Origin of the sequence: Candidimonas nitroreducens (assembly GCF_002209565.1) — a bacterium.
Taxonomy (GTDB): Bacteria; Pseudomonadota; Gammaproteobacteria; order Burkholderiales; family Burkholderiaceae_B; genus Candidimonas; species Candidimonas nitroreducens.
In genome coordinates, this window is record NZ_NJIH01000007.1 from 171,733 (window position 1) to 287,075 (window position 115,343).

Consider the following 115,343-nt stretch of genomic DNA (forward strand, 5'->3'; position numbering starts at 1 on the left):
CCGCATTTGAACGCCGCCACGCGTTCCTTCGGCCATTCCCGCAGCGCTATTTAGCGCATTTCGGCAAGCGCAAGCAAGCAAAAAAAGCTAGAAAGGCGAGCCGGGATCGAAGCCCGGGGCGCGCCGTTCGCGCAGCGAGGCGATGCCCTCGCGCACATCGGGCCCGGCAAAGCCCATGAATTCCAGCGCCAGCGAGGTGTCGAAACTGGGACCCGCCATGCGCAGCCAGTTGTTCAGCGCATATTTGGTCCAGCGTATGGCGCTCTGCGAGCCTTGCGCCAGACGCCCGGCCACTTCAAAGGCCTTGGGCAGCAAGTCGGCCTCGTCCACCGTCAGCGACACCAGGCCGATACGCTCGGCCTCTTCGCCCGAGACAGCCTCGCACAGCAGCAGGTAATACTTGGCCCTGGCCATGCCGCACAACAAAGGCCAGATGATCGCGGCATGGTCGCCCGCGGCCACCCCGAGCCGGGTATGGCCGTCGATGATGCGCGCATTGCGGGCGGCGATCGATACATCGGCCAACAGTCCGGCCACCAGCCCGGCGCCGACCGCGGGGCCGTGCATGGCCGAGACCACCGGCTTGGAGCAGTTGATCACGCCGTAGACCAGGTCGCGCGCCTCGCGCCAAACGCGCGTGCGCACATTGAAGTCATCGGCCATGTCCTGCACCAGGCCGAGGTCGCCGCCGGCGGAAAAACCCTTGCCCTCGCCGCGGATGATCGCCACGCGGGTCTCGGGGTCGCGGTCGATGTCGGCCCAGATGGTCGACAGTTCGCGATGCATATTGTGATCGGCGGTGGACAGCTTCTTGTTGGCGCTTTGGGAAGCGCCCATGACAATCTCGAGCACGCCGTGCTCGTGGCGCGCCAGCGTCAGCGACTTGTAGTGTTGGTAGGGTGCGGGATTGCTCATGCAAACTCCTTGTGCCAGATTTTCTCGCGATCGCGCCAGTGGCTCTCGCAGAAGGACTTTATGGGTCTTGCCTCTGGGCGTCTTGGGGAATGAAGAAACAAAACGAATCGGGCGCGGGCGCTGAAGCCTTGCCCGCCGCGCCTTTAAAGGCGCGGCGGGTGTAACACATGAGCCCCAAACGCCCTAGCTCCGGCTCCGGCTCCGAACGCCAGCTTAGCCCGGCCCTTCCAGCGCGCGGATCTCGGCGCGGCGCCACCACAGCAGCAGCAGCCCGGGCAAGGCGATCAGCACGGTCGCCATGAAAAACGTCGGCCAGCCCAGGTGCTCGACCAGCGGCGGCGTAAGCGGGCCCGCCAAATAGGTGCGGCCCACTGCCGACAAGGCCGACAGCAGCGCGAACTGGGTCGCAGAGAATTCGTGCTTGCACAGCGCCATCAGCAGCGCCACGAAGGCCGCCGTGCCCAGGCCGCCGCAAAGGTTTTCCACCGCCACCACCAGCGCCATGGAATACAGATGCGGCGGCGTGACCGCCAGCACCCAGTAGCCGAAATTCGACACCGCCTGCAATATGCCGAACAGCATCAGCGACCGGTACAGGCCCATGCGCGCCATGAGGGAGCCGCCCAGCAAGGCGCCCACGATGGTGGCGGCCAGCCCGAACACCTTGTTGACGGTACCCACCTCGGACACGCTGAAGCCGGCGCCGCGCAGCAGGAAAGTGGTGGACAGCGCCCCGGCGAAGGCATCGCCCAGCTTGTACAGCACGATCAGCAGCAGCACGGTCATGGCGCCGCGGCGCGAAAAGAATTCCGCCAGCGGCTCGATCACCGCCAAGCCCAGGTTGCGCGGGGGCCGGCCCGGCGATTCGGGTTCGGGGGAGATCAGCGTGACGAACGCGCACAAGGCCATCAGCAGGCCCATCGCGAAGTAAGTGTGGCCCCAGCCCAGCCATTTATCCGCCAGGATCAGCGCCAGGCCGCCGGAGACAATCATGGCGATGCGATAGCCCAGCACCTTGACGGCGGCGCCGGCCGCCATTTCGGGCTTGCGCAGCACGTCGGTGCTGTAGGCGTCGAAGGCGATGTCCTGGGTGGCGGACAGGAATGCCACCCCCACCGCTAAAGCCGCCAGCGCGCCCAGATGGCCCGCCGGCGAGAACAGCCCCATGGCGGCGATGGCCAGCGCCAGCAGTATCTGCATCAGGAAGATCCAGCCGCGGCGCCGCCCCAGAAAAGGCGGCGCGTAGCGGTCGACGAAAGGCGCCCACAGGAATTTGAGCGTGTAGGCCGAGCCGATCAGCGTCAGGAAACCGATGTCCTGCAGCGACACCTTGGACACCGTCGCCCAGGCCTGCAGTGTGCCGCTGGTCAGCGCCAGGGGCAGTCCGCTCGCAAACCCCAGCACCAGCAGCGGCACGACGCGGGGGCTGGTATAGACGTTGGACGCGCTGACGATGTTCTCCCGGATAGGTATGTAGGTATCAGCCTGCGGCGCGCGGCGATTCGAACCGGTACACCGCAAGCGTGCTGCGCCAGCTGGCCAGGAATTTCACCTCGCGGTTCACGTTGAAGGTGGCCAGGTCGGTGATGCGCAGCCCGAGCGAGCGGGCCAGGCCTTCGAAGTCGCGCAGGGTGCACAAATGGATGTTGGGGGTGTCGTACCACTGGTAGGGCATTTCGCCCGTGACCGGCATGCGGCCGGACAGGATCGACCAGCCGTGCGGCCAGTATCCGAAATTGGGGAAGGACACTACGCCCGAGCGCGCCACACGCGCCATCTCGCGCAGTATGTGCTCGGTGTGGCGCATGGACTGCAGGGTCTGGGACAGCACCACCGTATCGAACTGCTGGTCGCCGAACAGCGCCAGCCCGTTCTCGAGGTTCTGCTGGATGACCGACACGCCGCGGCGCACCGAGGCGATGACGTGCTCGTCGTCGAGCTCGACGCCCGCGCCCACCACCGATTTGTGGTCGCGCAGGTAGGCCAGCAGCCCGCCGTCGCCGCAGCCCAGATCCAGCACCCGGCTTTGCGGCTTTATCCAGCTGGCGATGCGCACCAGATCCGGGCGCAGCGCACCCGTGCGTGTCGTGGATTTCTTGCTGCCGGGCCGGCCCGGAGGAGCCGCTGCCGTAGAACGATTGTCGGGGCGGGATGAGGCATCCTGCTTGTCGCTACGCAGCGTCATGCCAGCACTCCGTGGGTACGGCGGCGTTCGGAAAGCCCGAGCTTATACGCGATGCGATCGTAATAGCCCTGCACCACCGCGTGATAGCGCGGATCTTCCAGCAGGAAGGCGTCGTGGCCGTGCGGCGCGTCGATCTCGGCATAGGTCACCGGCCGGTTGTTCTTGAGCAGCGCCTGCACGATCTCGTGCGAGCGCTCGGGCGGGAAGCGCCAGTCGGTGCTGAAGGAGACCAGCAGGAAATCGGCCTGGACTTGCGCCAGGGCGCGGGCCAGGTCGCCGCCCGCCTGGCGCGCCGGGTCGAAATAGTCCAGCGCGCGCGTGATCAGCAGATAGGTGTTGGCGTCGAAATAGTCCGAAAACTTCTCGCCCTGGTAGCGCAAATAGGACTCGACCTCGAACTCGACGTCGTAGCCGTAATGGAAGTCGCCATCTTCGGCCGGCGCGCGCTGGGTGCGGCCGAACTTTGCCGCCATGACGTCGTCGGACAGGTAGGTGATGTGGCCCAGCATGCGCGCCAGGGCCAGCCCGCGCCGCGGCACCGTATTGTGGGCCAGGTAATCGCCGCCATGAAAATCCGGATCGGAAATAATCGAGCGGCGCGCCACTTCATTGAAGCCGATGTTCTGCGCCGACAGGCGCGGCGTGCTGGCGATCACGATGCAGTGTCCGACGCGGGCGGGATAGGTGATGGCCCAACTCAATGCTTGCATGCCGCCCAGCGACCCGCCCATCACGGCGGCGAATCTCTCGATGCCGAAATGATCGGCCAGCCGCACCTGGGCGTGCACCCAGTCTTCTATGGTGAGCACCGGAAAGGACGAGCCCCAGGGCTGGCCCGTATCGGGACGGATGCTGGCCGGCCCGGTGGAGCCGAAGCAGGAACCGATATTGTTGACCCCGATCACGAAAAACCTGTCGGTATCCAGCGCCTTGCCCGGGCCGACCATGTTGTCCCACCAGCCGACATCTTTGGGGTTTTCGCGCGACATGCCGGCCACGTGGTGGGAAGCATTGAGCGCGTGGCACACCAGCACGGCGTTGTTGCGTGCCTCGTTCAGTTCCCCATAAGTTTCCACCGCCAGCTCGTACGAAGGCAGCACCTGGCCGCTGACCAGCGTGAGCGGGTCGTCGAAGGAAATATAAGTGGGGGAAACGTACCCGACGGAACCGGGCGGGACGCCGCCCTGTGCGGCGGCTACGGGAACTTGCGCGACGTCGGTCGCGACTGCAGCAGTAATGACGGCCATACGGACCTCTTTAGCTGGATTTATGAGGCGCCCGCAAGCGGATCAGGCAAATCGGCGCCGAATCGAATGCTCATTTTATCACCATCCACCCAGGCCGCCACACGCTTTTGTCCCTCTGCGTTTTACCCGGCCGATAAAACTTGATACATTAATTTAAAAGTTGTAGTGATAACAAGAGCCTATTTATAACAATAGTGATAATAAGAGCTTCTGCACGGGAGTACGTTAGTATGAATCCTCTAACCGACAGAGAACTCGACTGCCTGAGCTGGGCCGCGATCGGCAAGACCAGCTGGGAAATAGGCGCGATTCTGGGAATTGCCGAACGTACCGCCAATTTCCACATCCACAATGCCTGCCGCAAATTGCAGGTGCACGGGCGCCAGGCGGCCATCACCGCGGCCCTGCAGGCCGGCTGGCTCACCGTCGAGCCAGCGCCCGAAAAAACTCATCCGCCTCATGCTGCGGATACGAGGACGCAGCAGCGGTTACAAGGCCCTCTACCAGGCCATCGGGCAGCAGCCAAAGCCTAGCCTCCATGCGGGCCGCCCCTTTGGGCGACCGGCCGCTGATGGCAAAACGCTGGCCGAACTCGGGCAGTTGCGCGGGGGGCGCGACGTCCAGATTGCGGTACAGGGAAGACAGCACGGCCCGGCCGAAGGCGGCCTGCGCCGCGGCATCATCGCGCAGTGCGTCCGGCCAGGGCGCATAGCCCACGGCAAACACGGTATCGTCCACCCGCGCAGTGGTCAGAAAAAACTCGACCTTGCCGTCTTCATAGGGCAGCACGCGCCGATGGGTTTCGGGCTTGTCGGGAAACGCCGCGACGACGGCGCCGGCGGCGACCGGAGCCTCGCGCCAGTTATAGCGCGGCGAACAGGCCGCCAGAACGGCCAGAGCGGCCAGCATTGCGGCCACCGCCGCGTAGCGCCTCAACACGTAACTTCTCCCCCGAGCGGCATTCATACCAGGCGTCAGTGTACCGCCGAGCCACGCGAGCGGAAGCAGGCTGGAAGCGGGTCGCCGCTAGCGCCGCAAAAAACCGTAAACGCCCGTAAAATCGCAGGCTGACATCAAAGAGACCTACGCGATGACCTCTGCTTCCACCCGCCTCGCCGCGCTGCGCCAGACCCCGCAATTGCTCGAAGGCATGCTGCGCGGCATAGAAAAAGAAGGCCTGCGCGTCGACGGCGAAGGAAACCTGGCGCGCACCCCGCACCCAGCCGTGCTGGGCTCGGCGCTGACCAATCCGCGCATCACCACCGATTATTCCGAATCCCTGCTGGAACTGATTACCGGCACGCACCACACGGTCGAGGGCCTGCTGGGCGAGCTGCTCGATACGCACCGCTATGTGGCCCGCAACCTGGACGCCGAGCTGATCTGGAACCAGTCCATGCCGGCGCACCTGCCCGACGCGGCGGACATACCCATCGCCTGGTACGGCACCTCGAACACCGGCATGCTCAAGCACGTGTACCGGCGCGGCCTGGCCGAACGCTACGGCAAGCCCATGCAGTGCATAGCGGGGGTGCATTACAACTTCTCGCTGCCCGACCAGGCCTGGGATCTGCTGGAAGCCACCGGCGGCACCCCCGGGCGCGGCTCGGCCATGCGCGGCGGCACTATCGAGCAACTGCGCTCGCGCGGCTACATGGCGGCGATCCGCAATTTCACACGCTATTCGTGGCTGCCCATGTACCTGTTCGGCGCCTCGCCGGCAGTGTCCACGCGTTTTCTGCACGGCGCCAGCCATCCCCTGGAGCAGATGGACGCCGACACGCTGTATCTGCCCCACGCCACCAGTCTGCGCATGAGCGACCTGGGCTACCAGAACAAGGCCCAGTCGGAACTGCAGCTGTGCTACAACGACATCGAGACCTTCGTGGCCCGCATGTACAAGGCGGTCACCCTGCCCTGGCCGGCCTACCAGGCCATCGGCACGCATCGCGACGGCCAGTGGATCCAGCTCAATACCAATGTGCTGCAGATCGAGAACGAATACTATTCCAGCATCCGCCCCAAGCGCGCCACCGGGCGCTGCGAACGCCCCGTCACCGCCCTGGCCGAACGCGGCGTGCAATACATAGAGGTGCGCTGCATGGACATCGATCCGTACAGCCCCGTCGGCATCTCGGACGAGGCCAGCCGCTTCCTGGACGCCTTCCTGCTGTTCTGCACGTTCGAGCCCAGCCCGCACTTCTCGGGCACCGGCAGTTGCAGCAACAGCCGCGACAATTTCTCGCGCGTGGTCAAAGAGGGACGCAAGCCCGGCCTGCAGCTGGCGCGCCCCGACGGCCATCCCGACACGGGCAAGGCGGTAGCCCTGCGGGATTGGGGCGCCGAGCTGCTGGATCGCATCGCACCCTACGCCGAGACGCTGGATGCGGTGTACGGCGGCGAACGATACCGCCAGGCCCTGAGGGCCCAGCACCCCAAGCTCGCCGACAGCGAGCAGACCCCCTCGGCGCGCCTGCTGCGCGAACTGCGCGAGAGCCGCGCCACGCTGCATGAATACACGCTGCAGCTAAGCCGCACGCATTGCGAGGCGCTGCGCGACGGCGAGCTGGATCCGGCCAGCCAGCGCGAGCTCGCCGAGCTGGCGGCAAGCTCGCTGCGGGAACAGGCCGCCATCGAAAACAGCGACAGCGAAAGCTTCGACGACTACGTGGCCCGCTACCAGGCCGCGCTCAGGCCGCCACGGCAATCTTGACGCGGGCTGGGCCAGGAGCGTGCACAACTCCCTTCCGCGACACCGGCAATATCGGTAATTTGCCAATTTGCCGCCAGCAACTGAAGGGCACATGAATCGGGAGGCCGTATGAATTTCTCTTCGAGCTGGGTGGTGTACGCGCTGGGTTCCGCGTTATTCGCCGCCCTGACCGCCGTATTCGGCAAACTGGGGGTCATGGGGCTGAACTCGAACCTGGCCACCTTCATCCGCACCCTGGTCATTCTGGCCGTCATCGCGGGCATACTGTCGCTGCGCCACGAATGGCAAAAACCTTCCGGCATCGCGGCATCGAGCTGGCTGTTCCTGATCCTGTCCGGCATCGCCACGGGCTTGTCCTGGCTGTGCTATTACCGGGCGCTGCAACTGGGGCCGGTGTCGAAGGTGGCACCCGTGGACAAGCTCAGCGTGGCCATTGCCATCGTCCTGGGGCTGCTGTTCCTGGGAGAACAACTGAGCTGGCCGCTAGCGCTGGGCGGGCTGCTGATAGTGGCCGGCTCGATCGTCATCATCGCGTTCTGAACGACACGGCCTGCGCGCAGGCCCGCCACGGCGTCCCAGAACAAGCACCCAGCGCCGCCCGCCATATTGCAACCAGATGTATGTAGTGTGGCAGACTGAAAATCCCCAGCACCCCCGGCCAGGCACAGATTCGACGCATTTTGTATCGTCGTGAAACCCAGTTGCCGGCGCAACCCCGCCTGCGCAGGCGGATCGTCCTTTTCGTGGCTGCACGCGGCCCGGCCCAAAAACCGCCCGGCAGGCGGCTCGCCGCCCCTGCTTGCACTTACATGCACTTATGGATAATAAGTCTGTAGGGTTTTCATGCAAATTCTATCAAAACTGGCATAACATATTGTTTCATCTACAATAGCTTGAAAAGTATCGAAAATACAATAAAAGGAAAGTAACATTCCCCAGATACTTCCCAAGCCGAGATCCATTTACCGCCAATAACTCTAATCCTGGAGGGGGGACAGGCAGATTGTCGACAGATCTTCAACTCGATCCCGACCTGGGCACGCAGCCCATCAGCGAGGCATCCCCCGCAGGGGAAGACCCGCGCGAAAACGACACGTACGCTGCCGCCCAGTCCCAGATCGACCGCCTCACGGACATTCATGCCCAAGGTGGCGTCGACTGGGGAATTGTTGCAGCGTCGTCGCAGCAAATCCTGGGACGGGAAGGCAAAGATCTCACGGCTGCCGTATGGCTAACGCTGGCCGGCCTGCATCTGCAGGGTACGACCGGGCTCGCGGCCGGCGTCCACATACTGAACGACCTGATACACACCTACTGGGACACCATGTTCCCGCCCCCGGCGCGCCTGCGCGGCCGCCGCAACCAGATCCAGTGGCTGCTCGATCAGCTGAATGAGCGCCTGCAAGGCGAATTCGACGCCGTGCCGCCCGAGACGCACGGCGCGCTGCTGACCGACTGGGACGCGCTGGATGAATTCTGGCAGTCCAAAGACACCGATCCGCCCGCCATCTTCGGCTTGCGCCGGCTGCTCGCGTCCTTGCCGGTGCTTGCCACAGCAGAACCCACGCCCGCCCCGCCGGCGACTGCCGCAGAGGCCGCGCCTCAGGCCGGCGCCGCAAGCGCCACGCCAGCCGCTGCACCGCCTGCACAAACCGCCACGGCACCGGCGCCACTGGCGGCCACCGTCGCGCCGGCCTCGGGCGCCGATCCCACAGACGCGATAGACGCCGCGCTCACCGGCATGCAGCCGCTCATCGACTGGTGCCTGGAACAAAACCCGGCCCTGCCTCTGCTGTTCCGCCTGAACCGCATCTGCGCCTGGGCCTCGATCAGCGCCGCCCCTCCTGCCACCGGCATCGCCACGCTGCTGCCGGCGCCGCCCGACCAGCTGGTCACGGGCCTGGCCCAGGTCATGCAAGGCACGGAACCGCAGGCCATCGTGCATTTCGTCGAAGCCCGCCTGATCGGCCAACGCTACTGGCTGGATCTGAACCGCATCTGCCATGCCGCACTGACACGCATGGGCGCGCAAGACGCGGCGGCGGTCGTGGCCTTCGAGACCGCGAGCTTCCTTGCCCGCCTGCCGCAGCTGGCGACGCTCACATTCAACGACGGCCGCCCCTTCGCCGACGCCGAGACCCGCGCCTGGCTGGATTCCCTGGCCGCGTCCGCGGGGCCGGGCAGCCAGGGCGGCGCCGACCCCATCGACACGCTGGCGGGCACGGCCAATGCCGCGGCGGCGGCGGGCCAGCTCGACGCCGCACTGGCTTCCCTGCAGGCCGCGACCGGGCAAACCGCCAGCGCACGCGATGCCTTCCGCCTCAAGCTGGCCCAATGCAGCCTGCTTTACAGCTACGACACCAGCGGCGCGGTACGCACCCTGCTCGCGCCTCTGATCCAAGAACTCGACGTCTACCGCCTGTCTCTGTGGGAACCGGGCCTGGCCCGGCAGGCCCTGGAACTGGCGGCGGCCGTCGAACAGCGCTACGGCACCGATCCCGGCGAGACATCCGCGCCGATGCTGGCGCGCCTGGCCGGTCTGGACTGCCACGCCGCATGGCGGTTGTCGCAGACCTCCCCGACTTCCTAAACCAAGGAGAACACAACATGGCTAACGATGGATCTGTTGCCCCGAAGGAACGCGTGAACATCGTCTACCGGCCGTCCACAGGAGACGCCAAGGAAGACGTAGAACTTCCCCTCAAACAACTGGTACTGGGCGATTTCACGCTCAAGGAATCCAGCGTGCCGGTCGACGAGCGCAAGCCCATACAGGTCGACAAGGACAACTTCAACGACGTGCTCAAGGGGCAGGGCCTGGATCTGACCATGGCGGTTCCCAACCGCCTGGCCGAAGGCGAAACCGACGAGTCCATGGCGGTCAAGCTGGAATTCAAGAACATCCGCGACTTCGAACCCGACGCCATCGTCGAGCAGGTGCCCGAACTCAAGCAATTGATCGAACTGCGCGACGCGCTGAAAGCCCTGAAGGGGCCGCTGGGCAACCTGCCCGCGTTTCGCAAGAAGTTGCAGGAACTGATACGCGACGAAGGGGCGCGCGAGCGGCTGCTGGCCGAACTCGGCACCCAGGAAGCACCGGACAACACGCCGAAGGAGTAACACCTCATGAGCCAGGAATCCCCCTCAACCCAGGCCTCGGAAGGCGCCCCGGCCGAACAGGCCGGCGCATCGCTGATCGACCAGCTGATCGAAACCACGCACGTCAAGCGCGGCGACGAAGCCTATTCCATGACCCGCCAGGGCCTGGAAGCCTTCGTCGCTGAATTGCTGGAACCCAGCCGCGCCGAAGAAAAGGTCAGCCAGAGCCTGATCGACGACATGATCGCCGGGCTCGACCGCAAGCTGTGCCGGCAGGTCGACGCCATCATGCACCAGCCCGACTTCCAGAAATTGGAATCGGCGTGGCGCTCCCTGAAGTTCCTCGTCGACCGCACCGACTTCCGCGAGAACAACAAGATCGAGATCCTCAACGTCTCCAAGGCCGACTTGCTGGCCGACTTCGAAGACGCGCCGGACATCACGCGCTCGGGCCTGTACAAGGCGGTATATACCGCCGAATACGGCCAGTTCGGCGGCCAGCCTTTCGGCACCATGATAGGCAACTACGACTTCGGCCCCGGCGGCCAGGACATCAAGCTGCTGCAGTCCATCGCCAGCGTGGCGGCCATGTCGCACACGCCCTTCATCGCCTCGGCCGGGCCGCAGTTCTTCGGGCTGGAATCCTATTCCGGGCTGCCCAACCTGAAAGACCTGGCGGCGGTATTCGAAGGCCCGCAGTTCATTAAATGGAATGCCTTCCGGCAAAACGAAGACTCGCGCTTCGTGGGCCTGACCCTGCCGCACTTCCTGCTGCGCGTGCCGTACGGCGAAGACACGGTGCCCACCAAGAAATTCCGCTACAACGAAGACGTCTCCGAAGGCAACCAGAACTTCCTGTGGGGCAATGCCTCGCTGGCCTTCGCCAGCCGCCTGGCGGACAGCTTCGCGCAGTACCGCTGGTGCGCCAATATCATCGGCCCGCAGGGCGGCGGCACGGTCGGCGACCTGCCCGTCTACAACTATCAGGCCATGGGCGAGACCCAGGTCAAGATCCCGACCGAGGTGCTGATCTCCGAGCGGCGCGAATACGAGCTGGCCGAACAGGGCTTCATCGCCCTGACCATGCGCAAGAACACCGACAACGCGGCGTTCTTCTCGGCCAATTCGTGCCAGAAGCCCAAGTTCTACGGCAACAGCAAAGAAGGCAAGGAAGCCGAGCTCAACTACAAGCTGGGCACGCAGCTTCCCTACATCTTCGTCGTCAGCCGGCTGGCGCATTACATCAAGGTCATCCAGCGCGAGAACATCGGCACCTGGAAGGAACGCACCGACCTCGAAACCGAGCTCAACAACTGGATCCGCCAATACGTGGCCGACATGGACAATCCGTCCTCCGGCGTGCGCAGCCGCCGGCCGCTGCGCCAGGCCGAGATCACGGTGTCCGACGTCGAAGGCGATCCCGGCTGGTACCGGGTCGGCATGAAGGTGCGCCCCCACTTCAAGTACATGGGTGCGTCGTTCACGCTGTCCCTGGTCGGCAAACTCGACAAAGGCTGATTTCCCACCCCTTCAGGCAGGTCATCGCCTGAGCATATTCCGCAACTCGACTGCAAGGAGCAATAAAAATGGCAATGCCGTGCTATCTCACCCTCACCGGTGCCAACCAAGGAAAAATCGAAGGCTCGTGCCAGGTGTCGGGGCATCAAGGAAAGATTCTGGTTCAGGCCATCGAGCATCGCATCGAACTGCCCAAGAGCCCGCAAACCGGCCTGCCCACCGGCAAGCGCCAGCACTTGGGCATCACGCTTACCAAAGAGGTCGACAAATCATCGCCGAAAATCTACCAGGCGCTGTGCTCGGGCGAGCAAATGACGGACGTGCTGCTCGAGTTCTACCGCATCAGCCCGAAAGGCACTGAAGAAAAGTACTACACCATAGAGCTCAAGAACGCAGTCTTCGTCTCCAACCGGCTCTGGGTGCCCAACTGCCTGCTGCCCGAGAACAAGCAGTTGGGCCACATGGAAGACGTGGGCCTGACCTACGAGAAAATCGTATGGACTTGGGTGCCTGACGGCATCGAAGCCGAAGACTCGTGGCTTGCGCCCAAGTAATGCGGCCAGAGCCGCCGTCCGGCGTCTAGTGCCCGTTTGCCCGCCCCATAAGCCAACCGAACAGGACACTAGCCGGCCGCGGCTCGCCCGCCCATCGGCACCCGACTCGTGCAAGAGCAACGCCTCCTGGAACGCATCGCCAGCTTCAGCGCCGGCGGGGGGCGCTCGCACATGACGCGGGCGGAAATCCTGATCGACTCCATCATCGAGCACCTGCGGCGCATCCTCAACACGCGCCAGGGCAGCGTACCCATCGATCTCGATTTCGGCGTACCCGATTTCACCAACCTGGCCGGATCGTTCAGTTCCGGCACCACCCGCGAGATCGTCGACGACATCACCCGCATGGTTCAACGCTACGAACCCCGCCTGAAGAATCCCCTGGTGGAAGTCACCGAAACCCACGAAGGCGTATTGACGCTGGCCTTCTCGCTCAGCGGCCTGGTCGAGATCGACAACATGGACATTCCCATACGGCTGGCCACGCACGTGCTGCCCAACGGCCAAGTTTCCCTGCGGAGGCCATGACACCGTGCTGAACCGCTACTACGAACAGGAACTCGGCCATCTGCGCGGCCTGGCCACCGAATTCGCGGCGCTCAACCCGACGCTTGCCCCGCTGCTGGGCGCCAATACCGCCAGCGACCCCGACGTCGAACGGCTGCTGGAGGGCGTGGCCTTCCTGACCGGCCTGATGCGCCACCGCCTCGACGACGACTTCCCCGAATTCATCCAGGCGCTGGCGCAACTGCTGTTTCCCCACGCCCTGCGCCCGCTGCCGTGCATGACCATCATGCAATACGAGCCGCGCACCGCGATGGAAGGCCCGGTACACATTCCCGCGGGCGTGGAATTCGCTTCCGTGCCCGTAGACGGACGCACCACGCTGTTCCGCGCGTCCTTTCCGGTGACGGTCGAACCGCTGGAGCTGCTGTCGGCCAGCTGGGAAGGCGGCAGCGGCACGGCGCGTACGCTGCGCCTGCAATTCCGCTTCCAGGGCGTAGCCCCCGAAGACTGGCAAGGCGATCGGCTGCGGCTGTTCCTGGGCGACGGCCAGGCCGACGCCGCGCGCCTGTTCCTGCTGCTGCTGCGCCATGTGCGCGAAATACGCGTCGGTTCCGCCGGCGGCCCCATCACCGTGCTGCCGCCCTCGGCGGTCGAGCCGGCCGGGCTGCGCCCCGACCTCGAACTGTTGCCCTGGCCGCAGGGCTCGCACCCCGCCTGGCGTGTGTTCTACGAATACTTCGCCATGCCGGAAAAAATGCTGTTCCTGGACATTGCCGGGCTGTCGCGCTGGGCCAACCGCGGAAATCTCAACACGTTCTCGGTGCAGTTCATCTTCAACAGCGTGCCCGACTGGGCTCCGGCGCTGGGCGGTTCGAGCTTCGTGCTCAATGCCACGCCGGCGGTCAATCTTTTCACTCAAGACGCGCACCCGATCCGCGTCGACCATCGCCAGCCCGAATACCGCATCCACCCCAGCGACCGCAGCGACGGCTTCACCGGCATTTTCTCGGTGGACAAGGTGCGCGCGCGCCTGCCCGACGGCAGCGATCGCGACTGCCTGCCGTTTTCCGCCTTCACCCAGGGCGACGACCTCTCGTACAACCTGCGCATCCACCCGTCGGCGCTGACCAACAGCTACGACCACTACCTGAGCCTGCCGTACGCCAGCAAGACCACGCCGCCCGAAATGACCTTGTCCGTGCGCGTCACCTGCACGCACCGCAACCTTCCGGAAAGCCTGCGCCTGGGCGACATCAGCGAGCCTACCGACAATTCGCCGCCGCGCATGGCTTTCCGCAATATCCAGAGCGTCACGGCGCACTGCCCGCCGGTGGTCGACAACGCCTTGCTGTGGCGCGTGCTGTCGCACCTCAACGCCAACCACCTGGCGCTGGCCAAAGAAGGCCGGCTGCGCGACCTGATGGCGCTGTACGTGCCTTCGCGGCAGTCGGACGCCTACCGCCACGCCGCGGCTCAGCGCAGCATCGACGCCATCAAAGACGTCCAGGTTCAGACCACGCGGCGCATCGTGCGCGGCATGCCGGTCGAAGGCAACGAGGTGCGCATCGAGTGCCTGGGCGACCATTTCCCGGGGCCGGGCAGCCTGTTCCTGTTCGGTACGGTCATCGACGAATTCCTCGCCGGAACCACGGCGATCAACACCTTCAGCGCCCTGACGCTGGTAGACACCATCAACGGAGAAACCCTGACATGGCCCGCGAAGATCGGCCGGGCTCGCCTGTTGTAGGCGGTGCAAGCACCGACACGCTGCTCAAGGACAGCGCACGCTACGCCTTTTTCCAGGCGCTGCGCCTGATCCGCCTGCATACGCCCCACGGCGAACTGCGGCACAAGGTGCGCGTGCGGCCCGCGCTGACCCTGTCATTCCCCGAAAACGACATCGAGTCCATCTCGGCCGACACAAGCGGGCACTTCCGCATCACGGCCAATTTCTTCGGCCTGTACGGCGTCACCTCGCCGCTACCCACGTTCTACACCGAAGACCTGATCGAAGAACAGCTGCAGGGCGAGTCGGCGATGCGCGACTTTCTCGACATCCTGCACGCCAGCCTATATCCGCTGCTGTTTCGCGCCTGGGAAAAAAACCGCCTGTGGCTGGCCATCGGCGAGCGCCACGACACCGGCCGGCTGGATCAGCTGCTGGCCCTGGTGGGGCTGTCGGGCTGCCTGCAGACACACGGGGACGACGCGCGCACCCTGCTGGCCCATGCGGGCAACTTCAATCAATTTCCGCGCTCGGCGCTGGGCCTGCAGGGCCTGGTTTCGGGCCTGCTGGACGGCGCTCCGGTCGATGTCGAGCCCTGCACCGCCGAGCTCGTTTCCATCCCCCGGGAAGCCCGCTGCCTGCTCGGCGAGCAGGCCTGCCGCCTGGGCGAAGACGCGCTGCTGGGCCAGCAAGTGGCCGAGCGGGCCGGCAGCCTGACGCTGCACATCCGGCCCCTGTCGCTGGAGCAGTTCCGCGCCCTGCTGCCCAGCTCGCCGCTGCACGAACGCCTGGCGCGCTGCATCGCCCTGTACCTGCGCACGCCGCTGCGCTGCCGCCTGGGCCTGCACATATCGCCCGAGCTGCGCGGCGGCACCCGCCTGGGCCTGGGCGTAACCGGCAGGCACCTGGGCTGGGACACCTGGCTGCCCGACGACGCCGCGCACCAGTGGCCTCGCTACGACGAGATCTTTCTGCCCATAGACACGCATACGTCAAGATTCCACGAAGGAGCACCGCAATGATGCTGGTAGAACTGAAGCCGCTCTTCGGCCGCCTGAACCCGGCCTGCACCGCCGCGCTGGAAGGCGCGGCGGGCCTGACGCTGGCACGCAGCCACTATGAAATCAGCATCGAACACATGCTGCATCGCATGCTCGAAGACACCGGCTGCGACGTGCACAAGATCCTGGCGCGCTTCGAGATCGATCCGCTGCGCCTGGCCGCCCAGCTCGACGACACATTGGGCAACCTGAAAAACGGCAACCCGGGCCGGCCGGTGTTCTCCGGGCTGCTGACCGAATGGGTGCAGGAATCCTGGCTGCTGGCCTCGATCACCCTGGGCGAGGCGCGCATCCGCACCGGCGCCATGATGCTGGCCCTGGTCGCGCGGCTGAGCTACTACGGCGCCGGCACGCGCTACGCCGAAACCCTGCGCGCCATTTCGCGCGAAACGCTGGCGGCCGAATTCGACCAGATCGTCGACGGATCTTCCGAAGCCGCGACTCGCCTGGCGTCTGGCGCCGCCACGGCCCCTGGCGGCGCGCCGGCCGGCAAGCCCGGCGCGGGCGAGGCGGCCATCTCGCGCTTCTGCGAAGACTTCACCGCCAAGGCGCAAGCGGGGAAAATCGACCCGGTGTTCGGGCGCGATGCCGAAATCCGCCAGATGATCGACATCCTGGCGCGGCGCCGCAAGAACAACCCCATCTGCGTCGGCGAGCCGGGCGTCGGCAAGACGGCGGTGGTCGAGGGGCTGGCGCTGCGCATCGTCAACGGCGACGTGCCCGACTTCCTGCGCGACACCCGTCTGCTGGGCCTGGATCTGGGCCTGCTGGAAGCGGGCGCCAGCGTCAAGGGTGAATTCGAGAACCGGCTGCGCGGCGTCATCGACGAGATCAAGGGCTCGGTCAAGCCCATCATTCTGTTCATCGACGAAGCCCACATGCTGATCGGCGCGGGCGGCCAGTCGGGCGGCTCGGACGCCGCCAACCTGCTCAAGCCGGCCCTGGCGCGCGGCGAGCTGCGCACGGTGGCGGCGACCACCTGGGCGGAATACAAGAAATACTTCGAGAAAGACCCGGCGCTGGCGCGCCGCTTCCAGCTGGTCAAACTCGATGAGCCCGACGTGGCGACCACGGTGCAGATCCTGCGCGGCCTGAAGGACATCTACGAAACCGCCCACGGCGTCACCGTGCGCGACGACGCCATCGTTGCTGCGGCCGAGCTGTCGGATCGCTACATCACCGGCCGTCTGCTGCCCGACAAGGCGGTCGACCTGCTCGACACCGCCGCCGCCCGGGTGCGCATCGGCCTGGGCATCAAGCCCGCCGAACTCGAGCGGCTGGAGCGCCATCTGGCGGGCCTGGATCGCGAGCGCAGCGCACTCGAGCGCGACACGCGCTACGGCGGCGACCACAGCGAACGCCTGGCGGAACTGGCCAGCGACTATGCTTCCACCGATGCGCAGCGCCAGGAACTGGAAGCACACTGGGCGACCGAGAAGGCAGCGGCCGAACACGTGCTGGCGCTGCGCCGCCGCCTCGGCGAACTCGAGGCCGTCCAGGCAGGCCAGGTGGATGCGGGCGAGGGCCCGGCCGAACCCGGCAGCTCCGGGGCAGATCCGGCCGCAGCGCCCGCCTCTGCTGCCGCCGCTGCCGAAACCCCGGATGCACCGCCCGCAGCGCCCCCTCCTGACACCGCGACATCCGCCAGCGGCGGCTCCGATGCCACAGCCGCTGCCGCCGAGCCTGCCCAAGGCGCCACGGATGCCGACCCGGCCGCGCAGATCGCCCAGGTGCGCGAAGAACTCGACGCCGCCAGGCGCGAGCTGGCCGCGCTGCAGGGCGACAACCCCACGGTGTTCATAGAAACCGACCCCGATGCCGTGGCCAAGGTGGTTTCCGACTGGACCGGCGTGCCGCTGGGCAAGATGCAGCGCGACGCCGTGGGCGGCATTCTGTCGCTGGCCACGCACATCAAGGAACGCATCCGCGGCCAGGATCACGCCGTCGAGCAGATCGCCGCCACACTCAAGGCGGCGCAGTCGGGCTTGCGCGACCCGCAGCAGCCCATGGGCGTATTCCTGCTGGTGGGCCCGTCCGGCGTGGGTAAGACGGAAACCGCACTGGCCGTGGCCGACCAGCTGTTCGGCGGCGACCAGGCGCTGGTGGCCATCAACATGAGCGAATTCCAGGAAAAACACACCGTCAGCCGCCTGGTGGGCTCGCCTCCGGGCTATGTGGGCTATGGCGAGGGCGGCGTGCTGACCGAGGCGGTGCGCAAGCGCCCATACAGCGTGGTGCTGCTCGACGAGGTCGAGAAGGCCCACCTCGACGTGGTCAACATCTTCTACCAGGTATTCGACAAGGGCACGCTGGCCGACGGCGAAGGCCGTGTCATCGATTTCAGCAATACCGTCGTGTTCCTGACCAGCAACCTGGCCACCGACGAGATCACCCGGCTGGCGCGCGACGGGCGCCCCGAGCCCGACGCGCTGGTGCAAGCCATACACCCGGTGCTGGCCAAGCACTTCAAGCCGGCGCTGCTGGCGCGCATGAACGTGGTGCCTTATTACACGCTGCCGCCGTCCGAGCTGGCCGGCATCGTACGCCTGAAACTGGATCGCCTCACCCAGCGCCTGGCCGCGGCCAACCGCATTGCCCTGGAATTCGACCCGGCCGTGGCCGACACCATTGCGGCGCGCTGCACCGAGGTGGACAGCGGTGCGCGCAACATCGACTTCATTCTGCGCAAGAGCCTGACGCCGCGCCTGTCCGACGCGGTGCTGGGCGCCATGGCCGACGGCCGCAACGTAACCGCCCTGCAGGTCGCCCCGGGCGACGCCGACGACTGGCGCATCAGCTTGACAGAGGGGTAATCGAGCCATGGCAGAACACAATACCCGCTTCGACTGCGACGCCCTGCAGAAACTGCTTACACGCAAGCACACCACGACGGTCACGCACTGGCGCGGGCGCGAGGCCGTCTCGCAGCCGTACCGCTTCGAAATCACGCTGGCGGTTCCGCATGACGAGCTGGATCCCCAGCACCCCGAGCTGCCGATCGAATTACTGCTGGATCAGGCCGCCACGCTGCGCACCAGGAAGCCCGACGGCCAGGACATGTGCTGGCATGGCGTGATTACCGAAGCCGCCCAGGCGGGCAGCGGCGAAGTGCACGACTACTACACATTCGTGCTGGAGCCGCGCCTGGCACGGTTGCGCTACTGGCAATGGTCCGACGTCTACGTGGGCAAAACCCTGAGCGAGATCATCAAGCAGATCATCAACGAGGCCGGCCTGGCCAAGGAATATTCCCCCAACAACGCCTACGACTACTGGATCAAGGCCATCGTCCCGCCCAAAACCAAAAAGGAATTCGTCTGCCAATTTGAAGAGAGCTGCCTCGACTTCCTGATGCGCCTGCTGGAGCACTACGGCGTGTATTTCTGGTTCGAACAAGACCAGGATCAGGAGGCCATCGTCTTTGCCGACAACGTCGACCAGCAACCGCAAAACATCATCGAGGCGGTGTACTACCCCAAGGGGGAAATCGATCCCGATGCCCGTGAAATCGCGCTGGTGCGCATGGATCGCCAGATCCGTGCGCACCCGAAGAGCGTCACCCTGCATGCCTCGCCAGTCTACGGCAACACCACGCGGAAACTCGTCCATACTGAAGACTCGCCCATGCCGGCCGACGCTGTGGGGCCCTGGCACAGCTACGAAGACCATTTCGAAATAGTGGATGCCACGAATGCGGCTCCCCAGGATACGGTCACGGCCAAGAAGCTGGCGACCTGGCGCGCGCAGGAACAGCTATGCGACAGCCTGCACATGAACGGCGAGGCCCGCACGCCCGGCCTGGCGCCGGGGCATTTCCTCGCAAGCCACCTCTACCGGCGCGGGGCCAGGGCTTCCGACTATTATGTAGTGCAGATCGAGCACGAAGGCTACAACCCGCGGCGGCACGCGTCCAGAAGCGACGAGCCTCCGTACCGCGGCCGCTTCGTTGCCGTGCCCCGCTGGCAGGATCCCGCCGAGAAGAAGACCCCCCTGCAGTACCGGCCGCCACGGGTCACGCCGGTGCCACGCATTGCGCGCATGGTCAACGGTTTCGTGGACATCGGCGATGAAAAAAAGCCCATGCGCTACGCCCAGATGGATGAGCTGGGGCGCTACAAGGTGCGATTCTGCTTCCCGCGCAAGCTCTACACGGGCACCAACAACTCGGCGTGGCTGCGCATGGCCACACCGTATGCGGGCGGGGCTTCCAGCACCGACCTGAAGCTGAAGCCCGCCGGCCAGCATTTCCCGTTGCGCGAAGGCACCGAGGTGCTGATCTCGTTCATCAACGGCGATCCCGACCGCCCCGTGATCGTGGCCGCCCTGCCCAATAGCGAGGCCCCCAGCGTCGTCACGTCGAAAAACGCCTCCGAGCATCTGTTGCAGACGCCGTCCGGCAATGTCCTGGCGCTGCGCGACAACCTCCTCCGCCCCCCCGCCGCGAACCCGGAAAGCAAGTCGACCCTCCCTTTCAATAAGGATGTTCCGCAACTCGACGCCAGCAACCCTTCGATCCGCCTGTACTCGCCCACCGCCAATTCGTACCTCACCTTGGGCGCGACGAAAAAGGAGGAGAACAACGGTTTCGAACTCAAGACCGATGGACGCGGCGAGATCGTTGCCCAAGGCAGCATGCTGGTCGAAGTGCCCGGGCACCTGCGCTTAGCCGCCGGCGGAGGATCCCTTCTGAACAATTTTCTGAGTTCCAGGGTTCAGGGCATGCCGCCGGGAATGTCCCTGGCCACCAGCGGCGGCATGGTCATGGAACACTTCCTGGGCGCGAAGTTCGAATTCGTAGAGGCAATCAAGTTCTCGCATTTCTTCGGCGCGAAGGTCGACCTGTCGGAGGCGCTTTCCTTCACCTCCAATATCGCCGCCGGCTTCAAGTTCGAGGCGACCAAAATCAAGGTGCTGGGAAACAGCAAAGAAGTTGCCTACAAGGATCACACCATGCTGTTCGGCAAGGCAACATATGAGGGAACGTCCTGGGATCTCTCCTGCGTCAACCGGAGCGAGTTGCTGACGACATCGAAAACGAAAGCTCTCGGCAGCATCAGCGTGGACTCAGATAGCAAAGTCTCGCTGCAAGGCGGCACCAGCAATATGGAACTGACCCTGGGCCGGGCAACGCTGTCCGGTGACCAAACTTCGGTCAAAGCAACAACCGACACAAAAGTCACGGGCAATGTCAGTGCCACGCTTTCATCCGGACGCTCGAAAGTCGAAGCTTCGGCAATCGACGGCGTGTGGATTGACAGCCCGGTGGAGATCGACATCACTTCCCGAGTAGACATTAGCATCGACGCCCCGCAGGTCTATATAAAGGGCAAACGCGTAAATATCGCCTGACCATCACCATGCACATACTCAAACCCGACGACGTGCTGCTGACCAAGGGCTACCAGTCCCGCGGGGGCCAGGCCTCGCTGACGCTTACCGTCGGCTATGTCTGCGAAGCGGACGGAACGTTCGTCGCCGAGCAAGACGCGCTGGCCTGGCTGCTGCCGCAATTCCCCGACGAGCCCTTCGACACGGGGCTGAAACGCCTCCGCGGCACCTACGCGGTGGCGGGCAGCGCCTGCGCGCCCGGCGGAGCGGCGGTCGCGGGTCTGACGGTCAGCGTACGGGTCGGGCCGCTGCAAAAGCAAGTGCTGGTACAGGGCGAGCGCCGCTGGAGCCGCAACGCGCTGGGATGGCAGCCTACGCCGGCGCAGCCTTTCGCCACCATGCCCATAGACTTGGAGCACGCCTACGGGGCGCGAGGCTGGGCATCCAACCCCTACGGGCGCGGGCATCTGGGCGACGGCACCAAGCCCGAAGGCTTGCCGCTGCCCAATGTCGAAGACCCGCACGCGCCCATGCTGTCGCCCACCGACGTGCCGCCGGTGGCGACGCTGGGGCCGCTGCCGCAGTACAGCCCCGAACGCACCCGCTGGCTGGGCGCTTTCGACGGCGCCTGGCAAGGCCGGCGCGCACCCTGGCTGCCCGACGACACCGACCCGCGCTGGTTCGACTGCGTACCGCAGGATCAATGCACGGAAAGCTACTGGCGCGGCGACGAGCCCTGGTTCGTCGCCAATATGCACCCGGATCGCCCCGAGCAGTCGGGCCACCTGCCGGGGTTGCGCCCGCGCCTGCTGGTGCGCACCTGGTCCGAGCCCGAGAACCGCCGCGAACTGCCGCTGGATCTGGACACGGTCTGGCTGTTTCCCAACCAGTCGCGCGTCGCGGTGCTGTACCGGGCGGAAATGGCGGTGCGCTTCGAAGATGCCAGCGACGTCCTCGGCGCGGCGATATTCACCGAACACCTCGCCGATCCGCCGCGCGATGCCGCCTATTACGCCGAGGCCTGGCGCCGCGGCCTGGAACGGCCCGCCAGGCCGGCCGAGCCGGCCGCCGCACCGGACGAAGCCGCCGCCACGGCCCGGGCGGCCGCCCAGGCCCAGGCCATCGATGCGCAGCGCGCCAAGATTCTTGCAAGCTTCAACGCTGCACAGAAAGCCATCCTGGATGAAGCCGCGCCGACACTGCAGGCCGTGGGCCAGGAAAGCCGGCTGCGCGCCGCCTTCCCTCCGCTTGCGGCGCTGCCGGCGGCGGCACCGGCCGCCAGCGCCGCCGCTCCCGCCAGCGCGGCCGCCATCCGCCAGAAAATCGATGCGGCCTTCAAGGCCATGGAAGCCTCGATGCAGAAAGAGCTGGCGCCCGCCGGCATCGATTTGAACGCGATGCGCGCCAGGGTCAAGCCGCAAGCCGAGCCAGAGATCGACCCGCTGGCCATATTGCAGGCCCTGCCCATCGACCCCGCCAAGAAGGCCGTGCACGTCGAGCGGCTCAAGGCGCTCATGGCCGACATGGACAAGGTGAAACAGGAAGTCGAAGCCTTGCAGTCCAAGGCAAAGGCAATAGATGCCGCCGCCGGCCAGGCGCCCGGCACAAGCGTCCGGCCCGCGCTGACGCGCGAGGAGCTGGTGGCGCGCCATCAGGCGAAGCTGTCCGCCGCCGGCGTCGAACTCGCCGGCCTGGCCCTTTGCGGGCTAGACTTGAGCGGCATCGACCTGTCGGGGGCCTATATACACGATTGCGACCTGCGCAAGACCGTGCTGGCCCGGGCCGTGCTGAACGATGCGCAAATCGAGAACTGCGAGCTGGACACGGCCAATCTGGAACAGAGCCGCCTGGCGCGGGCGCAACTGACGGGCTGCCGCATGGCCGGCGCACGGCTGGCGGGCGCCCAGGCGGCGCAGGCGCGCCTGGAAAAATGCGATCTGAGCGGCGCCACGCTGGCCGGCGGCCAGTGGCCTGGTACCAGCGCGCAGGACTGCGGCTTCGAGGGCGCTGATCTCACCGGGCTGCAGGCTCCCCAGGCGGCCTTCGATGCCTGCCGCATGGCGCGTGCCGACGCCACAGGGGCCGTGCTGGACTGGGCCTATTTCGACCGCTGCACCCTGGAGGCCGCACGCTTCGACCAGGCCTCGCTGGGCAGCGCCAGCCTGTCCGCCTGCCGCGCGGCGGGCGCCAGCTTCACCAAGGGCCGTCTGCAGAACCTGCGCACCATGGACGATACCGTGCTGCAGGGCGCGCACTTCGACGGCGCCGACATGAGCCGCGCCAGCCTGCAGAACACCGGGCTGCAGCAGTGCTCGCTGCGCGAAACCCGCCTGGATCATGCCCTGGTGCTGGAATGCGACCTGAGCAGCAGCGACGCCTGGCACATGGTGGCGCGGCGCGCCAGCTTCACCGGCAGCCGCATCGCCGGCGCCACCTGGCGCGGCGCCAACCTGATGCAGGCCGGCTTCGACCGCGCCACACTGGAAAACCTGGATCTCAGCGGCAGCAACCTGCACGCCGCCTCGACGCGCACGGCCACGGCGCAAGGCATCATACTGGACAAGGCGCTGCTGACCCGCTGCCGCCTGATCGAGGAGCACGGGGCATGAAAGCACATCCGTCCGGCCGCCTGAAGTACGCGCTCCCCCCTTCGATGAAACTGCCGCGCGGCGACAAGAAGGCGCGCCCATGACCGTACTCACCGTCGATATGCTGCGCCAGGCGCACGAACAAGGCCAAGCCCTGCAGGGCACGCTGGCCGGCGGCGACTATCGCGGCGCCGACCTTGCCGGGTACCGTTTCGAACGGCTCGACGCGCGCGGCGCACGCTTCGACGGCGCCAATCTGTCGCAAACCTCCTGGCACGGCTGCAGGCTGGATGCCGCCCACTACGAGGCGTGCGTGCTGGATCAGGCGAACTTCGAGGCCTGCCTGGGCAGTGCCGTCTCGTTCGCAGCGGCACGGCTGGCCTATGCCACGTTCCAGGACTGCCAATGGCGCGACGCCGTCTTCGACAAGGCCGACCTGACCCGCCTTGCTGCCAGCAACAGCGGCTTTGCCGGCTGCCGGCTCAACAGCGCCGTCCTCAAAGAAGCTCAACTCGATCAGTGCGACCTGAGCGGCCTGGATCTGCACGGCGTGGCTTGGGAAAAAGTACTGCTGACCGGCTGCATACTGAACCAGGCGAATCTTGCCGGGGCGGCCCTGACGCTGTGTACGTTCAGCCATACGCAGGCGCGCGGCATCGACTTCAGCGGCGCGCGCGCACCCAGCACACTGTTCCGCCATAGCGTACTGGAAAGCGCCCGCTTCCAGAATGCCGACCTGCAAGGCGCCGCCTTCGACGCGGCCCGGCTGGATCACGCCGACTTCTCGCAGGCCAAGCTGAACATGTCGAGCTTCGTCGAAGCCCAGTCCGTGGCGCTGAATTTCTCGCGTGCGCAACTGGTGGACGCGGATCTCAGTCACCTCAGCGCGGCGCACGCCGACTTTTCCGGCGCCGATCTGACCGGCGCCCGCCTGCACGCCGTCGAGCTGCCGGATGCCCTGTGGCGCGACGCCATTCTGACCAATACCCGCAACACCGATCCCGTCTTGCACGAGGCCGAGTTGTGGCGACCTCCTATTTGAATATCATGACGAACTCCGCGATGTCCACTGTCCTGTCCACGAACACCACCGACCGCGCCGCCGCTTACGACGACTCCGCGCGCCGCATCCCCGCGGCCGGCACGCAGCCGGCCGGCCCGGCACTGCGCCACGTACGGCTGACCGTGCGCGACGGTACGCGCTACGGCGTCGGCAGCGGCGCCGAGCGGGCCTGGCTGACGACGGCGGCGGGCTGCCTGCTGCAGCCGGCCGTGGGCGACCTGGTGCTGGCCTCTATAGAAGAAGGCCGAGGCTACATCCTGACGGTGCTGGAGCGCGCCAAACCGGACGATGCCGCCGAAATCTCGCTGCCCGGCGATCTGCATCTGCACCTGCCCGCCGGCCATCTGGAAGTCACTGCGGCGCAAGGCGCAAGGCTGGATGCCGGCCCGCGGCTGGAGACCCGCGCCGCGCAATGGCAGGGCGATTTCGACGGCGCCCGCCTGCAGTGCCGCGCGCTGCTGCTGTCCGGGCACGCGCTGCAGGCCCACTGGCACAGCCGCACCGAAGCCTGCAGCGGCACCTGGTTCGTGGCGGCGCAACGCGGCGAAACCCATCTGGGCAGCGGCCTGCGCCGCGTCGCCGGTCACGACGAAATCACCGCCCAGTCGCTGCGGCAACTGGTCGAACGCGATTGGCGCCTGCAGGCTGCCAGCGCCGACCTGCAAGCCCAGCGCCGCGTCGCGCTGCGCAGCGACTCCGTCCAATTGGGCTGAGCCGGCCATGAAACAAGGAGACCGCACATGATGATGTTGAACACCGCTATGGGCGTGGCGACAGCCTCGGTTCCCGACGTCTGCCAGACGCCGGCCGGCCCCAGCCTTGTGCCAATACCCTATCCCAATATCGGCCAGACCACCCTGGCCACGGGCATGGTGACGAATGTACTGCTGGGTGCCATGCCGGCCCTGAACCTGGGCTCCAAGATTCCCCTGTCCAACGGCGACCAGGCCGGCGTCGGCATGGGCGTGACCAGCGGACAGATCATGGGCGAGATCGCCTTCACCTCGGGCAGCATGATGGTCATGGTGGGCGGCAAACCGGCGGTGCGCATGGGCGACCCGACCACGCAAAATGCCCGCAATACCATGGGCATGGCCATGTCCCCGGGACAGCAGATCATCGTCGACGCAAACGGATGAAAAATCGATGAAGGAACCGTGCCATGAGGCCTAAGCTATTTCCGCTGCGCATTGTCACCGCCCTGCTGCTGGCAGGCCCGCTGCTGGCCGGCTGCAGCTCCAGCTGGCTGGGAGGCTCATCCAAGGACGACGCGCTGAAAGACCTGAAGTGGTCTTACGCCGCCGACGGCGTGCAGATCGCCGTGCGCGCCGACCCGCAGCTGAATCGCTCGGACGGCCAGCCCCACACGCTGGCCCTGACCGTGATACAGCTTGCCGACCCCAGCGCCTTCACGCCCTATACCAAAGATCCGGCCAAGCTGGCCCAGCTGCTGCTGGCCAACAGCGCTCCTACCGGCGTGCTGTCGCTGCAGCGTTTTTTCATTGCTCCCAACGCGCAGCAGACATTGGTCCTGCCGCGCGCCGAAAACGCCAAATACGTGGGGCTGGCCACCGGCTACTACCATCTGGATCCGCCGCGCGACACACGGCTTTACCGCATAGGCGTGGACGTGGACTCGTCGGGCTTCCTGGTCAAGAACCACAGCGCCGCGCCCGCGCCCATGAAGATCGACCTGATCCTGGGCGCCGACAGCATCCTGGATGCGCCCGACACCCGCCCGCCCGAGGTGCCCCCCACCCAGCCCAAGGCCGGCGTGGTATCGAGCCCGCCGGCCCCATCGGACAAGGCTTCGTCCAAAGACGGCAAGTCCGACAAACAAGACAGCTCCTCGAAACCCTGAACCCGCAGAACGAGCCCCACAGCCCACAGAACATGAGACCATCAGAACCGGACACCTTCATGAACCAGGCCTACGCATGAGCAAGCAACACAATCAACCCCTGTTCTGGCACCAGGGACTGTTCCTGCAGCCCCACCACTTCCAGTATCACGACGCCTGGATCGCGCAGACCCAGGCACGCCTGCTGCACCTGACCTCACCCTGGGCCTGGGGCCTGGGGGCACTGAAAATCGACGAGGGCGCGCTGGCCGCGCGCCAGCTGGTCGTCGAAGAAGTCGCCATGCGCTGGCGCGACGGCACGCTGACCGAATTTCCCGGCAACGCCCTGATCGAATCCCTGCACTTCGAGCTGGCCGACTTCGCCAGCGGTGCGCGCACGGTGTACTTGGGTCTGCGGCGCATGGAAGCGGAACAGGCCAACGTACAGACCTACGAAAGTCTGGACAATGCCCAGCAGGCCGAAGTACGGCTGGTGGTGCCGGCCGACCCCGAGATCGTGCCCGACCGCTACACCGCGGGCCCGGAAGGCCGCATCACCCTGATGACCTACGTGCTGCGCCTGTTCTGGGACAACGAGCTGGAAAATCTCGGCTCGTACGAACTGATCCCGCTGGCGCGCCTGGAACAGGACGGCGACGTCATCCGGCTCAGCCCTCATTTCATGCCGCCCTGCCTGAACATCGCCGCCTCGTCGGCGCTGCAGCAGATGCTGCACGAACTGCGCGACGACCTCATCGGCCGCGCGCGCCAGCTGGAAATCTTCAAGCAGCCCATGCACAACCGGGCCGGCGACGAAGGCCAGCTCGGCCCCATGCTGGCGCTGTCCATGCTGAACCGCTACGGGCCGGCCATCGACTGCATGCTGGACACCCCGCAGATTCATCCGCGCGCGCTCTACGACCTGTTGCGCCAGTTCGCCGGCGAGCTCAGCACCTTCTCGGAATACTGCAATCTGCTGGGCGAGACGCGCGACGGCCAGCAGCTCATCCTGCCCTATCGCCACAGAGACGCCGGCCCGGTTTTCAAGGGCCTGATCGACGTAGTGCGGCGCCTGCTCAACGAAGTTACCGTCGGCCCTGAAATGCTGGTGCACTTCGAGCAGGACGCCGCCTCGCCCGATATGTTCCGCGCCGACATGGCCGCCGACTTCTTCGGCTCGCGCCACCGCTACTATCTGATGGCGCGCTCGGCCGCCGACCCGGTGGAGCTTGCCGACAAACTGGGCGTGGACGCCAAGCTGGGCGTGCCCGACCAGATGGAGATGCTGATCACCCGCTCGCTGCCCGGCATCGAATTGCTGCCCCTCAAGACCCTGCCGCTGGGCCTGCCACGGCGCAGCGGCGCGGTATATTTCCGGCTGGAAAGCCTGTCGGAAGCCTGGGACGCGGTGGTGCGCGCGGGCAGCCTGGCGCTGTTCTTGCCCGACGCGCCCAACGAGCTGCGCCTGGAACTGATCGTTATCAAAGGATGAAACTAGCATGCGCCTGACGGATTTCTGGGTACCCGCCATGGAGGAAATTCGAGCCATCCTGGCCGAACCCGGCCAGAACGCCCCGGCGGCGGCCGATCGCATGCGGGAAGTGCTGGATCGGGCTCATAAACAAGCCCTCGACCAGGGCGTGGACGCCGAGGCGGCGCAGTCGTCACTGTTCGCCGTCGTGGCCTGGGCCGATGAGCTGGCCATGACGCGCGACTGGGCCGGCGCCTCGGCCTGGCGCCAGGCGCCGTTGCAGCGGCACTACTTTTCGACCACGCGCGCCGGCAACGAATTCTTTTCCCGGCTGGAGGCCCTGCCCGAGGAAGACATGGACGTGCGCGAAGTCTATGCCCTGGCAATGCTGGCCGGATTCCACGGCCGCTACACCTACCGCCCCGAGGAAGAACTAAGCGAATACCGGCACGAACTGCTGCAGCGGGTCGCGCAGGAACGCTCGATGGCGCCGCTGATGCCCGAAGAACCGCTGTTTCCGGACACCGGCCTGACGGCCCGCCTCGAAGCGCGCGTGGAAAGCAGGAACAGCCCGTCGTGGGCCGCTTTCATGATTGTCGTCATTCCCTTGCTATGCCTGTTGGCACTGTACGTGGTTCTGGACGCCAGCGTGTCGCATATGGTGACCCGCGCGCTGGCATCTCTATCCTAGTGCTGTAGAACCGCCTCCGATTTCGACTTTGGCCATAACGCAACAATGCTCAAAAAACTACTGGTGTTCCTGCTCTGGCTGATCGGCCTCATCGCACTGGCGATGGGTTGCTGGATAGCAGGCGTCTACCTGGCCTGGCCCGCCTGGCGCTGGCTGCTGCTGTTCGTCGGTATTCTGGTCGCCGCCTGGCTGATCGTGCTGCTGCGCCGCCGCTGGATCGCCTGGCGGCTGCGCCGCCGGCTGGCACAGCCTACCGCGGGTACGGCCCGCATCAGCATGGCACAGGTCGACCGCGACTGGCGCGCCGGCGTGCGCGTGCTGCAGCGTTCGCGCCTGTCGCGCTTCGGTTCGCCGCTATACGTGCTGCCCTGGTTCATCGCGCTGGGCCATGACGACGCCGCCAAGAGCGGCCTGCTGCGCCGCGCAGCGGGCGGCGACCCGGTGCATGGGCGCGGCGATGCGCCGGTGCTGCGCTGGTGGCTGCTGCGCAATGGGGTGATCCTCGACCCCGCGGAAAGCACCGGCCCCGACGACGCGCCGATCAACTCGCAATACTGGCACCGGCTGATGCACTGGATGCTGCGCACCCGCCGGCGCGAACCCCTCAACGGCCTGATCATCACCCTGGACACCGCGTGGCTGATGCAGGGCAGCGACATCGACCTGGCCGACGCCGGCCGCCATCTACGCCAGCGCCTCGATCAGCTCACGCGCGTCTACAACGTGCGCCTGCCCGTATATGTGGTGCTGACGCGCTGCGAAGAATTTCCCGGTTTTCGCGCCTGGGGCGAATCGCTCGATCCCAACGTGCGTGACCAGCCCGTAGGCTACGCGACCCCCGGCGCCAAGGAAAGCGCCGACAAATTCATAGTCCATGCCTTCCAGAGCATCGCGCGCCGCATGCTGGATCTGCGTATTCTGCAGGGCCTGCATGGGCAGTCCGACGAAACCGCCTTCAGCCTGCCCGAGCGCCTGCCGCAATTGGCCGTACGCCTGGACAAGCTCATGTGCCCGGCATTCCTGGCCACCCCCTACACGGAAACCCCGATCCTGGGCGGCCTGTTCCTGACGGCCAGCCCCGGCGGCGCAGATACCGCCGCGGCCGGATGGTTCACCCCCGAGCTGTTCGACCGCTTGCTGCCGGCACGGCGCAATGCCTGGCAGCCGATCGAGCGCTGGCGCCAATGGCACCGTATCCTGCGCCACGCCCTCACCGCCGGCTGGCTGGCGCTGTGCGCCATCGCTGCCGCCCTCGTGATCGAGGGCTACCACGTTGCCGACCAACAATTGCAACCGGTCGCATGGCCGACACCCGACGCCTACGCGGGCGGGCTGTCGACCGACCTGATCGCCCTGCGCGAATCGCGCGACAGCATCCAGACGTTCCAGTCCCGGCGCAGTTGGAAAACACGCTGGCTGCCTTTCCAGGCCCAGGTGGATCTTACCGAAGACAAGCTCAAGGGCAACTACATCCACTATTACCGCAGCGAAGTCACGCAGGCGCAGATCGACCCCCTGCTCACTTCCAGCCTGCCCTCCATCAAGCAGCAGGACGACGGCGAGCTGTTGGCCGCCTGGGCGCAGACGCTGGTACGCCGCATCAACCTGATCGACGCCGCACTGGCCCACAAAGACCTTTCCAAGCTGCCGCCCCCCGGCGCGGAACTGCTACCCATATTCAAAAGCGCCGGCAAAACGTCTCTGAGCTTAATGGATCTGCGCCTGATCGGCGACCTGTACCGCCACTACCTGCAGTGGCAGCCCAACACTAACGTCATCCAGGAAGAGCGCGGCACGCTGCGCCAGACGCTGCAGAGCCTGAATCTGCCCGAACGCCCCATCTCGTGGGTCTATTCCTGGGTAGCGCTGCAAGGCTATCTGGCGCCGGTGCGCATGAGCGATTACTGGCCCCTGATCAGCACCGGCGGCCAGCCCGAAGTTCCCGCCGCCCTGACGCTGCCGGGCGAGCGCGCCGTCACCGACTTCCTGAAACAGGTCGGCACCGCCACCGCGCGCCCCGAGCTTTGGGCGCAACGCCGCGCCGCCTTCGAGCAGGCCTACGAGCGGGCGGCGCTGAAAAGCTGGCATGCATTCACCGTGGCGTTCCCCTACGCCGTCGCCAGCCTGCCCGATGCCACCGCGCGGCGTACCGTGCTGACGGCGCTGATGGGGCAGAACGGCCCCTACCGCCGGCTGATGCACGATCTGGCCGAGCTGGGCCGGCGCATCGCCGACCCGCAGCGCCCGGCATGGCTACAGCTGGCCATGCGCCTGGACAATCTTTCACAGCTCGCCGACAGCCAGAAGCTCACCGGCCTCGCGGGCGCCATGCAAAGCGCCGACGTGGCCAACAAGATCGGCACGGACGTGCTGAAAAAACTGGGCAGCGGCGCCTCGCTGGCCAAGAGCCTGAGCTACGTGGGCGGCGACAACGCCGTAATGGCCGACCTGGACGCCTATCGCAAGGGCGTGCAGGAAACCATCCCTCCGCTGCTGCAGGGCCAGGGCAGCGCCGTCGAGGCCGCGGGCAAAATATGGGCGTTCGGCCACGATCCCGCCGTCAAGGGCGTACCCTTGATCGCCGCGCGCGATGCCTTCCAGGCGCTGCGCCGCGAGATCGGTGGTGCCGCCGAAGGCACCACCGATCCCATCTGGAAGCTGCAGCAGGGCCCGCTCGACTACGCACTGGATTATGCCGGCCGCTCGGCGGCCTGCGGCTTGCAAAGCGACTGGGAAAGTTCAGTGCTCAACAGCGTGCAGGGGGTGACGGATCCGGTGCTGGTCAAGCAGATGCTGTACGGCGAGCGCGGCCAGGTCAGCACCTTCATGGCCGGCCCCGTCAAGAACTTCATCGACCGCGGCGCCGTGCGCTATGAGCCCCGCACGGTGCAAGGCCATGCGATCGCCCTGAACGGCCAGTTCTACGCCTTCGCCAACCAGACGCAGCTGCAGCAGGTGGGCATGCTGGTCGACCAGCGCCGCAGCACCACGGCCCAGTCCGAGATTGCCGCACTGACACAGCAAGACACGGCGCTGGAGCAGCAGATCGCCAAGCTGCAGACCACTTCAGCCAGTGTCAAGCTGAGCACGGTTCCGGCGCAGGTCAACCCGGATGCCCGCGTCCTGCCCGAAAGCGTCACGCTTAGCACGCAGTGCGCAGCCAAGACCCTGACCCTGGAGAACCTCAACTTCCCCAACAGCGCCGTCTTCCCCTGGTCGCAGGCGACCTGCGGCGACACGGTGCTGACCATACGCATCGGCGGCATGGAGCTGGTCAAGCAATGGAGCGGTGCGCAAGCGTTCATAGAATTCCTGCGCACCTACGCCAGCGGACAGCACCGCTACACGCCGCTCGATTTCCCCGACCAGGCCAGCGCGCTGGCGGCAGCCGGCGTGCGCTATATCACGCTGATCTATCGGCAGCAGGGCCAGGCCCCGCTGCTCGACGCGTACAAGCAGGCCGACACGCTGGCCGTGCAGCTGCAGGCCAACAAAGACCGCATCGCCAGCCTCAATCCATCTGCCGGCGTCGGAGTGGCTCCGCCGCCCCCCGCCGCCTATGTGCCCAAGCAGATCATCTCGGCCTGCATGGGGCCGGTTGCCAGCGGCCAGGTTCTGCAGCCCGAAGAGCCGCCGCAACCGGCGGTACGGAATACGCCGTCCCAAACCGCCGCCGCGGCAGCCGTGGCCTCCGGCGCCAGGCCCGCGGCCACGTCGCGCGCCAAGCCCAAAAGCGCCGCCGCTGCGTCGGCCGCAAGGCCGCGGCAGGCCAGCCGGCGGGCCGCGCCGGCCGAAAGCGGCAAATGGAGCTATTCCATACAGGTAGGCGTGTTCCGCGATGCCGAAGAGGTGCGCAGCCGGCTGACAGAAAAAGGCTACAAGGTGGTCGAGGAACCCTTCCCCATGGGCGACAAGCAGTACACCAGCGTGCTGCTGCGCGGCTACCCCACGCGCGAGGACGCCGCGGCGGCCGCCGAGGAAATCGGCAAGCTGCTGAACCTGAAGCCTATCGTCATCCGGCGCTGGGCCTCGTGATGCGCTCAAATGTGTCGGGACGTGTCATCGCATTGACCGGGCCCGAGCGGCGGGAGTAAATTTTTCGGGAGACTGCGAGCCCGCGGTGGGCATCCCGCCCGCCGGCGCCCCGGTGCAAACAGGAGTCCCCATGTCCAGAACCATCACGCTGGAGGTCAATGGCTCCAGTCATGAAGTCACGGCCGGCCCCGACGGCATGCTGCTCTATGCCTTGCGCAACGAGCTGAAGCTGCACGGCCCCAAGTTCGGTTGCGGTCTGGCGCAGTGCGGCGCCTGTACCGTCATTATGGACGGCACGGCCATACGTTCCTGTGTCACGCCGCTGGCCGCGGCCCAGGGCCATAAGATCACCACGCTGGAAGGCCTGGGCAGCATCGAGCATCCGCACCCGCTGCAGCAGGCATTCATCGACGAGCAGGCAGTGCAGTGCGGCTATTGCATCAACGGCATGATCATGTCGGCCAAGGCGCTGCTCGACCGCAATCCCCATGCCGGGCGCGACGACATCAAGCAGGCCCTGAACGGCAATCTGTGCCGCTGCGGCACGCACATGCGCATCATGCGCGCCATCGAGCGCGTAGCGCAACCAGGAGCCGGCAAATGACTACGCAGACCGTCATCCCTGAAGCCGCCCGCACTCGTACGGAAGCGGCTCTCGGCGCTCGCGCCGCCGCGGAATTCGCTGACGCACCCGCTTCAGCGGGGCGCCGCGGCTTCATGAAAGCCGCCGGCGGGCTGTTCATCGCCTTCAGCCTGCCGTCCATGGCCGCGGCGGCGGCCGCCACACCGCAAGCGGCTGCGTCCGGCATCGGGCCTGTTGCACCGCCCGACGCCGGCAGGCTCTATGCCTGGCTGGCCGTGCATCCCGATAATACCGCCACCCTGTATACCGGCAAGGTCGACGTGGGCACCGGTATCGAAACCGCGCTGGCGCAGATCGCGGCCGAGGAACTCGACTTTCCGCTGGAACGCCTGCACGTGCTCATGGGCACCACCTCGCACACCGTCGACCAGGGCCCGTCCTACGGCAGCCGCACCGTGCGCTATGCCGGCCCGCAAATCCGCCATGCGGCAGCGGCCGGCCGCAAAGCCCTGCTGGAGCTTGCCGCGGCCCATTTCGGCGCCCAGCCCGAGCACCTGACCGTGCACGACGGCATCGTTTCGGTGCAAGGCCAGGCCGGCAAATCCATCAGCTACGGAGCGTTGGTCGCCGGCAAACGGCTCGACATGGACATCGGCGCCAGCGGCAAGACCTTCGACATGAAAGTGGCGCCGAATGCCGTCCTCAAGGATCCCTCCACCTACACCGTGGTCGGGCGCCCCATGGCGCGCAAGGACATCCCGGCCAAGGTAACGGGTGCATTCACCTACATCCAGGATGTGCGGGTCGAGGGCATGCTGCATGGCCGCGTCGTGCGGCCCTACGGAGTCGGCGCACAGCTGCTCGAAGTGGACGAAAGCGGCCTGAAGGACATCCCGGGCTTCGTGCAGGTCGTGCGCCGCGGCAACTTCCTCGGCGTAGTCGCCGAAACCGAAGAGGCCGCGATCCACGCCGCCGACAAGCTGGGCTCGCGGCTGCACGCCGCCGGGCCGGCCGCCGCGCAGGCCAAGTGGTCGGACTGGCACGATCTGCCGCAGCAACAACGCATCTGGGACACGCTGCGCAAGACCCAGGGCGGCGACATCCAGGTCGCCACCCGCGGCTCGGTCGACGCGGCGCTGGGCTCCGCGGCGAAGAAGCTCAAGGCCACTTACGAGACCCCATTCCAGATGCACGGCTCCATCGGCCCGTCCTGCGCGATCGCCGACGTCGGCAAAGATCGCGCCATCCTCTGGGCCGGCACGCAAATGCCGCACCAGGCGCGGCGCGACATGGCGAAACTGCTCGACATGCCGCTCGAGCGCATCGAACTGCGCTGGCACGAAGCGTCCGGTTCCTATGGCCGCAACGGCCTGGAGCACGTCATCGCCGACGCCGCACTCATGTCGCAGGCCGTCGGGCGCCCGGTGCGCGTGCAGTGGATGCGCTGGGACGAGCACGGCTGGGAGCCCAAAGGGCCGCCCATCGTCCAGGACATGGAAGGCGCGGTGAACGACAAGGGCGAGGTGGTAGCCTGGCGCCACCGCATGTGGATACCCACGACCGGCGACACCCACCTGATCGCGGCCGAGCTGGCCAAGACCGCAGAAATCGGCGCCACCGGCCGCGGCCGCCCGGCAATCCGCTACGCATACACCTTCGGCAACGCCGACGTCACCTGTCACGGCGAAGGTCGGGTCGCGCTGCTTACCGCCTGGCTGCGCTCGCCCGCGCAATTCGAAACCACCTACGCGATGGAGGCCTTCATCGACGAACTGGCCGCAGCAGCCGGCCGCGACCCGCTGGAACTGCGCCTGGCCTATTTGCAAGACCCGCGCGCCATAGGCGTGCTGCGCGCGGCTGCGCAGGCCTACGGCTGGCAGAAGCGTGCGTCGCCCACCCAAGCGCAAGGCCAGGGCGGCACCGCCCGGGGCCGCGGCATCGCCTGGGTCAACCGCGACGACTCCTATGTGGCCACCATTGCCGACGTCTCTGTGGATCGCGGCAGCGGCCGCATCCGCGTCGAGCGCGTGGTCGTGGCGCACGACTGCGGCCTGGTGGTCAACCCCGACGGCCTGAAGAACCAGATAGAAGGCAACATCATCCAGTCCATCAGCCGCACCCTGCACGAAGAAGTCACTTTCGACCGCGCGCGGGTCACCAGCCTGGACTGGCAGGGCTACCCCATTTTGCGCTTCGAAGAGATTCCCGACCGCATCGACATCGTGCTGGTGAACAACCGGCCCGGCTACCCGTCGCACGGCGGCGGCGAACCGTCCACCTGTCCCACCGCGGCCGTAATCAGCAACGCCGTGTTCGACGCCACGGGCGTGCGTCTGCGGCGCACGCCCTTCCGGCCCGAACGCGTCAAGGCCGCCATGGGATAGGCTCCAGCAATGCATCAGGTAATCGGCACTAACCCTGCCACTCACGGCACCACATAAAGCAGCGGGTCGTGAGCGGCTCATATGGATTCGCAATCAAAAAATAACGGCATTGCTCCGTGTTGCCCTTACTATTATGGGCGCAGAGCAAGTCCTTTACTTGAGCGGAATATTGGCTTCCTTCACCTTCTTGCCCCACAGATCGAGCTGCTGCTTCATGAATGCCTTGAACTGATCGGGGGTGCCACCGCCTTTTTCCGCCCCTAGGTCGGCGAGAGTTTTGACAACGTTGGGCCTAGAGAGCATCTTGTTGATCCCGCTATTAACCTTGGCCACGATACCCTCCGGAACCCCTGCCGGCCCGCTTACGCCGACCCAAGTAATCATATCGAAATGCTTTAATCCCGAGGCCTCTTCCATCGTCGGCAGGTTAGGGAGCAGCGTGCTGCGAGAGGTAGAGGCGATAGCCAGCGGCCGTAGGCCGCCCGATTGGATGAACGGTTTGCTGGAACTGACGTCAGTGAACATGAAGCTTTCATGGCCCCCCTGCACGTCCGTCATCGCCTGCGGGCTACTTTTGTAAGGCACGGCAATGAATTTGACGCCTAGCGCTTTGGCCAGGAGTTCGCCGCCAACTTGGCCAGGCCCATTGCTATATGCATAGCTGATTTTGCCTGCATTTTGCTTTGCATAAGCCATGAACTCCTTGAGGTTCTTTGCGGGCAACTTGGCATTAATCGTCAACATATAGGGTAGCGTGCAAAGCAAGCCCATAGGCGAGAAATCGGCGATCGGGTCGAAAGGCAGCTTCTTGTACAGATGAGGATTGATGGACTGAATCGTCCCCGAACTGAGTAACAAGGTATAGCCGTCCGGTTTGGATCGCGCCACGTATTCTGTGCCGATTAAGCCATCCGCACCCGGCTTATTCTCGACAATGAATGGCTTCTTGAATTGCTGCTGCAAGTCGTTCGCTATCATGCGCGCCATAATGTCGCTAGCGGTGCCCGCACCAAATGAAACGATGAGGTGAACGGGCCTGTCAGGCCAGTCCTGGGCACTTGCCGGCATGCTCCAGCTGGCGAGTGCGAAGATGGCCGGAAGCAGGCACAGCGCTCTGGCAGTGCGACGCACGAAGTCGAGAATATAAATCATGGGAATGCCTCCTTTTGTGGTTGACTTTGCTGCTGATCGACGGGTAATAGTTCCCTCAGCCAAGGACGTACGTCGGCCATTGCGACGAACCCTAGGCCTAGACCGAATTGCCGATCCGCCTCCGCCCGGGACAGGCCTGGGCGCCCAGCACGCAGGCAGTCGATCCATTTTTCTCTTTGCTGGATCCTGGTCATGGGATCCTGGGACGAGCCAGGCGAGGCAGTAATTCGGCGGGCTGACGACCCGCCACCAGGCCAGAAGACCTCAACGTCGACGGGCGCGCACCCGATGTCGTCTCCAGCGTCGCCTGCCGTACCGACCTCCAGCACCGTCACGTCGTGTAGTCTGTCTTGCACGTCGGATCGCAGGACAGCACTGTCTTTGAAACTGGAAAGACCAATGCTGCCATCCAGCAGGCCGGCAGCAACCACATACGGCGCACTGAATTTTCCGGCTAGGCCCGTGGTCGGATAAGGGTGGATCAACGCCTCCAACGAACCGGCAGGCAGGCGCACCTCGGCCCGCCGCCAGGTTGGAGCTTGGAGCCCCGCATCACTTTGTATCTCCAAGACGGCCTCGATAGTTTTGTGCAGCAAATAGCAGCAGGGATAGCGCTTGGCCTCGAAACCGGGCTCCATGATGGCAAACGGCTTCCCAAGAGCCAGTTGCTCTGGCCAACGATCCGTAGTTCCCCCGGAAAAGGCATGTATAAAACCGCCTTCCTCGAAGGGGCCCGGGCTAGCGCCCAGCCCCGCAAGCGCCATTTGCGCCGCACGCAGGCCGCTGGCGGCAGCAAGCCCGACATGCAACGGTTTGACCGGACTGCCGAAGTTCTTTTTCAAACCTCCGGACATGCTGGCCGCAATGCCTAGCGCGGCAGCACATTGCCTTGGGCTTAGCGCCAATGCGGCACATACTGCTGCCGCAGCACCTAGCGCTCCTAGCGTTGATGTGGGGTGAAAACCCAACTGGTAGTGCCGAAAGCCGAGAGCCTGCCCCGTACGTACCATCACCTCTGTACCCACGCAATAGGCATTCAGAAAGCTTGTGCCAGTAATAGGCTGCGTTGCAAGAGCCGAAGTGCAGAAAGCGAGTAAGGCAGAAATTATCGGTGCGCTGGGGTGGCACACGCACAACATGCTGACATCGTCGTAGTCGAGCACATGACTGGCGAACCCCAGCAGCAGCGCCGTGTCGGGGCCACTATATAGAGCGCTGCGGCAGCTGACCGGGCTGACGTCGATCGATTGAGCCAGAAGGCGAAAGTCTGCATCGGCGCTTCCGGCAATGGTGACCGCCAGCGTATCCAGCAAGCCTGCGATGGAAGCCTGTTCCATCGCCTGTGGAAAATTGGCTCGGGGCTGAACCGCAAACTCCGCGAGGCGGGAAACTACGTCGGCCAATTGGTCGTCCTCCTGTCCTGGTCAATGAATAGCCGTTTGTTCTACAAGCCGAACAGCTCTGCCTTGAGCAGAGTGTTGTGCAACAAGCGAACCAGGCCGACATCAACCATTAGGCCATTGTGCGAAAAGGCACCAACACCCAGATGCTCCTGTTCGTGAAAGGCTGCGGTGACTTCGCGCGCAAAAGCAACCTCCTCCTTCGCCGGCGAGAATTCCTCAAGCGCAATGCCAATCTGGTCTGGGTGCAGCGCCCATTTGCCATCGAAGCCCATCAGCGCGGCTTCTCGTGCCTGGCGCCGGTAGCCGTCGTGGTTCTTCAGGTCGACAAAAGGGCCATCAATGGCCTGCAGGCCGTTTGCCCGGCAGGCCACGACAAGCTTGAAGCGCGCGTAGTGCCACAGGTCTCCGGCATAGTCTGGATGGCCGTTTATGGCGCGCCGGTCGATGCGCTGCGATGCGGAATAATCACCCACGCCGAGCACCGCGGCCTCCAGCCTGTCGCTGGACGCGCAGATATCGTCGACATTCAGAAGGCCGGATACTTCTTCGATGAGGATTTCGATTCCTATGCGCCGCTTCAGGCCGGCCGAAGCTTCCAGCATGCCCAGCAGCCTGTCGACGAACCGGATGTCGGCCGCCTTCATGATCTTGGGAACCATCAACGTATCTATTTCGTTGCCTGCCTGCGAGACCAGATCGATCACGTCACGAAGAAAGTATGGCGACGCAAGATCATTTACACGCACGCAGCGGACTTTTCCCGCCCAATCGAGGTCATGCAGCGCCGTGACCACCATCTTGCGGGCTTTGTCTTTTGCGTTGGGCGCGACCGCGTCTTCCAGATCCAGGAACACATGATCAGCGGCACTTGCTGCCGCCTTGGCCATCATGCGCTCATTGCTTCCCGGAACGGCTAGTTGCACACGGCGCGGACGCTCTTTTACTGGGCTCATGAAGAAATCTCCTTCGTTTATTGTTTCGGGGACGGTTCCGTTGGACTGATGGCTCAGGACTGCTGCGCCCGCACTCGCGCCAGCACTTCGTCGGTATGCTCGCCCAGTTGCGCTGCGCCATGCGCGATGCGGCCAGGGGTGCGCGATAGCTTGAGCGGGATTCCCACAATTTCCAACGGCTGGTTCAATCCAGGGTGTGCCACGCACGGCAGCATTTCACGGGCACGGAAGTGTGGATCGTTGAATATGTCGCGTGCGTCATAGACTGGGCCGAAGGGGATCTTCCCGCCCAGCAATTCAATGAGTTCGGCCTTGGTATGTCGTACGGTGAATCCAGTCACTGCGGCGGTAATGTCCTCGCGCCGAGCAAACCGTTTTTCGCCGTTGTCGATAGCAGGGTCGTCGCGCAGGTCGAAGCGGTTCATCAATTCGCATAGAGTGCGCCATTGATGCTGTGCCACACAGCCTATCGCTACGATTCCGTCTCTTGCGGGAAACAGGCCAAACGGCGCGAACATCGGATGATGGCTGCCGTCGGGCGAGCAAACGGCCCCCGCATAAGAATATTGATGAACGATCCGCTCGCACAGAGCCAACATCGTATCTACCATGGCGACATCGATATATTGGCCCTTACCACTGCTGTGCCTTTCGTTGACAGCAGCCAAAATGCCGAAGGCGGCGAGAATGCCGGGCATGATATCGCCCACGCCCGGACCAACCTTGACGACGGAATCCTTGTCTTGGCCGGTGATGCCAATGAGGCCGCCCATGGCCTGGGCGACAATGTCGAATGCGGGCCAATTGGCGTAAGGGCTCGCGCCGCTACCTCCGTGGCCATCACCGAAACCCCGTACCGACGCATAGATAAGCCGGGGATTGACGGTAGACAGGGCATCGTAGCCCACACCCAGACGATCCATGACGCCTTCGCGGAAATTCTCTACCACGATATCCGCCTGACATGCCAGTGCCAGAAAATCATTCCGGCCCGCCTTATCCTTTAAGTCCAGCACCACGCTTTTCTTGTTGCGATTGACGCTTTGGTAATAGCCGCCGTGTGATCGCAAGCTGTCTTCCGGGTGGAATGGGCCGAACTGGCGAGTCGAGTCGCCGCCAGGCGGCTCGATCTTTAGAACCTCGGCCCCGTGATCAGCCAGCATCTGGCTACAGAACGGCCCCGCCAGCATTTGTGTCAGATCGAGCACCACCAAGCCCCGCAGGCTACCGAATGCATCTTCCATGGTATCAACCGGCCTTGCGCCTGATCAGCGCCGTGCGCTCTGCTTCGCAGACGATCTGGTCTCGCTGATTTAGGCCCCAGTGCCGGAAACGCACAATACCGGCGTCGGTTCGGCCCGGAGCTGCACTGGCCTCTATGACCTCGCTGAAAGCCGTCAGCGTGTCGCCATGGAAGACAGGAGACTGCAGGCGTAGCTTGTCTAGAAACATTTCGGCGAGAGCATTTTCGGCAGTATCCTGGCTGGCCAACCCAATTACAACCGAGACCGTGATTCCACCAAATACTAGCCGCTGCCCGAACGCCGTACCGACCATAGATTCATGATTGAAGTGGGCTTGGGCCGAATTCATAGTCAGATGGGTGAGCAGCACATTGTCCATTTCGGTGATAGTGCGGCCGCGGGCGTGGGCAAAGCGCCGCCCCGCAGTGAAATCCTCGAAGAACAAGGCTCCGACTTTTTGCGGTACGGGCTCCGCGGGCCGTGCAGCGGGTGTCTTGGCAGGTTCAGGGGTGGTGGCTGGATTCATCGCGCTTTTCCCAGGAGATGGTCGGAAATGATCCGCTGTTGAATTTCGGAAGTCCCTTCGAAGATTTTGGTGAGCCGGGCGTCGCGCCAATATCTTTCAACGGCGAAATGTGTGGTATAGCCGGCGCCACCGTGGATCTGCAGGGCATCGCTGGTAACGGATTCGCTGACTTCGGCCGCGTAATACTTGACCATGGCGGCCTCTTTGTCGCAGCGCACGCCACTATCGATCTTTTCGCATACGGAATACAGCAACTGACGAGCGGCTTCGATACGCGTGGCCATGGTAGCGATACGAAAACGCAGCGACTGGAATTCGCCGATGGGGTGGCCGAATTGCACGCGCTGTTTGGCGTAGGTAATGGCGTCTTCCAGTGCCCCGCGCGCCAATCCGATGGATCGGGCGGCAGTGTGTGCCCGAGCGGTTTCCAGCCCATGAGAGACGTAGTAGAAAGCTTTGCTCAATTCGCCGATCAGGGATTCGGGGCCAACGTAGAAGTTGTCAAAAGCCAACTCCCATGTCTTCCACCCGTAGTAACCGATCTTGGGTATCGGGCTACCTTGAACCCCCGGCGGAAGCTCTCCTCTTGGTTTTTCGACCAGAAATGCCGACAGCCCGTGGTGACGTTTTTCGACGGCACTCAATGGCGTGGTTCGCGCAATGATGACGATGTAATCGGCACCATCGGCAAAGGTACACCAGCATTTCGCGCCGGTGATGCGCCAGCCCTGCCCATCGGGCACGGCTCGTGTAGTCAAGCTGGCTACGTCGGATCCCGCATTGGGCTCCGACATGGCCAATGCGCCAAGAAACTCGCCGCGCGCCATACGCGGCAGCCAGTGCTGTTTCTGCTCTTCGGTCATGCCCTGAGCCACCATGAGTCCGAGGTTGCGGATGATACTGCCCGCACTCATCCACGCGCGGGACAATTCTTCGGTAATCAGGCAGTATTCCGAGCAACCCAGCCCCAGCCCGCCATAGGCCTCCGGAATCAATATGCCGAAATAGCCCAGTTGCGCCATCTGATCGCGCAGCGAAATGGGAATGTCTTCCCGTAGCGGATCCAGCTTGTTAGCGATTGGAAGGACGACTTCAAGGGAAAAATCGCGCGCGGCCTGCTGTATTTGCAGACGCTCGTCGGTCATGAAACTCATGCCGCCACCTCCGCTCGTGCGCGAACCATGTTGGTTCGCATGAAGGTGAGCACGCGCCCCGATTCGGGATCAAACCCTTCGGTAAACCAAGTGACTATACCGAATCCCGGGTTTTTCGCAGACGGACGCTTGCCTTGAACGGTGCTGCGCGCACGCAGCGTGGCGCCCGGATAGACAGGGCGCTCAAATGACAGATTGTCGACCCCGAGAAAAGCGCCGCCGTTTTCGCTGAGATCTTCGACAGTCAGTCCGAATACGGTGGCAAAGACGAGGTACGGCTGGATGGGCATGTCTGGATGTCCAACCGCCTTCGCCGCCAGTCTATCGACATACAGGGGGTTCATTTGCACCGTCAGTGCACTATAGAGCTGGTTGTCTGCTGCCAGCAGGGTACGACCTCTGGCGTGTTCGAAGACCCGGCCAGGGGTGAAGTCTTCGAAATAGTGGCCTTTGCCGGCCACGGGAAACTGCTTGATCTCGTCCGATGTCATCACGTCGTGTCCTACGAAACAGAATGGAATATGTCGCGCTTAAGCAGCTCTTCATCATAATTATTCGGATTTATAAAAATATTATTCGAATAAATTAAAAAGGTCAATGCCATGTCTTGAGAGCACGCAACAAACTTGGAATGGCATAGACAGTGCTTTCGCCTGCGCACTGATAGAAACCTCAGGAGCAGCGGCTTGCTATCGGGGGCTTGCTTGTGAGGGCTACCCTTGGGAGGTAGAATGAACTCGTTCTTATTGTTCTCTCCAGCCCCAGTAGTGCCACTAATGACGCAGCAACGCCTTTCCAGGCAGAAGGCGCCTCGCCATACCGATATCCACCACACACTCACCTGCGAATTGGCCGCGGGCCTTTTCCCTGTGGGCGGACGGTTTCCCAGCGAAGGTGAATTGCAGCAGCGATTCGGGGTAGGGCGCCACACCGTTCGCGAGGCGCTCAAGAGGCTCGCCGATCAAGGCTACATTGACCGGCGCACGAAGAGCGGCACGATCGTACTGGCAACCCAAGCATCGGAACGTTATGTGCAGTCGATCGGTACCATCGAGAACTTGCTGAATTTCGGCGTCGACACTGAATTGCGCTTGCGCAGCTTTGGCTTTATACGCCTGAGGGATCCCGATCTATGCAAGCTCTTGGAGCTTCCGACCGACGAGCGGTGGCTCAGGGTTTCAGGAATTCGGGTTCAGCGCGAAATAGCAGCCCCCCTATGCTATTCCGAGTACTACTTACCTCCGGCATTCGCCATCGATCGTGACGTACTGAAACATCTAGAAGGGCCTATCTTTGCCGCCGTATTGAAACAGTACAGCTTGCAGCTGGATCACGTCGACCAAGAAATCGGAGCAATTGCACTCACCACGGCTGCTGGGGCTTTGCTCCATGCTCCGGCGGGCTCTCCCGGCCTTACTCAAGTCAGGCGCTACTTCGAAAGTAGCGGTAGCTTGATCCAGACAGCACTGAACCTGTATCCTGCCGGACGCTACTACATCCGGAGCCGCATAGAGCGATGGGACTGACCTGCGGCTTCAGCAGCACCTCAGCCGGCCTCAAGCCGCAGGCATGGCGCCGAACCGGCCGCTGTTGAAATCGTTGATCGCCTGCACGATTTCCTGCTGGCTGTTCATGACGAACGGGCCGTAGCCGACGACGGGCTCGTCGATCGGCTCGCCGCTAAGCAGCAGCACCACGGCATCGCCGTTGGCCTCGATCGACACCTCGCTGCCGGCGCGATCCAGCACCACCAGTTGCGACTCGCGAGCGATGGCGTCGCCGTTGACCTGTACCGTGCCGTGCAGCACGACCAGCGCCGTGACCCAGCCGTCCGGCAGCGCCAGCGCGGCCGTGCCGCCCGCGGCCAGCCGCAAGTCCCACACATGCATGGGCGTATGCGTGTGCGCCGGCCCCGCAAGGCCGCCGTACTCGCCGGCGATGACGCGCACCGACCCGGCACCATCGGGCAGGGCCGCCACAGGGATGTCGCCGTCCACAATGGACTGGTAGCCTGGCGCCGACATCTTGTCGCGCGCCGGCAGGTTCACCCAGAGCTGCACCATCTCCAGCTCGCCGCCGCTGCGGGCAAAGGCCGCGGAATGGAATTCCTCGTGCAATATGCCCGACGCCGCCGTCATCCACTGCACGTCGCCCGGGCCGATCACGCCGCCCTGTCCGGTGGAATCGCGGTGCGCCACCTCGCCCTTGTAGACGATGGTGACGGTTTCGAAACCACGATGCGGGTGCTCGCCCACGCCACGGGGCCGCGCGGAAGGCTGGAACTCGGCCGGCCCCGCATAGTCCAGCAACAGGAACGGGCTGAGCTGCTTGCCCAGGCCGTCGTACGAAAACAGCGAACGCACCGGAAAGCCGTCGCCCACCCAGTGGGGGCGCGGCGCGTCACGGACATCAAGAACCTTCTTCATGCATTTCTCCCGCCTAGGCGGGCCCGAGGCGCCGTTTGTCCGGTCTGTAAACCGGGCAAACGGCGCTCGCAGCCCGCGTGGATCATGCTGTAAATATAGGGGCAATGCCCCAGTTCCGGTAGCCCCGGAAATCCAGTTTCAGCGTTCCATGGGTAGAACAATCCAGGGCGCGAAAAACACGAAAATCGATGAATTCCAGCTATGCAATTCGCACTCCGATTCATCGATGACCCCTAGAGCCCGGACTACGCATAGCATTCGGCAAACTGCGCCGCATGGCCTGCGGCGCATCCCCGACATCCATCACCAAGGAAACCCTCCATGTCCGAGCGCCCCACCGCCACCTTCCGCAAGATGATTTCCGAACCAGGCTGCGTCATCCAGCCATCGATCTTCAGCCCGCTGTGCGCGCGGATAGCCGAGTCCGCCGGGCTCGAAGCCATAGGCCTGGGCGGCTACGCCATGGGGGCGCATACGGCGATCTCCGAGCCCCTGATGTCGCTGGAAGAAATTGCGCAGATCGTGCGCGGCGTACGCCAGGTCTCGTCGCTGCCGATCATGGTGGACGGCGGCGCGGGGTTCGGCGACCCAATGCACGTCATGCGCACGGTACGGGTGCTGGAGCAGGCCGGCGCCTCGTCGATCCATCTGGAAGACCAATACTTTCCCAAGCGGGCACGCTACCACATGGGTGTCGAAGAGGTCGTGCCGATGGAAGAAATGGTGCAAAAAATCCATGCCGCCACCGAGGCCCGCAATGACGGCGATTTCGTCATCGTAGCCCGAACCGATGCCATGCGCACGCATGGCTACGCCGAAGGCGTGAAACGCTGCAATGCCTACGTCGAGGCCGGCGCCGACATGATTATGATCTTCCCGGACAGCGACGCAGATACCGAAAACGCAAGGCGCGACATTCCAGGCGCCCCTCTCATCTACGTGAACAGCACCGGCAATAAATTCAATCGCGGCGTATACAGCCGCCAGCAGTTGGACGACTGGGGCTACAAAATCCTGTATGACGCCATCAGCACCGTCAATGTGGTGGCACGCGCGCTCTTCGCGTACTACGGGCACCTGAGCCGCACGGGCGAGCACGGCCTGGACAATGCCGAAATGGTCGAGATCCGCGCCAACGTAGAGCGCACCATCGGGCTGGACGCGCTGTACAAGCTTGAACAGGCGACGCTAGGCGAGATCAAGATGTTCAAGTAGCGGAGAATACTTCCCATATATATAGATATAGCCGCCATATAGCCGCCGAGCGCGTCAGATACGGGCGGCTGTTGCTACAGATGCGAACCTAAGCCAGCGACATCTGGTGTGCGAAAGACAATAATCGGGCTTCCGCCAGCGGCCGGCCGATCACTTGGGCACCGACCGGCATGCCGTTGGCATCCACGCCAATAGGCATGGTCAATACTGGCAGGCCAAGATAGCTGAAGGGTCGCGTCAAACGGGTGATTTCAGTCACCACATTGAACACGCTGCCCTGTTTTTCCATGTCGGCATCGACCCGCAATGGCACGGGAACAGGAATGGTCGGGCACAAAAGAATATCGGCATTCGACATCGGCCCCGCCAAAAACTCCAGAAGCACGCGGGCCCGAACCATCGTCGCCTCAAGGTAACGCACAGCGGGCATATGCAGGCCCGGCTCTGTGCGCGAGTAGACGGCCTGAGAATAGGCATCGGGATCGGCCCGCATCCACTGGCTGTGCAGTGTGGCCGCTTCAACCTTGGAAATAAGGTCACCCATCGCGTAGCAGGCTGACAACTGCGGAAAGCCGGTTTCCCGCACTGTGCCAAAAAGGCGTTCGACACGCTCGACGAAGGCACAAAAGATGGAGGAAATTTCAGGAGAACATGCATCCTTGCCCGCAAGTCCCAGCACCGCGACACGGCTATGTTCAGCGGCAACATCCAACAAAGCGGGGTATTGCGGCACGGCCGCATCCAGTGAGGACGGATCTTCCGGGTCTAGCCCTGCCACCGCCTGCAATACAAGCGCGCAGTCCTCGGCCGTGCGCGCCAAAGGGCCTACGCAGTCCAGCGAAAACGCCCGAGGAAAGCAGCCGCTACGCGAGATTCGTCCATAGGTAGGCTTCAAACCGAACAAACCATGTACGGACGCGGGTAGGCGTATAGATCCGCCCGTATCACTGCCCAAGGACGCAAAAACTGCGCCAGACGCCACCGCCGCCCCCGAACCACTGGAGGAACCACCCGATATCCGGCGAGGCTCCAGGGCGTTGCAGCAGTCGCCAAAAATGGGATTCTGCCCTGTTGGGCCGGCCACCATTTCGTTCATGTTCAAAACGCCCACGGTAATCGCCCCTGCGGCATTCAACAAATGAATGGCACGGGCATCGAGGGCTGCGGGAATCGCAGGGCGGGCTCGAGATCCGATAGTGGCCGCATGGCCGTGGATTTCAAAGCAATCCTTATGCGCCAAAGGAATGCCGTGCAGGGCTCCGCGGCTCTGTCCACGCGCACGTTCCGCGTCGGCGGCCCGAGCCTGAGTCATTGCTTTTTCTGCCCATATATCGATGAAAGCATTCAGGCTAGGCTGGCATTCCGTAGCGCGAGCAATGGCTTTAGCCGTCAATTGCTCGGAGGTAACTTCGCCATCGGCAATCATTTTTGCCGCCTGCGACAGCGTCATATGCCCATTCATCGGCGCCTTTCTGACGACAAGGGGCTCTTGCACATCGCGGGGCAAAGCCGCATCGCCTCTATCTCGCTCATGCAGCAGCGTGCGCTGATAATCAGCCGGTTGGCTGTAGGGGCTGAGGCTGCCGGCATTGGCCCGAACCGCAGAGTTGAGGCGCTCCAGTTCGGCGGCGAGCATCGCGGGATCCGTACGAGACGGAACATCATGCAGGTGAGTCGTGCTTGTCGTCAGATACCTGGTAATGGTTCGCCTCACGGCGTCCTGTCCCTCTCGAACATCTGCGTCGGACGTTTGGGTCATGCTTGCTCCATCAATGCCGGGGCCTTGATTCCCGGCCTGCTACCCTTATTTCGCTCTAAGACAAGGCCTTACCGCCTGGAATTCCATCCAAGTACTGGACAACGTCGGCACTGGACACGACATCGGCAAACTGCCTGTCCATGTCAAACAATGATATGGCGTGGGAAATTGGAATTCGATCGAACACGCCTTCCCGCACGACAATCGTACGAAAATTATGGGATGACGCATCAAAGACGGTTGCCCGCACACAATTGCTGGTCGAGCCACCCACAATGATGAGGGTGTCGATCCCTCGCTCGACCAGATAGCCCAGCAAGGGCGTGCCATGGAACGCGCTAGGTTTCTTCTTGACAAAAACAATATCACTGGAGCCCGCTTCCAGATCAGGCAGAAGTTCAGCCCCCTTGCTGCCTGCCAAGCACCAGTTTTCTGTATCAAGCAAATCGCGTTTGCGGCGATATACACCCATGTCTTTTCCGCTCGGATCAAGTTCGAACGCAGCAAAAAAACATGGCACTTTCCGAGCTCTTGCTGCACGCAAGACTCGCTGTATATGCGGAATGGCCGCAAAGCCAGCCTCGCCGCTGTTCGAGGGCCAATCCATAAGAGCATCGGCCTCGCCGATCATGAACTTTTGAACATCAATAACGACCACCGCCGGCCTGGAACCAAACCCCATCCGGCGCCCGAACTTGGCGCGCCGGATGACAGCGAGATCGGCGTCCGACAAGTACACATCCCACGGATTCATGAGTCTCCCTTCATTGAGCACTACGTGCCCGCATAGCTGTGTCGAAGAGCCCGTGCCTTCTATCAATCAACGCCCGCTCATTTGCCAGCGATATTGATGCCGCTACGCTGGGCAGTCTGGGTAAATATTTTCACATCCTGCTTGAGCTGCGCCATGAACTCGGTTCGGCTGGCAGGAGAAGACTTGGCCCCCAGGGCGGACAGAAATTTTTTGAACTCGGGAAGTGCGACGATGCGGCTTACTTCCTTATTCATCTTGTCCAGGATCGGATCAGGCGTGCCACTCGGCGCAAACAGCCCCCACCAGACGGTCTCTTCATAGTCCAGGCCTGTAGCCTCACGCACCGTAGGCACGGAAGCAAACTCCGGCTCGCGCGCGCGGCCCGTAAATGCCAGCTTCGGCAGCGTAGCCGCCGGCGTGCCCGTAATCGAAGCTAGTGTGGTGATTATGAAATCCAGTCTTCCCGCAACCAAATCTATCTGGGCCGGCCCTATGCCCTTATAGCCAACCGGCTGCATTTTGATGCCCGCCAGAGAACTGAAAAGTTCGGTCAGCAAATGGCCACTGTCGCCAATTCCCGTCGTTCCATAGTTGATCTTGCCGGGATGGGCTTTGGCGTACTTTATGAAGTCGGGCAAGGTCTTGGCGGGGAATCCATTGCGCGTCAGCATCACAAACGGCGCATCGGCGACCCGTGCTACGGCATCAAAGTCCTTCAAGGTGTCATATGGTGGATTCTGCGTAGCGGCGCTGGTAGCCAGCGTTGCCGACACGAACAAGTAGGTATAGCCGTCCGGGGCCGAATGAGCGACCACAGCCGACCCCACCACCCCTGCGGCACCGCCCTTGTTCTCCACCAAGACGCTCTGCCCGAGCGCCACCGATAATTCATGAGCCAGGCGGCGGGCAATAACATCATTACTCCCTCCTGCAGCAAACGGCACCACAATGCGAATAGGCCTATCCGGCCAACTTCCTGCAGCACTCGCATTTACCGGCAATACGAAAAACAAGTACGAAATTATTGCGGCAAGCACGAGTAACACCCTGTGCATGCTTTTACCCGTACGGCCCGCCACACGTCTATTTATCATCGTTCGCTCCTCCATACCCAAGTACTGTTGGCGCCAACACGCACTAGATGGCATTTCGACCGTTCTCAGCAGCGAAATATCAAATCCGATTCCACAGCCATGTCAGCTCAGATAGCTAATATATATAGCGATGTAATTATATCTATGCAAGTTACCGAAATCAAGGCACTGTTAGCCAGCCAAATTACCTGCCTGCTTCGAGCCACCATCACAGAAAGCCTCAGGCACGCACAAGGCCGCTGCAGCATCACTCACGATGCCCGATATACGCCATGTTTCCAGCAATTTTCCCTTCGGACTGCAAAGTTGCGGAGCCGCTTGCCTGTAGCCAAAAACCTGGAATGCCTGTCAAATCGATCCGTGCAGTTTGTTATATTTCTTATTTTTTGATTTTTTGATATAATAACATCACTATAATTAAAGCCAAACACCACTCAACGAAGGAATTGATAACCGCTCAGGCAGCCGAGCCCGATGGCACGGCACGCAGAATCGCGAAGTTTTACCGACGCGCTTACAAGCCACGAAAAATCGCCTCTGCTTCGCCCTTGATGAGGGCGGCAGTGTGGCGTTTGATCGGATCCCTGGACACGTCCCTGCAGGTGACCAGCACAATGCGCCGTTCGGCACGAATAGGCGCGTGCGGCAGCTCCTGCAGCATGCCGGCAAAACGGCCGGCCTGCAGGCTGAGCCGCGATGTAAAAGCGAGTAATTGGGACGTACCCACCAGCCCCGGCGCAGCAAGCACCGAGTTAACCTCGATGCGGCAAGAAGGCTGGGGCAGGCCCTGGGCTAAAAAGAGGTCGTTCAGATGCCGGCGCACCTGAGACCGCTCGTCCGGCAGCACCCAATCATAATCGCACAAGTCAGCATGTCGAACCTGCGGGACGACCAACAGCGGATGGTCGGCCGCGCACGCCACGACGAGCGAGTCGTCCAGCAAGTGAGTGACCACCGCATCGCCGACCGGCGTGTCCGGCGCGGGCACCACGGCCATATCGATCTCGCCGGCGGCAATGTCGACGCAAAGCTGGCGGCTTTCGCGTATACGTAGATCCAGCACCAGCCCTGGAGCATCCCGGCGCGAGGCAGCCGCGATGCGTGGGAACAAAGACTCGGCCACGAGCGGCGATGCGCCGAGCCTGACGCGAGCCGCCTCGCCCCGGGCCTCGCGCTGTACGTCCCGGATAGTCTGCTGCAGGCTGGAATCGACGATGCGCGCCCGGGCGAGCAACAACTTGCCCGCCGCCGTCAACCGAAGGCGGCGGCCGTCCGGAGCAAACAGCTTGCCGTCGATTTCGCTTTCCAGGCGCCTGATGCTTTTCGTGATGGCCGGCTGCGTCAGCCGCAGGCTTTCGGCCGCCAGGCCGAGATGGCCGTACTCGGCGGCGGCACGAAAGTAGCGCAGGTCGCGAATGTCCATCGCAATGCGATTCAATCCACCATGCGCGCGGCGGTATTTTCCTTGAGGCGCTCGTCATGGATCGAGGGCATCTCGGTAAACGGCTTACGGTGCAAGGACCACAAGCGCATGTCTTCGTCGGTATGGAATACCTGCCGCGGCGGCATGGGATCCCAGTCCTTGGCGCGTATCCAGATGCGCATCAGATGCCGGCGCCGCTCGAGTTCCGGGTAGTCTTCGTAATCGGTGCGGCCATGTACCATGCTGCGATTGTTCAAGAACTGGATGTCCCCGTCCTTGAAGCCCATGTCCAGGAAGTGCTCGGGCATTGCGGCGACCTTGCGTACGCGATACAAGGCATCGGATTCCTCTTGCGTGTAGGGGCGCTGGCCGCTCTTCTCGCACAAACGCGCGTACCCCGTGGGCAGGTAGCACACGACGCGGCCATTCTGTTCGGTGAAGAACGGCACCCTGTCTTCGCTGTAGGTGCGGGTCGCATGGCGCCCGTCCTCGTCGGCCCGTTTCAGCCACAGCCCATCGCATAGAATGCGGAAATATTCCGGATAGTGCTCGGCCATATAGTTGTGCACCGCCAGCGCGCTGGAGATGCGGCTGGCGCCGCCGGTCTTGGCCGTGCGCAGACACATCAAGCCGATGATGTCGCAGGAGTCCGTGTGCATCAATTGCCCGCCCCCTTTGCGATAGCCCCGCGACTTAGGCTCGAGGTCGCTGACGTCCATCACGTGGCCCATCATGTCGCCGAGATACGATTGGGTCATCGGCCGGCCCATATAGGAAGACAGGCCGAAGTAGACCAGCGCCATCTCGTCGTCGCTGTAGCGCGCACGCGGCAGCCCGCGCAGCATCAGGAAGCCCGCCCCGTCCTGCAGGCGATGCGGCAGCCCGCGCATCAGCGCACCGACCTTGTCCAAGGGGAAGTTATCCGGCGTGATATCCGGGAAGTCGACCTTGCCCAGCGACTTCAAGTGTTTCAACGCCGCATCGATTTCCTCGACCTCTGCGGGCGACAGCACGTGCAGGCCGTGTTCCTGCCAATCGATATCGGGCCCCTTCCATACCGCCGGCCCTTGCAACTGAGTTCCAAGCAACGCCATTTATCTCTCCTTGTTTGCGCAGACCACGTTTCCGGCCTGCAAAGCCTTGAATGCGTCCTGGCCGACGATAGGCGCCAGGATTTCCTCGTTATGTTCCCCGATGTGGGGCGCGCGATATCTGAAGGTTCCCGGGTCGCGGGCAAAACGTGGCGTGATGTTGTGCATGAGCTGCTGCTTCTGGCTTTCCGGCAGGCGCACGAACACTTCCCGTTCCCGCACGTACTCGTCTTCGATCAAGTCGCTCGCGTCATAAACGGGCCCGGCGGTCACGCCCTCGCGATCGAACAGCGCCAACGCCTCGGCGAAACGCTGTTTGGCGAACCACTCGGCCACCAGCCCGTCGATGTACTCGACATGCCGCAGCCGGCCCCGTGCAGTGCTGTATTCGGGATTCTCGATGATGTCGCTGTGGCCTATCAGCGTGAAGAAGCGCCTGGCCATGGTCTCTGTCGAGGTGGAAAGGCAGATCCACTTGCCGTCCGCCGTCTTGTATACATTGCGCGGCGCCGTCGTGTTCGAGCGGCTGCCGGTGCGGGCCTTGAGCTTGCCGGTCAGCTCATAGGCGCCGACCTGCGGCCCGAGCACCGATACCGTGGGCTCGAACAGCGACAGATCGATGATTTCCCCGCCCTTGCCGTTGACCCGCATGTTCCACAAGGCGGTCATGGTTGCGCCGAAGCCGTACAGGCCGCTGACCATGTCCCCCAGGAAAATGGGGGGCAGCACCGGCTCGCGGTCGCTGAAACCGTTGATGGCCGCAAAGCCGGTATAGCCTTCCACGAGCGTGCCAAAACCCGGCTTGGTTCTGTACGGGCCGGACTGCCCCCATCCCGTGATCCGCACAATGACGATGTTGGGGTTGATGGCATGGATGACATCCGGCGCCAGCCCCATGTTTTCGAGCGTGCCGGAACGAAACGACTCGACGAACACGTCGACCGTCGGCAGCACTTTCTTCAGCAGCGGAAGCGCTTCGGGGTGGCGGAAATCCAGGCTCACACTGCGCTTGTTGCGGCAATACGTGTTCCACCACGTGTCGTAGCCGTCACTGCGGAAGTTGCGCAGCGAGTCGCCGCCGGGCGGCTCGACCTTGATTACGTCTGCGCCGAAATCGGCCAATTGCAGTGTCAACACATTGCCCGCCACCAGGCGCGAGAGATCCAGCACCCGGATGCCGGCCAGCGGGCCCTTGGCGCCCGCCTCGAACTGGACATGAGGAAAGTCTTTCATTTTATTCAGTGCAGCCTTAATTGATATAATGATATCATGCTTTTATAAAACAAAACCATTACAGAAGCCCAGCAGCATGGCGATATTGGTTAACATTCTCACAAGTCATAAAAAACCATGGAGATCCGGGAAAGTCTCATGAGAACCAATGCCCCGAAATACGTGCTCGTCGCCGACCTGCTGGCCAAGGAAATCTCCAGCGGCTATCCGGAAGTAGGCACGCTGCTGCCCAAGGAAAGCGATTTGATCGCGCGTTTCAAGGTCAGCCGCACGACCATACGCGAGGCCCTCAAGCGCTTGAGCGCGCTGAAGCTGATCGAAACCATCCATGGCGTCGGGACGCGCGTCATTGCGCGCCAGCAGAGCCAGAGCTTCATGCTGACATCCCGCTCTATTTCCGAGCTCGTGTCGTACGGCGCCGGCGCGACCCGATTCCGGGTGCTGCGCCGCGAATCACTGACGCTGCGCCCCGAAGACACGCCCGTATTCAAAATGCCGGCGGGCAGCGCCGCACTGCGCCTGATGGGGCAGCGCACCAGCAAGGCGGATCCCGAACAGATCATCGCCATCTGCCGTATTTACGTGCGCAAGCCCTACCTGACTGCGGTGGCCCACGACCGCGAAATGGATGAGGCCGTCTATACGCAGATCAGCCGGGCCTTCGACATGGAAATCCAGAAAATCGAGCAGGAGATCCAGGCAGTATTCGTGTCTCCCGAAGAGGCGCAGCTTCTGCGCGCCACGCCGTACAGTCCGGCCCTGCAAGTGGTTCGCCGCTACTTCTTCGAAGACGAAGTGCCGTTCGAAGTCACGGTGAACACCTACCCCGGACACAACTTCACCTACAAAATGACACTGAATCGAGTCGCCGATACCCCGGCTCTATAGCCGGAACAGTGTTCTGGCGCTCTGTTTTCATTTCTTCTTGAAATAGTGATATCTCGATGATAGGATCTCACCTTGTGGCCGAAAAAGATCTTTTCCGGCTGCCACTAAAGTGAGATCAGGAGAAGAAATGAAACCTTTTTGGAGGCTGGCCGCGACCGCGGCATGCAGTCTTGGCCTGGCCGGCATAGCGCAAGCCAAGGTCGACATCCCCAACGTGATACGGATCATCGTGCCGTTTTCCCCAGGGGCAAGCAACGACACCTTTGGCCGTGCGATTGCTAAAAAACTGACGGAGGAAACAGGCAAGACCTTCATCGTCGAGAACAAACCGGGCGCGGGCGGCACGATCGGCACGAACGAAGTCGCCAAGAGCAAGGGCGACGGCGCAACGCTGCTTTTCAGCTCGTCCTCGGTGGTTACCAATACCGTGGGGCGCAAGCTCAATTACAACTTGCTGAAAGACCTGTCGCCGATTTCCGTCGTATCCAAGGGCGCGATGGTGCTGGTCGCGTCCAAGGCGTCTGGGCTGAAATCCCTGGAAGACCTGAAGCAGGCGCTGAGCTCGGGCAAGCACATGACCTACGGCACCCCCGGTCTGGGCTCGATTGCGCATCTGGCCTCGGAATTGCTGATGGCGCGCTCGGGCGGCAAGTTCCAGAACATACCGTACAAGGGCGTTTCCAACGCCATCATCGACATGGTAGGCGGACGCGTGGACTTCATGATCTCCACGCCCGCGTCGATTCTGGGGCAAATGAAGTCCGGCGACGTCACGACGCTGGGCGTGACAAGCGCCAAGCCTTCGCCCTTCCTGCCCAACGTGCAGCCGGTCGCCGATATATACCCCGGCTACACGGTCGATGTCTGGTGGGCTTTCTTCGCCCCCTCGGGAACCCCGAAAGAGCTGCTCGACTTCTATAACAAGAGCATCAACAAGGCCATATCGAGCAAAGACATGGCCGCCATGTTTGCGCGCGAATCCACCCAGGCCATGCACATGACGGCCGCGGAATCGCGAACCTTCATCGATGCCGAATACAAGAAATGGCACGATCTGGCCAAAGAGCGCCACATCAAGCTCGACTGACGTGCCGTAGCATTAAAGAGGCGAGCCCGCGTGAACGGGCTCGCCGAAGCGCTTTTCGTCGAAGAGCCGCCAGGCCGCGCACCGGCCTGGGCGAGTTCAGCTCATGTGGCAGGTCTTGCCCATATTGCTCTGGATGATCTGCTGGTCGGCCGCGTCGGTCTTGCCGTCGTGGTTGAAGTCGTACCAGCTCGACTGGCCGCCATTGAGCTGGCTCAGCTCTTTCCAGTTGTCCAGATCCTTCTGATCGACCACGCCGTCATGATTGCCATCGCCCGGGCAATTCACGGTGTCGTAGTTCCAGTTATAGTCGGCCACGGCATCGTGCTGATCCATTTGGGACTTGAGTTGGGAGTAGGCCTGCTGCTGCTCGGGGCTGAGCGATGACGTATCCAGCGGCGGCGCGGTAATCGCGGTCAGCTGGCTGCCTTCCTTGTCCAGGGCGGGATTGGGGGTGGCGGTATCGATCTTGTAGAACTCGTCCTCGACCCCGTAGGCGGTCTTGCTGTAGCCGTAGGCGGTGGGATCAGCCGCCGTGCCCATGGCCGGGTCGCACTGGTTGCGCGTCTGGCGCACCAGCTTGTAGGTGCCGTCGGTGACCGCCTTGGTTGCGGTGGGCAGGAAGGTGGTGTCTTCGCCCTTGGTCAGGCGGTACGCCTGGGCCTGGCAGCAGTTGTGATAGCCCGTTGCCGGAATGCCGCTGGTTTCACTGGACAGGTTGTCGCCATACCAGATGCCGCCCTGGGTCAGGCACACGCCTTTCTGCGGGAACAGCGTGGTGCAGACATTGTTGGCCGCCGGTATCACGCAAGGGGACTCGCTGGCGGACGCATCGGTGGCCCGCAAATTGGTGCCCATCTCGGTGAAATTGGTAGTGCGGATGCTGGCCTGGCTGGGGTTGGTCAGGTAGGCCAGCATGGGCTGGGCGTCGATGGGCTGGCTGGCCGGGATGGCGGCGTCCAGGTTGGCGCCGGCAATGTCGGCGAACAGACGATACAGATCGACCGAGCCCACCATGGACGGCACCTCGCGCCCGGGCGAAGCAACCATGGGGCCGGCCGCCAGCAGCGGCACCCACACACCGGTCTGGTACGGGGTGGCCTTGGCGCGCGTGGGGTCGAACCGCCCCGGCGCAGTGAACTTGACACTGTCTACATAGGTGCCGTTGTCGCCTATGACCACGACCACGGTATTGGTCTTTTCGGGGTGGTAATCGAGCGAGCCGTCGGCCTTGTACTGGGCAAGATTCAGGCCCACCAGCAGATCGCCGATTTTCTTGTCCAGGGCCTCGATCATCAAGTTGGTGATGAGGTGGCTGTCGACGACATCGGTAAGCTGCGTGACCACCGGTGTGTTTTCCGAGTCGGCCCGGGTCGAACACACCAGATTGTCGTTGCGCCCCGGCGTGTCGTCTGCGATCAGCGATACGGGCGGCACCTGCAGCGGCGCGTGGATGGCCGAATAGCCCACCGTCAGCATCCAGGGCTTGTCGCTGGGCTGCTGCTTGGCCCAGTCGAGAGCGCGGTCGGTCTCGAGGATGGAGCGGTAGCCGCGCGAAGAGGGATCGGAGGCCGGCATCACGTAGCCGTTGCCCTTTTCCGTGCTTTTTACCCACCTGCCGGTGTAGTAGCCGTTCTGTGCCGTGAAGTCGATGTAACTGGGCACTGTGGACTTGCACGATTGGCCCGGATCCAGGATGCCGCCGCGTTCCATGCAGCTGCGGCCCGGGGTGGTGACATCGCCGCCTATCGAAAGCTGCGAGCAGCTGCCATCAGCCAGATAGCAGGCGCCGGAATCGGCGCCATTGGCCGCGTCGATGTGCTTGGTGGGGATGAAGCCGCACTTGTACGGGCCGCTGTCGACGTCGGCGCCTTTGGTCGTCAGGCCGGCGCGAGTATCGATGTTGTAGGGAGCGCCGTCGAGGAAGCCGTCGAAGTAATCGAAGCCCAGCTTCCACATGCTGTCGTAGCCGTAGGGCAGATTGAACGCGTTGTTCAGGTCGGATCCGGTCAGGTGCATCTTGCCGATCAGAGCGCTGGTATAGCCCACCGTATGCAACAGCTTGGGCAGCGTCAACACATAGGGCGAGGTCGACGAGTTGGCCAGGTCGGTCGCCACGATCGCATTCTGTATATTGTCTTGGGACGGATAGCGCCCAGTGAAGAACGTGGCCCGCGAGGGCGTGCAATCGGGCATGGCCCATGCATTGCGGAACTGCACGCCAGCATGGGCAATGGCGTTCAAGTTGGGGGTTCTGGCTGGATCGACGCCGCCATAGCCATAGGACGTCATCTGATCCACGCCCAGATCATCGAGCACGATGAAAAGAATATTCGGCTTGGCCGACGCGACCTTGTCGCTGCCGGAGTCGGAATCGGAGCATGAAGTCAGCAAAGCGGCCGTCGCCGCCAAAGCCACCACGGACGCAGGCCGAAATAGTCTCTTGATCATAGTTACACCCCTTCCCTGTTCTTTTTAGGTAGAGTAACAATATGTTCTATTCGTGACAAGCTCATAATCGGTGCTAGCTAAATCATCGATTAGTTACATTAATCGGACCATTCTCTTACAGACCAATGGCGAATCGCGCGTTCATAAATACTTAACACGCCTTAAGCGGTCACCTACTAGCGCGAAACACTCCGGCACCCTATGCTGTACCGAATCAACTAAAGAAATAATGGGGGATCGAGGTGAGGATCTGGCAATTCCGTTGACGCGGCCGCAACGCTCCGGGCCATAGTGGCGGCCCGCGGCCGGTTCTGCCGCCAGCAGCCGGCCGGCTGCCATGGCTAGTCGGGCATGGGTGGCCAGCCATATTGCGCGAGCGCCGAGCAGTGGCGGTTCCCCATGGGTTGGGGGAACCGCTTACTCTTGCTCTATTGCGCAAGCTTCAACGGCAAGACCTTTCCGGGGGGGCCCGATCGCCCCGCCATGATCATCGCCCGCATGTCTTCCCCCGAGGCCGCCACATGCCTGCCATTGCTGCCGGCAGTTGAACAACAAGCCGATTTCGGCAACCCTGAGGAGTCAAGCCATGCAAAAAAGTAAGCATTCAAACAAGATACATCTGGCCGGCGTCGCCAAAGCGGCCGGACGCCTAGCCACCGCCGCGCTGGCCATCGCTTGCCTGGCGGTACCGGCATCGGCGGCCGACGCGCCGGCCAACTATCCCAACAAGCCGGTGAAGGTGGTCGTGGCCTTCTCGCCGGGCGGCACCACAGACATCCTGACCCGGCTGGTGACCGAACACATGAGCCGCGAGTTCGGCCAGCCCTTCGTGGTGGAAAACAAGCCCGGAGCCGGCGGCAATATCGGCACAGGGTATGTGGTCAACTCCAAGCCCGACGGCTATACGCTGATCGTGGACTCCGTAGGCCCCATTGCCATCAACCCTACGCTGAACAAATTGTCCTATAACCCGCTAACCGACCTCATCGCCGTCGCCGAAGTCGCGGACGTGCCCAATGTGCTGGTGGTCGCCCCGCAGCACCTGAAGGTCAAGGACATCCACGAGCTGGTGAAGAATATCGAAGCCCACCCCGGCGAATACAACTTCAGTTCCACAGGAGTGGGCACATCCTCGCATTTGTCCGGCTACCTGATGGGCAAGCTCCGCAACCTGAAGATCACGCACGTGCCTTACAAAGGCGCAGAAGCGCTCAATGACTTGCTGGCAGGCCGCGTACAGTTCATGTTCGCCACCATCCCCTCCGTCCATTCGCTGATCGAATCCGGCCGGCTCAAGCCCCTGGCCGTCAGCAGCCCGCACCGTTCACGCTCGATGCCCGATGTACCCACCATGGACGAGGCCGGCTTCAAGGGCTTCCGCGCGGGGTCATGGTTCGGCATGTTCGCGCCCAAGGGTACGCCGCCGGCCATCATAAAGAAACTGCACGACAGCGTGAACCGCATCGTTCAGATTCCTGAAGTATCGAAGATAATGGTGCAACAAGGTGCGGATCCCGTGCCGGGCAGCTCCGAGCAGTTCAAAAATTTCGTGCAAGAAGAGCACGACCGCTGGAAGATCTTGCTGATAGAATCAGGCGCGGCCAAGCCATAGCCATAGGCCTTATGCCGACACCCGTTCTTGCCGCGGGCCGGGCGGCGAATCACTCGCAGGAAGCCCGGCTTGCGGCGGCCGGGCCCGTCTAAATCAAGGCGGTTGCACGGATGAACCATACCCGAATCGGCGTTTTCTTATCGATCCTCGCGCTGCAGTTCTGCTGCGCGGGCGCAATCGCAGGCGATGCGGCCGAGATCCGAACCCGCTTGCAGCAATGGGCGGACAGCTTCAACAACCGTGACACGGCCGCCGCCTGCGACCTGTTTTCGAAATCACTGGTTTCCGACGTTCAGGGCCAAGGCGAAGCGAACTACGAAACCCGCTGCGCAATCATCCGCAAAGCGCTCGGCGACAAGCGGCGGCGTTTCCACTACGACCTCCGCATCAAAGAAATCATGGCCGACAAGACAATGGCCGTCGTCCGGCTCGAATGGATCCTGAAGATTTCTCCCGGCGACGCGACCAGTACCGAATCCGGCCTCGATATCTTCAGGAAAGAAAGCGACGGGCAGTGGCGCATCATCCGGTACATGGCTTATAGCCGCGACTGAACCGGTGAATTCACAATTTGCAACCTTCTTCACCCAGTCAAAGAGCAAAGGCTGCTGGAGGGCCCTCGACGGCAAAGGCCATGAAACCATCGTCACGCGCACCACTCACGTTCCGGGAACACGCCCCCGGTTGCATCGCCATGACTACGGCGGCGCGACATGCGCGCTGGACGGCAAAATGACCTTGTATCGGGAAGGTGCGGCACCCAAGCACGCCGCAACGCACGAGTGCTATTACATGCCGGCCAACAATGTAATGGCCGGCGTCGATGCGGGAACCGTAAACGCGGCAATGCTGGATATTTTTCAGGTGCCCGAGGGATAGCCGGTCTGGAATGTCGTTGAAGAAAACGGCAAAGCGCCAAAAGGCCAATTCGACGGGCACGAGCATTAGGCAGCCCCAGTCTCTGGGCAAGTAGCCCAGTCAGCAGATTACTCCGATACGCAGCTGGTGATTGAAGCTATAGACATTCTCACCCGCAATAACCTGCTCGTCACCGAGGGAACAGCGTCATTCACCCTAATCCGGCACTTGATCAGCAACAAGCAATCCCATGCTCGGATGATGCAGCTACGTGGCATGTAAACCCAGATATGCACAAAGCTCAAGAAAGCAGCTCGCTCTTCCACTCTTCAATAAAGCTGGTGGATACCATTCCCGTCTTGAAGGCTTCGTGAGATACCGTTTTCATCAGAAAGTCAATATTGGTCTGTACGCCTTCGATCTCGATCTGTGCCAATACTTCGAGCATACGACGCAGTGCGGAGGGTCGATCCGCGCCATGACATATGATCTTCCCGATCATGGGGTCATAAAAGTGGGTGACTCTATCTCCTTCGCGCACTCCACATTCAAGCCGGAAGGTCTCATTCGTAGTGGGAAAGCGTAGTTTCTCCAATATGCCCGTGGATGGCAGGAAATTCTTGGATGGCCGTTCAGCATACAACCGACACTCTATGGAATGCCCACTTGTCTGTATATCAATTTGGTTGACAACAGCAAGCGGCTGCTGCGCTGCAAGTTGCAATTGCATGGCGACCAGATCCACGCCTGCAACCATCTCGGTAACAGGGTGTTCGACCTGTATGCGCGTGTTCATCTCCAGGAAGAAGAATTCAAAGGTACGTGCATCCACGACAAATTCAACCGTACCCGCACCTCGATAACGCTCTTGCCGACATAGGGACAGCGCAGCCTGCAGCATACGCTCACGAACATCGATGGGTATTCCTGGCGCCGGACTTTCCTCTATTATCTTTTGAAACCGTCGCTGTATGGAACAGTCGCGCTCATGCAAGTGGATGGCACGACCATCCCCAAACCCGAAGACTTGAACCTCTACATGCCTTGCTGGGGAAACATAACGCTCCAAGTACACTGTACCGTCTCCAAACGACCTTTCCGCCATTTGCTGCGTGGCCTTCACCACGGCTAGTAGATCCTCCTGCCGGTCGACGCGCCGCATGCCTATTCCACCACCTCCCGCGGCGGCTTTTACAAGCAGCGGGAATCCGACACTTGCGGCCGCACCTATGATGTGATCAGTGTCGCCCACAGCAAAGCGAGTACTGCCAGGCAACACAGGTACGCCGGCCGCTTCGGCCAATAAGCGCGCCCGTTCTTTATCCCCCATTGAACAGATGGAGTCAGGGGTCGGGCCAATCCAGACAATACCCGCGCGCTCAACCTGCCGAGCGAATTCGGCGTTCTCGGCTAGGAAGCCGTATCCGGGGTGTATCCCGTCGGCGCCACTGCGGCGTGCAGCCTCCAGAATATGATCGACCCTCAGATAGCTTTCCGTTGCGCTTTTCCCTTGGAGCGCATAAGCCTCGTCTGCTTCCACAACATGTTTAGAATCGGCATCTACCTCCGAATACACGGCGACCGTCTGAATGCCAAGACGACGGCAGCTTCGAATGATGCGACAGGCGATCTCCCCTCGGTTGGCGATCAATACTTTTTTCATTGTTTTCCAATCAAGAATTGATGACGGCGATAACCTGCATCTCGCTCACTTCATCACCCTCTTTGACCCTGAGCTCGGTAATCTGGCCAGCGGTAGTCGCAGCCACCGGAATTTCCATCTTCATAGACTCGACCACAATGACCGTGTCTCCTTCAGCTACCTGGCTACCCACCGGTTTCTCGACCTTCCAGACACGCCCGGTGATATCGCACAACAATTCCTCTCTACTCATCGCCCATCTCCTCGGAAACAATAAACATCCGCCACATTCATAACTATGGAGCTACACCACGGCCACCAGCATCGGAACCGGGTCTTGCATACCAGCCATCACCCCCTGTGCGGGCTTCGGGTCGCGAGTACTTCCCAGGCATCAGCGACCCAATCGCACAGTATGGCGCGCGTCTCGCGCGGGTCGACGATATCGAGAATGCGAAATGCCTCTGCTGTACGAAACGGCGAGCCAAGGTTCAAGAACCGTTGTTCTATTTCCTCGCGCTTAGCCAGCGGGTCAGGTGCAGACTCGATTTCGGTGCGATAAGCGGCCGACACGCCACCCTCTATCGGGATCGATCCCCAGCGAGCTGAAGGCCACGCAATACGGTGGTTCAATTGGGGGAAGTATTTTGGGGCATGCATCCCACCAGCCATTCCATAGCAACGGCGCATGATCACGGAAAACCAGGGTACCCGGCTTTTTTCCACGGTCGTCAATACACGCACGGCAGCCAGCAAGGTTCCGCGGGCCTCAGCGTCAGGCCCCGTCTCATTTCCCGGTTGATCGACGAAATTGATGACCGGCAGCCCGAATATCTTGCAGAGATTGATATGCCGCTCAGATTTATACGCCGACACCGTCGTCATCGCTCCACCCGCAACTCGAGGATCACTGCAGAGTATCCCGACCGGATAGCCATCGATCCGCGCCAGCGCCGTGATCACGGAGCCGCCATGCCACCGCCCAATCTCAAAGATGGAGTCCTGATCACAAATCGCGGCCAGAATTTTGCGGGGATCGTATATTTTCCGGCGATCATGGGGAATCGCATCGGCCAACCAGTCCTCCACCCGCTCCGGCGGGTCTCCGGTTTCGACACGCGCGGGCCGCTGGTTGACATTGCGGGGCAAATAACTGAGAAATCGGCGGGCTTGCGCAAAGGCATCCATTTCGTCGACCGCCTCATTGTGGACTAGACCGCTTCTACGATGAACCTTGTATCCACCCAGATCGTTCTTCTCGATATTGATTCCATATGCCTGCTTGACGACTGGAGGCCCAGCAGCAAACACCTGGGACTGATCGCGCACCATGACGGAAAAATGCGAGAGCAGAACCTTCATGGCCCCCAACCCGGCACATGATCCAAGCGCAATGCCCACCACCGGCACATGATCCAACAGACTCACCGCGGGCCAGGTCGGATATCCTGGAATCTTGCTGCCGCCCTGCTGCTCCAGCAACTTGACACTTCCCCCGGCGCTGTCAACCAATCGCACTAATGGTGCGGACAAAGTCATCGCCAAATTTTCCGCATAGATCCATTTTTCAGAAATCGTGGATTCCGACGATCCGCCGCGAAGCGTGTAATCGTCCGCGGCTACGACTACTTTCCGCCCCTCTATTTTGCCTACGCCAAATAACGCGTTTACGGGTTTCATATCCATGAAGCGCCCGTTGCTGTCGTAGACACCCTTTCCGGCAATCCTCCCCATCTCCCGGAAGCTGCCCGGATCGACGAGCACATTCATGCGTTCGCGAGCATTCAGACGACCCTTTTCCTTGTGCCTGCGCAGTGCCTCTTCTCCGCCCATTGCGGCCGCCAATACGCGACGCCTGTGCAATTCTTCGAACTCTGACTTCCACTGCTCGCCGTGATACTCAAACTCCATGATGCATTCCCCACTGTGTTCGAAAATTTGGCACCGCGCCTCACGCGTTGGCCTTGACAACCCCTGCCTCGATCAAATCATCGATCGCATCTCCATCGAGGCCCAGCTCCTTCTGCAATACAGCCCGAGTGTCGCTGCCGAGTTCGGGGCCAGTGAAGCGTATCGCCCCAGGAGTCCTGGATAAGCGCGGCACGACTCCTATTTGGGTCGTATCCCCAAGCTCGGAATGAGGCACGGATTCAAGCATGCCGCGGGCCCGATAATGGGGGTCTTCGAATATGTCGGCAATCGTGTATACGCGGGATGACGGGACGGCCGCGCTCTCCAGCATTTCAGCAAGATCGAGCACGTCATAGCCGCGAGTCCATGTAGAGATGATCTGATCCAAAGCCAGCATGTTGGCTTTTTCGCCGCGCAACCGGATAGTTGCGAATCGCGGATCCCGCACAAGCTCGGGCTGCCCCATCGCTTTTAATAGACGCTCGAAGGTCGCGTTACTGTTGGCTGCGATGAGAATGTAGTTGTCGTCGCGGGTCGGATATAAGCTATTGGGGGCCATCGATGGCAAATTCGGCCCCTGACGAGTAGGCACTTTTCCGAGCTTCTGATAAGCCGGCACCAACGGCTCGAGCTGGGTAAATGCGGTTTCATAAAGAGCGACGTCCACAACCTGACCGAGGCCGGTCGCATCGCGGCTACGCAACGCTCCGAGCGCTCCGAACGCGGCATATACCGAAGTCAGATAGTCGGTAGTGGCAAGGGCAACTCTGGCCGGCGGCCTGTCGGGGTCTCCGGTCATGTGCCTCACACCAGCCAGCGCTTCGCAAATAGCACCATAGCCGGGCCGTTTGGCATAAGGCCCATCTTGCCCAAAGCCGCTGATTCGTACATAGATGACGCCCGGATTCACTGCCGACATCTGCTCATACCCCAGCCCGAGGCGTTCGAGCACTCCAGGACGATTGTTCTCCAGGACGATATCGGCCTTCGACATCAGCGCGAACGCCAGTTGCTGCCCCCTTGAAGACTTCAGATCTATGGAGACTGATCGTTTGTTGCGCAGTACGGAGGCGGCATAGAGCGAGATGTCTCCGACATGGCTTCCAAGTTGGCGCACCGAGTCTCCTTCGAGAGGCTCGATCTTGATTACATCCGCACCAAAATCACCGAGCAGGCGGCCACAGGCCGGGCCAGCCACCGTGTTGCAGATCTCAATCACCTGGACTCCGCTCAGCGGCAATTTCCGCTCGAGCTGGTGTGTGTTCTTAACTCCTACTTCTCTCATGCATTCCTCCAGCTGTGACGCACCGATTGCCACACAGATCAATTATATTTTTTAACAATGATTTTGTTAACAATAACACAGTCGACTTATGGAATCAATGCATTTCAAGAGCGACAAGCCTGAAACGCAAGGGCTCCGCGCAGATGCGTGACCCACGAGCGAGCCGTTCTCCAGGCGACGCGAAGGCCCCTAGGGATAAGCACGACTGCCAAACAGGGAGGAATGGGGTTCGAGGCCACGGAAATAGGCCAACGAAACAGCCGGCGCAAAGGAAGCGGAGTCGCTCCGTCCACGCGCCGCAAGCACGGCGGCGCTACGCACAGGCGTGCGGAGCGCGCCGGCGGCTTAAAGATGCTTTCTTATTGCCCGCGACAAGCGCTGGTCATTGCAGGCCAGCCGGCTACGAGAGCCGGAACCTTAGCTCTTTCCGGAATCATCGAGCGCAGAAACCATGGCCTGCCACGCCTCTTTCATACGCAATTGGGACAACTTCTCCGCAAGATCAGCATCGCCAGTTTTAGCGGCTTCGTACCCCTGTTTCCACAGTAGAAACGAGCGCTTTCTTCTCTCTTGGGAGCGCAGCCCGAGCTTTGAATAGCGCAGTGTTTGCAGCGATAAGGAAGTGACAATGTTCGCCAAACGTTTACTTTGCGTCAGCATCGCGGAATTCAGAGACGCGCGGAACACCGTTTCCGCATAACGGGTGGCATCTTCGAGAGTATCGCCCAACATATGCTCGAGCTGCTCTATGGTGCGTTCCAGAAGGTTCAGGTATTCCGCACTATGAGAAGCAACATTCTTGCGCGCGACCATCGACAAAAGGCTTGCCCGGATCTCGTATATTTCGGCTAGCTCTGTCGAGTTCAAGCTGGTCACGGTTGCCCCACGACGAGGGTGCAGCTCGACAAGTCCTTCCCGCTCAAGAATGCGCAATGCCTCGCGAATGGGGCCTCTGCTCACCTGGTAGCGCTCGGCAAGCTCTTGCTCGGGAAGCGGTGTGCCGTCCTCGATAGCGCCCGCGATGATGCGATCTCCGATTTGCGCCGCTATTTGCTCAGAAAGCGTCAATGTAAGAAGCTGCCGCCCCGAAAACAGACGGGCTTCAACCGCCCCTTCCATATCCAGCAGCGCCAAGCCAGAAGATTCATTCATGTCTTGCACCTGCCTTTGAACGCACTCTACTGTTTATCAACCCAATTCAGGTTAACAAGCAGATTGTAGCTTATCTATATGCTCGGCTCACCCTTCACGTATAAAACCGCTTACCGGAACGAACCATGTTCTCCAGCAATGCCGCAGGCTTCCAATATTGGTCGCCATGCACTACCTGATATTTCAGCAGCGCCTCGTAAACGACCGGCAGCCCGATCTGATCGGCATAAAACAGCGGCCCCCCCAGAAATGCAGGAAAGCCATAGCCCTTCAGCCATACCACGTCGATATCTCCGGGGCGATCTACGATCCCCTCTTCGAGCAACTTGGCGCCCTCGTTTATCATCGGGTAGAGGCACCGCTCGAGGATCTCCACATCTGAAATTTGCCGTCGCTCAATGTTTCTTTTTTTTGAGTGATTGACGATAAGCGCTTCAATCTCCGGATCGACAGAGCGATGACGATCCGCATCGTAGCGATAGAAGCCTGCCCCCGTTTTCTGTCCGAACCGGCCCAATGCATGGATCTGATCCAAAATATCGCACGCCCGCTCGCGCGATGTCAGGTTTGCAAGGCGAGATTGGCGGTTTAGCCAACCGACATCGACGCCCGCCAAATCACTCATAGCAAACGGCCCCATCGGAAAGCCGAAGTCATAGAGCACCTTATCGATCTGCTGTGGAGTCGCCCCCTCTTCCAGCATGAAGTAGCTTTCACGTGTCCGCTTCGCAAGCATTCGATTACCCACAAAACCGTCGCATACCCGAACCATTACCGGGGTCTTGCCGATTAGCTTCCCAATTTTCATGGCGGTTGCACATACCTGGGGCAGCGTCCTGGCGCCGCGCACATTCTCGAGCAGAGGCATGACATTGGCGGGGCTGAAAAAGTGCATGCCCAGCACATACTCTGGGCGCGCGGTGGCGTCAGCAATCAGATCGATGTTCAGGTACGACGTGTTCGACGCAAGGATTGCCCCGGGCTTGCATATTTGATCCAGCATGCGAAAAACCTTTTGCTTCACCTCTAGTTCTTCGAAAACGGCCTCAATTACAAGATCTGCCTGGGCGAGTTGATCGTTCGACACCGACGGCCGGATCAATGCCACCCGCTTGTCCATTTCGGCTTGAGACAAGCCACCGCGAGCCATGGTTCGAGCATAGTTCTTGCGTACCAATGCCATGCCGCGCTCTAAGTTGTCAGCGTTTGCCTCGACCAGCATGACGGGAACCCCTGCATTGGCGAAACACATGGCAATGCCCGTGCCCATCGTCCCCGCACCAACCACGCCGACCAAATCGATCGGCAGAGTCCCGATCGCCGTCTTTGCCCGCATATCGGGAATTTTCGCGGCCGCGCGCTCCGAAAGAAATGCATGGCGTTGCGCCTTGGACTGGGGCGAAGCCGCAAGCTCCAGAAACATGGCACGCTCGCGTTCCAGGCCTTTCTTGAAAGGCAGTTCGGTCGCAGCCCGAACAGCCGCAATACAACGCAACGGGGCGATATATCCTCTACGCTTGCGTTCGACTGTCTCGACATATGCCTCGAAGACACTCTGATCCGAGGGCTCGCAATCCAACATGCTCACCCTGCGCACCGGCTTGCCCGAGGCGACAATGCCCCGGGCAAAATCCAGCGCGTGGGCCTCAAGGCCGCCTGGTGCCAGCTCGTCGACAAGGCCAAGTACCAGCGCCCTCTGGGCGGAAACCACGGTTCCCTCCACGATCATCTCCAGCGCGGCTGACACACCTATAAGTCTCGGCAGCCTCTGCGTCCCTCCCGCCCCGGGCAACAACCCCAGCTTGACCTCCGGAAGCCCCATCACGGCATCCGGGGATGCAATACGAAAATGGCAACCCAAAGCCACCTCCAGCCCGCCACCCAAGGCCGTTCCTTGTATGGCAGCGATGACCGGCTTTGACGAGCGTTCAATTACATCGATTACGTCCAGCAGCAATGGCTGCCGCGGCGGCTCTCCAAATTCGCGGATATCCGCACCGGCACTGAAGCCGCGCTCTCCGCCAATCAGCACCATTGCCTTGATCCGCGTGTCCTGCTCTCCGCGGCATATCGCCGCCGCCAACCCGCTACGTACCGCTTGCGAGAGCGCATTGACTGGAGGATTTTCAATTTTGATCAGCGCGATTTCTCCACGCGCGTCGAACGAGACTGATTCGGCCATTCCGGCCTCCTGGAATCAACTGGATCTATCAAAAGACGCGTGCAGGGGGTGATGCGCACATACCCCCGCACACGCCTGTGCGGCGCATGATGAATAAAGCACCTAAAGGGTCATGCCCGTACCGAAAATTGCCGTGGCCTGGCTGGAAAGAGGGCCGCCATTTCCATGCGCCAGCCCGACTTCGGCACCAGACACCTGGCGCTGACCGGCTGTTCCGCGCAACTGCCTTACGGTTTCTATGATGGTAAATACGCCGTACATGCCTGGATGATTGCAAGAGAGGCCACCGCCATTGGTATTGACCGCCAGTACGCCTCCCGGAGCCAACGCGCCATTCTCCACGAACCGCCCCCCTTCCCCTTTGGGACAAAATCCCAAGTCCTCTAAAAACAGTATGGGGTTTATGGTGAATGCATCGTACAGCTGCAGAACATCGATATCCTTCGCCGACAAGCCCGCCATCTCATAGGCCCTGTGCCCGGACTCGACTGCGGCAGTCACCGTCAGGTCGGGCATCGACGATATCTGCCGATGAGACGTAGCCACGCCCGCCCCCAGTAGGTACACGGGCTTATTTGGGAAATCCCTAGCTTTATCGCTGCGTACCAGTATTACTGCGCCCCCGCCATCCGTGACCAGGCAGCAATCCCGCACAGAAAGTGGATCGGAAACGAGTCGCGACGACAGTACATCCTCTATGGTCAAAGCTTGTCGCTCGTACGCTGCTTCGTTCAACTGCGCCCATTTTCGCGCTGCGACCGCAACCTCAGCCAATTGGCGGCGCGTCGTCCCATATTCATGCATATGCCTGGCTGCCGCCAACGCATATCCGCCGATAGGGTTTCGCGGTTGATAAGGCTCTTCCCAAATCTGGGGCTCCGACAGCGTGGCCAGCTTTCCACCCGCAGACAACTGATTAGATCCATAGCATATGCAGGCGACAGAACACAGGCCCGCGTCCAAAGCAGCCATTGCGGGAATCAGATGCTCTACGAACGACGAACCGCCAATGTTGGTGCCATCCATATAAGCAGGGTGGATTCCGAGGTATTCGGCAGCGGACAGCGCAGGCATGAACTGCGACAGTGTCGCCGCGAAGAGACCATCAATTTCCGACACCGAGATACCGGCATCCGACGCGGCGGCCAGCACGGCTTGGGCCAATTGATCCAACGAGCTGAATCCCGGGCTATTCCAGCCAGCCGTCGTCCCAATCCCTACGACAGCAGCCTTGCCTCGCAACGAATGCGCCATTACATGTTGCTCCTGGTGTCGTTATCCGATAGTGCGACCGCCTGCCTGAAAACAACCACCGGCTCGCCACCCTGTTCCACAATATCTGCACGAACTCGCATCCCGATGCGAACTTCTGCAGGGTCGATATCTTCGACCCGACTCATCATCCTGCCGCCTTCGTCCAGATCGATGAGGGCTAAGTTGTAATTTCCTCCGCGCTCTGGCTTGCGATGGACAACTGTCGTGGAATAAACAGTGCCAGTGCCCGATGCCTCTATCCACTCCAGGGTAGACTTGCCGGAATACGGCGAAATCACACGGGGATAAAAGACACCATTTCCTGTCACCGAGCAGCGCTGGATCATAAAATGCCCACGTCGGAGCATGTGCTTGAAATAAGCTGCAGGAGCCATCGTGTGCTCATCCTCACCCATTACTAATACCTCCTTCCATTCGTTCACCAAGGCTTTTAGAAGCCATATAAGACGGTGGGATTGTCAACTAGCAATTTTCTGCGCAGGCCTTCCTCCGGCACCCATTCGCATATCAGCCGTAATAATTCTGCATAGGCGGGGATAGGCCCCGCGTGATTCACATGCGGCCAATCGGAACCCCAAAGCATTCGGTCAGGGCTCTCTTTCATCAACAATTGCGCCATGTCCCGAACATCGGCATAAGGCAGCTGGCGCTCGCCGGAGCATCGCATAGGCGCAGACAATTTCACCCAAGTCGTTCCCTTGGCAGCCATGCGCAAGAGACACTGGAATGGAGCGCTTTGTACTCCCAGTGCGGCGGGGATCCGCCCCATATGGTCAATAACCAGCTGGCAGGGCAAGTCCGCCACAAGTCCGTCCAGGTCGAGTATCTGCAGGTCTTCCACCTGTATTTGCAGGTGCCAGCCCAGCTCGGCAATGCGAGCAATCAGTCGGCTGTCAAACCCCTCCACTCGCTTTCCCACGTACGAATACCTAACACCCCGTACACCAAGAGCATCCCATTGTTCCAACTCGGCGTCAGTGGGTATACCAACCGGCTCAGTAATGATTCCACGCAGCCTGCTCGGATATTGCCTCAGTGCGTCGAACGTGCGCCGATTATCGGGGCTGCTGACTGCCGCGTTGACCACGACCGCCTTCGAGATACCTGCCGCATCTTGAAGAGCAAATAAATCTTCCGGGCAGGCATCGGGAATTTCATACCGTGGAGTTTCAGGAGGAGGATACTTTGCGAGCGGCCCATAAAAGTGAATATGCGTATCGCAAGCGCCGTCCGGCACGGCAACGCCGACGACTTCCATTTGGCTAGCAATCATCTACACCACCCATCGTACGCGCCACAATCGTGCTCCCTTGCCTTCTCCCGCGTTATTGATCAAGAGTGATCCCCTCTTCCTTAATAATTTTCTTATATAGAGAAGACTCTCTTTGAACAGATGCTTTGAACTTTCGAGCGTCCAAATACCCCTGAGGTATCCGCATAGTTTTCAATATCTGCTCGAATTTGGCCGTATGAGTAGCCTTGTCGCAGCTTTGCGTCAGCCGCTCGATGATGGCAGCAGGCGTTCCTTTGGGGGCAATCATGCCTCCCCAACCTGCAGACTCGACGTCATAGCCCTGTTCTTTGAACGTAGGCACATCCGGCAACAATGGACTACGTTTGGCTTCCAATATGCCTAAAGCACGCAGCCGGCTTTCTAGCGGGCCAAAGCTTTGTATGCCCGCCACCCATGCAGTGATCTGCCCCGAGGCGGCCAGAACCGAGGCATCTCCATCACCTTTAGTGGGAATATGCTGCCACTTGAAGCCGGCACTGTCTGCAAACGCGATGGCAGCCAGATGGGGTATTGAACCCACACCCGTAGACGCTATCGTGAGTTTCCCCGGATTCTTCTTCGCAGCCGCGACGAAATCCTTCAACGATTTATACGGGGAGTCTTTCTTGACGACAAACACCTGCGGGGTGACGTGCGTTCGGCAGATGTACTCGAACGAATCTTCGTTATATCTCAGTGTCGGACGAAGATGCGGCTGACTCGTCAGAGGGCCCACCGTTGTAAAACCGATGGTATAGCCATCCGGCTTGGCTCGTGCCACATCAGCCGTGCCCAAGGTGCCTCCTGCGCCAGGCTTATTGAGAATTATGACCTCGGCTCCCAGGTCGGCACGCATTTGCTCGACGACCAGGCGGGCAATAGGATCCACACTCCCTCCGGGCGGGAACGGCACGATTGCGGTTATGGGGCGGTCAGGATAGGCGGCATGAGCTGCACATGCTGACATGAACCCGACGGCAATTACGTAGCTTCTTATATGTTTGCTAACGAACATATCTTGTCTTCTCCATGGCCATTCGAGGCATCCAAAAAGCCGAACAGTAGTTATTAGAAAACGAGCAGCTTGTTTATTGGTATCAATCACTTTGTTTACAATCTTATAGTAAGCATACTAGGCGTAGGCGATAGTGCTGTCAACTATTAATTGAGCGAAAGACTGGGAAACTGCTGTGTCATTCCGACCGGCAACGAATCATCAATCAGCAGGATCGAGCAAGAGATGGGCGCAGTCCAAACCCGAGCAGCAAGGCTGCGGCCACCCGCAATCGAACTCATCCGGGCGTGGCGCAAGATCCGCCACTAGCCGCATTGCTGGCTAGATACTCGATACAAAAGGAAGAGGGAAAAATGAAAACTTCGGGCACACCCCGTACCGCATGCGGCATTCGAATCAGCGATGCCGAACTTCAACTCTTTCAGGCCGGGTGGCGTAGGTAGAAGCCCGCCAGGGAGGCAGGCAATTGTCGCGAGATCAGCAACAGATCTGGCGCGCCCGACAGGAATCGAACCTGTATCAAGAGCTTCGGAGACTCCCATTCTATCCATTGAACTACGGGCGCAAGGGTCGCTATTGTAGCGTGTTTGCGAAAATCGCACGGGCCGCGCGGGCCGGCAAGTGCACAGCCGCCGCGCAGGCCCGGCCACCGCGGGCGTTGCGCGGGTAATCTGCACTGTAACGGCAGTCCCGGTATAATCGCAGCTTTGGGTGGTGAACAAGCACTTCGAGACGGTGCTGGCCTTCCGTCTTCAAACCTTGGCAAAGAATACTCGGGCGCAATAAAAAGCCCAGGAATCACGTATACGCAGGATTCATCATGAACAACACAGAAGAGCACGTCGACGCACACGCAGGGGAAAGCGAGGGCCTCATCAAGACCCCCAAACAGCTTCTCATCACCGTTATCCTGTCATTCCTGATCCCCATTTCCGTGCTCGTCATGCTGGCCCACCTGGTGTCCGCCGGCGTGCAAACCGGCGCCGGCTCCGACGCCCTTCAGCCCAAGGCCATCGAGGCTCGCATCAAGCCCGTAGCCAGCCTGGATCTGGTCGATGCCAACGCGCCCAAGGTGTACAAGACCGGGCAGCAAGTGTTCGAATCCACCTGTACCGCCTGCCATACGGCCGGCGTGGCCGGAGCCCCCAAGATCGGTGACCACGGGGCCTGGGCGCCGTTCATCAAGACCGGCTACGAAGAAATGGTCAAGAATGCCATCCACGGCATCAAGGCCATGCCTCCCAAGGGCGGCAACCCCTCGCTCAGCGACTATGAAATGGCGCGCGCCGTAGCCTACATGGCCAACAAGTCCGGCGCCTCGTTCAAGGAGCCGCCTCCGCCGGCTTCGAACAAGCCCGCGGCTGCTCCGGCCGTGGCCGCCGCAGCCCCGGCCGCCGCTCCGGCTCCTGCACCCGCCCAGGCCGCCCCAGCGGCTGCCCCTGCTGCTGCGGCCCAGCCGGCCCCAGCCGCGGCACCTGCAGCCCCCGCGGCGCAGAAGGTCGATCTTGCCGAAGGCGAAAAGCTCTACAAGTCGGTGTGCTTCGCCTGCCATGCGGCTGGCGTCATGGGCGCCCCCAAGTTCGGCGACAAGGCATCCTGGGAGCCGTTCATCAAGACCGGCATCGACACCATGGTGAAGAACGCCATACACGGTGTCGGCCCCATGCCTCCCCGCGGCGGCTCGCAGGCCACCGATGCGCAAATGCGCGATGCCGTTTCGTATATGGTTGAAAACGCCAAGTAACCCCCAGCTTTCAACTGCGCGGCGAAATCGAAACCGCGCGGCTGAAACGCGACAAAGAGCCGACATGCAGATGCATGTCGGCTCTTTGTTTTCAATGGCAGCGTTTATTCTGCCACTGCCGCTACCACTGCCGAAGTCGGCACCGCCGCCACTGATTCATACAGGCCTGCGATCAAGGCGGCGAGCGCGTCGAGAAAACAAGGTGCAGAGCCGTAGCAGTACAAATAAGCACGAGTACGGCAACGCTGTTATCTCGAGGCGGCTGCCGTTTGGCTGCCATTTGGATCGCAAAGCCGTATCAGCCGGCCGCCCGGCAGACCGGCTCGGCACGCAGCGACAAACCCAGCTGCACCCGGCGCTGCAGCCAAAGGCTGGCGCGATAGCGGTCGTCGCCGGTCACGTGATACATATTGCGCAGGATCTCAAGCACTTGCGCGGCCCCCAGGGCATCGCCCATGGACAGCGGGCCGCCACGCGGATACCCCAGGCCCAGGGACACGGCCAGGTCTATGTCCTGCGGGGTTGCGATGGCCTGCTGGGCGATGTCGGCCGCCACGTTGATGATGGTCGCGACTATGCGTTGTGCAACGAAACCGGCGGAATCATCGATGACCGAGACAGGGGTGCCGTCCGACGCCAGCAGCGCATGGGCCGCGTCGCGCCATTGCGGTTCGGTGACGGGCGAGCACATGAGCACGCGGCGCTTGCCCTGCTCCAGGCCGAAGAAGGTATCCAGCGCCACAGCCCGGGCGCCATCGAGCTGATGGGCGGCGATCACGGTAGAAGTGTCTTCGCCATAGGGCGTTACCACGATCAGGGCGTCGGCCGGCGGATGATCACTGGCCACCACCGAGGCGCCCAGGTCTTTGAACAGCGCGGCGGCGCGCTTGTGCCCCAGGGAATGGTAGGGCGCGAGCCACACCTTCAGGCCGGGCTTGGCCGCGGGCACCGGCGGGTCGGCGGGAACCTGCTTCTTTCCTTCCGGATAAGTGTAGAAGCCCTCGCCCACTTTGCGGCCCACCAGCTTGCCGGCCAGGCGCACCGCGGTGATCGGCGAAGGACGGAAGCGCGGCTCGTCGTAGAACTGGCGGTAGATCGACTCCATTACCGGATGCGAGACGTCCAGCGCGGTCAGATCCAGCAGCTCGAACGGCCCCATGCGGAAGCCCGCCTGGTCGCGCATGATTTCGTCGACCCGGTGGAAGGGCGCGACGGCTTCCTGCGCCACGCGCAACCCTTCGATGTTCATGCCGCGCCCGGCGTGGTTGACGATGAAGCCCGGCATGTCCTTGGCGCGCACCGGCGTGTGCCCCATGGTGCGTGCCAGCTCCATCAGCGCGTCGCCCACGGCGGGCTCGGTGCGCAGGCCGTCAATGATCTCGACCACCTTCATCAGCGGCACCGGGTTGAAGAAGTGGTAGCCCGCCACGCGCCCCGGCCTGACGCAGGCCGCGGCTATCGCGGTGATGGACAGTGACGAGGTGTTGGAAACCAGTATGCAGTTCTCGGAAACTATAGTCTCGAGCTTCTGGAACAGCTCGCGCTTGATGTCGAGGCGTTCGACGACGGCCTCGATGACCAGATCCGCGGCGCTCATGGCCCGCAGGTCGGCGCAAGGGTGCACATGCTGCAGCGCCGCGGCGGCCGCATCGGCGCTGATCTTGCCCTTGGCCACCAGCTTGTTCCAGACCTGCTGCAGGCTGTCGCGCGCCGCGGCCACGGCATCCTGGCTCAGATCGTATAGCAGCACGTCCAGGCCGGCCTGCGCGGCGATCTGGGCGATGCCCCGGCCCATGGCGCCTGCGCCAACGATGCCTATGGTTTGTATGCTTTTCATGGGTATTTCCTCCAGACACCCCGTCCGCAAGCGGCACGGGCTCTATTGATGATAAACGGTTCGAGCCGCGTAGGCCGGGCCGCGCAGGTCGCGCCGCGTAGGCCGGGCCGCATAGGCCGAATTAAGCAGACCAGGCCGGGCAAGCGGGCCGGGCGGCGGCTCGACAGCCTGCGCGCCCCGCCCGGGCCCTATAATGCGGGCCGCCTCGGATGCGACGCAGTCCCCCGCCGAGCGGCCGGCGCCTCAGCCCGTGAATTCACGGATTTCCTCGTCCGACATGCCCAGCCGTTCGCGCAGCACCTGCGCGGTGTGCTCGCCGAGCAGGGGCGCGGCATGACGGTAGCTGACCGGGCTGCCCGACAGGCGTATCGGGCTGGCGCCGACCGGCGCCTGGCCGGCGCTGGCGTGCGGCAGCGACATTTGCATGCCGCGCGCCTGCACCTGCGGGTCTTGATACACCTGGTCTATGGTGTTGATGGGGCCGCCGGGCACGCCGGCGCGTTCCAGTTCGGCCAGCCAATGGTCGCGGGCCCGCGTCTTCATGACTTCGACCAGGATGGGAATGAGCTGATCGCGATTGACCACTCGGCCCGGATTGGTGCGGAAGCGCTCGTCCTGTGCCAGCTCGGGGCGTTCGATCACCTTGCAATAAGCGCGGAACTGCGAATCGTTGCCCACCGCCACGATCAGGTGGCCGTCGCTGACGGCGAACACCTGGTACGGAACCAGGTTCTGGTGGGCGTTGCCGGCACGGCGCGGCGCCTTGCCGGAGGTCATGAAATTCAGGTTCTGGTTCGCCAGCATGGCGACCTGGCAGTCCAGCAGGGCCATGTCGATGTGCTGGCCCAGCCCGCTGCGGCCGCGTTCGTGCAAGGCCGCCAGGATCGCCACCGTGGAATACATGCCGGTCATCAGGTCGGCCACCGCCACGCCGGCCTTCTGCGGGCCGCCCCCGGGCAGGTCGTCGCGCTCGCCGGTGATGCTCATCAGGCCGCCCATGCCCTGCATCAGGAAGTCGTAGCCGGGGCGGCTGGCATAGGGGCCGGTCTGGCCGAAGCCGGTGATCGAGCAATAGATCAGCGCCGGGTTGAGCTCTTTGAGACTGTCGTAGTCCAGGCCGTATTTGCGCAGGCCGCCCACCTTGAAATTCTCGACCAGGATATCGCTTTGGCGCACCAGCGCACGCACCAGGTCGGCGCCCCGCTGGCTGGCGATGTCGACGGCCACCGACAGCTTGTTGCGATTGGCCGAGGCATAGTAGGCCGCCTCGGTCGTGTCCTGCCCTTGCTGATCCTTGACGTACGGAGGCCCCCAGGCGCGGGTGTCGTCGCCTGTGCCGGGGCGCTCTATTTTGATGACCTCGGCGCCGAGATCGGCAAGGTTCTGGGTACACCAGGGGCCGGCAAGCACGCGGCTGAGATCGAGGACACGGATGTCGGTCAGTGGAGCGGGACGCAAAGACATAATGGGCAGTTTTGGGGTTCTTGGATCCGGATGAGGGATGACGATGACGGGAAAGAGCTATTGTGCCCCAAGTTGCGGCCCGGGATCCAAAGCCGCCGCCCATGCCGCGGACGGACGCCGGCGCCGGCCGGCCGAATGCGGCTACCATAGCGCTGACGCCGGCCCAGGATACAAGCCCAAAACAGGCCCGATACAAGACCCGATACAGGCCCACGATACCGGCCCAAGATACAGGAGATACCGCCCCATGCCCCACCCCCTGGTCGAACAGCTCTACCGCGACCTCACGCTGCCCGTCATCGCGGCACCAATGTTCATCGTCTCGGGCCCCGAACTGGTGGTCGCGCAATGCGCCAGCGGCATCGTCGGCTCGATGCCGGCGCTCAATGCGCGGCCGCAAAGCCTGCTGGCGCAATGGCTGGAACAGATAGACTCGGGCTTGGCCGGGCTGCGCAAGGCCAGACCGCAATGCCCGCCCGCCCCCTACGCCATCAACCACATCATTCATCAATCCAACGACCGCCTGCAGGACGACCTTGCCGTGTGCGCGGAACACAGGGTGCCCATCATTATTACCAGCCTGCGGGCCCCCGGCGAGGTGGTCGAGAAGGTTCACGCCTGGGGCGGCCGAGTCTTCCACGACGTCACCACCCTGCGCCACGCGCGCAAGGCCCTGGAAGCCGGCGTCGACGGCCTGATACTGGTGTGCTCGGGCGCCGGCGGCCACGCCGGCACCCTCAGCCCCTTCGCTCTGCTGGGCGAGGTGCGCAAGATCTTCGACGGCCCGATTGCCCTGTCGGGTGCCATTTCACGCGGCCAGGACATACTCGCCGCGCGCGCCATGGGCGCCGACTTCGCCTATGTGGGTACGCGCTTCATCGCCAGCACCGAGGCGCGTGCCCAGGAAGCCTACAAGAACATGCTGGTGCAGTCGCAGGCCAGCGACATCCTGTACACGCCGTTTTTCACCGGCATACCCGGCAACTACCTAAAGCCCAGCATCAGCGCCGCCGGGCTGGACCCCGACAATCTGCCGGCCCCGCAGCCCACCGCCACCAACTTCGGCAGCACGCGCAGCAAGCCCTGGAAAGACATCTGGGGCGCGGGCCAAGGGGTCGGCAACATAGACAGCATCGAAGACGTCGCGCACATCGTCGCCACCTTGCGGCAAGAATACCTGCAGGGCTGCGCAGCGCTGCACGACGGCTTTGCCCAACCCGGAATTGCATGAACATGAACATGATCAAGACTACGCACTCCGACAAACGCTACGAGGTCCTGATCGACCGGCCGCAGCAACGCAACGCCATCAATGCGGCCATGTACACGGAAATGAAGGCGGCGCTGCTGGCCGCGGCCGCCGACCCGGAATGCCGGGCCGTCATCCTCAGCGGGGCCGGGGGCCACTTCACGGCCGGCAACGACTTGAAAGACTTCCAGGCGCCGCGCGACGAAAACGACAGCCCGGCGCTGGCCTTTCTGCGCACCCTGGCCGACCTGGATATACCAGTGATCGCCGCGGTCGAAGGCCAGGCGGTCGGCATCGGGGTAACCTTGCTGCAGCATTGCGATTTCGTCTATGCCAGCGAGACGGCGCGCCTGCGCATGCCCTTCGTGGCCCTGGGCCTATGCCCGGAGGGCGGCTCCAGTCTGCTCATGGCGCAGATTGCCGGGTCGCGCAACGCGGCGCGCTGGCTGCTGGCGGCAGAGCCCTTCGACGCCAGGCAGGCCTGTGAGGCCGGGCTGGTCACGGCAGTATCCGCGGCCGGCCAGGCCCTGGCCGACGCCCGGGCCCAGGCCGACACCTTGGCCAAGCTGCCCGTGGCCGCCCTCAGGCTGACCAAGCACATGCTGAAACAGGCACAGCGCGAGCCGCTGGCGCGCGCCTTCGACAATGAGCGGGACAATTTCCGGGCCAGGCTGCAGTCGGCCGAGGCACAGGATGCGTTCCGGCGCTTTTTTGCGCGGGAAAAGGGCTAGCGCGTTTTTGGTTCAGATGTTTACACCCGCCGCGCCTTTAAAGGCGCGGCATCAGGTGTGCCGTGAAAACTCGGTAAACATTTGCACCGAAGTTGCTCTAGCCCGCTGAAACACTGAAATTGGCCGCGACTTGCCGCGGGCTTCATCTGTCTGCTTATGTTCCAGCGTTCCTATGTTCCGCCGCTCCTATGTTCCGGCGAGCTCGGATCCTTGTCCCGTTATTGAATTGCGCACTGCAGCAAATCTGCATCCCGAAATGATCCCATAGGCAAGAGCCCTGGCCGAGGTCTGGGCCGGGGCTCTTGCGCAGGAAAGAGTGGACGTTCTGCAACACCCTGAGGCACATTAGGGAAAACCCTTGCTTTTATCCTAGGGTTTACCCTATAATTCATACATCAACACAACAGCCTTACTTAGGTGAACAGCATGTCCAGCATAACCTACTACGAATACACCCGTTTGAGCGATTCCATCGAGCGCACTGTTACGCGCAACGCGCTGAGCTGCGGCGAGTCGGTTTCGATTGCGACAGCCCTCAAGTCCGCTTTCTCCGCCATCAAGCGCGGCCTGGTGGGTTTTGCCGAATTCTGCTCCGACGTCGGCGCCACGATGGCCGAAGCCCGCGCCCGCGGCATGTACTACGGCGGTACCCGCTGGTAATCGGCCAAGCAGGGCAGGTAGGCTGGCAAGCAATTTGCTTGTCGGCACAAACTGCCCCGCACTGCCAACTGCCGGCGCAAGCACGGCGCGAAACGAATTCGCGATCAAAAAACAACTACGCAAAGCAACACCGTTGTCTTTTTGATCGCGAATTCGCATAAAACGCCCGGGTGCTCAGCCCGGGCGTTTTAGCAAGGCCTTCAGCATGCTCAGGCGCTGCTTCGGGCTCAGGGCCTGGGTGGCGGGATCTTCTTCGATCTTCGCCTCGCCCAGGCCCATTTCTTCGATGAACCGCGACGGCTCGCGCACCACGTCTTCGCGCGCGCGGCGCCGCTTGCGACACCAGCTCAGGTGCAGGCTGCGCTGCGCCCGCGTAATGCCCACATACATCAGGCGCCGCTCTTCCTGGATGCGCTGCTCCAGCGATTCGGCGGCCTTGGCCGGATCCCCGTATTCTTCATCGCGCCCCATGTGGGGCAGCAGGCCCTCTTCCACCCCGGCCAGATAGACGTGCGGAAACTCCAGGCCCTTGGAAGCGTGCAGGGTCGACAGCTTGACCGCATCGGGCTCTTCGTCCTCGCCGCGCTCGAGCATGGTCACCAGCGCCACGTGCTGCACCAGATCCAGCAGATTCAGCCCATCTTCCTCGGCTTTGCGCTTGAGCCATCCCACCAGTTCCAGCACATTCTGCCAACGCGTCTGCGCCGGCCGCTCTTCCAGGGTGTCATATAGATAGCGCTCGTACTGGATGGCACCGAGCAGATCGTCGAGGATGGCGCCCGCCGGTTCGGAGGATTTTGCCTCCCCGGCTGCGCGCCCGCGCCCGGCGCGCCACTGCATGCGCCGGATGAATTCGCCAAATACCTGCAGCGGCTCGAGCTGCCTGGGCGCCAGGCCCTGGGCCAGCCCGATCTCGGGAATTGCCGCGAACAGCGAAACCTGGCGTACGGCCGCGAACTCCCCCAGAACCTGCAGGGTCGTCTGGCCGATGCCGCGGCGCGGCGTGGTGACGGCGCGGATGAATGCCGGGTCGTCGTCGTCATTGGCGATCAGGCGCAGATACGCCAGAATGTCCCGCACCTCGGCCTTGTCGAAGAAGCTCTGGCCGCCGGAAATCGTATAGGGTATGCGCAGATTGCGCAGGGCCTGCTCTAGGATGCGGGCCTGGTGGTTGCTGCGATACAGCACCGCAAAGTCGCGCCACTCGGCACGGCGCTCGAAGCGCGCCGCCGACAGGCGCACGGCAATCGATTCCGCCTCGGCCTCTTCGCTGTCCATGGGCGTCACCTGTATGGGCTCGCCCGCCCCCAGATCCGACCACAGCTTCTTGCCGAAGATATTCGGGTTGTGGCCGATGACCTGGTTGGCCGCCGCCAGGATGCGCTGCACCGAACGGTAATTCTGTTCCAGCTTGATGATGCGCAGGCCCGGATAGTCTTCAGTGAGTTTGGCCAGGTTCTCGACCGTGGCGCCACGCCAGGCATAGATGGCCTGGTCGTCGTCGCCCACCGCGGTGAACATGGCGCGCCGGCCGGTCAGTAGCTGCACCAGACGGTACTGGCAAAGATTGGTGTCCTGGTATTCGTCCACCAGCAAGTATTGCACGCGCGCCTGCCAGCGTTCGCGCACCTCTGGGTTCTGTTCCAGCAGGCGTGCCGGCAGGCGTATCAAGTCGTCGAAATCCACCGACTGGTACGCCGCCAGCGTGGCATCGTAGCTGCGATACAGCCGGGCGGCCTCGACTTCCCCCGGCGTGGCGGCCGCGCGCTCGGCGGCGTCGGGATCCATCAGGGCGTTTTTCCACAGCGAGATCGTCTGCTGCACCGTGCGCAGCCGCCCTTTGTCGGTAGTGGCGAGCATTTCCTGGATGATGCCCAGCGCGTCGTTGGCATCCAGTATGGAAAACCCCGATTTCAGGCCGGCGTGGCGGGCCTCTTCGCGTAAAAACCGCACGCCCAGCGAATGGAAGGTGCTGACCGTCAGGCCCTTGGCCAGGCTGGAATCGACCAGCGTCTTGACACGCTCGCTCATTTCGCGCGCGGCCTTGTTGGTGAAGGTCAGCGCCACCACATGGCGGCCCATATAGCCGCATTCACGCAGCAGATAGGCGATTTTCTGGGTAATGACCCGCGTCTTGCCGCTGCCGGCCCCCGCTAGCACCAGGCAGGGGCCGTCCAGGTAAAGAACGGCTTCGCGCTGCGTGGGATTCAAACCGGGGGCTAGGGTATGGCCAGGGGACATCATGAAAAAAGCGGATCGGGTGCGGCGGCGCCATGCCGCCAAGCGGACGAGAACAATCAAAAACAAATACAGCAGACATGATACGCGGACGGCACTTCAGATCTCGAGCGGATCGACTTCAAGTTGATAGCGCACGCGTAAACCGTCGGCCGCATCGGGCAGGCGCGGCATCCAGCGGGCCAGGCTGGCCTGCAGGCTGGGACGGTGGCGGCTTTCGACGAGCAACTGGGCACGCTCGATATTGGCCACCCGCACCACCCGCAGGGGAATGGGGTCGTACAGGGACAGCGCGGCGCCGCACTCTGCGGCCAGCTCTTGCAGCAAGGTGCGGGCCCGGCCCAGGAATTCCAGCGCCACGGCCAGTTCCCGCGCCTCGGCCGTGAGCAAGGCCTGGTAGGCATAGGGCGGCAGGCCGATGGATTCCCGTTCGGCCAGGCTGTACTGCGCGAAGCCCGTGTAATCGTGCCGCAGCAAGGCCTGGTACACAGCTTGTTCGGGGTAGTCGGTCTGGACGATGACTTCGCCGCCGCGCACATGGCGCCCCGCCCTGCCCGCCACCTGCATGAGCTGGGCGAACAGGCGTTCGGGCGCGCGGAAGTCGTGCGCGAAAAGCATGGCATCGGCGTTCAGAACCCCGACCAGTCCCAAATTGGTGAAATCGTGCCCCTTGGCCACCATTTGCGTGCCCACCAGGATGTCGACCTGGCCGGCATGCACCTGGGCGAACAATTGCGCCGCGCTGCCTTTGCGGCGCGTGCTGTCGGCATCGATGCGGGCAATGCGCGCCTGCGGGAAGAATTCGGCCAGGTGTTCCTCGACCCTTTGGGTGCCGCGCCCCATCGGGCGCAGATCCTGGTCGCCGCAGTCGGGGCAGGCGGCAGGCACCGGAGCCTGGTAGCCGCAATGATGGCAATGCAGGCGCTGGCGGTGCCCCGCCCCCATGCGGCCGGCGGCGCGGTGCAGCACGGTGTAGGCGCTGCACCGCGGGCACTGGCTGACCCAGCCGCAGGACGCGCAGCTGAGCACGGGCGCATAGCCGCGGCGATTAAGGAATATGAGGCTTTGCTCGCCGCGTTCGAGCCGCGCGCCCAAGGCCTCGAGCAACTGTGGGGAAAAGCCCTGCTGCAGCGCCAAGCGCCGGGTGTCGACCAGGCGGATCGCGGGCAGTTCCACTTGGCGGGCGCGCTGCGACAGGGTCAGCTTCAGATAGTGGCCGCGCTCGGCGTGATACCAGGACTCCAGCGACGGCGTGGCCGAGCCCAGCACCACCGGGATCCCCCTGTCGCGGCCCAGCCAGACGGCCAGATCGCGGGCCGAATAACGCAGGCCGTCTTGCTGCTTGTAAGAGGCATCGTGCTCTTCGTCGACGATGATCAGCCCCAGCCTGGGCAAGGGAGTAAAGATGGACAGGCGCGTGCCAAGCAGCACCTGTGCCTGGCCGCGCTGGGCGGCAAGCCAGGCGCGCAGGCGTTCGCCCTCGGCCAGGCCGCTGTGCAGCACCGCCAAGGCGGCCGGGGCGTCGGGCCAGCCCAGGCGCGACCGCAAGGATTGTTCCAGCTGCGGGGTAAGGTTGATCTCGGGCACCAGGAACAGCACCTGGCCGCCGCGTTGCAGCACCGGCTGGGCGGCGTGCAGGTAGACCTCGGTCTTGCCGCTGCCCGTGACGCCATGCAGCAACACGGTGCGATGCCCTTGTATGGCGGTAATGGCGTGTACCGCCTCGGCCTGCTGGGCGTTCAGGCCCGGGGCCGGCTCTGCGGCGACCGCGTGCGGCGCCGCCGGCCGGCGCTTGTCGCTGCGCTGCACCGGGCCACCCGCCGACCGTGGCCCCTGGTATGCCGACACCTTGCGCAGGCTGGCCGGCAGCGCCGGCAGCATGACTTCACCCAGGGGACGCTGGTAGTACTGGGCGGCAAAGCCGGCCAGCGCCAGCCAATCGGCAGGCAGCGGCGGCAAATCGTCCAGCACCTGTTCCACGGCCTTGATCGAAGCCTCGGCCAGCGCCGGCACAGCCGGTGTTTCCACCACAACCCCGACCATGCGGCGCCGCCCGAAAGGCACGATGACGCGGGTTCCCACAGCAACGGGACAATCGCTGCGGTAATCGAACAGGCCGGGCAAGGGCACGTCGAGCGCCACGCGCAGCCACGACACAGCGGACGTGCCTTGCACGGCGAGGGGCTCTGTGGACGGGGCCGCAGGCTGGGCAGGCGTGCCCTCGCCCGGAACAAGAGCCGCATTGGAGCCAGGCACGCCGGCCCCCTTGGGATCAGGAGCCGGCGTAATCACGACACCGGCCCGATGCTGAACAATATTTAAAGTACTTTCTTAAAAGAAGCCCCGTACGCCCCACGCACAGCCGCTTTCCACAATTCATACACGCCTTGTGGATAACTTTGGGGAAAATTTGAAGAAGAACTCTGGGAAAGTCAATCCGCACTGGCATGAGGCTATTGTAAGAAACATTAAATTTGATATTTTTCTTTTAAATATCAATATATTATGAATTTCATTAAGATAGTAACTGAGCTTCTGGCATATCTTGTGCATAGCAATACGCCTATGTGCACAACTTGCATCTCGCCCTATAAAAACAAGCGCTTAGCGGGGTTTTTTATGCCACGCCATGCAAAGCGGCGCTATAGCCACGCACTTCATCGACCAGGGTTGCGACGGCCTCTGGGGAGGTATGGCGCGAGATGCCATGGCCCAGGTTGAATACGTGGCCGCCGGCCCCTACGGGGCCGAAATCGTCCAGTACGCGGCGCGCCTGCTGGCGTATGGCGGGCTCGCCGCCGAACAGCGCCATGGGGTCGAGATTGCCCTGCAGGGCAACCCGGTCGGCAGTGCGGCGGCGTGCCTGGGCCAGATTGACCGTCCAGTCGAGCCCCACGGCGTCGCAGCCGCAAGCGGCGATTTGTTCGAGCCACGCGCCGCCGCCCTTGGTGAATACGATGACCGGTACCCGCCGGCCATCGCGCTCGCGCACCAGCCCTTCGAGCACCTGGCGCGTATAGGCCAGCGAAAATTCCTGGAACAAGCCGTCGGCCAGCACACCGCCCCAGCTGTCGAAGAGCATCAGTGCCTGGGCGCCGGCCTCGGACTGGCGGTTGAGGTATTCGACAGTGGCGCGGGCATTGATGTCGAGCACGCGATGCAGCAGTTGCGGGCTGCTGTACATCATGCCCTTGACCAGGCGGTAATCGTCGGAACCCTGGCCTTCTACCATGTAGCAGGCGATGGTCCAGGGGCTGCCGGCAAAGCCGATAAGGGGCACTTTGCCGTCGAGTTCGCGGCGGATCAGGGCAACCGCGTCAAAAACATAGCGTAGTTCCGCCATGTCGGGCACGGCTAGGCGGGCGACGTCGGCGGCGCTGCGCAGCGGGCTGGAAAACCGCGGCCCTTCGCCGGGCAGGAATTGCAAGCCCAGGCCCATGGCGTGGGGTACGGTGAGGATGTCGGAAAAGAGTATTGCGGCATCCAGCGGGTAGCGCAGCAGCGGCTGCAGCGTGACCTCGCAGGCAAGCTCTGGGTTCTGTGCCATGGCCATGAACGAGCCTGCGCGCGCGCGGGTCTGGTTGTATTCGGGCAGATAGCGCCCCGCCTGGCGCATCAGCCACAACGGGGTATAGGGCACGGATTCGCGCAGCAGTGCGCGCAGCAGCACATCGTTTTTGAGCGGGGGGAAGGACGGCACGGTTTTCCTTGTTCGAATGCAGGCCTGATTTTACCCGCCCGGACTACCCGCTGCCGGCCCCGGCCCGCCACGGCGCGGATGGCCGCCCTGCGGTTCAGGGCGATAAGGAGCGGCATCGATCTGGTGCTTGCGCATTAGCGCCCAGAAGGCGCGCCGGTGCTTCTGGGCCGCACGTGCGGCCATGGCGATGTTGCCGGAATGCTTGTCCAGGGCCGCGCTGATGTAGGCGCGCTCGAAGCGTTCCACCACCTTGCTTTTGGCGGCGCGGAACGATTCGCGGCTGGTGGCGCTGCGCGTGGCGCTGGCGATGGCGTAGGCTTCGAGTTCGTGGCCGCTGCGTTCCAGGATGTTGGCGCACAGCGCCTGTTCCAGCGCGGCGTCGCCGCCGGCGCCCGGCGGGGCATGTGCATAAGCGGCCGGGTCTTGCGGCCCCGGCGAACACAGCGGCGATACCAGAGCCGCCGCGCGCTGGGGGTAGCGGCGGTCGTCGAGCAGGCGCTCGATGCGCACCCGCAATTCTTCGATGCAGAAGGGGTCGCGTGCGAAATCGGCCACACCCAAGGCGTACAGATCGTTCAGGGCTGCGGCCTTGAGCTGGCGCACCAGGCTCAGCAGCGGCGTGGCGAGCATGCCGCGTGCCGAAGACAAGGCCGTACGCACCCAGGCAAGATTGCATTCTGACACCGGCAGCAAGCAGGCATCGTAGCGGCGCAGTTGTATTGCCGCGGCGGCGAGGAAAGCGCAGGAATCGGCCAGCGCGGGGTCGCCGCCGGTTTCGAACAACTGTATGTGCAGGCGCCCGCCCGCATGGCTGCCCAGCCAGGGGCGCACCCAGGGGCCGCAGCCCGGCGTGGCCACCAACACGCAATCCAGACGTTCTCTCATGGCCGCCCCCTTTTGCCGACGTACGGACGCTTGTTCATGTCTGTCTCCTTCTGCTGGATGAATAGGCAGGACAAGAATAGTCAGGAAGCCGCCGTGCGGATATCCGGAATTGTCGGAAGTCGGTAAGTACCTACATCAATCGCGGGCATCCGGCCGGGAATTGCCCGAGGCGACCGGCTGTCCGGCGCGCCGCAGCGACCCGATATCACTCTGTATTAGTCGCCAATCAAAGCCAAAACCAGGGTTTTCCCCAGAGACGTTCGGCAACTCCTTGGAACAAGGGCACTGTCTGCTACCATGTTCAAGTTCAAGTACGCAGTCTGCGCCGCTACCCCTACACTCGCGCACTCCGATGCCCGACATGCCCAGCCCCGCATCCCCGGCCCCCCCGACCTCGCTGCAAGTGGATCTGGCGCGGCGCATCGCGCAGCTTATCTATACGCGCGACATACAGGCCGGCGACCACCTGTCCGAAGAGCCGCTGGCACGGCAGTTCCAGGTGTCCCGCACGCCCATCCGCGGCGCCCTGCGGCTACTGGCCGACAAGGGCCTCATCACTTATCACCCGAACCGCGGCTATCGTGTCAATGCACTGCCGGCAAATGCGCCGCGTCCGCGCATCGAAAGCCAGGAGCCGACCCCCGACGAGCTCTACCGCCGCCTGCTCGACGACCATGTGGCCCGGCAGTTGCCCGGCCCCCTGATCGAGCGCGAACTCGGACAGCGCTATGGGGTTACGCGCAGCACGATCACCAAATCCCTGCTGCGCATGTCGGCCGACGGCCTCATTGAAAAACGCAAGGGCTACGGCTGGCAATTCGTACCCTCGCTGGAAAGCCCGTATGCGCTGGCCGAAAGCTACCGCTTCCGCATAGCGGTTGAATGCGCCGGCCTGCTCGAACCCGAATTCCGTACCGACGACGCCGAACTCGAGCGCATGCGCACGGCCCACGAACAGTTACTGACGCGACCCGGCGCGGCCATCTCGGCCACCGACTTCTTCGCCCTGAATACCGCGTTCCACGAAATGCTGGCGCGCTTTTCGGGCAACCGCTTCATCCTGCAGGCAATCCAGCAGCAGAACCAGTTGCGGCGCCTGGAAGAGCACGCCGCCTTCTATCGCGATGCACGCTTCGTCGCCTCCAGCCAGGAACACCTGCAGATCATCGCCGCCCTGAAGGCCGGCGATCGGGACTGGGCGGCCCAGTTGCTGCGACACCACCTGAAAACCTCGCTGCAGGCCTCTTGACGCACACCGGCTCCCGCGACCGGTACTCCGGCCCGGGCGCCGCGGCTGTATTGCCCACCCAGCCTGCCCACATAGCGGCCGCCGCCACGCAGCCGCCCATGGCCGGCCGTCGCCCGGCCTGCCCTTACACCCAGCCTCGCCACGAGCGCCCTGTGCAAGACCAGGCCTGTAGTCCCTGAATGTTAGTGCCGGTGTGTTAGCGCCGGTGTGTTAGCGCCGATGTAATGCTGACCAGGTCAGGCCTCAACCTGCGTTGACACCCGAGGCCGGAATAAGAGACCAATAGGTGGCTATGGGGAGCAGTGGGGGATCAATGGCCTTATTGTATTTTTTATTTTATTAGTACAAAATATTAGCAACAATCATCATCGGAGCGGCGCCGACCCGCCGCCCACACCCACATCATGTCCGCCCAGCCGCCCGCCCCGCTCGATCCCGAAGCCTACTGGATGCCGTTCACGGCCAACCGCCGCTACAAACGCGACCCGGTGCTGTTCGATGCGGCCGAGGGCATGTATTACCAGCGGCCCGACGGCGGCAAGGTGCTGGACGGCATCGCCGGCCTGTGGTGCGTCAATGCCGGCCACCGCCGGCCCGAAATCGTCCAGGCCATTGCGCACTGCGCGCACCAGCTGGACTATGCCCCTTCATTCCAGATGGGGCATCCCCTGGCCTTCCAGTTCGCCGAGGCGCTGTGCGCCCAGGCTCCCGGCGACCTGTCCCGGGTGTTCTTCTCGAATTCGGGCTCCGAAGCCGTGGACACCGCGCTGAAGATCGCGCTCGGCTACCACAAGGCACGCGGCCAGGGCCAGCGGGTGCGGCTGATCGGCCGGGAACGCTCGTACCACGGCGTGGGTTTCGGCGGGCTGTCCGTATCCGGCATAGGCGGGCACCGCAAGAACTTCGGCAACCTGCTGCCCTACGTCGATTACCTGCCGCACACCTACGACCGTTCGCAAATGGCCTACACGCACGGCCAGCCGGCCTGGGGCGCGCACCTGGCCGACGAACTCGAACGCATAGTCGCGCTGCACGATGCCTCGACCATAGCCGCCGTGATCGTCGAGCCGGTGGCCGGCTCCACCGGCGTGCTGGTTCCGCCCCAGGGCTACCTGCAGCGCCTGCGGGAAATCTGTGACAAACACGGAATCCTGCTGATTTTCGACGAGGTGATCTGCGCCTTCGGGCGGCTGGGGGCAGCCTATGCCTCCGAGCGCTTCGGCGTACAGCCGGACATCCTCACCTGCGCCAAGGGCCTGACCAACGGCGCCATTCCCATGGGTGCCACACTGGTGCGCGAGGCCGTCTACCAGGCCTATATGGACGCCCCCGAGGGCGCCATAGAGTTTTCGCACGGCTACACCTATTCCGGCCATCCGGTAGCCTGCGCCGCCGGCCTGGCGACCCTGGCCATCCACCAGCGCGAAGGCCTGGCGCAGCGCGCCCGCGAGCTGGAACCCTATTGGGAAGACGCCGCGCACGCGCTGCGCGGCCTGCCCGGGGTGGTGGACATCCGCAATATCGGCTTGCTGGCGGCGGTAGAACTAGAGCCGCTGCCGGGCCAGGCCGGCAAGCGCGGCTACGCCGTGCACCAGGCTTGCCTGGCAAAGGGTAGCTTGATCCGCTCGTCGGGCGACGCCATGCTGCTGTCGCCGCCACTGGTAGTCGACAAGCCGCAGATCGACCAGTTGTTTTCCACACTGGCAGAGGTACTGCAGGGTGCGTAAGCATAAGGCGCGAAGCCGATGCCGATGAAGCCGCCACACGACGGACGCGAAGCTTTGGGCCGGGAGGTCGGGGCCCAGGCCGCGACCCGCGACCCGCGACCCGCGACCCGCGACCACGCGCAGTATGCACGACGCTGGCCCGTGGAAGCCGATGCCGCTGACGATAAGCGACAAGCGGCAGGCGGCAGGCGGCAGGCGGCAGGCGGCAGGCGGCAGGCGGCAGGCGGCAGGCATCATAAAAAAACACAGGCTCCCGGCACAGGCGCCTGTGTTTTTTACAGCTTGTCCATCCAGAACCAGGGACGCGGGAACCGGCCCGCCGCCCCCGGCGCCGTCTTCAGTGCGAGGTACGTCCCTGACGCAGCTTGCGCGCGGCCGCGGCCTGCGCGGCCAGCATCGCCAGCTCGGCTTCGACCACCGCGATATCGGCCTTGTCCTTGGTGTTGCGCAAGGTCTCTTCGGCGCGGCTGCGCGCTTCCAGGGCCTTGGCCTCGTCGAGGTCGGCCGCACGGATGGCGGTATCGGACAGCACCGTGACCGCGCCCGGCTGCACTTCCAGAATGCCGCCGGCCACGAAGATGTTTTCCTCGCCCTTGTCGTCGGCGAGCACGATCTTCACGGTGCCATGAGTGATGCGCGAAATGAGCGGGGCGTGCCCAGGCAGAATGCCCAGTTCGCCCGACTCGCCAGGCAGAACCACGAATTTCGCTTCACCATTGAAAATCGTGCGTTCCGCGCTGACCACGTCGACATGCAGGTTGGCCATATATCGTCCTTATTGCATCTTCTTGGCTTTCTCGAAAGCCTCGTCGATCGAACCCACCATGTAGAAGGCCTGCTCGGGCAGCGCGTCGCACTCGCCCTCGACGATCATCTTGAAGCCGCGCAGGGTTTCGGCCAGCGGTACGAACTTGCCGGGCGAGCCGGTGAACACTTCGGCCACGTGGAAGGGCTGCGACAGGAAGCGCTGAATCTTGCGGGCGCGGGCCACGGCCTGCTTGTCTTCCGGCGACAGTTCGTCCATGCCCAGAATCGCGATGATGTCGCGCAATTCTTTGTAGCGCTGCAGGGTCTGCTGCACGCCGCGGGCAATCGCGTAGTGCTCTTCGCCCACAACCTGCGGGTCGAGCTGGCGGCTGGTGGAATCCAGCGGATCGACGGCAGGGTAGATACCCAGCGCCGCGATGTCGCGCGACAGCACCACGGTGGAGTCCAGGTGCAGGAAGGTAGTGGCCGGCGACGGGTCGGTCAAGTCGTCGGCGGGCACGTACACGGCCTGGATCGAGGTAATGGAACCGGTCTTGGTAGAGGTGATGCGCTCTTGCAGCTTGCCCATTTCCTCGGCCAGCGTGGGCTGGTAGCCCACCGCCGACGGCATGCGGCCCAGCAGGGCGGACACTTCGGTACCGGCCAGCGTGTAGCGGTAGATATTGTCGACGAAGAACAGGATGTCGCGGCCTTCGTCGCGGAACTTCTCGGCCATCGTCAGGCCCGACAGCGCCACGCGCAGACGGTTGCCCGGGGGCTCGTTCATCTGGCCGAACACCATCGCCACTTTAGATTCGGACAGATTGTCCAGCTTGATGACCCCGGCTTCGGCCATTTCATGGTAGAAGTCGTTGCCTTCGCGAGTACGCTCGCCCACGCCGGCGAACACCGACAGGCCGCTGTGCTGCTTGGCGATGTTGTTGATGAGTTCGAGCATGTTCACGGTCTTGCCCACGCCGGCGCCGCCGAACAGGCCTACCTTGCCGCCCTTGGCGAAAGGGCAGACCAAATCGATGACCTTGATGCCGGTTTCGAGCAGTTCCACGGAAGGCGACAGCTCGTCGAAGCGCGGCGCATCTTGGTGGATGGAGCGGACTTCCGAAGTTTCGATCGGGCCGACGTCGTCGATGGGGCGGCCCAGCACGTCCATGATGCGGCCCAGGGTGCCCTGGCCGACCGGCACCGAGATCGGCGCGCCGGTATCGCTAACGGCCATGCCGCGGCGCAGGCCGTCGGACGAGCCCATGGCAATGGTACGCACCACGCCGTCGCCAAGCTGCTGCTGCACTTCGAAGGTCAGGCCCTTCTCGGCGAACTCGGAGGTGTCGTCCGCCAGTTTCAGGGCGGCGTAGATCTTGGGCATGCTGTCGCGGGGGAATTGAATGTCCACCACGGCGCCGATGCACTGAACGATGGTTCCGTTACTCATGTTTAGTCCTTGCTAAATATCTTTGACGGGATGCCTGCTGTTCGAAACTCAAACCGCGGCAGCGCCCCCCACGATTTCCGAAATTTCTTTGGTGATGGCCGCCTGGCGCGTCTTGTTGTAGACCAGCTGCAGATCGCCGATGACCTTCTTGGCATTGTCCGACGCGGCCTTCATGGCCACCATCCGGGCCGATTGCTCGGAGGCCATGTTCTCTGCGACCGCCTGGTAGACCAGGCCTTCCACGTAGCGCATCAGCAATTCGTCGATGACGGTGCGGGCGTCCGGCTCGTAGAGGTAGTCCCAGCCATGGCTGGACTGCACCACGTTCTGGGTGTCTTCGCTGGTCACGCCTTCGGTCTGGAAGGGATCCAGGCCGTGCGGCAGGGGCAGCAGGCGGATGAAGCTGGGATCCTGCTTCATGGTGTTGATGAAGCGATTGGTGGCCAGGTAGACCGCATCGATCTTGCCATTGATGAAATCGTCGAGCTGCACCTTGACCGCGCCGATCAGGCGTTCCAGGTTGGGCGTATCGCCCAGCTGGACTTCCTGGGACACCAGGTTGACGCCGATGCGGCTGAGCGTGCCCAGGGCCTTGTTGCCCAGCGCGGTGACCTGCACCTTGGCTCCCTTTTCCTGGAACTCGCGGACGCGGGCCAGCACCAGCCGCATGACGTTGGTGTTCAAGCCACCGCACAGGCCCTTGTCGGTGGAGACGACCACGATGCCCACGGCCCGCAGGCTACCCGGGTCGACCGTGTAGGGGTGGTGGTAGTCGGGGTTGGCCTGCATCAGGTGGGTGGCGATCTCGCGGATCTTGGTGGCATAGGGACGGCCGGCGCGCATCCTGTCCTGCGCCTTGCGCATCTTGGATGCCGCCACCATTTCCATGGCTTTGGTGATCTTGCGCGTGTTCTGCACGCTCTTGATCTTGGTTCGGATTTCCTTGATTCCGGGCATCGAATGTTCCTGTCGGGACGTTGCTGCAGGCCTGCCGGCCCGCTACGCGCTGGAGGGAGCGGCGGCGCCAGCCTGCCGCCTCGCCCCCGCCATCAAGCTTTAGAAAGCACCGTGCTTCTTGAATTCCTGAAGGGCGGAAACCAGTTCGGTCTCGTCGTCCTTGGACAATTCTTTGGTGTCTTCGATGCGCTTGATCATGGCTTCATTGTGCGCCTTGAGGTGATCCTTCAGCGCCTTCTCGAAGGCCAGTACTTGCTCGACCGACACGTCGTCGAGGTAGCCGTTGTTCACCGTGAACAGCGTGACCGCCAGTTCCCAGACCTGCTGCGGCTGGTACTGGGGCTGCTTGAGCAGTTCTACCACGCGCTTGCCGCGTTCCAGCTGGCGGCGAGTGGCATCGTCGAGGTCGGAGGCAAACTGGGCGAAGGCCGCCAGTTCGCGATACTGGGCCAAGTCGGTACGAATACCGCCGGACAGCTTCTTGATGACCTTGGTCTGGGCGGCACCACCCACGCGCGAAACCGAGATACCGGCGTTGATGGCCGGACGCACGCCCGCGTTGAACAGGTCGGTTTCCAGGAAGATCTGGCCGTCGGTGATCGAGATCACGTTGGTCGGCACGAAGGCCGACACGTCGCCCGCCTGGGTTTCGATGATGGGCAGCGCGGTCAGCGAGCCGGTCTTGCCCTTGACTTCGCCGTTGGTGAATTTTTCAACGTAGTGTTCGTTGACGCGCGCGGCGCGCTCGAGCAGACGCGAGTGCAGGTAGAACACGTCGCCGGGGTAGGCTTCGCGGCCAGGCGGGCGGCGCAGCAGCAGCGACACCTGGCGATAGGCCCAGGCCTGCTTGGTCAGGTCGTCATAGATGATGAGCGCGTCTTCGCCGCGATCGCGGAAATATTCGCCCATGGTGCAGCCGGCGTAGGCCGACAGGTACTGCATGGCGGCCGACTCGGAAGCGGCAGCGGCCACGACGATGGTGTATTCCAGCGCGCCGTATTCTTCCAGCTTGCGCACCACGTTATTGATGGTGGAAGCCTTCTGGCCGATGGCGACGTACACGCAGGTGACGCCCTTGCCCTTCTGGCTGATGATGGTGTCGACGGCCACCGCGGTCTTGCCGGTCTGGCGGTCGCCGATGATCAGCTCGCGCTGGCCGCGGCCGATAGGCACCATGGAATCGATGGCCTTGATACCGGTTTGCAGCGGCTGCGTCACCGACTGGCGCGCGATCACGCCCGGGGCGACCTTTTCGATGATGTCGGTGGCCTTGGCGTTGATCGGGCCCTTGCCGTCGATGGGGTTGCCCAGCGCATCGACCACGCGGCCGCGCAGTTCGGGGCCGACCGGCACTTCCAGAATGCGCCCGGTGGTCTTGACCGAATCGCCTTCCGAAACCCCGGTGTAGTCACCCAGGATCACGGCGCCGACCGAGTCGCGCTCGAGGTTCAGGGCGAGGCCGTAGACATTGTTGGGGAATTCGAGCATTTCGCCCTGCATCACATCGGACAGGCCGTGGACGCGGGTGATACCGTCGGTCACGGACACGACCGTGCCTTGCGTGCGTACGTCGGTGGATGCGCCCAGACCTTCGATGCGGCTCTTGAGCAGTTCGCTGATCTCTGACGGGTTGAGTTGCATGTTGAGACTCCTGGAATCCTGTTATGCGGCGCGCTTCAAGCGGCCAGCGTATCGCGCATGCGGGCCAACTGGGCCTGCACGGAGGTATCGAGCACCTGGTCGCCGACAACGACGCGCACACCGCCGATCAGGGATGCGTCCACGGTTACGACAGGTTTGAGTTTGAGGCCGAATTTCTTCTCGAGGCCGGCGACGATTTCCTGCGTCTGCGCGTCGCTGAGTGCAAAGGCGCTGGTGATTTGCGCCACTGCGGTTCCGTCGTGGCGGTTCTTCAGCGCCTCGAACTGCTCGGCGATCTGCGGCAGCAGCAGCAGGCGGCCGTTGGCCACGAGCAGCTCGATGAAATTGCGGGCATACGCCGACAGCGGCGTCTTGATCAGCGCTTCGAACAGTTCGACGCGCTGCGGGCCGTCGAGGCGCGGATCCGTCATGGCCTCGCGCACGCTGTCCAGACCCGCCACCTGGGCGAGTTCGGCCAGCAGATCCGACCAGGACGCCAAACTGGCCTGCTCGTCGCTGGCAGCTTCGAACAAGGCGTCGGCGTAGGGCCTGGCGATAGTCGATAATTCAGCCATGGCTCGCCCTGATCAGAGTTGTGCCTTGAGCTGGTCGAGCAGCTCGGCATGGACTTGCGGATTGACTTCGCGCCTGAGGATCTGCTCGGCGCCCTTGACGGCCAGCGTAGCGACCTCGCCACGCAGGCTGTCGCGCGCACGCTGCACTTCCTGGGCGGCGTCCTGCTTGGCCTGGGCGATGATGCGGGCCTTTTCGGCCTCGCCTTCGCGGCGCGCCTGTTCGATCAGCACGGCGGCCTGCTTCTCGGCTTCTACCATGCGCGCATGGTTCTCGGACTTGGCCGATGCTTCGATCAGACTGATGCGCGCCTGGGCCTGGGCCAGATCGGCCTTGCCCTTTTCAGCCGCGGACAAGCCATCGGCAATCTTTTGGCGACGATCGTCCATAGCCTTCGTCAGGGGCGGCCAGATGAATTTCATCGTGAACCAGCCCAGAACGAAAAACACGAGCATCTGGAAAAATAGAGTCGCGTTTAAATTCACGGTCGTTTCCCTTAAATACTACGATTGTTCAACGTAAACACCAGCGCGAGCCTGGTGCGCAGACCGTCGCATACTCATGCCTAGCCAAGTACAACAAACGGCGCTCGCCCGCAGCGGCTGCGGGCAACGATCCATTACCCGACGAACGGGTTGGAGAACGCAAACAACATAGCAATACCAACGCCGATCAGGAAGGCCGCGTCGATCAGGCCGGCCAGCAGGAACATCTTGGTTTGCAGCACATTCATCAACTCGGGCTGGCGAGCCGAAGCTTCCAGGTACTTGCCACCCATCAGGCCGATACCGATACATGCGCCGATAGCGCCCAGACCAATGATAAGACCGCAAGCCAGAGCAACGAAAGCAACGTTGGTCATAACAACTCCTTGGTTAAAAACCTGTAATCAAAAAGTCAAAGAAAAAAACGACGTCCCGGAAGACGAAACCCGCTTCCGGCCGGCCATGGCGGCCAGCCGGAAAACCATCAATGGCCTTCGTGGGCCTGGCCCACGTACACCAGAGTCAGCATCATGAAAATGAAAGCCTGCAACAGGATGATCAGGATGTGGAAGATCGCCCACACCGAACCGGCAATAACATGCCCGATGCCCATGCCCAGGCTCATGGCGTTGAAACCCGTCCAGGCGCCGCCCAGCAGGGCGATCAGCATGAAGATGAGTTCGCCGGCGAACATGTTGCCGAACAACCGCATGCCCAGCGAAAAGAACTTGGCCAGGTACTCGATGACGTTCAGCAGGAAGTTGAACGGAATCAGCACCACGCCCAGAATGCCGTGCGCATGGAAGGGCGCAGTGAACAGTTCCTTGACGAAGCCCACCGGATGCTTGATCTTGATGCCGTAGTAGAACATCAGTATCAGCACGCCCAGCGACATGCCCAGCGGCACGTTCAGGTCGGCAGTCGGCAGGATGCGGTGGTAATACAGCACATCGCCGTGATGCGCGCCCAGGCCTGTCATGCGGAAAATCCAGCCCATCAGGTCGACCGGCACCAGGTCGAGCGTGTTCATGAGCGTGATCCAGAGGAAAACGGTCAGCGCCAGCGGCGACATGAAGCGGCGCGACACCGCACTGGGGACGATGCTTTTGGCTTCTTCGTCGACCATGCCGGCGAGCATTTCGACGGCCACCTGGAAGCGCCCCGGCACGCCGGAGGTGGCGCTACGAGCGGCACGCCACAGGAAGTACACCACGACCAAGCCGGTAAGGATCGCCCAGAACAAAGAGTCGTAGTTGACGACGCTGAAATCGGCGATGGCCTTCTGGTTGCCGCCGATATTGCTCAAGTGAACCAAGTGGTGCTGAATGTATTCGGACTGGGGCGAAATTTCACTGGCAGCCATCTGTACCCTTACTTTCTGTTAGCCTGTAGTTATACCTGTGAGCACGAGGCTCGAAATTCTGTTTCCCGGCGCCGCTAGGGCCGGCGCCACACGAACAACAGCATGTAGCCCTTCAATACGCAGACCAGCCCCGCAAGCAGCGCCGGCCAGACCAGCCAGCCGCGGCCCCAGTGGGCCGCCACAGCCAGCAGAACCAGGGTGGCGCCCAGCTTGAACGCCTCTCCCAGGAAAAACGTCAGCGGGCTGGCATTGCCGGGCCCATACAGGCCCAACAGCAAGCGCGCGGCGAACAGGGCGTTGGGGGCAAAGTACGCCCCCGCGCCGATCAGGGCAGACCACCCTGCGGCCGGCCCGGCTACTGCCCAGCACACCGCCACAGCCAGCAGCCCCATAATCGCCTGAGCCAGCAAAGTCCGCACTACCCCGCGCCCGGCCCCGATTACCAGGGCGGTACGTTCGACTTCAGTTAGCTCGGATTTGGCCTCTGCTTCGGCTACCGGGAGCGACCGCTTCCCTTCTAGCCCGAAAGCCGGATGCAAACCCGCGCTTTCACTGTGGCCGGATGTGCCTGGCCTAGATTCCGTATCTGATCCCGCTATGGCTCGCGCCCTCGCATCTCTGTCGGGCCCGCCGGTCAGCGGTTCCGTTCTCCCTGGCCGGGCACCTTGCTTCTTGCCTGAACTTTCGCCTGCACTTTCGCCGTTCACACCCACCGCGCGCCCGGCCAACTGGCCGCCGCCTGCGGGTGAGCCCGCCTAATACTTCCCGCTACCCTTTTCCGCTGTTGCGTTCGCTCGCCGTTGCCAGCGCCGTACTTCTGTTGCTGCTGTTGCAATACTTCCGCTACGCCGCTTCTGCTGTACCGTTGTGCTGCGTTGCTATTACATCCGCCGCTGTTGCCCGCTGTTGCGTCAACACACCATCGCGGTTTTCACTAGCTGGCCTCACAAGCCGATTTCACAAGCAAAGCGCTCTTGGATGCATCAATCTGTATCCATCGCGTCAAACTATAAGAGTATAGCGTGGATTTAAAACGCTAAGCAACTTGTCAGCCAGCATCCGGCGAAACGCCGCAGGGCGGATTGGCATATAAACAACGGCGGCCCGCCCGCGCCCGCGAGAACACCCGCACGCCGCCCATAGGGAAGCAGTGCTTCGGAAAACAACCCATGCGGCCGCGCCAGCTGCGCTATGCGGGAATCAGCGGTGCTTGAAGTCCGGCTTGCGCTTTTCCGTGAAGGCGGACATGCCTTCCTTCTGGTCTTCCGTGGCGAACAGCGCGTGGAAGTTGCGCCGCTCGAACAGCAGCCCTTCGTTCAAGCCTGACTCGTAGGCGCGGCTCACGCACTCCTTGGCCATCAACACGGAAGGCAGCGACATCGAAGCAATGATCGTGGCCGCCTCGATGGCCTCGTCCAGTACGCGCTCGACCGGCACCACGCGCGAGACCAGGCCGCTGCGTTCGGCCTCGGCCGCATCCATCATGCGGCCGGTCAGCACCAGATCCATGGCCTTGGCCTTGCCCACCGCGCGCGGCAGGCGCTGTGTGCCGCCATAGCCGGGGATCACGCCGAGCTTGATTTCCGGCTGGCCGAAACGTGCATTTTCGGCCGCGATGATGAAGTCGCAAAGCATGGCCAGCTCGCAGCCGCCGCCCAGCGCGTAGCCGGCCACCGCGGCAATGACGGGCTTGCGTATGCGCTTGAGCGCTTCCCAGTTGTGGCCCAGAAAGTCCTGGGTATAGACGTCCTGGAAAGTCCAGCCCTTCATGGCGGCGATGTCGGCCCCCGCGGCAAAGGCCTTTTCACTGCCCGTGAGAACCATGGCGCCGATAGCGTCGTCGGCATCGAAGGCCTGCATGGCCGCTGCCAGCTCGTCGATGACCTCGTTGCTCAGTGCATTCAGAACCTTGGGGCGATCCAGCGTCAGCAGGCCCACGCGGCCGCGCGTCTCGATTTTTACCAGGGGTGCGTTCATGTCGTCTCCTGCACGGGTAAGGGTAAGATATTGCGATGAAAAAAGAATCGATACTTTACAGCCTGGGCATGCACGACCCCGCGGGACACCGCTATACCGTGCGGCTGGAAATCCTGCATCCCGACCCCAAGGGGCAGACTCTGAGCCTGCCCGCCTGGATTCCTGGCAGTTATCTTATTCGAGATTTCTCGCGCCAGGTCGAAACATTGCGCGCCACCAGAGGCCGGATCACGAATGACGGAGCCGTGAATGGCTGGGCCGCAAATGGCCGGGCCGCGAATGGCCAGAGCGCAGGCGCCGGAGGCCGGCGCGGCCGTCAGTTGGCGGTGCGCAAGGTCGGCAACCACAGCTGGCGCTGCGAACCCTGCCGCGGGCCGCTGGTGGTCGAATACACCGTCTATGCCTGGGATCTTTCCGTGCGCGGTGCGCACTTCGATCAGTCGCATGCATTCTTCAACGGCGCCAGCCTGTTCCTCGCCGTCGAAGGCCAGGCCGATCAGCCCTGCCTGCTGCGTATCGAGCCCCCTGCGCAGCGCCGCGACTGGAAGGTATACACCAGCCTGCCCGCTGCCGACGGCCATCCCGAAGCCGCCCGGCGCCACGGTTTCGGCATGTACCGCGCCCCCGACTACGACGCGCTCATCGACCACCCGGTCGAGATCGGCACCCCGCAAGTAGTGCGCTTCCGGGCGCACGGCGCCGAACACGAACTGGTATTCAGCGGTGCCGCGCCGAACCTCGATCTGGCGCGCATCGCGCGCGACGCACAGAAGATCTGCGCCGCACAGATCGCCCTGTTCGAGCCGTCCAGCAAGCGCGCCCCGTTCCTCGACTCGTCCGACCACTACGTATTCATGACGCAGGTCACCGCCGACGGCTACGGCGGCCTGGAGCACCGCGCCTCGACCGCACTCATGGCCGCGCGGCGCGACCTGCCCACCATCGGCAGCGAGCCCGGCGCAAGCTACCAGACCTTCCTCGGCCTGCTCAGCCACGAATATTTCCACACCTGGAACGTCAAGCGCATCAAGCCGGCCGCCTTCGCGCCCTACGATCTCAGCCGCGAGAACCATACCCGGCTGCTGTGGGTGTTCGAAGGCTTCACGTCCTACTACGATGACCTGATGCTGCTGCGCTCGGGCGTCATAGGCCGCAACGATTACCTGCGCATGCTGGCCAAGACCATCAGCGCCGTGCACCGCGGCAGCGGCCGCCACAAACAGTCGGTGGCGGAAAGCTCGTACGACGCCTGGACGCGCTACTACAAGCAGGACGAGAACTCGCCCAATGCGCTGGTCAGCTACTACACCAAGGGTTCGCTGGTGGCGCTGGGGCTGGATCTGCTGATCCGCCGCGAGACCGCCGGCGCGCATACGCTGGACGACGTCATGCGCCTGCTCTGGGAACGCTACGGCCGCGACTTCTACCGCAGCGGCGCCGGACGCGGGCTGCCGGAAAACGCCATGCTCAGGCTGGTGCGCGAGGCCACCGGTGTAAACGTGGCCGACTTCATCGAACGCTGTGTGGAAGGCCGCGAAGACGTACCGCTGCAACAGTTGCTGCCGCAACAGGGTATTGCCATGGCCTGGAAAGCGCCCTCGGACACGCCCACGCTGGACATCCGCACCCGCAGCCAGAACGGCCAGACGCAGATCGCCACGGTCTACGAAAACGGCGCGGCCCACGCCGCCGGGCTTTCCGCCGGCGACCTGCTGGTGGCGATCGGCGGCCTGCGGGTGGGGGAACCCGCCACACTCGATGCGCTGCTATGCGCCTACCGGCCGGGCGACAGCGTGCAAATGCATGTGTTTCGCGGCGACGAACTGCGCGCCTATACGGCCGTTTTGCGGGCGCCCGCGCCTACGGAATGCGAGCTGAGCTTTGCGCAGGCAGATCCGCGGCCAGAGCACTGACGACCCGTGGCCTCATAAGCCGGGCAAGGAAGAAAGGCCGCTTTCCTGGCCTAGTCGCTGCGCGATGACGCCGCCCGCACCCAGCGGGCCGGCGATTTATCGAAACGAGAACTTCCCGCCAGCCAGAATCATGATCACAAAGAAAATGACCAGTTGAATCCACCAACTGCGGGGGTAGGACTTTCGCAACCAAACACCCATTCCAATGAGAATCGCGAGGGTGATGACACCGACGAAGATCAAGTGAACGAGGTGTGGGGTGTCCATGAGGCCTCCGGGCCAACAGATGAAGAACCCCATTCTACCCAAGGGCGCCCGGCGTGCTCGATGCGCGCCTGTATGGCCTTGGCGGCCGTCACGCCGTCGGCCAAGGCCGTGACCACGCAAGGGTGCTGACGCTGCGTCACCTCGCCTATCGCGTAGACGCCGTCACAGCTGGTCTGCGCGGTAGCGGCATCGCTGGCGACGAAGCCGGCGGGGGTGCGGCGCAGATCCAGCCCTTCGGTGAAATCCACGCAAGGCTCCCAGCCATAGAACACCAGCAGCATGTCGTAGACCCGGCCGTCGACCGATAGCGAGGCCGGATCCACTGTGTAGGGGCCCACGGCAAGCTGCGATGGCGCCAGGCGGCGCACGAATTGCTGTTGGGCACGCACGCTGCGGGCATGCACGCGCACGCTCGCCGCCCCGCGCTCGGCCACGTATAGGGCGTTTTCGAAAGCATTGTCGCCGCCGCCCAGCACGGCCACGCGCAGGCCGCGGAAATCCTGCGCCACGATGTGCTCGCCCGGGCCCGTCAGGATGCGGCCCGCGGGAGCCAGTTCGGCCCTGGCCAGGCCACGCGCCCGCACGCCCGAGGCCAGCACCACATGGCGGCAGGACAACAGCGTCGAGTCTGCGCCACAGGCCACCTTGAAAGCCGCCCCGCCCTGCCAGACCTGTTCTCCTGCCGGCTCTCCTGGCTGCTGTCCCGTCTGTTGTCCTGCTTCCCGCCCTGCTTCCTGCCCAGCCCGCGGCCCTGTTTCCCGCCGTATGCTATGCACGCGGCAGGACAAGCGCAGCGGCACCCCGGCCAGCTCCAGGCTGCGCGCCAGATTGTCGGCCACCTGCGCCCCGCTTACGCCCGGCAGGCTGGCATTCCAGTCTTCGGGAAAAGGGTTGCGCCGGCACAGGCCGCCCACTTCGGCGGCCGCGTCCAGCAGCACGGGGGCCAGCCCCAGGCGTGCCAGCCACACGGCGCATGACACCCCCGCGGGGCCCGCCCCGACGATGGCCGCATCGTATACCTTGTTCTGCTCAATGTTCTGCTCAAGCATTGCGCGTTATGGTTTCCGTATTCAATCAAGGGAATTGTAGCCAGCCTGGAGACGAGCACTACAATCCACACACCAGCACTAGGAAACCTCCATGCCTACCCGCCGCATTTTCTTCAACCGGCTCGCCCTGGATTCGCGCATCGGCATCCTCGAGCACGAACTGCGAGCCACCCAGCCCCTGCACGTGGATGCAGAGTTCGACGTCGAGGTCACGCAGCAGGTGCACGACCAGCGCATCAGCACCGTGCTCGACTATCGCCTGCTGCGCAATGCCATCGTCGAAGAATGCACGCAACGGCACGTCAACCTGCTCGAGACCCTGATCGAACAGGTCGCGGATCGCCTGATGCGCGAGTTCCCCGATGTGCGCCGGGTTAAAATCCGCATCAGCAAGCCCCTGGCCTTTTCCGACTGCGAAGCCGTAGGCATCGAAATCGAACGCAGCCGCTAGTTACGCAGTCGCTAGTTATTATGCAAGCCCCAGCTCCTACTTCCGCCGTACTCGGCCCCGACGAACTGCGCCGCCGCGCCCACAAGCAGCGTGTCGACGCCAACAAGCTTTCCAAGCGCCTGATGCGCGAAACCGGCCGCGCCATCAACGACTTCAATATGATCGAAGACGGCGACAAGGTCATGGTGTGCCTGTCGGGCGGCAAGGATTCCTACAGCCTGCTGGACATCCTCCTGACACTGAAGAGTCGTGCGCCCATCAAGTTCGACATCATCGCCGTCAATCTCGACCAGAAGCAGCCGGGCTTTCCCGAACACGTACTGCCCGATTACCTGACGGCCCTGGGTGTGCCCTTCCACATTGAAACGCAGGACACCTATTCAGTGGTGACCCGCGTCATTCCGGAAGGCAAGACCATGTGCTCGCTGTGCTCGCGCCTGCGCCGCGGCATCCTGTACCGCGTCGCCTCCGAGCTGGGTGCCACCAAGATCGCGCTGGGCCATCACCGCGACGACATCCTGGGCACTTTCTTCCTGAACCTGTTCTACGGCGGGCGCATGAAGGCCATGCCGCCCAAGCTCGTGTCCGACGACGGCAAGCACGTCGTCATCCGGCCGCTGGCCTACATACCCGAACAGGATCTGATCGCCTACGCGCAGCTCAAGCAGTTCCCCATCATCCCTTGCAATCTGTGCGGCTCGCAGGAAAACCTCAAGCGCAAGGAAGTCACCCGCATGGTGGCCGAATGGGATCGCAAGTTCCCTGGACGCTCGTGGAACGTATTCGGCGCCCTATCGCGCGTGGTGCCCACGCACCTGATGGACAGGCAGTTGATCGACTTTGCCGGCCTGCAAGCCTCGGGGGTGGCCGATGCCAACGGCGACACCGCCTTCGACCAGGAAGCCTACCCCGACCTGCCGGCAAGCTGGCAGGCGCAAGAACACGATGGGCTCGCATCTGATGGCGATGCCGCTGCTGCCAGCCAAGCAGCAGCGGCCGAAGACAGCGGCACGCGCCCGCGGCGCGTGGTGATGATGACCGATCTGCGCTAGGGCTTGGGGCCCGTACACAGAGCCTGTTACCCCAATACCGGCTTGCGATCAAAAAGAGCACAAGGCGCGAAGCCGGAGAACAATACGAAAAGTACGGCAACGCCCTTATTTTTTGATCGCGAATCCGTATAAAAGAAATGCTGCCGCAAAGCCTTCCCGCCTGACAGCACCGGAGCCACGGTGTTACCCTGTAGCTGAAGCCACCGCGCCGGGGCCTGCGGCCCCTACCGGCATGCCGGTGCGCGCGACCCATCGCCGCTCATCAAAGCGGCGCCGCAACCCGGCCGCCCGAGCCGGCGGCCACGACAAGCCGAGCCAAGCATGTTCCGCCGCCAAACCCCAATCAGGAGGAAGAATTAGTGATCGTAGACATGACTCAAAACCATGACACGAGCACCCCGTCCACATATCTACAGCACTGCACAATAGCAATAATTCTGGCGCTGCTAGCCGCCCTCGCGTGGGCGGCCCCTTCGGCGCGCGCCAGCCCCGCCGGCTACTCCCCGGCGCAAGCGGCCGCGGCACAGGCGGCAAGCGCGCCGGATGCGGCACCGGCGCCCGCGCCGCAAGACGTCGCCCCCTCATATGCCGCCCTGGCCGACCTGCTGGCAAACAGCCAGACCCGCGCGCAGATCATCGAACAGCTGCGCACCCTGGCCGCCGGGCATGGGCAGGCCGCAGCGCATGCCGGCCGCAGCCCGGCTTCGAACCACGCATCGGCCCAGGCGTCGAGCCAGACACCAGACCAGGCCGCGCACCAGGCACCAGCCTCTGGCCCGGCAGGCCGGACGGCAAGCCCGGCCGCGGGCACGCCGCCACAGGCCGCCCAGACATCGCGGGCCGGCCGCGCGGACGGATCGGGCGCCGGCACCACCGCACAGAAACTGGCCACCGGCATCGAACGATTCACGGACGAGCTGGCCGGCAATCTCGCGGGCACCGCGGCCGCGGCCCGAGCATTGCTCAGCGGCCACGCCGACTTCAGCAGCCTGAACAAATGGCTGCCGGCCCTGAACCTCCTGGCCGCCGCCATCATCGCCACCCTGATCGCCTATCTGATCCTGCGCATCGCGGCGGGGCGCGGCTTTGCGCGCCTGGACGCCTGGATACTGAGCGCCGAACAGCCCGCGGCGCAAGCCGCAGCTGCGACAGCGGCGGCAAGCGCAGCGACCGCCGCTGCTGCGCCCGCCACTCCGGGGCCTGCGGCATCGCCGACACAAGCCGCGCGACAGGCCGGCCAGGCTCCGGATGCGGCCGGCCAGCCCGGCAGACGCAGCGCAGGCGGCGCCCCTTCCGGCCGCCTGCGGCGCTTCGCCGCGCTGGCTCCCGGCCGCAAGCTGCTGGGCGTGCTCGCAGCACTGGTCATAGACCTGGCCGCCACGCTGCTGGCGGCCCTGGCCGCCTACGTCGCCGTGCTGGCGCTGGCCGGCTCCGCGCCCGGGCTGTCGCTGTTCGCGGTGCAGTTCCTGACTGCCTTCGTGCTGGTGGAAAGCGTCAAGGCACTGTCGCGCGGCGTCTTCGCCACCCGCTATCCCAAGCTGCGGCTGCTGCCGCTGTCCTCGCCCACCGCCGGCTACTGGAACCGCTGGCTCGCGGTGCTGATCTCGCTGACCGGCTATGGCCTGCTGCTGGTGGTGCCGGTGGCCGACGCCCTGTTCCCGAGCGCAGTGGGCCGCCTGCTGGGCCTGCTTATCATGCTGTTCGTCTATGTGCACGCCATGCGGGTCATCTGGAAAAACCGCCGCGCGGTCCGGGCCGGCCTGATGCAGCAGGCGGAACAGTCCAGTGCCGCGGTGTTCGGCACCCTGACCCGGGTGCTGGCGCGCACCTGGCACTACATTGCACTGGCCTACTTCACGACCCTGTTCGTCGTCAGCCAGATCCACCAACAAGAGGCGCTGGCCTTCATGACGCGAGCCACCGTGCAGTCGCTGGCCGCCATACTGCTGGGCCTGCTGGCCTCGGTCATCCTGTCCTCGCTGCTGGCGCGCCGCATACGCCTGCCCGACGAATGGCGCCGCACCCTGCCCCTGCTGGAAGACCGGATCAATGCCTACGTACCGGCCCTGCTCAAGACGCTGCGGCTGCTGATCCTGCTGCTGGCGACGCTGGTGGTGCTGGACGCGTGGCATGCGTTCAACCTGGTGGCCTGGGTCGAGTCGGAGTCCGGCCACGCCGCGATCGCCATGCTGCTGCACGTAGGCATCATTCTGGTGCTGGCCGCCCTGGCATGGACTATTCTCGCCAGCATCATCGAGCACCGGCTGGGTGCCTCGGGCGGCCGCCGCCCGAGCGAACGCGAAAAGACCCTGCTGATGCTGTTCCGCAATGCCGCCGCCGTGATCATCGCCACCATGACGCTGCTGATCGTGCTGTCGCAGATCGGCATCAACATCGGGCCGCTGATCGCCGGCGCCGGCGTGGCGGGGCTGGCCATAGGGTTCGGCGCGCAGAAGCTGGTGCAGGACGTCATCACCGGCGTCTTCATCCAGCTGGAAAACGGCATGAATCAGAACGACGTGGTCGAACTGTGCGGCCTGTTCGGCACCGTGGAGAAGATCACCATACGCTCGGTGGTGATACGCACGCTGGACGGCGGCTACCACCTGATCCCCTTCTCGACCATAGACCGTCTCACCAACCACACGCGCGACTACGGCTATCACTACGGCGAATACAACATCGCGCACCGCGAAAGCGTGGACGAAGCCATCAAGCAGCTGGAGAACGCCTTCCGCGACCTGATGCAAGATCCGGTGCTGGCGCCGGAAATACTGGGGGACATCGACATCCCCGGCGTCACCGGACTGACCGAGAAGGGCTTCACCATCCGCGTGCTGATCAAGACCACGCCGGGCAACCAATGGGCGGTGCAGCGCGGCTTCAATCGCCGGGTCAAGCAGTATTTCGACGCGGCCGGCATCGAAATGCCCTACCCGCAAACCGTGGTGCATTTTGGCCGCGACAAGCGCGGCTATGCCTCGCCGGCCGATGTGCGTGTAGTGGATTCGCTGCGCGAAGTCGCCGGCATCGTGCCCGCGCCGGGGCAGACACCGGCGGCGTAGGGTGAACACGAACCGCCGCAGGATGGGGCAAGCGGCCCGCTGAATGACGGTCTGGGTGACAGCCCGGAAGCGGCCGGTACGGGCATCAGCGCCGCGGCCGCGATAATGCCGGCGCGGGGCCCGTCAGCCGCCCGGGCCCTGCATGCCTTCCCAGTGCGGGCCGGGCACGGCGATGTCGAACAGCTCCAGCACCCTGGCGACGGTGTGGTCGACCATCTCGTCCAGCGTCTTGGGGTGATGGTAGAAGGCCGGCAGCGGCGGGAAGATGATGCCGCCCATTTCCGTAACCGCCGTCATATTGCGCAAGTGCGCCAGGTTCAGCGGCGTCTCGCGCACCATCAGCACCAGGCGCCGGCGCTCTTTCAGGGTGACGTCGGCGGCGCGCGTGATCAGGTTGTCCGACAGGCCGTGGGCCACCGCGGCCAGCGTGCGCATCGAGCAGGGCACGATGACCATGCCGGCCGTGGCGAAGCCGCCGCTGGCCAGCGCCGAGCCGACGTCGCGAAAACTATAGACGTGATCGGCCAGCGCGTGCAGGTCGGCCCGCCCCAGCCCCAGCTCGTACTTGATGTTCAATACGCCCGACGGGGAAATCACCAGATGCGATTCGACCTCGGGCAAGCCGCGCAGCGCTTGCAGCATGCGCTGCGCATAGATGACGCCCGTAGCCCCCGTGACGCCGATTACCAGCCGACGGCGCGCGGTCATGGGCAGCGGCCGCCCGCCAGGGCCACGCTACCGGCCGCCATGGCCTCAGGCAAGCGCGCCGACCTCTTTGAGCGTGGTGAGCAGTTCACCGTTTTCGCTCATTTCGGCCAGGATGTCGGAGCCGCCGATGAACTGGCCGCCCACGTACAGCTGCGGGATGGTCGGCCAGTTGGAATATTCCTTGATGCCCTGGCGCACCTCGTCGTCTTCCAGCACATTGACGGTCACCAGCTTGGTGACGCCGGCGGCCTTCAGGATCTGGATGGCGCGGCCCGAAAAGCCGCACTGCGGGAACTGCGCCGTCCCCTTCATGAACAGCACGACCGGGTTCTCGGTCACGGTATTACGGATGAACTCTTGCACGTCGCTCATGATGCTCTCGCTTGCTGGTAAGTGAATTTCCACTGAAATACGGTATGGCGTTTCAGCCGGCTGGCCCGGCCCCGCCCTGAACGGCGAAGCCTGCACCAGCCCTATGGTCAATTGATTATAGAGCCGCCGGACACCCGCTCGATGCCGGCCAGATCCTTGCGGCTGGCAATCCGCCCGAAGCCGGCCGCAGCCAGCAGGCCGCGCACCGCCTGCGCCTGATCCCAGCCGTGCTCCATCCATAGCTGTCCGCCCGGCGCCAGGCGTTCCGGCGCGCCGGCCGCGATGGCGGCCAGCGCCCGCAGGCCGTCGGCTCCGTCGGTCAACGCCGCTTGCGGCTCGTAGCGCAAATCCCCTTGCGCCAGATGCGCGTCATGGCGCGCAATATAGGGGGGATTCGAGACGATGAGGTCAAAAACCCTGCCGGCAGCCAGGGCTTGGTACCAGTCGCCGGAACAGAACTCGACCCGCGCCCCCAGGCGCTGCGCATTGCCGGCGGCCACTTCCAGCGCGGCCGCGCTGGCATCGGTGGCCACCACCTGCGCGCCCGGGCAGGCCAGCGCGACGGACACGGCGATGGAGCCGCTGCCCGTGCCCAGATCAAGCACACGCGGCGCTTCACTGCCGCCCAGCGCCTCGATCGCGACTTCCACCAGTAGCTCGGTGTCGGGGCGCGGGATCAGCACCGAGGGGGTAATCGTGAATTCGTGGCCCATGAACTCGCGCCGCCCCAGCAAATAGGCCATGGGCCGCCCGTTGCGGCGCTGCTGCGCCAGATCCAAGTAGCGCGCCACCGCCTGCGGCGCCAGGGGCTCGTCGTCATGGGCGATCAGCCAGGCGCGCGGCACTTGCAGCACGTGCTCGAGCAGCATGCGGACTTCCAGCCCCGGCAGGCCGCTGACGGCCATCAGCGCCCTGACGGTCTGCTTCATTCCTCGCCCAGGGCCGCAAGCTGCTCGGCCTGGTGCTCGGCCAGCAGCGCGCCGGTCAGCTCGTCCAGGTCGCCGTCCATGATCTGCTGCAGCTTGTACAGCGTCAGGTTGATGCGGTGATCGGTCACCCGCCCCTGCGGGAAATTGTAGGTGCGGATGCGCTCGGAACGGTCGCCCGAACCCACCAGGCTCTTGCGCTGCGCCGCCTCTTTATTGTGCTGCTCGCGCTGCTGCTTGTCCTTCAGGCGCGCCGCCAGCACCTGCATGGCCTTGTCCTTGTTGCGGTGCTGCGAGCGGTCGTCCTGGCATTCCACCACCAGGCCGGTGGGCAGGTGCGTGATACGCACCGCCGAATCGGTCTTGTTGATGTGCTGGCCGCCCGCGCCGCTGGCGCGGAACGTGTCGATGCGCAAGTCCGAGGGGTTGATCACGATGTCGGTCTGTTCATCGGCCTCGGGCAGCACCGCCACCGTGCAGGCCGAAGTGTGGACGCGGCCCTGCGCCTCGGTCTCGGGCACGCGCTGCACCCGGTGCGCGCCCGACTCGAACTTCAGCCGCCCATATACCCCGTCGCCCTCGATGCGCGCAATCACTTCCTTGTAGCCGCCCAGTTCCGAGCCGCTTTCGGACAGCAGCTCGACCCGCCAGCGCTGCCGCTCGGCATAGCGCATGTACATGCGCAGCAGGTCGCCCGAGAACAAGGCGCTTTCATCGCCGCCCGTACCGGCGCGGATTTCCAGGAACACACTGCGGCTGTCGTCCGGGTCGCGCGGCAGCAACAACACCTTGAGCTGCTCGTCCATGTTTTCCAGCCGCTCTTTGCCGATACGCAGCTCTTCTTCGCCCAGCGCCTTCATTTCCGGATCGCCCAGCATTTCCTGCGCCGCCTGCACGTCGCCCTCGACACCGACATAAGCATTGAAGGCCTGCACCACCGGATCCAGCTCGGCGCGCTCGCGCGACAGCTTGCGAAAGCGTTCCATATCTCCGGCGATGTCCGGCTCAGCCAGCATGGCATCGACTTCGACCAGGCGGCGGGCAAGCTGCTCCAACCGGTTGCGCACGGAACTTTTCATAGCATCGGGAAAGACAAAGAGAGGGGAAACAAGACTAGGCGAAACCTACAGGAATGCCGGCAACCGGGCGACCGGCGCCGACGGCGCGGTGAGCGCAGCTAACGCCGGTTCTGGGCGTTGGGCAGCAGGCGCGGCAGCAAGGCCAGCAACTGCTCGCGCTCGGCGCCCTGGCTTTGATTGAGCGTGGCCAGCGGGCCGTGCAGATACTTCTGGGTGAGGCCATGGGCCAGCTGCTCGAGCACCTGCTCGGCCGACTCGCCGCGCGCCAGCATGCGGCGGGCTCGTTCCAGTTCCGCCAAGCGCACCTGGTCGGCGGCCTGGTGCAGATCGACGATGGCCGGCACAATCTCGCGATTGTGCAGCCAGTGCATGAAATTCTGCACCCGGGTCTCGATGATGGCCTCGGCCTGCACCACCGCCGCGCGGCGCGCGTCGGTGCCGCTTTGCACCATGCGGCCCAGGTCGTCGACCGTATACAGATAGACATCGCCCAGGCGCCCCACTTCGGTCTCGATATCGCGCGGCACGGCCAGGTCGACCATCACCATGGGGCGGTGGCGGCGCAGGCGCGTAGCCCTTTCCACCATCCCCAGGCCGAGGATGGGCAAGGAGCTTGCCGTACAGGATACGATGACGTCGAATTCCGCCAGGCGCTCGGGCAAATCCGACAACTTCATGGTCTTGGCCATGAAGCGCGAGGCCAACTGCTCGCCCCGTTCCAGCGTGCGATTGGCCACCATCAGCTGCTTGGGGGTCAGCGCCGCGAAGTGCGTGGCACAAAGCTCGATCATCTCGCCCGCGCCTATGAACAGCACATTGGCCTGAGACAAGTCGCCGAACACGCGCTCGGCCAGGCGCACCGCGGCGGCAGCCATGGACACCGAATGCGCGCCGATCGCCGTCTGCGAGCGGACTTCCTTGGCCACCGAGAACGTACGCTGGAACAACTGGTGCAGCAAGGTGCCCAGCGCGCCCGCTTCATTGGCGGCGCGCACGGCCTCTTTCATCTGGCCCAATATCTGCGGCTCGCCCAGCACCATGGAGTCCAGCCCGCTGGCGACCCGGAACGCATGGCGCACGGCCTCGTTCTGCTGATATTGATACAGGTGCGGACGCAGACTGCCGGCCTCAAGCCGGTTGAAATCCGCCATCCAGGCGGGCAACTGCTCGGACACCTGCGGCTCGGCCGCACAGTAGATCTCGGTGCGATTACAGGTGGAAAGTATCGCCGCTTCCTTGACCGCCGGCCCGAAAGCCGAGCGCAGCCCGTCGAGCGCCGGCCGAAGCACCTCGAGCGGCATGGACACGCGCTCGCGCACCGACACCGGGGCGGAGACGTGATTCAAACCGAAAGTCAGGACGTCGACGGACATGGATTTCACAAGATGGGGGTGCCCCACCACAAGAAGCGATACGGGCAAGGCGCTTGGTGAGCCTGGCCCAGACAACCCTGGATTATAAACCTATGGAAACATTGTGGAGATTTTGGTAGTCAGGCGCCTGGGGCGGCGGCCGGCCTCTCCTTCCAAGCCCGGTGGTACGGCTTTCGCCATCGCATCGGTATGGCCCTTACTTCCTGGCCAAAAGGTCGTAGGCCAGCGCACCAGCGCAGGCTATGAGCCCCACCCCGCTTCCCGGTAGCGGGCACTTACTATATTCCGCCAAACCCTTGGCCTGGAGACCTGTACACAACCCCTCGGAGAGCGCCGCCAGGCACACAAGATTAATATAGGGACGGGCTCGCGAACAGCAAGGGCCATGATTTTCGTGTATGATTTCGCCTTTCTCTGGCCTGGTAGCTCAGTTGGTAGAGCAGCGGATTGAAAATCCGCGTGTCGGTGGTTCGATTCCGCCCCAGGCCACCAGTAAAATCAAACACTTAGGCCAACTCTTCGGAGTTGGCCTTTTTGTTTGGCTCTTCCCCATTTTCGGGGGATGAGGGCATGTGGCTGACGCAACGACAGATGGCGGCGCTGTTTGATACATCGTCCGACAACATCAGCCTGCACCTGAAGAACGTCTACGCCGAGGCGGAATTGGAGGAAGCAGCAACTACCGAGGATTTCTCGGTCGTTCAGGAGGAAGACGCACGCCGCGTGAGACGGCGGCTGAAGCACTATAACCTGGACGCCATTATCTCAGTGGGCTACCGGGTCAGTTCGGCGCGTGCCACGCAGTTTCGCCAATGGGCCACCCGCACCCCCAAGCAGCATCTGGTCGATGGCTACACGCTCAATCAGCGGCGCCTGCAAGAACGCGGCGTAGAGTTTGGACAGGCCGTCGAGCTGCTGTCGCGCACACTGGCCAATCGGGACTTGATCGCCCACGACGGCCAGGCCGTGCTGAGCGTGATTCAAGACTACGCCCGCAGTTGGAGCCTGCTCGCCCAGGCTATGACGAACAAAGCCTGGGCGAGCAGCATGCCCGTCAATCCGCGATGCAGGCGCTGGCGCTGGATGACGTGCTGGCGGCCATCGCACAGTTGAAGGCCGAACTCGTCGCCAAGGGAGAAGCCACGGAACTTTTAGGCCAAGTGCGCGGTTTGCTAGCCGCATGCAAAAAGCGTAGGATTTAATCCTACACTTTCCGAAAGAGAGCCACCATGCGCTCGACTCAACAATTCAGCATTACCTTGCCGAACGAAATGGCCGATGTGGTCAAGGCCAAGGTTGCCGCTGGCGAGTACGCCACCGAAAGCGAGGTCATCCGCGACGGCTTGCGCACGCTCCTGGCCCGCGATCGCGCCGTGGAAGCCTGGCTGCGCGAGCAGGTCGTCCCGGCGGCCCAGGCACTGAAAGACGCGCCCGAGCGTGCGCTGTCAGCCGATCAGGTGCTCGAGCACTTGGCCGCGAAGCGCCGCAGCCGCGCGAGCAAGACGGAGTGAGCTATGCCGTGCGGTTTGCGCCGCAAGCGCTGGCGCAGCTCGACGCCATCGAAACGTACATTGCGCACGCCGGCTCGCCGCGTACGGCCGCCCGCTACGTCGATGCCATCGTCGCCTATTGCGAGAGCCTGACGACGTTTCCGCAACGCGGCATCCCGCGCGACGATCTTCTGCCGGGGCTGCGCATCACGAATTATCGGCACAATGCCGTGATTGCCTTCATGATAGAGCCCGATATCGAAGCCGTGTCGATCATCGGCGTGTTCTATGGCGGACAGGATTACGAGTCCGTCCTGCCGGACTTGTCCGGCGAATAACCGTCTTTCGCCGCGCGGCGGCGCATATTGGGCCGCGTCCAGGCAGACGCAGCCCTGTCGTTGCCCGGCCTCCCTGGCTATATCCGGCTTCTTGTAGCCCGCCACGCGGTTCGCGAGTGTGAGACAGCAGCAGCCAGAAATACCCGAGTTCAAGAATCCTGCAATTGACGTATCGTCGCCATCGGCAGGAACAACCGCTGGGTATTGTTCGGAAAATCAATAAACCCGTATTTGCGATAGAACTTGGCGGCAGCAGCGTCTTTTGCATCCACGACCATAGCGTGTACCGCCATCACTTGTGTTGCAAGCAACGTGCGATACATCGCATCCATGAGCAGGAACTCGCCCAAGCCAGATCCCTGGGCATCATGATCGACGGCCAAGCGACCGAGCAGAACAGCCGGAACAGGATAGCGCGGCAATTTCCTGGCCTGCTCCACAGGCATTTCATCCCGCTGAAAGCTGGTCGCGCTCAGGCTGTAATAGCCGCAGATTGTTGTGGTTTCCGGCCGCACGGCTACAAAGACACGAGCGACATCACGCTTGATGTCCTGTGAGGCATGTTCTCGAAGGTAGCGGTCAAGTTCAGCAGCACCACAGGAGAAAGCGGTGCGATCATGTATCTTGCTATCAAGCGCCAAGACCTGCCATGATGATGGCATGACCGTCATTCACTCGCCTTTTGATACTTGGCAAACGCTTTACGTAACGCGGCATTGGGTGCGGGGGGACTGCTCAAAGCGTCATAAAACACCTTCCAATCTGCCGCTGACAGCGCAACGGCTTCGTTCTCGCGAATAACCTTTTCGGCTTCGGCCAAAGCCGTCGTCAGCACGAACTGACTCACCGTCTTATGACGGTAGTGCGCCGCGCGTTGAAGCACGGCCTTGGCCTCGGCGTTCAGGCGTACCTGAAGCCGATCATCTTTTGCTTCTACCGTGCTGGACATGGCAAACCTCCCGGAATAGATAGATTATTGTACTTCCAAATGGAGTACAATTAAAGATATGCTCTAGTCGTTGACACTCAGGTGCTACAGGCTCAGTATTTACATCTATCGGAGCTGTTACCTAAACTGTTCCCTCGGATTTCGTCATTTCTGAAAAGGTTCTTTATTCATGCTGGTTTACGCCCGCTTTGGGATCGTGTCCCAGGTAAAATCAGATACTTAGGCCAGCTTCTCGAAGTTGGCTTTTTGATATTCTGGGCTGTGCAGGCTAGAACCCCACCCAGCACAACGGCAAAAGGAACACGAGACCATGAAAGCTATTTATATCGAGCAATTCGGCGGGCCCGAAGTCGTCCAGTTCGGAGATCTGCCAGATCCAGCGCCTGGCCCCGGCCAGGTGCTCGTCGAGGTTCACGCGGCCAGTGTCAATGGAGCCGACTGGAAAGTGTGTGCCGGCACCTACGCTAGTCGAGGCAACCAATTCACGTTTCCTGTAATCATCGGTCGCGACTTCTCGGGCGTGGTCGGCGCAGTCGGAACTGGCGTCGACGATCTCAAAGTCGGCGACGAAGTCTTTGGCGTGCTCGAGGCGGGGCGCAATGGGACTTACGCAGAAAAGATCGTTGTTGGCGCAGCAATTATTGCCAAAAAGCCGGCAGGACTGTCTCACGTCAATGCCGCGGCCCTGGCTCTCATTGGCCTGACCGCAACAGCGGCAATCGAAAATTGCTTGAAGCTCCAGTCTGGCGAAACCATCCTTATCCAGGGTGGTGCGGGCGGCGTTGCCAGCATTGCCATCCAGATCGCAAAGCACCTGGGCGCTCGTGTCATCACTACGGCGAGCGGGCCGAACCAGCCCTATCTGCGCTCGCTGGGTGCAGATCAGGTCATCGACTACACCACTACTGACTTCACCACTGTCGTCAGCGGCTGCGATGCGGTGCTCGACACTGTGGGCGGCGACGTTGCTTTGCGTTCATTCAAGGTGCTCAAGCCGGGCGGACGCGCAGCCTTCATCGCTTCCGGGGCGCAGGCCCCCACGCCCGAACGCAGCGACGTGACATCGCTACGCCCCGCGGCCACTCGGGCGCGCGCTCCCCTGGAGCGCATTATGGAGCTGCATAAAGCCGGTGCCATCGCCGTACCCCCTATTAAAGAATATGCACTGTCCGACGCCGTCGAAGCCATTCGGATCAGCGCGGCGCGCCACCTTCAGGGCAAGCTGGTGATCAAAGTTCGCGACTGAGATCGGCACTCCCCCCTCGACAGGCGTTCACGAGAAGCGCGCAGAGGGCCACCGGCGACATTACGCCATAAGCGATAAGCCTGATCGGGGGAAGCGCCGCTTCGATGTGACGGCTTGCTGGCGTTCCGTAATCCGACAAGGGGGGATAGGCATGCGGCCCAGAATCGACATCAACCTCGGTATTCAAGACGGGCCCGTAACGGTCGAGATAGATCAGCAGCCTACGCGCCCAGCGTAAACCCATTGATGCCCCTCCATGCTCTTCGTATACACAGAGGAGCTCGGACACACAGGTCATCTCCCCGTCCACGGGCGTCAACGGAGCGCAAGAATCGTCCCTTCGCTCGGCCTCAATGCCAAACGAGCAGTAACGAGCTTTCTGGTTTTTAGAATGCCACTCGATCAGTGGCTCTCACTAAACACTCACGAACGCGTGAAATAATGAATGCCGCTGCCCCCCATTCATGATGTAGAGCCGAACTTCGCAACTCCTCATCCCTATGTTGCGCCGAGCTTCAGGACGGCGAGGATCTTGCGGTACCGCTCGATGTCCTCCGCGATGAACTTCGCCGAGCCCGCCTGCGACAGTGTCAAGGGCACAGCCCCATCCGCAGCGATGGTTCGCGCGACGCTGGAGTCTTTCAGGACTGCCTGCACTTCGGTGTGCATGCGCTGCACGGCTGCGCGCGGCATGCTTTTCGGCGCGAACACCGCTTGCCAGATCTCCACGTGCAGTTCGGGATACTGCTTCGACAATAGCGGCGCCTCGGCAATGCCCGGTGGCAAGTAGTCGCCCATGACCCCCAGCAGCCGCAGAGTTCCCTG

Annotated in this window: 98 protein-coding genes, 2 tRNA genes and 1 riboswitch (1 of these 101 running past the window's edge); of the genes, 44 read left to right on the forward strand and 56 right to left on the reverse strand. The window is 63.0% G+C overall.

Going from position 1 to position 115,343, the window contains the following annotated elements:
- Nucleotides 1–87: 87 nt before the first annotated feature.
- The 4 genes from CEY11_RS12910 to metX form a co-directional block, all read right to left on the reverse strand.
- Entirely contained in the window at nt 88–915 is an 828-nt protein-coding gene (locus CEY11_RS12910) for an enoyl-CoA hydratase/isomerase family protein (RefSeq protein ID WP_088603815.1), read from the reverse strand.
- A gap of 213 nt (nt 916–1,128) precedes the next feature.
- Nucleotides 1,129–2,370: a muropeptide transporter gene (locus CEY11_RS12915; protein ID WP_088604027.1), complete on the reverse strand. Its 1,242-nt coding sequence runs from the start codon at nt 2,368–2,370 to the stop codon at nt 1,129–1,131.
- Nucleotides 2,371–2,395: 25 nt separating this feature from the next.
- Complete coding sequence (metW, locus tag CEY11_RS12920; RefSeq protein ID WP_088603816.1) at nt 2,396–3,100, reverse strand: methionine biosynthesis protein MetW; 705 nt, start codon at nt 3,098–3,100, stop codon at nt 2,396–2,398.
- Entirely contained in the window at nt 3,097–4,347 is a 1,251-nt protein-coding gene (gene metX, locus CEY11_RS12925; protein ID WP_088603817.1) for a homoserine O-succinyltransferase MetX, read from the reverse strand. The genes metW and metX overlap by 4 nt, the downstream gene beginning before the upstream one ends.
- Nucleotides 4,337–4,415, reverse strand: a riboswitch (SAM riboswitch). It overlaps the preceding gene by 11 nt.
- 162 nt (nt 4,416–4,577) lie before the next feature.
- Between metX and CEY11_RS25955 the strand changes: the two genes are divergently transcribed.
- Complete coding sequence (locus CEY11_RS25955) at nt 4,578–4,880, forward strand: helix-turn-helix domain-containing protein (RefSeq protein ID WP_088603818.1); 303 nt, start codon at nt 4,578–4,580, stop codon at nt 4,878–4,880.
- Here the strand turns inward: CEY11_RS25955 and CEY11_RS25130 are convergent.
- On the reverse strand, nt 4,768–5,286 hold the full coding sequence (locus tag CEY11_RS25130; protein WP_143322815.1) for a hypothetical protein: 519 nt from the start codon (nt 5,284–5,286) through the stop codon (nt 4,768–4,770). The two genes, CEY11_RS25955 and CEY11_RS25130, sit on opposite strands and share 113 nt — an antisense overlap.
- 151 nt (nt 5,287–5,437) lie before the next feature.
- Here CEY11_RS25130 and gshA point away from each other — a divergent pair, with 151 nt between their 5' ends.
- The 21 genes from gshA (at nt 5,438) to CEY11_RS13035 (ending at nt 35,508) form a co-directional block, all read left to right on the forward strand.
- Nucleotides 5,438–7,060, forward strand: a complete 1,623-nt coding sequence (gene gshA, locus CEY11_RS12935) for a glutamate--cysteine ligase (protein WP_088603819.1) — start codon at nt 5,438–5,440, stop codon at nt 7,058–7,060.
- A gap of 108 nt (nt 7,061–7,168) precedes the next feature.
- Complete coding sequence (locus CEY11_RS12940) at nt 7,169–7,600, forward strand: EamA family transporter (protein ID WP_088603820.1); 432 nt, start codon at nt 7,169–7,171, stop codon at nt 7,598–7,600.
- Between the two features lie 463 nt (nt 7,601–8,063).
- On the forward strand, nt 8,064–9,650 hold the full coding sequence (tssA, locus tag CEY11_RS12945) for a type VI secretion system protein TssA (RefSeq protein ID WP_233154864.1): 1,587 nt from the start codon (nt 8,064–8,066) through the stop codon (nt 9,648–9,650).
- Nucleotides 9,651–9,667: 17 nt separating this feature from the next.
- Nucleotides 9,668–10,180, forward strand: coding sequence for a type VI secretion system contractile sheath small subunit (tssB, locus tag CEY11_RS12950; RefSeq protein WP_088603821.1), 513 nt, complete (start codon nt 9,668–9,670; stop codon nt 10,178–10,180).
- A gap of 6 nt (nt 10,181–10,186) precedes the next feature.
- Nucleotides 10,187–11,677, forward strand: a complete 1,491-nt coding sequence (tssC, locus tag CEY11_RS12955; protein WP_088603822.1) for a type VI secretion system contractile sheath large subunit — start codon at nt 10,187–10,189, stop codon at nt 11,675–11,677.
- 68 nt (nt 11,678–11,745) lie between these two features.
- Complete coding sequence (locus CEY11_RS12960; protein WP_088603823.1) at nt 11,746–12,231, forward strand: Hcp family type VI secretion system effector; 486 nt, start codon at nt 11,746–11,748, stop codon at nt 12,229–12,231.
- A 108-nt stretch (nt 12,232–12,339) separates the two neighbouring features.
- Nucleotides 12,340–12,759, forward strand: coding sequence for a type VI secretion system baseplate subunit TssE (tssE, locus tag CEY11_RS12965; protein ID WP_088603824.1), 420 nt, complete (start codon nt 12,340–12,342; stop codon nt 12,757–12,759).
- Between the two features lie 4 nt (nt 12,760–12,763).
- The gene (gene tssF, locus CEY11_RS12970) at nt 12,764–14,485 is read left to right on the forward strand and encodes a type VI secretion system baseplate subunit TssF (protein WP_088603825.1); all 1,722 of its coding nucleotides are present in this window, start codon (nt 12,764–12,766) and stop codon (nt 14,483–14,485) included.
- Nucleotides 14,449–15,486 (forward strand): type VI secretion system baseplate subunit TssG, encoded by a 1,038-nt coding sequence (gene tssG, locus CEY11_RS12975; protein ID WP_088603826.1) that lies wholly within the window; start codon nt 14,449–14,451, stop codon nt 15,484–15,486. Before tssF ends, tssG begins: the two co-directional genes overlap by 37 nt.
- Nucleotides 15,483–18,338, forward strand: coding sequence for a type VI secretion system ATPase TssH (tssH, locus tag CEY11_RS12980; RefSeq protein WP_088603827.1), 2,856 nt, complete (start codon nt 15,483–15,485; stop codon nt 18,336–18,338). Before tssG ends, tssH begins: the two co-directional genes overlap by 4 nt.
- A gap of 7 nt (nt 18,339–18,345) precedes the next feature.
- On the forward strand, nt 18,346–20,874 hold the full coding sequence (locus CEY11_RS12985) for a type VI secretion system Vgr family protein (RefSeq protein ID WP_088603828.1): 2,529 nt from the start codon (nt 18,346–18,348) through the stop codon (nt 20,872–20,874).
- A gap of 8 nt (nt 20,875–20,882) precedes the next feature.
- A complete protein-coding gene (locus CEY11_RS12990) occupies nt 20,883–23,462 on the forward strand; it encodes a DUF2169 family type VI secretion system accessory protein (RefSeq protein WP_088603829.1) in 2,580 nt (859 codons plus the stop codon).
- 79 nt (nt 23,463–23,541) lie between these two features.
- Nucleotides 23,542–24,483: a pentapeptide repeat-containing protein gene (locus CEY11_RS12995; protein WP_088603830.1), complete on the forward strand. Its 942-nt coding sequence runs from the start codon at nt 23,542–23,544 to the stop codon at nt 24,481–24,483.
- 20 nt (nt 24,484–24,503) lie between these two features.
- Entirely contained in the window at nt 24,504–25,217 is a 714-nt protein-coding gene (locus tag CEY11_RS13000) for a DUF3540 domain-containing protein (protein ID WP_158215301.1), read from the forward strand.
- A gap of 27 nt (nt 25,218–25,244) precedes the next feature.
- Nucleotides 25,245–25,643, forward strand: a complete 399-nt coding sequence (locus tag CEY11_RS13005) for a DUF4150 domain-containing protein (RefSeq protein WP_088603832.1) — start codon at nt 25,245–25,247, stop codon at nt 25,641–25,643.
- Between the two features lie 23 nt (nt 25,644–25,666).
- Nucleotides 25,667–26,365 carry a type VI secretion lipoprotein TssJ gene (locus CEY11_RS13010; protein WP_088603833.1) on the forward strand — a complete coding sequence of 233 codons (699 nt, stop codon included), beginning with the start codon at nt 25,667–25,669 and terminating at the stop codon, nt 26,363–26,365.
- 76 nt (nt 26,366–26,441) lie between these two features.
- Nucleotides 26,442–27,836: a type VI secretion system baseplate subunit TssK gene (tssK, locus tag CEY11_RS13015; protein WP_088603834.1), complete on the forward strand. Its 1,395-nt coding sequence runs from the start codon at nt 26,442–26,444 to the stop codon at nt 27,834–27,836.
- Nucleotides 27,837–27,843: 7 nt separating this feature from the next.
- Nucleotides 27,844–28,506, forward strand: coding sequence for a DotU family type IV/VI secretion system protein (locus CEY11_RS13020; RefSeq protein WP_088603835.1), 663 nt, complete (start codon nt 27,844–27,846; stop codon nt 28,504–28,506).
- A 45-nt stretch (nt 28,507–28,551) separates the two neighbouring features.
- Nucleotides 28,552–32,541, forward strand: coding sequence for a type VI secretion protein IcmF/TssM N-terminal domain-containing protein (locus CEY11_RS13025; RefSeq protein ID WP_088603836.1), 3,990 nt, complete (start codon nt 28,552–28,554; stop codon nt 32,539–32,541).
- Nucleotides 32,542–32,671: 130 nt separating this feature from the next.
- Nucleotides 32,672–33,145: a (2Fe-2S)-binding protein gene (locus CEY11_RS13030; protein ID WP_088603837.1), complete on the forward strand. Its 474-nt coding sequence runs from the start codon at nt 32,672–32,674 to the stop codon at nt 33,143–33,145.
- A complete protein-coding gene (locus tag CEY11_RS13035; RefSeq protein WP_088603838.1) occupies nt 33,142–35,508 on the forward strand; it encodes a xanthine dehydrogenase family protein molybdopterin-binding subunit in 2,367 nt (788 codons plus the stop codon). The genes CEY11_RS13030 and CEY11_RS13035 overlap by 4 nt, the downstream gene beginning before the upstream one ends.
- Nucleotides 35,509–35,661: 153 nt before the next feature.
- Here CEY11_RS13035 and CEY11_RS13040 read toward each other — a convergent pair whose 3' ends face one another.
- Genes CEY11_RS13040 through CEY11_RS13070 form a run of 7 tightly spaced genes read right to left on the reverse strand, consistent with a single transcriptional unit; the run spans nt 35,662 to nt 42,431 of the window.
- Nucleotides 35,662–36,660 (reverse strand): Bug family tripartite tricarboxylate transporter substrate binding protein, encoded by a 999-nt coding sequence (locus tag CEY11_RS13040; RefSeq protein ID WP_158215302.1) that lies wholly within the window; start codon nt 36,658–36,660, stop codon nt 35,662–35,664.
- Complete coding sequence (locus tag CEY11_RS13045; RefSeq protein WP_088603840.1) at nt 36,657–38,063, reverse strand: MmgE/PrpD family protein; 1,407 nt, start codon at nt 38,061–38,063, stop codon at nt 36,657–36,659. The genes CEY11_RS13040 and CEY11_RS13045 overlap by 4 nt, the downstream gene beginning before the upstream one ends.
- Nucleotides 38,064–38,104: 41 nt before the next feature.
- Nucleotides 38,105–39,016: an HpcH/HpaI aldolase/citrate lyase family protein gene (locus CEY11_RS13050; RefSeq protein ID WP_088603841.1), complete on the reverse strand. Its 912-nt coding sequence runs from the start codon at nt 39,014–39,016 to the stop codon at nt 38,105–38,107.
- Nucleotides 39,017–39,069: 53 nt separating this feature from the next.
- Nucleotides 39,070–40,260 (reverse strand): CaiB/BaiF CoA transferase family protein, encoded by a 1,191-nt coding sequence (locus CEY11_RS13055; protein WP_088603842.1) that lies wholly within the window; start codon nt 40,258–40,260, stop codon nt 39,070–39,072.
- A gap of 4 nt (nt 40,261–40,264) precedes the next feature.
- Nucleotides 40,265–40,786: a MaoC family dehydratase gene (locus CEY11_RS13060; protein ID WP_088603843.1), complete on the reverse strand. Its 522-nt coding sequence runs from the start codon at nt 40,784–40,786 to the stop codon at nt 40,265–40,267.
- A complete protein-coding gene (locus CEY11_RS13065) occupies nt 40,783–41,940 on the reverse strand; it encodes an acyl-CoA dehydrogenase family protein (RefSeq protein WP_088603844.1) in 1,158 nt (385 codons plus the stop codon). Before CEY11_RS13065 ends, CEY11_RS13060 begins: the two co-directional genes overlap by 4 nt.
- Nucleotides 41,937–42,431 carry a MaoC family dehydratase gene (locus tag CEY11_RS13070; RefSeq protein ID WP_088603845.1) on the reverse strand — a complete coding sequence of 165 codons (495 nt, stop codon included), beginning with the start codon at nt 42,429–42,431 and terminating at the stop codon, nt 41,937–41,939. The genes CEY11_RS13065 and CEY11_RS13070 overlap by 4 nt, the downstream gene beginning before the upstream one ends.
- A gap of 285 nt (nt 42,432–42,716) precedes the next feature.
- On the opposite strand from CEY11_RS13070, the gene CEY11_RS13075 reads away from it, so the two are divergent.
- Entirely contained in the window at nt 42,717–43,466 is a 750-nt protein-coding gene (locus tag CEY11_RS13075) for a GntR family transcriptional regulator (protein ID WP_158215303.1), read from the forward strand.
- Between the two features lie 30 nt (nt 43,467–43,496).
- On the opposite strand, the gene CEY11_RS13080 is transcribed toward CEY11_RS13075, so the two are convergent.
- Nucleotides 43,497–44,366, reverse strand: a complete 870-nt coding sequence (locus CEY11_RS13080; protein WP_088603847.1) for a pirin family protein — start codon at nt 44,364–44,366, stop codon at nt 43,497–43,499.
- A 321-nt stretch (nt 44,367–44,687) separates the two neighbouring features.
- Here CEY11_RS13080 and CEY11_RS13085 point away from each other — a divergent pair, with 321 nt between their 5' ends.
- Nucleotides 44,688–45,581: an isocitrate lyase/PEP mutase family protein gene (locus tag CEY11_RS13085; RefSeq protein WP_088603848.1), complete on the forward strand. Its 894-nt coding sequence runs from the start codon at nt 44,688–44,690 to the stop codon at nt 45,579–45,581.
- Nucleotides 45,582–45,669: 88 nt separating this feature from the next.
- Here the strand turns inward: CEY11_RS13085 and CEY11_RS13090 are convergent, their stop codons facing one another.
- The 6 genes from CEY11_RS13090 to CEY11_RS13115 form a co-directional block, all read right to left on the reverse strand.
- Entirely contained in the window at nt 45,670–47,217 is a 1,548-nt protein-coding gene (locus CEY11_RS13090; RefSeq protein WP_158215304.1) for an amidase, read from the reverse strand.
- A 178-nt stretch (nt 47,218–47,395) separates the two neighbouring features.
- Complete coding sequence (locus CEY11_RS13095) at nt 47,396–48,094, reverse strand: cysteine hydrolase family protein (RefSeq protein ID WP_088603850.1); 699 nt, start codon at nt 48,092–48,094, stop codon at nt 47,396–47,398.
- 77 nt (nt 48,095–48,171) lie between these two features.
- Complete coding sequence (locus CEY11_RS13100; RefSeq protein WP_158215305.1) at nt 48,172–49,188, reverse strand: Bug family tripartite tricarboxylate transporter substrate binding protein; 1,017 nt, start codon at nt 49,186–49,188, stop codon at nt 48,172–48,174.
- A gap of 514 nt (nt 49,189–49,702) precedes the next feature.
- Nucleotides 49,703–50,626 (reverse strand): LysR family transcriptional regulator, encoded by a 924-nt coding sequence (locus tag CEY11_RS13105; RefSeq protein WP_088603852.1) that lies wholly within the window; start codon nt 50,624–50,626, stop codon nt 49,703–49,705.
- Nucleotides 50,623–51,705, reverse strand: a complete 1,083-nt coding sequence (locus CEY11_RS13110) for a TauD/TfdA family dioxygenase (RefSeq protein WP_088603853.1) — start codon at nt 51,703–51,705, stop codon at nt 50,623–50,625. Before CEY11_RS13110 ends, CEY11_RS13105 begins: the two co-directional genes overlap by 4 nt.
- Nucleotides 51,706–52,935: a CaiB/BaiF CoA transferase family protein gene (locus tag CEY11_RS13115; protein ID WP_088603854.1), complete on the reverse strand. Its 1,230-nt coding sequence runs from the start codon at nt 52,933–52,935 to the stop codon at nt 51,706–51,708.
- Between the two features lie 138 nt (nt 52,936–53,073).
- On the opposite strand from CEY11_RS13115, the gene CEY11_RS13120 reads away from it, so the two are divergent.
- Both CEY11_RS13120 and CEY11_RS13125 read left to right on the forward strand, forming a co-directional pair.
- The gene (locus CEY11_RS13120) at nt 53,074–53,823 is read left to right on the forward strand and encodes a GntR family transcriptional regulator (protein WP_158215306.1); all 750 of its coding nucleotides are present in this window, start codon (nt 53,074–53,076) and stop codon (nt 53,821–53,823) included.
- Nucleotides 53,824–53,950: 127 nt separating this feature from the next.
- Nucleotides 53,951–54,910, forward strand: coding sequence for a Bug family tripartite tricarboxylate transporter substrate binding protein (locus tag CEY11_RS13125; RefSeq protein WP_088603856.1), 960 nt, complete (start codon nt 53,951–53,953; stop codon nt 54,908–54,910).
- Nucleotides 54,911–55,006: 96 nt separating this feature from the next.
- Here CEY11_RS13125 and CEY11_RS13130 read toward each other — a convergent pair whose 3' ends face one another.
- Complete coding sequence (locus tag CEY11_RS13130) at nt 55,007–57,358, reverse strand: sulfatase-like hydrolase/transferase (RefSeq protein ID WP_088603857.1); 2,352 nt, start codon at nt 57,356–57,358, stop codon at nt 55,007–55,009.
- A gap of 586 nt (nt 57,359–57,944) precedes the next feature.
- On the opposite strand from CEY11_RS13130, the gene CEY11_RS13135 reads away from it, so the two are divergent.
- The 3 genes from CEY11_RS13135 (at nt 57,945) to CEY11_RS25135 (ending at nt 59,849) form a co-directional block, all read left to right on the forward strand.
- Nucleotides 57,945–58,970, forward strand: coding sequence for a Bug family tripartite tricarboxylate transporter substrate binding protein (locus tag CEY11_RS13135; protein ID WP_088603858.1), 1,026 nt, complete (start codon nt 57,945–57,947; stop codon nt 58,968–58,970).
- Nucleotides 58,971–59,080: 110 nt separating this feature from the next.
- Nucleotides 59,081–59,524, forward strand: coding sequence for a YybH family protein (locus CEY11_RS13140; protein WP_088603859.1), 444 nt, complete (start codon nt 59,081–59,083; stop codon nt 59,522–59,524).
- Between the two features lie 4 nt (nt 59,525–59,528).
- Nucleotides 59,529–59,849 carry a cupin domain-containing protein gene (locus tag CEY11_RS25135; RefSeq protein ID WP_143322823.1) on the forward strand — a complete coding sequence of 107 codons (321 nt, stop codon included), beginning with the start codon at nt 59,529–59,531 and terminating at the stop codon, nt 59,847–59,849.
- 280 nt (nt 59,850–60,129) lie between these two features.
- Here CEY11_RS25135 and CEY11_RS13150 read toward each other — a convergent pair whose 3' ends face one another.
- The 11 genes from CEY11_RS13150 to CEY11_RS13200 all read right to left on the reverse strand — a co-directional run bounded on the left by CEY11_RS13150 (nt 60,130) and on the right by CEY11_RS13200 (nt 72,128).
- Complete coding sequence (locus CEY11_RS13150) at nt 60,130–61,491, reverse strand: acetyl-CoA carboxylase biotin carboxylase subunit (protein WP_088603861.1); 1,362 nt, start codon at nt 61,489–61,491, stop codon at nt 60,130–60,132.
- Between the two features lie 10 nt (nt 61,492–61,501).
- Nucleotides 61,502–61,723 (reverse strand): biotin/lipoyl-binding carrier protein, encoded by a 222-nt coding sequence (locus CEY11_RS13155; RefSeq protein WP_088603862.1) that lies wholly within the window; start codon nt 61,721–61,723, stop codon nt 61,502–61,504.
- 98 nt (nt 61,724–61,821) lie between these two features.
- Nucleotides 61,822–63,381, reverse strand: a complete 1,560-nt coding sequence (locus CEY11_RS13160; RefSeq protein ID WP_088603863.1) for an acyl-CoA carboxylase subunit beta — start codon at nt 63,379–63,381, stop codon at nt 61,822–61,824.
- A gap of 40 nt (nt 63,382–63,421) precedes the next feature.
- Complete coding sequence (locus tag CEY11_RS13165) at nt 63,422–64,666, reverse strand: CaiB/BaiF CoA transferase family protein (RefSeq protein ID WP_088603864.1); 1,245 nt, start codon at nt 64,664–64,666, stop codon at nt 63,422–63,424.
- A 417-nt stretch (nt 64,667–65,083) separates the two neighbouring features.
- The gene (locus CEY11_RS13170; protein WP_088603865.1) at nt 65,084–65,818 is read right to left on the reverse strand and encodes a GntR family transcriptional regulator; all 735 of its coding nucleotides are present in this window, start codon (nt 65,816–65,818) and stop codon (nt 65,084–65,086) included.
- A gap of 94 nt (nt 65,819–65,912) precedes the next feature.
- The gene (locus CEY11_RS13175) at nt 65,913–68,000 is read right to left on the reverse strand and encodes a 3-hydroxyacyl-CoA dehydrogenase NAD-binding domain-containing protein (protein WP_088603866.1); all 2,088 of its coding nucleotides are present in this window, start codon (nt 67,998–68,000) and stop codon (nt 65,913–65,915) included.
- Nucleotides 68,001–68,102: 102 nt separating this feature from the next.
- A complete protein-coding gene (locus tag CEY11_RS13180) occupies nt 68,103–69,254 on the reverse strand; it encodes a thiolase (protein ID WP_088603867.1) in 1,152 nt (383 codons plus the stop codon).
- A complete protein-coding gene (locus CEY11_RS13185; RefSeq protein WP_088603868.1) occupies nt 69,254–69,670 on the reverse strand; it encodes a Zn-ribbon domain-containing OB-fold protein in 417 nt (138 codons plus the stop codon). Before CEY11_RS13185 ends, CEY11_RS13180 begins: the two co-directional genes overlap by 1 nt.
- 35 nt (nt 69,671–69,705) lie before the next feature.
- The gene (locus tag CEY11_RS13190) at nt 69,706–70,533 is read right to left on the reverse strand and encodes an amidohydrolase family protein (RefSeq protein ID WP_158215307.1); all 828 of its coding nucleotides are present in this window, start codon (nt 70,531–70,533) and stop codon (nt 69,706–69,708) included.
- Nucleotides 70,534–70,600: 67 nt separating this feature from the next.
- On the reverse strand, nt 70,601–71,437 hold the full coding sequence (locus tag CEY11_RS13195) for a tripartite tricarboxylate transporter substrate binding protein (RefSeq protein WP_158215308.1): 837 nt from the start codon (nt 71,435–71,437) through the stop codon (nt 70,601–70,603).
- 616 nt (nt 71,438–72,053) lie between these two features.
- Nucleotides 72,054–72,128 (reverse strand) — tRNA-Arg (locus CEY11_RS13200).
- Between the two features lie 255 nt (nt 72,129–72,383).
- On the opposite strand from CEY11_RS13200, the gene CEY11_RS13205 reads away from it, so the two are divergent.
- Entirely contained in the window at nt 72,384–73,307 is a 924-nt protein-coding gene (locus tag CEY11_RS13205; RefSeq protein ID WP_088603871.1) for a c-type cytochrome, read from the forward strand.
- A 298-nt stretch (nt 73,308–73,605) separates the two neighbouring features.
- Here the strand turns inward: CEY11_RS13205 and CEY11_RS13210 are convergent, their stop codons facing one another.
- Together CEY11_RS13210 and CEY11_RS13215 are read right to left on the reverse strand one after the other, a co-directional pair.
- Entirely contained in the window at nt 73,606–75,144 is a 1,539-nt protein-coding gene (locus CEY11_RS13210) for a 3-hydroxyacyl-CoA dehydrogenase (RefSeq protein WP_088603872.1), read from the reverse strand.
- A 243-nt stretch (nt 75,145–75,387) separates the two neighbouring features.
- Nucleotides 75,388–76,608 carry a CaiB/BaiF CoA transferase family protein gene (locus tag CEY11_RS13215; protein ID WP_088603873.1) on the reverse strand — a complete coding sequence of 407 codons (1,221 nt, stop codon included), beginning with the start codon at nt 76,606–76,608 and terminating at the stop codon, nt 75,388–75,390.
- A 247-nt stretch (nt 76,609–76,855) separates the two neighbouring features.
- Between CEY11_RS13215 and CEY11_RS13220 the strand changes: the two genes are divergently transcribed.
- From CEY11_RS13220 to CEY11_RS13230, 3 genes are all read left to right on the forward strand, one after another.
- The gene (locus CEY11_RS13220; protein WP_088603874.1) at nt 76,856–77,839 is read left to right on the forward strand and encodes an NAD(P)H-dependent flavin oxidoreductase; all 984 of its coding nucleotides are present in this window, start codon (nt 76,856–76,858) and stop codon (nt 77,837–77,839) included.
- 2 nt (nt 77,840–77,841) lie between these two features.
- Entirely contained in the window at nt 77,842–78,588 is a 747-nt protein-coding gene (locus tag CEY11_RS13225) for an enoyl-CoA hydratase-related protein (protein ID WP_233154876.1), read from the forward strand.
- Nucleotides 78,589–79,014: 426 nt separating this feature from the next.
- Nucleotides 79,015–79,248, forward strand: coding sequence for a hypothetical protein (locus CEY11_RS13230; protein WP_088603875.1), 234 nt, complete (start codon nt 79,015–79,017; stop codon nt 79,246–79,248).
- 174 nt (nt 79,249–79,422) lie between these two features.
- Here the strand turns inward: CEY11_RS13230 and CEY11_RS13235 are convergent, their stop codons facing one another.
- The 4 genes from CEY11_RS13235 to CEY11_RS13250 form a co-directional block, all read right to left on the reverse strand.
- A complete protein-coding gene (locus CEY11_RS13235) occupies nt 79,423–81,492 on the reverse strand; it encodes a UvrD-helicase domain-containing protein (RefSeq protein ID WP_408608126.1) in 2,070 nt (689 codons plus the stop codon).
- A gap of 93 nt (nt 81,493–81,585) precedes the next feature.
- Nucleotides 81,586–83,634 (reverse strand): primosomal protein N', encoded by a 2,049-nt coding sequence (locus tag CEY11_RS13240; protein ID WP_088604031.1) that lies wholly within the window; start codon nt 83,632–83,634, stop codon nt 81,586–81,588.
- A gap of 469 nt (nt 83,635–84,103) precedes the next feature.
- A complete protein-coding gene (gene hemE / locus CEY11_RS13245) occupies nt 84,104–85,186 on the reverse strand; it encodes a uroporphyrinogen decarboxylase (RefSeq protein ID WP_088603876.1) in 1,083 nt (360 codons plus the stop codon).
- Between the two features lie 30 nt (nt 85,187–85,216).
- A complete protein-coding gene (locus CEY11_RS13250; RefSeq protein ID WP_143322827.1) occupies nt 85,217–86,071 on the reverse strand; it encodes a helix-turn-helix domain-containing protein in 855 nt (284 codons plus the stop codon).
- A 361-nt stretch (nt 86,072–86,432) separates the two neighbouring features.
- Between CEY11_RS13250 and CEY11_RS13255 the strand changes: the two genes are divergently transcribed.
- On the forward strand, nt 86,433–87,320 hold the full coding sequence (locus tag CEY11_RS13255) for a GntR family transcriptional regulator (RefSeq protein ID WP_088604032.1): 888 nt from the start codon (nt 86,433–86,435) through the stop codon (nt 87,318–87,320).
- 404 nt (nt 87,321–87,724) lie between these two features.
- Entirely contained in the window at nt 87,725–89,047 is a 1,323-nt protein-coding gene (locus tag CEY11_RS13260) for an aspartate aminotransferase family protein (RefSeq protein WP_088603877.1), read from the forward strand.
- Nucleotides 89,048–89,384: 337 nt separating this feature from the next.
- On the opposite strand, the gene CEY11_RS13265 is transcribed toward CEY11_RS13260, so the two are convergent.
- From CEY11_RS13265 to CEY11_RS13310, 10 genes are all read right to left on the reverse strand, one after another.
- Nucleotides 89,385–89,813 carry a F0F1 ATP synthase subunit epsilon gene (locus CEY11_RS13265; protein ID WP_088603878.1) on the reverse strand — a complete coding sequence of 143 codons (429 nt, stop codon included), beginning with the start codon at nt 89,811–89,813 and terminating at the stop codon, nt 89,385–89,387.
- A gap of 9 nt (nt 89,814–89,822) precedes the next feature.
- Nucleotides 89,823–91,244 carry a F0F1 ATP synthase subunit beta gene (gene atpD / locus CEY11_RS13270; RefSeq protein ID WP_088603879.1) on the reverse strand — a complete coding sequence of 474 codons (1,422 nt, stop codon included), beginning with the start codon at nt 91,242–91,244 and terminating at the stop codon, nt 89,823–89,825.
- 48 nt (nt 91,245–91,292) lie between these two features.
- A complete protein-coding gene (atpG, locus tag CEY11_RS13275; RefSeq protein ID WP_088603880.1) occupies nt 91,293–92,201 on the reverse strand; it encodes a F0F1 ATP synthase subunit gamma in 909 nt (302 codons plus the stop codon).
- Nucleotides 92,202–92,300: 99 nt separating this feature from the next.
- Nucleotides 92,301–93,842: a F0F1 ATP synthase subunit alpha gene (gene atpA, locus CEY11_RS13280; protein ID WP_088603881.1), complete on the reverse strand. Its 1,542-nt coding sequence runs from the start codon at nt 93,840–93,842 to the stop codon at nt 92,301–92,303.
- Between the two features lie 35 nt (nt 93,843–93,877).
- Nucleotides 93,878–94,417, reverse strand: a complete 540-nt coding sequence (locus CEY11_RS13285) for a F0F1 ATP synthase subunit delta (protein ID WP_088603882.1) — start codon at nt 94,415–94,417, stop codon at nt 93,878–93,880.
- Between the two features lie 12 nt (nt 94,418–94,429).
- Nucleotides 94,430–94,900 carry a F0F1 ATP synthase subunit B gene (locus CEY11_RS13290; RefSeq protein ID WP_088603883.1) on the reverse strand — a complete coding sequence of 157 codons (471 nt, stop codon included), beginning with the start codon at nt 94,898–94,900 and terminating at the stop codon, nt 94,430–94,432.
- Nucleotides 94,901–95,034: 134 nt separating this feature from the next.
- Nucleotides 95,035–95,277, reverse strand: a complete 243-nt coding sequence (gene atpE, locus CEY11_RS13295; RefSeq protein WP_088603884.1) for a F0F1 ATP synthase subunit C — start codon at nt 95,275–95,277, stop codon at nt 95,035–95,037.
- A gap of 107 nt (nt 95,278–95,384) precedes the next feature.
- Nucleotides 95,385–96,263, reverse strand: a complete 879-nt coding sequence (atpB, locus tag CEY11_RS13300) for a F0F1 ATP synthase subunit A (RefSeq protein ID WP_088603885.1) — start codon at nt 96,261–96,263, stop codon at nt 95,385–95,387.
- Between the two features lie 74 nt (nt 96,264–96,337).
- Entirely contained in the window at nt 96,338–96,976 is a 639-nt protein-coding gene (locus CEY11_RS26105) for an ATP synthase subunit I (RefSeq protein WP_408608127.1), read from the reverse strand.
- 487 nt (nt 96,977–97,463) lie between these two features.
- Nucleotides 97,464–98,240, reverse strand: coding sequence for an enoyl-CoA hydratase (locus CEY11_RS13310; protein ID WP_088603887.1), 777 nt, complete (start codon nt 98,238–98,240; stop codon nt 97,464–97,466).
- A gap of 29 nt (nt 98,241–98,269) precedes the next feature.
- Between CEY11_RS13310 and CEY11_RS13315 the strand changes: the two genes are divergently transcribed.
- Nucleotides 98,270–100,153, forward strand: a complete 1,884-nt coding sequence (locus CEY11_RS13315) for a M61 family metallopeptidase (protein WP_408608128.1) — start codon at nt 98,270–98,272, stop codon at nt 100,151–100,153.
- Nucleotides 100,154–100,392: 239 nt separating this feature from the next.
- Here the strand turns inward: CEY11_RS13315 and CEY11_RS13320 are convergent, their stop codons facing one another.
- Entirely contained in the window at nt 100,393–101,469 is a 1,077-nt protein-coding gene (locus CEY11_RS13320; protein WP_088603889.1) for an NAD(P)/FAD-dependent oxidoreductase, read from the reverse strand.
- A gap of 91 nt (nt 101,470–101,560) precedes the next feature.
- On the opposite strand from CEY11_RS13320, the gene folB reads away from it, so the two are divergent.
- The 3 genes from folB to CEY11_RS13335 all read left to right on the forward strand — a co-directional run bounded on the left by folB (nt 101,561) and on the right by CEY11_RS13335 (nt 106,037).
- A complete protein-coding gene (folB, locus tag CEY11_RS13325; RefSeq protein WP_088603890.1) occupies nt 101,561–101,920 on the forward strand; it encodes a dihydroneopterin aldolase in 360 nt (119 codons plus the stop codon).
- Between the two features lie 20 nt (nt 101,921–101,940).
- Nucleotides 101,941–102,972 carry a tRNA 2-thiocytidine(32) synthetase TtcA gene (ttcA, locus tag CEY11_RS13330; RefSeq protein WP_088603891.1) on the forward strand — a complete coding sequence of 344 codons (1,032 nt, stop codon included), beginning with the start codon at nt 101,941–101,943 and terminating at the stop codon, nt 102,970–102,972.
- A 371-nt stretch (nt 102,973–103,343) separates the two neighbouring features.
- Nucleotides 103,344–106,037 carry a mechanosensitive ion channel domain-containing protein gene (locus CEY11_RS13335; RefSeq protein WP_088603892.1) on the forward strand — a complete coding sequence of 898 codons (2,694 nt, stop codon included), beginning with the start codon at nt 103,344–103,346 and terminating at the stop codon, nt 106,035–106,037.
- A 123-nt stretch (nt 106,038–106,160) separates the two neighbouring features.
- Here the strand turns inward: CEY11_RS13335 and CEY11_RS13340 are convergent, their stop codons facing one another.
- The 5 genes from CEY11_RS13340 to hemA form a co-directional block, all read right to left on the reverse strand.
- On the reverse strand, nt 106,161–106,745 hold the full coding sequence (locus CEY11_RS13340) for a UbiX family flavin prenyltransferase (protein WP_088603893.1): 585 nt from the start codon (nt 106,743–106,745) through the stop codon (nt 106,161–106,163).
- Between the two features lie 45 nt (nt 106,746–106,790).
- The gene (grxD, locus tag CEY11_RS13345) at nt 106,791–107,117 is read right to left on the reverse strand and encodes a Grx4 family monothiol glutaredoxin (RefSeq protein ID WP_088603894.1); all 327 of its coding nucleotides are present in this window, start codon (nt 107,115–107,117) and stop codon (nt 106,791–106,793) included.
- 107 nt (nt 107,118–107,224) lie between these two features.
- Nucleotides 107,225–108,046, reverse strand: coding sequence for a peptide chain release factor N(5)-glutamine methyltransferase (prmC, locus tag CEY11_RS13350; protein WP_088603895.1), 822 nt, complete (start codon nt 108,044–108,046; stop codon nt 107,225–107,227).
- Nucleotides 108,043–109,122 (reverse strand): peptide chain release factor 1, encoded by a 1,080-nt coding sequence (gene prfA / locus CEY11_RS13355; protein WP_088603896.1) that lies wholly within the window; start codon nt 109,120–109,122, stop codon nt 108,043–108,045. The genes prmC and prfA overlap by 4 nt, the downstream gene beginning before the upstream one ends.
- A 98-nt stretch (nt 109,123–109,220) precedes the next feature.
- A complete protein-coding gene (gene hemA / locus CEY11_RS13360) occupies nt 109,221–110,495 on the reverse strand; it encodes a glutamyl-tRNA reductase (protein WP_088604033.1) in 1,275 nt (424 codons plus the stop codon).
- Nucleotides 110,496–110,911: 416 nt separating this feature from the next.
- On the opposite strand from hemA, the gene CEY11_RS13365 reads away from it, so the two are divergent.
- The 4 genes from CEY11_RS13365 (at nt 110,912) to CEY11_RS13380 (ending at nt 112,323) form a co-directional block, all read left to right on the forward strand.
- A tRNA-Phe gene (locus CEY11_RS13365) sits at nt 110,912–110,987 on the forward strand.
- 78 nt (nt 110,988–111,065) lie between these two features.
- A complete protein-coding gene (rhuM, locus tag CEY11_RS13370) occupies nt 111,066–111,608 on the forward strand; it encodes a RhuM family protein (protein WP_233154866.1) in 543 nt (180 codons plus the stop codon).
- Nucleotides 111,609–111,724: 116 nt separating this feature from the next.
- Entirely contained in the window at nt 111,725–112,006 is a 282-nt protein-coding gene (locus CEY11_RS13375) for a ribbon-helix-helix domain-containing protein (RefSeq protein WP_088603897.1), read from the forward strand.
- The gene (locus CEY11_RS13380; RefSeq protein WP_088603898.1) at nt 112,003–112,323 is read left to right on the forward strand and encodes a type II toxin-antitoxin system RelE/ParE family toxin; all 321 of its coding nucleotides are present in this window, start codon (nt 112,003–112,005) and stop codon (nt 112,321–112,323) included. The genes CEY11_RS13375 and CEY11_RS13380 overlap by 4 nt, the downstream gene beginning before the upstream one ends.
- Nucleotides 112,324–112,472: 149 nt before the next feature.
- On the opposite strand, the gene CEY11_RS13385 is transcribed toward CEY11_RS13380, so the two are convergent.
- Entirely contained in the window at nt 112,473–112,994 is a 522-nt protein-coding gene (locus CEY11_RS13385; protein ID WP_088603899.1) for a GNAT family N-acetyltransferase, read from the reverse strand.
- Nucleotides 112,991–113,272 (reverse strand): type II toxin-antitoxin system TacA family antitoxin, encoded by a 282-nt coding sequence (locus tag CEY11_RS13390; RefSeq protein ID WP_088603900.1) that lies wholly within the window; start codon nt 113,270–113,272, stop codon nt 112,991–112,993. The genes CEY11_RS13385 and CEY11_RS13390 overlap by 4 nt, the downstream gene beginning before the upstream one ends.
- Before the next feature lie 310 nt (nt 113,273–113,582).
- Between CEY11_RS13390 and CEY11_RS13395 the strand changes: the two genes are divergently transcribed.
- The gene (locus CEY11_RS13395; RefSeq protein ID WP_088603901.1) at nt 113,583–114,518 is read left to right on the forward strand and encodes an NADP-dependent oxidoreductase; all 936 of its coding nucleotides are present in this window, start codon (nt 113,583–113,585) and stop codon (nt 114,516–114,518) included.
- Between the two features lie 498 nt (nt 114,519–115,016).
- Here CEY11_RS13395 and CEY11_RS13400 read toward each other — a convergent pair whose 3' ends face one another.
- Nucleotides 115,017–115,343 carry the final stretch of a Bug family tripartite tricarboxylate transporter substrate binding protein gene (locus CEY11_RS13400; protein ID WP_158215309.1) on the reverse strand. 642 nt of this gene lie beyond the right edge of the window, so 327 of the gene's 969 nt are visible here — the last part of the coding sequence; its start codon lies beyond the right edge, outside the window; the stop codon is at nt 115,017–115,019.

What these genes read in the sequence shown, in the direction of transcription:
- CEY11_RS13155 (WP_088603862.1), bottom strand. Translation starts at nt 61,723, where the DNA reads ATGAGTAGAGAGGAATTGTTGTGCGATATCACCGGGCGTGTCTGGAAG.
- CEY11_RS13225 (WP_233154876.1), top strand. Translation starts at nt 77,842, where the DNA reads ATGAACATGATCAAGACTACGCACTCCGACAAACGCTACGAGGTCCTG.
- CEY11_RS13095 (WP_088603850.1), bottom strand. Translation starts at nt 48,094, where the DNA reads ATGAATCCGTGGGATGTGTACTTGTCGGACGCCGATCTCGCTGTCATC.
- CEY11_RS13140 (WP_088603859.1), top strand. Translation starts at nt 59,081, where the DNA reads ATGAACCATACCCGAATCGGCGTTTTCTTATCGATCCTCGCGCTGCAG.
- hemA (WP_088604033.1), bottom strand. Translation starts at nt 110,495, where the DNA reads ATGTCCGTCGACGTCCTGACTTTCGGTTTGAATCACGTCTCCGCCCCG.
- CEY11_RS13040 (WP_158215302.1), bottom strand. Translation starts at nt 36,660, where the DNA reads ATGATTTATATTCTCGACTTCGTGCGTCGCACTGCCAGAGCGCTGTGC.
- CEY11_RS13120 (WP_158215306.1), top strand. Translation starts at nt 53,074, where the DNA reads ATGAGAACCAATGCCCCGAAATACGTGCTCGTCGCCGACCTGCTGGCC.
- CEY11_RS13050 (WP_088603841.1), bottom strand. Translation starts at nt 39,016, where the DNA reads ATGAGCCCAGTAAAAGAGCGTCCGCGCCGTGTGCAACTAGCCGTTCCG.
- CEY11_RS13395 (WP_088603901.1), top strand. Translation starts at nt 113,583, where the DNA reads ATGAAAGCTATTTATATCGAGCAATTCGGCGGGCCCGAAGTCGTCCAG.
- CEY11_RS13235 (WP_408608126.1), bottom strand. Translation starts at nt 81,492, where the DNA reads ATGATGTCCCCTGGCCATACCCTAGCCCCCGGTTTGAATCCCACGCAG.
- CEY11_RS12990 (WP_088603829.1), top strand. Translation starts at nt 20,883, where the DNA reads ATGCACATACTCAAACCCGACGACGTGCTGCTGACCAAGGGCTACCAG.
- atpE (WP_088603884.1), bottom strand. Translation starts at nt 95,277, where the DNA reads ATGACCAACGTTGCTTTCGTTGCTCTGGCTTGCGGTCTTATCATTGGT.
- CEY11_RS13250 (WP_143322827.1), bottom strand. Translation starts at nt 86,071, where the DNA reads ATGAGAGAACGTCTGGATTGCGTGTTGGTGGCCACGCCGGGCTGCGGC.
- tssC (WP_088603822.1), top strand. Translation starts at nt 10,187, where the DNA reads ATGAGCCAGGAATCCCCCTCAACCCAGGCCTCGGAAGGCGCCCCGGCC.
- CEY11_RS13000 (WP_158215301.1), top strand. Translation starts at nt 24,504, where the DNA reads ATGTCCACTGTCCTGTCCACGAACACCACCGACCGCGCCGCCGCTTAC.
- atpA (WP_088603881.1), bottom strand. Translation starts at nt 93,842, where the DNA reads ATGCAACTCAACCCGTCAGAGATCAGCGAACTGCTCAAGAGCCGCATC.
- tssK (WP_088603834.1), top strand. Translation starts at nt 26,442, where the DNA reads ATGAGCAAGCAACACAATCAACCCCTGTTCTGGCACCAGGGACTGTTC.
- tssB (WP_088603821.1), top strand. Translation starts at nt 9,668, where the DNA reads ATGGCTAACGATGGATCTGTTGCCCCGAAGGAACGCGTGAACATCGTC.
- CEY11_RS13260 (WP_088603877.1), top strand. Translation starts at nt 87,725, where the DNA reads ATGTCCGCCCAGCCGCCCGCCCCGCTCGATCCCGAAGCCTACTGGATG.
- CEY11_RS12995 (WP_088603830.1), top strand. Translation starts at nt 23,542, where the DNA reads ATGACCGTACTCACCGTCGATATGCTGCGCCAGGCGCACGAACAAGGC.
- CEY11_RS13255 (WP_088604032.1), top strand. Translation starts at nt 86,433, where the DNA reads ATGCCCAGCCCCGCATCCCCGGCCCCCCCGACCTCGCTGCAAGTGGAT.
- metW (WP_088603816.1), bottom strand. Translation starts at nt 3,100, where the DNA reads ATGACGCTGCGTAGCGACAAGCAGGATGCCTCATCCCGCCCCGACAAT.
- CEY11_RS13020 (WP_088603835.1), top strand. Translation starts at nt 27,844, where the DNA reads ATGCGCCTGACGGATTTCTGGGTACCCGCCATGGAGGAAATTCGAGCC.
- folB (WP_088603890.1), top strand. Translation starts at nt 101,561, where the DNA reads ATGCCTACCCGCCGCATTTTCTTCAACCGGCTCGCCCTGGATTCGCGC.
- CEY11_RS13205 (WP_088603871.1), top strand. Translation starts at nt 72,384, where the DNA reads ATGAACAACACAGAAGAGCACGTCGACGCACACGCAGGGGAAAGCGAG.
- CEY11_RS13285 (WP_088603882.1), bottom strand. Translation starts at nt 94,417, where the DNA reads ATGGCTGAATTATCGACTATCGCCAGGCCCTACGCCGACGCCTTGTTC.
- atpB (WP_088603885.1), bottom strand. Translation starts at nt 96,263, where the DNA reads ATGGCTGCCAGTGAAATTTCGCCCCAGTCCGAATACATTCAGCACCAC.
- CEY11_RS13160 (WP_088603863.1), bottom strand. Translation starts at nt 63,381, where the DNA reads ATGGAGTTTGAGTATCACGGCGAGCAGTGGAAGTCAGAGTTCGAAGAA.
- prfA (WP_088603896.1), bottom strand. Translation starts at nt 109,122, where the DNA reads ATGAAAAGTTCCGTGCGCAACCGGTTGGAGCAGCTTGCCCGCCGCCTG.
- CEY11_RS13180 (WP_088603867.1), bottom strand. Translation starts at nt 69,254, where the DNA reads ATGGCGCATTCGTTGCGAGGCAAGGCTGCTGTCGTAGGGATTGGGACG.
- CEY11_RS13310 (WP_088603887.1), bottom strand. Translation starts at nt 98,240, where the DNA reads ATGAACGCACCCCTGGTAAAAATCGAGACGCGCGGCCGCGTGGGCCTG.
- CEY11_RS13335 (WP_088603892.1), top strand. Translation starts at nt 103,344, where the DNA reads ATGACTCAAAACCATGACACGAGCACCCCGTCCACATATCTACAGCAC.
- CEY11_RS13035 (WP_088603838.1), top strand. Translation starts at nt 33,142, where the DNA reads ATGACTACGCAGACCGTCATCCCTGAAGCCGCCCGCACTCGTACGGAA.
- tssG (WP_088603826.1), top strand. Translation starts at nt 14,449, where the DNA reads ATGGCCCGCGAAGATCGGCCGGGCTCGCCTGTTGTAGGCGGTGCAAGC.
- atpG (WP_088603880.1), bottom strand. Translation starts at nt 92,201, where the DNA reads ATGCCCGGAATCAAGGAAATCCGAACCAAGATCAAGAGCGTGCAGAAC.
- grxD (WP_088603894.1), bottom strand. Translation starts at nt 107,117, where the DNA reads ATGAGCGACGTGCAAGAGTTCATCCGTAATACCGTGACCGAGAACCCG.
- CEY11_RS13005 (WP_088603832.1), top strand. Translation starts at nt 25,245, where the DNA reads ATGATGATGTTGAACACCGCTATGGGCGTGGCGACAGCCTCGGTTCCC.
- CEY11_RS13210 (WP_088603872.1), bottom strand. Translation starts at nt 75,144, where the DNA reads ATGAAAAGCATACAAACCATAGGCATCGTTGGCGCAGGCGCCATGGGC.
- CEY11_RS13165 (WP_088603864.1), bottom strand. Translation starts at nt 64,666, where the DNA reads ATGAGAGAAGTAGGAGTTAAGAACACACACCAGCTCGAGCGGAAATTG.
- CEY11_RS13070 (WP_088603845.1), bottom strand. Translation starts at nt 42,431, where the DNA reads ATGACATCGGACGAGATCAAGCAGTTTCCCGTGGCCGGCAAAGGCCAC.
- CEY11_RS13100 (WP_158215305.1), bottom strand. Translation starts at nt 49,188, where the DNA reads ATGATAAATAGACGTGTGGCGGGCCGTACGGGTAAAAGCATGCACAGG.
- CEY11_RS13010 (WP_088603833.1), top strand. Translation starts at nt 25,667, where the DNA reads ATGAGGCCTAAGCTATTTCCGCTGCGCATTGTCACCGCCCTGCTGCTG.
- CEY11_RS13090 (WP_158215304.1), bottom strand. Translation starts at nt 47,217, where the DNA reads ATGCTCGCCGCCGAACTGGAGCGCCTCAACTCTGCGGTTCGGGCCAAT.
- CEY11_RS13170 (WP_088603865.1), bottom strand. Translation starts at nt 65,818, where the DNA reads ATGAATGAATCTTCTGGCTTGGCGCTGCTGGATATGGAAGGGGCGGTT.
- CEY11_RS12940 (WP_088603820.1), top strand. Translation starts at nt 7,169, where the DNA reads ATGAATTTCTCTTCGAGCTGGGTGGTGTACGCGCTGGGTTCCGCGTTA.
- CEY11_RS13175 (WP_088603866.1), bottom strand. Translation starts at nt 68,000, where the DNA reads ATGGCCGAATCAGTCTCGTTCGACGCGCGTGGAGAAATCGCGCTGATC.
- ttcA (WP_088603891.1), top strand. Translation starts at nt 101,941, where the DNA reads ATGCAAGCCCCAGCTCCTACTTCCGCCGTACTCGGCCCCGACGAACTG.
- CEY11_RS13065 (WP_088603844.1), bottom strand. Translation starts at nt 41,940, where the DNA reads ATGAGTTTCATGACCGACGAGCGTCTGCAAATACAGCAGGCCGCGCGC.
- CEY11_RS13115 (WP_088603854.1), bottom strand. Translation starts at nt 52,935, where the DNA reads ATGAAAGACTTTCCTCATGTCCAGTTCGAGGCGGGCGCCAAGGGCCCG.
- CEY11_RS13385 (WP_088603899.1), bottom strand. Translation starts at nt 112,994, where the DNA reads ATGACGGTCATGCCATCATCATGGCAGGTCTTGGCGCTTGATAGCAAG.
- CEY11_RS12985 (WP_088603828.1), top strand. Translation starts at nt 18,346, where the DNA reads ATGGCAGAACACAATACCCGCTTCGACTGCGACGCCCTGCAGAAACTG.
- CEY11_RS13055 (WP_088603842.1), bottom strand. Translation starts at nt 40,260, where the DNA reads ATGGAAGATGCATTCGGTAGCCTGCGGGGCTTGGTGGTGCTCGATCTG.
- rhuM (WP_233154866.1), top strand. Translation starts at nt 111,066, where the DNA reads ATGTGGCTGACGCAACGACAGATGGCGGCGCTGTTTGATACATCGTCC.
- CEY11_RS13150 (WP_088603861.1), bottom strand. Translation starts at nt 61,491, where the DNA reads ATGAAAAAAGTATTGATCGCCAACCGAGGGGAGATCGCCTGTCGCATC.
- CEY11_RS13185 (WP_088603868.1), bottom strand. Translation starts at nt 69,670, where the DNA reads ATGGGTGAGGATGAGCACACGATGGCTCCTGCAGCTTATTTCAAGCAC.
- CEY11_RS12960 (WP_088603823.1), top strand. Translation starts at nt 11,746, where the DNA reads ATGGCAATGCCGTGCTATCTCACCCTCACCGGTGCCAACCAAGGAAAA.
- CEY11_RS13390 (WP_088603900.1), bottom strand. Translation starts at nt 113,272, where the DNA reads ATGTCCAGCACGGTAGAAGCAAAAGATGATCGGCTTCAGGTACGCCTG.
- metX (WP_088603817.1), bottom strand. Translation starts at nt 4,347, where the DNA reads ATGGCCGTCATTACTGCTGCAGTCGCGACCGACGTCGCGCAAGTTCCC.
- CEY11_RS13080 (WP_088603847.1), bottom strand. Translation starts at nt 44,366, where the DNA reads ATGAAGAAGGTTCTTGATGTCCGTGACGCGCCGCGCCCCCACTGGGTG.
- CEY11_RS13230 (WP_088603875.1), top strand. Translation starts at nt 79,015, where the DNA reads ATGTCCAGCATAACCTACTACGAATACACCCGTTTGAGCGATTCCATC.
- CEY11_RS13110 (WP_088603853.1), bottom strand. Translation starts at nt 51,705, where the DNA reads ATGGCGTTGCTTGGAACTCAGTTGCAAGGGCCGGCGGTATGGAAGGGG.
- prmC (WP_088603895.1), bottom strand. Translation starts at nt 108,046, where the DNA reads ATGAAGCAGACCGTCAGGGCGCTGATGGCCGTCAGCGGCCTGCCGGGG.
- CEY11_RS13085 (WP_088603848.1), top strand. Translation starts at nt 44,688, where the DNA reads ATGTCCGAGCGCCCCACCGCCACCTTCCGCAAGATGATTTCCGAACCA.
- CEY11_RS25955 (WP_088603818.1), top strand. Translation starts at nt 4,578, where the DNA reads ATGAATCCTCTAACCGACAGAGAACTCGACTGCCTGAGCTGGGCCGCG.
- atpD (WP_088603879.1), bottom strand. Translation starts at nt 91,244, where the DNA reads ATGAGTAACGGAACCATCGTTCAGTGCATCGGCGCCGTGGTGGACATT.
- CEY11_RS13265 (WP_088603878.1), bottom strand. Translation starts at nt 89,813, where the DNA reads ATGGCCAACCTGCATGTCGACGTGGTCAGCGCGGAACGCACGATTTTC.
- CEY11_RS13075 (WP_158215303.1), top strand. Translation starts at nt 42,717, where the DNA reads ATGACGCAGCAACGCCTTTCCAGGCAGAAGGCGCCTCGCCATACCGAT.
- CEY11_RS13130 (WP_088603857.1), bottom strand. Translation starts at nt 57,358, where the DNA reads ATGATCAAGAGACTATTTCGGCCTGCGTCCGTGGTGGCTTTGGCGGCG.
- CEY11_RS12910 (WP_088603815.1), bottom strand. Translation starts at nt 915, where the DNA reads ATGAGCAATCCCGCACCCTACCAACACTACAAGTCGCTGACGCTGGCG.
- CEY11_RS13125 (WP_088603856.1), top strand. Translation starts at nt 53,951, where the DNA reads ATGAAACCTTTTTGGAGGCTGGCCGCGACCGCGGCATGCAGTCTTGGC.
- tssH (WP_088603827.1), top strand. Translation starts at nt 15,483, where the DNA reads ATGATGCTGGTAGAACTGAAGCCGCTCTTCGGCCGCCTGAACCCGGCC.
- CEY11_RS13025 (WP_088603836.1), top strand. Translation starts at nt 28,552, where the DNA reads ATGCTCAAAAAACTACTGGTGTTCCTGCTCTGGCTGATCGGCCTCATC.
- CEY11_RS13190 (WP_158215307.1), bottom strand. Translation starts at nt 70,533, where the DNA reads ATGGAAGTCGTCGGCGTTGCCGTGCCGGACGGCGCTTGCGATACGCAT.
- CEY11_RS13135 (WP_088603858.1), top strand. Translation starts at nt 57,945, where the DNA reads ATGCAAAAAAGTAAGCATTCAAACAAGATACATCTGGCCGGCGTCGCC.
- CEY11_RS13220 (WP_088603874.1), top strand. Translation starts at nt 76,856, where the DNA reads ATGCCCCACCCCCTGGTCGAACAGCTCTACCGCGACCTCACGCTGCCC.
- CEY11_RS13340 (WP_088603893.1), bottom strand. Translation starts at nt 106,745, where the DNA reads ATGACCGCGCGCCGTCGGCTGGTAATCGGCGTCACGGGGGCTACGGGC.
- CEY11_RS13375 (WP_088603897.1), top strand. Translation starts at nt 111,725, where the DNA reads ATGCGCTCGACTCAACAATTCAGCATTACCTTGCCGAACGAAATGGCC.
- CEY11_RS13030 (WP_088603837.1), top strand. Translation starts at nt 32,672, where the DNA reads ATGTCCAGAACCATCACGCTGGAGGTCAATGGCTCCAGTCATGAAGTC.
- CEY11_RS13320 (WP_088603889.1), bottom strand. Translation starts at nt 101,469, where the DNA reads ATGCTTGAGCAGAACATTGAGCAGAACAAGGTATACGATGCGGCCATC.
- CEY11_RS13215 (WP_088603873.1), bottom strand. Translation starts at nt 76,608, where the DNA reads ATGTCTTTGCGTCCCGCTCCACTGACCGACATCCGTGTCCTCGATCTC.
- CEY11_RS13060 (WP_088603843.1), bottom strand. Translation starts at nt 40,786, where the DNA reads ATGAATCCAGCCACCACCCCTGAACCTGCCAAGACACCCGCTGCACGG.
- gshA (WP_088603819.1), top strand. Translation starts at nt 5,438, where the DNA reads ATGACCTCTGCTTCCACCCGCCTCGCCGCGCTGCGCCAGACCCCGCAA.